Below are 115343 nucleotides of genomic sequence, written 5' to 3'. Positions count from 1 at the left end.
GATCGCCATCGCCTTCGGCGACACCGTGGGCCGCGACTTCCATCCGCCGGGCGGCATGGGCGAGGACTGGCGCTCGAATCTCTTGGCCTTCAGCAAGAATCGGGATCTGAGTCGGGGGGTCGTGTTCGACCGCATGGTCACCGACGACCGCTGCCACGCCTCGGAGCTGCTGAGCAGCCGCAAGATGGACAATATCGAGATCACCACCATCCCGACCTCGGGCTTCGCCCTCGGCGAGCGGCAGTACATGAGCTACATGTCGATTCGCACCTGGAACAGCATCCCGGGCACCTGGTACACCAACTACGGCGGCATCGCCTACTCCGACGACCACGGCGAACACTGGATCAAGGATCCGTACGCCAAGTGGGAGAACATCTTCGGCGTCTCCAACTTCCAGGTGGCGGCCATGGTGCCGCAGGGCGACTGGGTCTACATGTTCGGCATCCCCAATACCCGCCTCGGCGGGGTCGGGCTGGCCCGGGTGCCCAAGGACCAGGTGCTCAACCCGACGGCGTACCAGTACTGGCAGACCGATGCCTGGGTGCCCGCGATCAATGGATTGGTCACCGCCACACCGATTGTGGACGCACCCGCCGGTGAGCTGTCGGTGCGCTACGACGAGAGTCGCAAGGTGTGGCAGATGAGCTACCTGGACACCGCCAAGGCGGCTCTGGTTGTGCGGGAATCGGATTCGCCGCAGGGCGCGTGGTCCGACAGCGCGGTCACGGTAAGCGCGCTCCAATATCCGGAGCTCTACGGCGGTTTCATCCACCCGTGGTCGACCGGGAACGACATGTACTTCACCATGTCGACCTGGAGCGACTACAACGTCTACCTGATGCACGCCAGCCTGAACTGAATCGGCTGCGGGACAACGAAAAGAGCGGGTCGCACGGAATGTGCGGCCCGCTCTTCAGGTTTCGCGGCTCAGCTGAGGCGGACCTCGGCGATCGCGCGGCCGAAGAGCTTCTTGCCCTCGGAGGTCGCGCCGAGAACGACGGTGGCCGCGCCGGTTTCGGCGTTCACCGACTTCACCTTGCCGGTGAACTCGACAATGGTCGGGGCGGTCGGCCAGACCGGCACGTAGCCGGAGAAGCGGACGCTGAACTTGCCCAGCGCCGACGGGTCGCCCAGCCAGTCGGTCAGGTACGCGGCGGTCAGGCCCATGGTGAACATGCCGTGCGCGACCACGGTCGGCAGGCCGACCAGGGTGGCGGCGGCATCGCTGAAGTGGATCGGGTTCGGGTCGCCCGAGACGCCCGCGTAGTTGACCAGATCGCCGCGGGTGACCGGCACCTTGGCGGCGGGCAGCTCGGTGCCCGCGGTCAGCGTGGCGGCGGTGGGGATGGTGTGCACCGGGCGCGGCGCGGCGGGCGCGGCGGGCTCGATGACCTCCTCCGGATCCAGCAGCACCAGACCGGTCGGGTCGCCGTCGAATTCGCCCGGCGCGACCACATGCCCGTGCATGACCACCCCCGAGACCGTCTCGACCGCGGTCGGATCGATCTCGACGCCCTTGCGGGCCACGATCGTGGTGGTGGACACCAGTACCGGCAGCATGTCGGCGTCGGTGAAGGTGACCTTGACGTTGATGAAGTCGTTGTCGCCGAAGGCGCGAATGCTCTCCACGACCACGTCCACGCCCAGCCGGTCATCGGCCAGGATCGGGCGGTAGTACTCGAAGACCTGGTCGGTGTGCAGGGTCTGCGACACGTCGTACTCGGTGAGCACCGAACCGATCAGGGAGCGGGTGGTGGCCGCGCCGATCACCGACGCGAAGGTCGGCGACGCCAGCAGGCCGCCGAAGCCGAGCGCGGCGGCCGCGTCCTCGCGGTGATGGCCAGGATGATCGTTGCGCACGGCGCGCGCGAATTCGCGAATCTTCTCGCGGCCGACGTCATAGTGATCACGGACACGGAAGTGCCGTCCGACCAGCTCGGCCGCGGTGGCTTTAGTCGCCTCTGCCGTTTCCGGCATGGTGTTCAGCTCCCTGCAAATCGAAACCCGGTGGGCCCGCACCACTTCGCGCGGACACTGCTTCGGGCTGTGAAGACAGTGTCCTTTGACGGTGTACAACCGTTGAAGTGCCGGAATGCCGAAAAGGCTGGCCCAGACAATCCGGACGACTCTACCGGCGTATCGGACCGATGACCAGGTGTTTGTGATGTTTATCGCGGCGGGGACCGCGAAGGTGTCAGTGCCCGTTCGGCGGATCACACACCTTCCACGAGCCACCCTCGTTCCGCAGATCGAAGGTGCGCGCGGAGGTCTTGGTCGGATCCGCGTCGGTGTAGACGGTCGCCTGCGCGATGGCGGTATCGCCGGTCACCTGAATGGCGTCGATGCTCTTGACCCGCGGAATGCTCTTCTGCTCCTTGGACGTCCGGTACACGCTGGTGAACTGGTCCGCCGAGATCTTCTGGTAGAAGTCGTGCTGGTTGCCGCAGGTCACCGCGCGCAGCGTGTCCAGGTTCCCGCTGTTCAGCGCGTCGGTGTAGGACGTAACCGCCTTCTGCACCAACGCTTCCGGGGAATTGTCGTTGTTGTGTTTCACCACCCCGAGCACGACACCGATGACCGCGATCACCACCACCGCGGCCGCTGCCAGAATGATCCACAGCTTCTTCTTCGACCCACCGGCGGCCTTGCCGGACTCCGCGTCCACCGGTGGCACCCGCTGCGGCTGCGCCAGCGCCGGGGCCGGTCCATCTCCCTGAACACCTTGCGGCCCTGGCTGTCCCGGCGCTTGCGGACCGCGCGGTCCCTGGGGGCCCTGCGGCCCACCCGGCCCCTGGGGCGCGCCCGCGCCGACCCGCTGCGGTGACGCGATCCGCGGCCCGCCGATCGGCTGCCCCGGCGTGGTCGGCTGCATATCCGCGGGCGACGGCGCGGTGGCTGGCCGACGCGGCCCCATCGGCGGCCGAGGCGGCGCGGGCCGCGTCTCCTCGACCGGCGCGTCCTGCGCGGGCCCGCTACCGCGCGGCCCCGCATTCCGCGGACCCACATTCCCGCGCGGCGTCTGCGGCGGCTTACTGACCGCCCGCCCCTGCGGCCCCGACACCCGAATCTTCTCGGTCCCCGCCTCACCGGACACGATCGGCAGAGCCGTGGTGGCATCGTCGGCCGGATTCGGAACCTTCTTGATCACAACGGTTTTCGCATCACCCGAAGCATCCGCGCTACCCGCGTCGCCCTCGGAATCGCGCGCCCCGGAAACATCCTGGCCGTCGGAATCACCCTGGCCGTTGGCCTTCTCGCCACCGTCCGTCGGCTTGCCCGAATCCCCCTCCGCGGCATCGACTTCCGCCATGCCCTGCGTGGGAACATCCTCCGGCTTCGGCTTCTCCGAATCCTTCCCTGCCCCGGCACCCGCGGCCTGACCCGGCCGCTGAATCTTGATCATCTGCGTGGTCGCATCCGCGCCCTCCGCCGATCCACCCCCATCGGCGCGCTCACCACCCGCCCCCGGAGCCTTCTGATCCCCAGTCGGACGTTGAATCGGGATGAACTGAGTAGGCGCATCGGCCGGAGACGGCGCCCCCGGCCCCTGACTGGTCCGCCCACCCACCCCGGACTGCCCTGCGGCGGCGACCTTTTCATCGGCCTGCTCACCGGAAGCGCCGGATGCCGGGCGTGCGGGTGCGGAACCCCCCTGTTGACCGGATCCCGGGCGTGCCGGAGCGCCACTCGCCTGCCCGGGAGCCTGCGGCTGCCCGCTCGGCGCACTCTGCGGCGAAAACGCCCCGGACCCTTCACGTCCGGGCACGCCGCTTCCGCCCCCAGCCGGAGCCTGGCCGCCAGGACCGAATTGTCCTGCGGCGGTGGGCTGCCCGGCGGGTGCGTTCTTTGCTGCCCCCTGTGCGCCGACGTTCGGAGGCTGGATGCGCCCTGCACCGGCTGGTGCCGCGGGCTGTCCGCCCGCGCCGGGGGCACCCTGGGAGGGGCGACCCGGGGCCTGGCCGCCGGGGCCGGATTGTCCAGCGGCGGTGGGCTGTCCGGTCGCGGGTCGGGCGGGTTGCACGCCCTGCGGGGTCTGGGGCGAGCGGGTGTTGGGGCCTTGGCCCTCGGCGGCGGAGGAGCGGTCGCCCGGCGCAGGGGGAGTCGGGGTGGGGCGGTCGGGTGCGGGGGGCTGGACTCGGGCCGCGCCTGCGGGGCCGCTGGCCTTGGGGGTCTCGTAGCGGATCGTGGCGAAGCCGGATCCAGCGGGCTTGCCGGGCGCGGCCGAGGGCTGCGGGCCGCCACCCGCCTGGCCGGACCCGGGCGTGGCGCTGGCCGGGCTAGGGCTCGCCGATGCCGGATTGGATTGGGCCGAGGGCGAGTTGGGGAGCGCCTGCGCGGAGTTGGGCTGCGCCGAGCCCGGGTTGGGCTGGGCTGAGGCCGGGTTGGGCTGTGCCTGGGCGGGTTTGGGTGTGCCGGTGCGGATTTCCTCGGTGCGGGCGTTGGGGGAGGGGATCACCTCGGTGGCGGCCGTCGGTGGGGACTGGTCGGCGGGTGCGGCGCTCGCGGGGGTGGGCTTGTCGGCCGGGGCGGCGGATTTGTTGGCCGCTGCGGCGGGGTTGGGGGCCGGGGTGGTTGCGGACTGGTCGGCCGGGTTTGGGGTGGCGGGGGTGCCCGGGTTACCTGCGGCGGGACGGGGTGCCGAGTCGGCAGGGCCCTGCTGCTGCTGGTCGTCTTTCGGGTCGGACACGCGCTACACCCCTCAATTCGGCGGAACTGTGATTCGACGGTCAGCCTACTGAGCAATTCGGGCGGCGGTGCAGAATGATCGGCATGACCTCCTTCGGTGATCTGCTCGGACCGCAGCCGGTCCTCCTTCCGGAAAACATCGAGGCCGAGGACGCGCTGCTGCAGAACCAGGACCCGGTGCAGGTCGCCGCGGCGCATCCGACGGCCTCCATCGCCTGGGCCCACCTGGCCGAAGCCGCCCTCGAGCGGGGCGAGCAGGCCGAGGGCGAGGTCAATCTCGACGTCATCTCCGCCTACGCGTTCGCCCGCACCGGCTACCACCGCGGCCTGGACCTGTTGCGCCGCAACGGCTGGAAGGGCTTCGGCCCGGTCCCATGGAGCCATGAGCCGAACCGGGGTTTCCTGCGCAGTGTCGGCGCGCTGGCCAGGGCCGCCCGCGCCATCGGCGAGACCGACGAGTACGCGCGCTGCCTCGACCTGCTCGAGGACTGCGACCCGCGCGCCGCCGCCGAACTCGGCCTCGACTGATTTGAGCGGCGGCCTAGGCGAAACTCTCGACGCTGCCCGCGAGAGCAGTCTCACCCGCATGCGTCGCGCTGCCGCGCGCGTGCGGTCCTCGCTGCTGCCGATCGTGCAATGCGCCATCGGCGCGGGCATCGCCTGGTTCATCGCCCACAATGTGGTCGGCCACGAGCGCCCGTTCTTCGCGCCCATGGCCGCCATGATCTCCATCGGCGTTTCCTTCGGCGCGCGGCTGCGCCGATCGGTCGAGCTGATCGTCGGTGTGGCCGTGGGCATCGGCATCGGCGACCTGTTCGTCACCCAGGTCGGCACCGGCGGTTGGCAGATCGTGCTGCTGGTGCTGATCGCCATGTGCGCGGCCGTCTTCCTGGACGGCGGCCCGGTCATCACCATGCAGGCCGCCAGTTCGGCGGTACTGGTCGCGACCCTCTATCCGCCCGGCAATGGCGGCGCGGCGCTGCGCATGATCGACGCCCTCATCGGCGGACTGGTCGGCATCGTGGTGGTGGCGGCCATTCCGCTGCACCCGGTGCGCCGCGCCCGCGAGCAGGCGGCCGGAATCCTCGAGGTGATGGGCACGGCGCTCATCGAATGCGCGGACGGTCTGCTCGAACACGATGCCGAGAAAATCAAGAAGGCCCTCGAGGCCGCCCGCGGCACCCAGGGCGCGATCGACTCCATGCGCAATACGCTCGAGGGCAGTCGGGAGATCATTCGAATCTCCCCGCTGTACTGGAACTCTCGCGCCCGGCTGGGCCGTCTGCGCGAGGCCGCCGACCCGCTCGACAACGCCATCCGCAATACCCGCGTGCTGCTGCGCCGCGCGCTCACCTCGGTGCGCGACGACGAGGTGCTCGACCCCCGGCTCATCGCGGAGGTCGAGAAGCTGGGGCAGGCCGTGGACGTGGTGCGCCGCATGATGCTCGCCGACCCGGACGAGAAGCCCGACCCGGCCGAGGCCACCCGGGTGCTGCGCTCGGTCGGCAAGGGCGCGACCAAGGATCTGGTGGACGGCGCGGGGCTGTCCGCCCACGTGGTCTTCGCGCAATTGCGTTCGGTCGTGGTGGATCTCATGCAGGTGTGCGGCATGCGCCGCCTCTCGGCCATGGCGCTGTTGCCGCCGACGGTGCCGAATCCGTATGTGACGCCGATCGATTGACCCGGGATGCGCGGACCCACCCTGGGTGCGTGCCCGTTCTGCCCACCTGCGGGAGTCCGCTCTTGATCTTCGAGTAGTCCGCTACTCGCGTTGAACCGCCTGTGTCCCTCTACCGTTCGTATCAGGCCGGACTCACGAGGGGTAGTCCGGTACCGCGAAGGGAGCCGCCCGGCAAAACCGGGTCGTCCGGGCGGCTCCTCAACGGAAGTCTCACGCCCAGAAGCGGGTCAGCCAATAGCCCTCGGTCCACCAGTACCGGGACAGGCCCGACAGGTCGAACAGGGCATTGACGAAGTTGAAGAAGATGTCACGGACCTGCGGCGTGAACAGCAACGCGAACAGGATCAGAATGCCGAACGGCTTGATCTGATCGAGTGACCGCCGCGTCTGATAGCTCAGCGAGGGCTCCAGAATCCCGTATCCGTCGGTGCCCGGAATCGGGATGAGATTCAGCACCGTCGCCGTAATCTGCAGGAACGCAAGATAACTGAGACCGAACCAGAAGGCCGAGTGCGAGTGGGTGCTGCCGTACAGGCGCACGACCACCAGCAGAATGATCGCGCACACCGCGTTCACGGCCGGGCCCGCGCCACTCAGAATCCGCTGTGTGCGCGGGCTGAAGTTGTGTGAGTGCACGTATACCGCGCCACCCGGGAGCGCGAAGCCGCCGAGCGCGATGAACAGCAGCGGCAATCCGATCGACAACAGGGGATGGCTGTACTTGAGCGGATTCAGCGTCAGGTACCCGCGCATTTCCACTTCGCGGTCCCCGGCCCGCCAGCCCACGTACGCGTGCGCGAACTCGTGCAGGCAGACCGACACGATCCAGCCCGCCACCACCAGGATGAACACGCCGATCTGGGCTGTGCGCGTGCCGTAATCGGCGTCCCACGCGAGCGCCCCGCCCGCCACCGTGATCACCACGACGAGCAGAAACACCGGACTGGGCCGCACCGCCCCCGACTGCCGTCCTACCGCGCGCGGGAAATTCACCTGTGTACTCCCAACTGGTCGGCCTGCTTGATCTGCCGATTCCCATTCTGGGGGTGAATCAGCGAACCAGCAGCCAAGGCTCGTGGTGTCGATAGAAAGTGGACCGCTTCACCAGGCGGTCGGCGGTGATTCCGTCGCGGGTGACGATCGCGCCGTGCGTGCCCAACTGCATGGCGCGCCCCTCGACCCAACGCTTCTTGCGCAGTCCCCGCTGCACGGTGGCGTGCAGACCCGGCATCTCCAGCATGGGTGAAACGTGCAGTGCCGCGACCTTTCCCGTGAACAGCCGGGTGTCGTCGACGTAGGCCTCGCCCTCGAGCTTCGCGCCCGCCTCGCCCACGATGGTGGCGCGGCCGATGAGCACCTTGCCGGTGTCGTCGCGAATGAGCGGGGTCTCGGTGGCCTTGCCCTCGAGCGCGCGCTTGGCGGCCGCCGAACCGGTGCCGGTCTCGTAGGCCCGCGAGCCGTAGGTGCGGTCGATGGGCACGTAGCCGATCTCGACGCCGAGGCGTTCGGTGCGCATCAGATGGGTCAGCACGGCCGCGAGGCCCGCGTCCTCACCGAGCACGATGAGTCGGGGCAGGCTGTCGGCCGCCATCACCGGCAGCAACTCGTCCAGCACGCCGGTATCGGGTATGGCCGAGGTTTGCGTGAGGGGCAGGGAAGCCAGCGCGATGGGAACCGGCGCGCCGTCGCAGCGGAGAACATGGGTACTCAACTGCCGAACACCCTCCTCTGGCTTGCCAACACCTATCCGCCTCGCTGCGTTCCGATGGACCCCCTGCCGGTCCCTCTCCCCGTGCCACCATAACCCTGTCTCAGTAGCCACGCTGTCCTCGCTGCGCATCCGTTACGTCCGGTTTATTGGGAGCCGGGCCTTATACCTGGACGTATGTGGCCATCCAGTAAAGTGTGCCTACGGCCACCGCCTTCTGACGGCGGGTAGCTGCAGCACCGGGGTGCTGCGCGTCGAACCCGTAGGAGACACTCACATGCCGGCAATCGTGCTGATCGGCGCCCAGTGGGGCGACGAGGGCAAGGGCAAAGCGACCGATCTGCTCGGTGATCGCGTTCAGTGGGTAGTTCGATACCAGGGCGGCAACAACGCGGGACACACCGTGGTGCTGCCGAACGGTGAGAGCTTCGCGCTGCACCTGATTCCCTCCGGCATCCTCACCCCCGATGTGACCAACGTCATCGGCAATGGCGTCGTGGTGGATCCGGGCGTGCTGCTGGCCGAACTCGCCGGTCTGGAAGAGCGCGGGGTGGACACCTCCCGCCTGCTGCTCTCGGCCGACGCGCATCTGATCATGCCGTACCACGTGGCCATCGATAAGGTCACCGAACGCTTCCTGGGCAACAAGAAGATCGGCACCACCGGCCGCGGCATCGGCCCCTGCTACCAGGACAAGGTCGCCCGCGTCGGCGTCCGCGTCGCGGATGTGCTGGACGAGAAGATCCTCACCCAGAAGGTCGAGGCCGCACTGGAATTCAAGAACCAGGTGCTGGTGAAGATCTACAACCGCCGCGCGCTGGACCCGCAGCAGGTGGTGGACGAGGTGCTCGAGCAGGCCGAGGGCTTCAAGCACCGCATCGCCGACTCGCGGCTGCTGCTCAACCAGGCGCTGGAGCGCGACGAGATCGTGCTGCTGGAGGGTTCGCAGGGCACCCTGCTCGATGTCGACCACGGCACCTACCCGTACGTGACCTCCTCCAACCCGACCGCCGGTGGCGCGGCCGTGGGCGCGGGCGTCGGCCCGAACAAGATCACCACGGTGCTCGGCATCCTGAAGGCGTACACCACCCGCGTCGGCTCCGGCCCGTTCCCGACCGAGCTCTTCGACGAGTCCGGCACCTACCTGGCCAAGACCGGCGGCGAGGTCGGCGTCACCACCGGCCGCGCGCGGCGCACCGGCTGGTTCGACGCCGTGATCGCCCGCTACGCCACCCGCGTCAACGGCATCACCGACTACTTCCTCACCAAGCTGGACGTGCTCTCCAGCCTGGACACCGTCCCGATCTGCGTGGCCTACGAGATCGACGGCGAGCGCGTCGAGCAGATGCCCACCACCCAAACCGAATTCCACCACGCCAAGCCGATTTACGAAGAGATGCCCGGCTGGTGGGAGGACATCTCCGGCGCCCGCACCTTCGAGGAGCTGCCCGCCAACGCGCAGGCGTACGTGAAGCGGCTGGAAGAGCTTTCCGGCGCGCGGGTTTCGTGCATCGGCGTCGGCCCGGGCCGCGACCAGACCATCGTCCGCCACGACATCCTGGCCTGAATATTCCCTGAGCCCTGAACAATTCGGCCCCACCGCATGTGATGTGGTGGGGCCGAACTCGTTTCGACGAGGTTGGTGTCAGTAGGTGATGAGTGGGGCGAGGGGGTCGGCGGCGTGGGGGGTGAGGGCCTGGTAGGCCGCGGCGATCGACTTCACGGCGAGGCGGATGTCGGATTCCTCGTGGGTGAAGGGGAGGCGGATGAAGCGTTCGAACGCGCCCTGGACGCCGAAACGTGGTCCGGCGGCGAGCAATACGCCGTGGTTGGGGGCCGTCGCGGCGAGCGCGGTGGAGACCGGGGTGGGGAGTTGGGCCCACAGGGACATGCCACCGGCGCTGGGGGTGACCAGCCAGTCGGGGAGTTCCTCGGCGAGGGACTCCAGCAGGACCGCCCGCCGGGAGCGGAGCTGATCCCTTCTGGCGGTGAGGATTTCGTCGGCATTCCGCAGCAGGTGGACGGTGGCCAGCTGATCCATGACCGGGGTGCCCAGGTCGACCGTGGAGCGGATGCCGAGCAGCTTGGTGATGAGGGCCTGATTGGCGCGCACCCAGCCGACGCGCAGACCGCCCCAGAACGATTTGGAGGCCGAGCCGATGGTGACGATCTCCGAATTGCGGGCGAAAGCGGCCACGGGCGGCGGGGATTCGAGATCCGAGAGGTTCAGGTCGACCATGGATTCGTCGACGATCACCGTCATGCGGGTCTCGCGGGCAATGGCGGCCAGTTCGGCGCGGCCCTCGGTGTCCAGCAGGTGGCCGGTGGGGTTGTTGAAGTCGGGAATCAGATAGGCGGCACTGGCCGCGGTTTGCCTTGCGGCACTGCGGATTCCGTCGAGATCCCAGCCGTCGGGACGCATGGGGACCGGCACCGGGCGCGCGCCCACATCGCGAATCGCCTCGATGGCGTTCGGATAGGTGGGGTGCTCGATCAGGACGCGCTCGGCGGGCGCGGTGAGCACGTTCAGCAGCAGGCGCAGGCCGTGCTGCGCGCCGAGGGTGATCAGGATCTGGTCCGGTTCGGTGGGCAGGCCGCGCTCGGTGTAGCGGCGGGCCAGCGCCTCGCGCAGCATGAGCACGCCCACCGGGTCCATGCCGTGGGTGCCGAGGTAGGTCGGAAGCCCTTGCAGCGCGAAGGAATACGCCTCGGTCATCTGCGGCGGGGCGGCCATGGCGGCGTAGGTCATATCGATGGTCGGCAGGTCCGGCTGCGCCATGGTGGCGAGCAGGCTGCGGGTCGGTTTCGCGCCGTCGTGCACCACGGTCGGCGGCAGGGCCACCGTGCTGCGCGAACCCTGGCGGCTGACCAGATACCCGTGCTCGCGCAGCAGTGCGTACGCGGAGGTGACGGTGGTGCGGCTGACCGCGAGGCTGGCGGCCAGATCCCGTTCACTGGGCAGCGCGACGCCCAGGGGTGCGCGGCCGTCGTGAATCAGCAGGCGAATGCTCTCCGCCAGTGCCACATAGGCGGGCCGCGCCGATCGCTTGCCGGTGTCGGCGGCGCCCGACTCGTCGTTTCGCCACCGACCCAGATCGCGCGTCAAGCTGGCCGCGCCGATTACTCGTGTCGCCATACAGGCCAGTATCGGGGCACTGGATATTTTCTTCAAGTCCACGGCAGGGCCACCATTGCCCTATGGTCGCTCTGCTCGCCTCCCTCGTGATCGTCGCCGCCTTCGCCGGTCTGGTGTACCGGTACGCCCCGAAGTCCGATGAACGCTGGGGCATCATGCTCGAGCGCTACCGCCCGCACGCACCCATGTCCGACTGGTCGGTCGCCGAATACGAAGCCGTCCGCCAATATTCGGACCTCGCGGCCATTGCCTCCCTGCGCCCCGACGCCTGCCCGCCCACCCCGGTGCGCCGCTTCCGACGCCAGTCCTCGGCCGTCGCGGCCCTTTCCACCATCCCCTGCCGTGGCGAATCGGTCCAGTTCTAGTCAACTGGCCTGAACTGGTCTCTTTGTCGGTGCCACCGTGCACACTGGCCCTATGTCCGCCCCGGCCCGCCCCTCGGCGTCGGCGGCGCTCTTCGACACCGCGATCGGCGTCTGCGCCATCGCCTGGAGCGCCACCGGCGTCCTCCGCTTCGCCCTCCCCGATCGCGACCCGGAGGCCACCCGCACCCACATCGTGCGCCGCCACCGCCTGCTCGACATCCACGAAGCGGACCCCACCCCCGACATCGCCAAGGCCATCGAGGCCATCCAGGCCCACCTCTCGGGCACCCTCGACGACCTGCGCTGGATCCCCTTGGACACCACCCCATTCAACGATTTCGACCGCGCCGTCTACGAGGTAACCCGAGCTATAGACCCCGGCCACACCCTCAACTATGGCGCTGTCGCCACCCGCATCGGCCACCCCGGCGGCGCCCAAGCCGTAGGCCAATCCCTGGGCCGCAACCCCATTCCCCTGATCATCCCCTGCCACCGAGTCCTGGCCGCCGACCACGCCCTCCACGGCTTCTCCGCCCCCGGCGGCCTGACCACAAAACAGCACCTGCTCGAAATAGAACGCACCCCTGGCTTCGGCGAACCCACCCTCTTCTGAAAGTCTCACGTTCCGAGAAGTCAGCGTATGGACGGTCCGACCAACCCGACCGGACCGTCCCCGAAACGCACAACGCGGCTACCGGCGGCTGGGTGCCGCCGGTAGCCGGGGGTTATGGATGGGTCATCGCTTGATCAGCGCACCCAGGGCGGTGAGTGAGGTGCGGCGCTCGTAGGCGATCCAGGCGAAGATCGCGGCCAGCGCCAGCGGGAACGGGGCCATATCCGGGGTGTGAGCCAAAAAGGCGTTGAAGCCAGCGGCGAGGAAGGTGACGATCGCGAGCCCGATCGCGGCGGCCGCGGTCAGCCGGGGCACCATGAGTCCGATCCCGCCCGCGACCTCGGCGAGCCCGATGAATACCAGCAGCCCCAACGGGATCGAGGCAGCGGAGACATTGTTCTCCATCAGGGTGTGCGGAATGACGAGCTTCGGGCCGCCGGAGGCGATGACGAAGAACAGGCCGAGCACGATCTGCAGGGTCCACAGCACACGGTTGCGAATCTTGTTGGTGCGGACGGCGTCAGTGGTCTGGGTGGCGGCGATGGCGGTCATCTCGAGTTCCTTCTAGGTCGGTCGCGCCGGGTTGGTAGCGCGTTCACCAACAAGGACGGAGCCGGTCCGAAAAACTCATCGCTGCCCTCGAAAAAATCTGACCCGCCGCGACCCGAGCCAACCGATGCCACTAGCCGTGATACGCGAAAGGCGTCCGCACCAAGGGGACTGGTGCGGACGCCTAGGCGGGGATCTCCGCCTGCTGGGCGGCTCGCTACTCCCCGGCCTTGACGATCGGGCCGTAGTAGATGAACGGGGCCGCGGTGCCTTCGCAGAAGACCCAGGCATTTGCACCCGGGGTGAGGTGCAAGTAGAGCGGCCGGTCGGAGGCCAGGCCGGTGAGGGGGTCCGAGGTGACGAAGGGGGGCTGCAGGCTCCAGGCGCCGCAGTTCCAGGATTCGCCCGGGGCTAAATCCATTCGGATCACGCCGCCCGGCTCCGGGGTGGCGACGGGGACCGTCGCCGACGCGGTCTGGGTGCACAGCATGCCGCACGCGGCGGCGGCTCCGATGATTGCGCTGGCGCGCAGTGCCTTTCGCATGGAATTCCTCGTTTCAGGGGATGGTGGTGAGGTCGGCGTCGACCGTGATCGGTTCGGATGGGGCGTGGCCGCCCTGCAGCTAGAGCGCACCTCCCAGGAAGCCGCCGACCGCGGCACCGCCGACGCCGCCCGCGACTCCGCCGACCACCGCGGCCGGAATCCCCAGTGCGGCAGCACCTGCCGCACCGCCGACGGCGGCGCCGATGAGTGCGCCACCGGCGGCACCGCCCGCGACGTCGATCGGGGCCAGCCAGGGCGCCACCGCGATGCCGCCGATGGCGCCGATCGCCGCACCCGTGACTGCGCCGATCCCGGCGCCGATGACCGCGCCGCCTGCGGCTCCGACGACGGCAGCTGGCACACCCGCGCCCACCGCGCCGATGCCCGCGCCGATGGCGGCGCCGCCGAGGGTGCCCGCGGCGATCTTGTCGGAGCGGGTGGGGTTGACGCCGATGGAGTTGAGGCCGGTGGCGAGGCCCGCTTCGGTGTTGGCGGCGAGGCCGTTGACGCCGTCGAGGACGTTGTCGGGCAGCTGTTCCGGGGCCGGGGTGGAGAAGTCGCCGATGCGGACCGTGCGCGGGGGCGGGGCGATGGGGAGCACCGGGTCCACCACCGTGGGGGTGTGGAGGGTTTGGAAATCGACCGCGGGGGCCGCCTCGTGGTTGGGGATCGGGCGGAAGTTGGCGGGGATGGGGTAGTCGGACTGGGGCTGCGGCTGAGGGCGATTCGGGACGGTGACGCCGGGCTGGGCCAGGCTCGGGCGCGGGCCCGGACGATCCTGGTCACCGGCCGGGAGGGCTACGCCGGGCTGAGCGCTGGTGGGGCGTGCGCCGGGCTGGACACCGGGAGCGGTGTTCGCGCCGCCCTGGTCGGCGAGGCCGGGCTGCGGGTTGGGTTGCGGCGCAGCGGTATTGCCCGGCTGCGGGGTGCCGGTGGACGGCGCGGGGGATTGCGTCGTGGTGCCGGTGGCGACCTTGGCGGGCTGGTTGCTCGTAGTCGAGCAGCCTACGGCCAGGGCCAGGGGGATGGTGCCTACGACGATCGCTCGTCGAGCCACGCTGCTCTTCACTTCACGATGCCGACGACCCACGCCGAAACACCCACCTTCCGAACATATTTCGTTTCACCGGTCCGGAGACCGTCTGTCGATGCCGGTTATTCGCGCCCGCCCCTCGGTCCGGCGTTGCCCATGGCACCGCCCCGACATGTCTTCGCATGTCAGAGCGGTGAATTGGGGGTGCGAAGTTTGCTAGAACGCCCCGCCGATGGCGGCACCGGCGATACCGCCGCCGACGCCGCCGAGCACGGCCATGGGGATGCCGACGGCGGCCGCACCCAGTGCCGCGCCGCCGACCGCGCCGACCGCGGCACCCACGCCGAGGCCGATGAGCGCGCCGCCGCCGATGACGGGGACGGCCGCGGGTGCGGCGATGGCGGCACCGATGCCGCTGGTGGGTATGCCCGCGGCGGCCGCGGTGGCCGCGACGATCCCGACGCCGATCCCGGCGCCAATGGCCGCGCCGACGCCCGCACCGATAATCCCGCCGCCGACGCCGCCGCCGACCGCACCGGCCACCGCGCCCGGAATGCCCAGCAGCGCAGCGCCGGTCACCGCACCGGCCGCGGTCATGCCCGCGATCTTGTCGGAGCGCGTCGGGTCGATGCCGATCGACTGCAGCCCGGTGGCGAGTGAGGCCTCGGCATTGGCCGAGAAGTCGTTGACCGGCTCGAGGATCTCGTCCGGCACCTCGTCCGGGGCCGGGGTGTAGAAGTCACCGATGCGCACGGTGCGCGGCGGCGGAGCGATGGGTGCGACCGGCTCGACCGGCTCGGGCGTGTGCAGCGACTGCCAGTCGATGGCGGGCGCGGGCTCGGTCTCGGCCGGAATCGGCCGGTGATTCTCCGGCACCACGTAGTCGACCTGCGGGGACGACTGCGGCGCGGCGGGCGAGAGGGTGGTCCCGGGCTGCACCGCGGACGGCGAGCCGCCCGGCTGCGCGGGGCTCGTCGTCACGCCCGGCTGCGGGACGGCCTGGGCGACGGACGCGCAGGCGATGGCAAGGGCCAGCGGCAGCATGCCGACGGCGGGACGGATGGCGTGGCGGAGCACGCCGGTATTCATTTCACGATGCCGACGAGTCACGCCGAAAACACCACCCTCATCAGATTTTCCCGACCTCCCCCCGGAGGTGACCCTTGACGGGTTCACACGATGCGGGATGTTAACTGATTGAGAGCTTGTTGCTCTAGCCTCACTCGAGCGCTTGCATAGTTTGACGGTGGGCGACGAGACATATCCCACAGTTTGCTGGTAGAGCGGTTTTCAAGCGCTCTACCAGATTCAATTCTCGGATTTGCTGGAAGATGTCCCGCCGCGCATCAATTCGGCAAGCGCCTCACGATCGGTGACATCGAGCTTGATGCACGCCCGGTACAGATGCCCCTCCACCGTCCGCACGGACACCGTCAGCCGATCCGCGATCTGCCGGTTCGACAGCCCGGCCGCCACCAGATTCGCGATCTCCCGTTCCCGCGCGGTCAACGGCAACGGTTGCGCGGATTGCCGCAGCGCCGGGGTCGAGGCCCCGCCGCACGCGGCCGCCAGCCGATTCGCGGTCGCCGCCGATTCCAGCAGCCGCCGTCGATCGCCCGCCCGTTCGTGTGCGGACGCCGCCTGCGCCGCCGCGTCGGCCGCCGAGAGCAATGCCCCGATGCTCTCGAATTCCGCTGCGGCGGTATCCAATCCGGGCCCGTCGTGCGCCGCGACCGCCACCGCGTGCCGGGCCTGCACTTGGACGAGACGGCCGTCGATGCGCGCCGCGAGATCCGCCAGTCGCCCGGCCACGGTGTGATCGCCGAAGCGCGCGGCGGTGTGCAGCGCCATGGCCTCGATGGCGTGCTGATGCGACCGCGCGGCCATATCGGCGGCCCCGAGCGCGAGCCGGATGGCCGGTGTCGCGGTGCCCTCGGCCGCCGCCTGCATGGCACGCGCCAGTTCGAGCAGCGGTTCGTAGACGGCTCCGTGCCGCCCGCCCCGGAAGGCCGCCGCCGAAATGGCTTCCGCCGCCTCGACGGGCCGCCCGAGCGCCGAATATGCCTCCGCCAGTCGCAACTGCGCCGGAAACATCCAGGCCGCCGCGCCCTCGGCGGTGAGGGCGGCGAGTGCCTGTTCGAGATTGTCGATGCCCTGCGGGAATTGGCCCTCGGCGACATCGACGGTGCCTTGCAGAATCTTGGTCATGCCCCAGGCCAGGTATTGGCCGGGTGAGGAATAGCTGAAATTGCTTCCGGCGCAACGGCGTGCGGCTTCCAGCTCACCGGTGAAGGTGAGTGCGAGGACTTCCGCGTGGGTGGACATGAATCGATTGAGCCCGTCGATGTGCGACTCGACTTCATGTCCGCGTTTCGCGAATTGCCGTGCCGCCTCTCCCCGCCCCATCATCGCCAGCGCGAGTCCACCGCCGAAGGCCGCCCACCACACCGCCCACGGCGGGGCGTCGGTGCTCGCCATAACGGGTTCGGCCAGGGCGAACGCATCATCGAGCCGGTTCTCGTGTACAGCCACCGCGGAGGCCAGACCGTCCAGTGTCGCAACGACTTTCGGACTCTGCACGCGATGGCGAACCGATTCGAGCACCTCGTCGGCGCGGTCGGCGTCGCCCATGGACCACAGCAGGTTCGATACCCGCGTACTGCCCCAGCGGGCCAGCTCTACCTCGTTCAGCTGGTCGGGGTCGAATCCGGCCAGAGTGCGTTCGGCCTCGATGCGGTGCCCTTGCCACAGCAGGGCCCGCGCCAGCAGGTCCGCCGCTTCGACTCCGCCGCGTCGTTCCACGGCCGCTCGCGCGAATCGTTCGCCCAGCGGCAGATTCGCCAGCGCGATGGCATCCGATGCAGCCGACTGGAACAGTTCGAGATCCGCCGATTTGTCACTGTCCAAAGCCAATTCGGCCAACCGGATGCGCTCGGACGCGGAGTTGATCGGCCGGTCCTTGAGCGCCGAGTACAGCCGCCCGCGTAGCCGCCGCGCCGACGCGATGCCCAGCCGCCGTCGGATCACCTCGCCGAACAGTGGATGGTTGTACCGCACCAGCAGCTGATGGCTGTTCTCGACAATCCTTATGAGCCCGCGGGTTTCGGCCGCCTCGACGGCTTCCTCACCGGCGATCTCCGACAGCACGTCCAGATCGATGGGCTCGCAGAAGGTGAGCAGCTCCAGCACCCGCAGCACGGATTCGGGCATCTGCTCCACCCGATCCTCCAGCAGCGCCGCCAATTCCGAGGTGACGGCCGCGCGCCCGCGCAACTGCCACACCCCATTGACCTGCCGCAGCGTCCCCGCCTCCAGCGCCCCCTCGACCAGGTGCCGCAGGAAAAGCGCGTTGCCCCCGGAGGATTCCCACATGAGGTTGGCGGTGAAGCCCTCGAGCTGTCCGCCCAGCATCGACTCCACCAATTCCACGCTCTGGCGTTGCGTGAACGGCCGCAGGTCGATACGCAGCAGATGCCCGTCCTTCCACAGCGAGGTCACCGCGTCGGGCACCTGCACCCCGCTGCGCACGGTGCACACGATGTGCGCCGCCTTGTCGATGGCCAGCTGCAAAAGCAAAGTGGCCGAAAGCTGATCGAGCAGATGCGCGTCGTCGACGCCGATGATGGTGTGCCCGTCGGCGAGCAGCGCCTCGCGGGCCGCCGCCATGAAGGTCACCGGATCGTGGGCGGTGTACACCCCCACCATGTGCGCGAAGACCCCGAGCGGAATGCTCCGGGCGGATTCGGTCCCCGCGACCCACCGAATATTGCCGCCGACGGCGGCGGTGGCCAGCCGCGCCAGCGTAGTCTTGCCGACCCCCGCGTCCCCGGTGAGAACCGCCCCGACAAAGTCGTCGCCGGTGAGCGCCGACCTGATCGATTCGAGTTCGGACTCCCGTTCGACCATCGGCCAATTCCGAGCCATGGCTCAACTGTAGTGCCCGCGACGCGCCCGGGCAGCGGGAACGAAACGCCCGGAACCTGCGGCTTTTATTCGTTGACCAGCCGCAATCCGGGTTGGCGGGCCTGTCGGCGGTCGACCAGCCAGATCATGACGGTCTGATCGGCGGCTGGATCCAGGGTCTCAACCTCGACCTCCACCTCGCCCCGCACCGGATGCTGAATCCTCAGCACGACGGTTCGGAAGTCGGTGAGCCGGTGTTCGCGCCAGCGTCGCTCGAATTCCGGGTAGCGGCTCAGCGCGGTAATGAAGTCCTGCACCGACGGGTCGTCCGGAAAGCGGGTCGCGGCCGCGCGCAGCGCCGAAGCGGCCATGTCGGCGGCGGCATCCCAGTTCAGGATGGTTTTCTGGGCCGTCGGATGGGCGAAGACGAAGGTGGCGAAATTGCCGTGCGACTCCTCGTTGAACATGCCGAGCGGTTCGGCGAAGTCGCGCCAGGCCGGATTGCCGGTGAGCAGGTTCAGCCAGCGACCGAGCATGAACGCGGGTGTCGGATGCAGGGCGTCGATGACCGCCTGCATGGTCGGCGAGACCTGTTCGCGGGCCTGCCCGGCGGAGGGGCACTTGGCCTTCTGCTCGATGCCGAGCGCCAGCTTGCCGAAGTGGTGCTTCTCGATCTCGTTGAGCCGCAAGGCATCCGCGAGCGCCGCCAGCACGGCCATGGAGGGGTTGGTGTCGCGGCCCTGTTCGAGCCGGGCCAGGTAGTCTGCGCTGACGCCCGCGAGGGCCGCGACCTCCTCGCGGCGCAGGCCGGGCGTGCGCCGCCGCCGACCGGCGGGCAGGCCGACGTCCTCGGGCTGCAACTGGGCGCGGCGCGCGATCAGGAATTCGGCGAATTCGGAACGAGACACCACTCCATAGTGCCCGGTCCGGGTTTCGTTATCCCCGCCCTGCCAATACCCGGATAACCACGGCCTGGATTACCGGACCACAGTCCACTTAACCTCGAGCCATGACGACTTCCGAGCAGACCCTCGCCCCCGGCGCCTGGACCCTCGACGCCAACCACTCCTCGGTCAGCTTCACCGTGAAGCACCTGGGCATTTCCAAGGTCCGCGGCCGCTTCAACCGCTTCGAGACCGGTTTCGTCGTGAACGACGCGGGCGAGGCGGCCATCGAGGCCACCATCTACTTCGATTCCTTCGACACCGGCAACGAGATGCGCGACGGCCACGTCCGCAGCGCCGACATCCTCGATGTCGCCAACCGCCCGCACCTGACCTTCCGCGTCCCGGAGCCGGTCAAGCTGGCCGAGGAGTTCGAGGTCACCGGCGAGGCCACCATCGGCGGCATCACCAAGCCCGTCACCCTCGACGTCGAGTGGGGCGGCGTGCAGGTCTTCCCGCAGGACAACAAGGAGCACGCGGGCTTCACCGCCACCGGCACCATCAAGCGCAGCGACTTCGGTGTGGCCCCGGGGATGCCCAACGCCATGCTGAGCGACAAGATCGCCATCGAGCTGGACATCCAGCTGGTCGCCCCGTAGTTCTCCGCGCCGCATCGGAAAAGTCAACGCCCCCTGTGGATTCCACAGGGGGCGTTCGTCCGTCCGGGTGCGGAAAGGTCAGTCCGCCCAGACCGATTCGATCGGGGTGCCCGCGTCCGGCGGCGGGGTCGGGGTGCCGGACGGGGTGCGGGAGAAGCGCGGGGCCGGAGCGTGCTGCACGACGCCGTCGATCTCGATGAGGCCGGTGCGGGCCTGAATGTGCGGATTCTGTTCGGCCTCGGTGAAGGTCAGCACCGGGGTGGTGCAGGCGTCGGTGTGCTCGAAGATGGCCCACCACTCGTCGCGGGTCTTGGTCTTGAACTTCTCGGTGAACAGCTTGCGCAGCTGATCCTGGCCCGCCGGGTCGATCTGATGCGGCAGGCCCTCGGGCGAGATCTCCAGGCCCCGAAGCAGTTCCGCGTAGAACTGCGGCTCGATGCAGCCGACCGCCATGTACTTGCCGTCGGCGGTCTCATAGGTGTCGTAGAAGGCCATGCCGGTGTCGAGCAGGTTGGTGCCGCGCTCGTCGGACCACAGCCCCATGCCCTTCATGCCCCAGATCATGTGCGAAAGCGCAAGCGCGCCATCGATCATGGCCGAGTCGATGACCTGACCCTGACCCGAATTCTGCCGCTCCACCAGCGCCGCCAGGATGCCGAAGACCAGGAACATGGACCCACCACCGAAGTCCCCCACCATGTTCAGCGGCGGGACGGGGCGTTCGCCCTTGCGGCCGATGGCATTCAGCACACCGGTCAGTGAGATGTAGTTGATGTCGTGCCCGGCGCGATCGGCCAGCGGCCCGTACTGTCCCCATCCGGTCATGCGGCCGTAGACCAGCCGCGGATTGCGTTCCAGCGCGACCTCGGGACCCAGTCCCATGCGCTCGGTGACGCCCGGCCGGAAGCCCTCGATGAGCACGTCGGCCTTCTCGATCAGCCCGAGCACCTTCTCGATGTCGGCCGGATCCTTCAGGTTGGCTTCGACAATGGTGCGGCCCCGCCACTGCGGGCGCTCCATGAAGCCGGGAAACCCGCCCGGCCGCTGCACCCGTACCACGTCCGCGCCGAGGTCGGCGAGCAGCAGTGCCGCGTGCGGTCCCGGGCCGATACCGGCCAGTTCGACTACTCGGATGCCCGCGAGCGGGCCCTGCTTGGCGGTGGATGGAGTGCTCACGCCCTACCTCGGTTCGTCGTCGAATCCTGCGCACCGACGCACCACGCCGGTGTTGACGTTACGACAATAACGCGGATTCAGCGATCGACGATCGGGAGGGGCAGGGTGTCCGGCGGCGGGGTCGCGGGGAGTTCGGAGCGGGGCAGGCGCAGGGTGGGCACCTCACCGGAGGCCTTGCGCAGCGTGGAGTCCGGCTCCGCGAGCGTCCGGTCCTTGGCGGGCAGGCCGTAGAAGGCCCGGGCATTGTCCTCGAGCACCCGATGCAGGTCCGAGCCCACGGCGTCGGCGATGATCGACAGGTCGGTATCGCGGAAGGGCCGCCCGGCCCGGGTGCCCGGCAGATCGGTGCCGAACATGAGGGCCTCGGGATTGACGGTGTGGATCTTGCGCAGTGCCGCACCCACATTCATCGACACCCGCCCGAAGCCCGAGGCCTTCACCTTGGCGCCCCGGTCGACCAGGTTGAGCAGGTACGGCAGGCACTCGTCGGACATGCCCATGTGGTCGATGGACAGTTTCGGCAGCTTGGTGATGACCGGTTCGAGCGAGCCCAGCATGGACCCGTCGATGTACAGCTCCACATGCCAACCGGCCAGTTCGTAGGCGCGCAGGGCCAGCATGGTCAGCCCGACGATATCGCCGCCCGCCCGCTTGAGATTGAACCGGATCGCGCGGACCCCGGCCCGGTTCAACTCGATGATCTGCTTGTCGGTGGCGTCGACGGGCAGCATGGTGACGCCCACCCAGCCCTCGCCGAGCGCCGCCAGCGCCGCCATGAGATAGCTCTGATCGGTGCCCTGGAACGACCCGCTGACCACCGCACCACCGTCGATATCGAAGCGGGACATGCGCTTGCGATAGTCGGCGATGGTGTACGGGTCGGGCAGGTAGCCCTCGTTCTCCGACAGCGGGAACCGCGGGTCGAAGATGTGGAGATGGGCATCGAACACGTTGATCAGCATGCCTCAGAACGGTGACAAGTGTGGACAACCTTGTCCGGCAAGCGGATTCGCGCTGGTCAGGACACCTTGTCCGGTACTGGTCAGGACACCTTGTCGGGCTCGGAGGCGGCGAGCATCTCCTCGCGCTCCACGACCTTGACCCGCTCGCGGCCCTGCGGCTCGCCCAGGGCGCGCTCGTGCGCGTCGAGTCGGTACCAGCCCGCCCAGGTGGTGAACGGGATGCCCTTGCCCTCGAGGAATTCGGTGACGGCCTCGGGTTCCGGCTTGGGGGCCGGAACGAAGTCGGCGGCGTCGTCGAGCAGGCAGGCGATGGTCTCGTTGGCGTCACCCTTGGTGTGGCCGATGAGCCCGACCGGGCCGCGCTTGATCCAGCCGGTCACGTAGGTGGCGGGCTCGTAGCGGTCCTTGCCGTCGGCGTCCTCGTTGACCAGCACGCGTCCGGCCTCGTTGGGCACGGTTCCGGCCTGGTCGTCGAAGGGCAGGGCCGGGATGTTCTGCGACAGGTAGCCGACCGCGCGGTACACGGCCTGGATGTCCCAGTCCTTGAATTCGCCGGTGCCCTTGCAGTTTCCGGTGCCGTCGAGCTGGGTGCGCTCGGTGCGCAGGCCCACGACCTTGCCGTTCTCGTCGCCTAGGATTTCGGCGGGGTTCTCGAAGAAGTGCAGGAACAGCTTGTGCGGGCGGTTGCCGACATCGCGAATGGCCCACTGCTCCAAGGTATTGCAGATCATGTCGACCTGCTTGGAGTGGCGGCGGGCGGCCTCGGAGCCCTCGTCGTAGTCGATGTCCTCGGGGTCGACGATGACCTCGATGGTCGGGGAGTGGTCGAGTTCGCGCAGCTCGAGCGGGGTGAACTTGGCCTGGGCCGGGCCGCGGCGGCCGAACACGTGCACCTCGACGGCCTTGTTGGCCTTGAGGCCCTCGTAGACGTTCGGCGGGATCTCGGTGGGCAGCAGTTCGTCACCGGTCTTGGCCAGCACGCGCGCCACGTCCAGGGCGACATTGCCGACGCCGAGCACGGCGACCTTCTCCGCGTCCAGGGGCCAGGTGCGCGGCACGTCGGGGTGTCCGTCGTACCAGGACACGAAGTCCGCGGCACCGTAGGAGCCGTCGAGGTCGATGCCCGGAACGCCCAGGGCGCGGTCGGCATTGGCGCCGGTGGAGAAGATGACCGCGTCGTAGAACTGGCGCAGGTCTTCCAGGGTGATGTCGGTGCCGTAGTCGATATTGCCGAGCAGGCGGACCTGGTCCTTGTCGAGCACCTTGTGCAGGGCGGTGATGATGCCCTTGATGCGCGGGTGGTCGGGCGCGACGCCGTAGCGGATCAGGCCGAACGGTGCGGGCATGCGCTCGTAGAGGTCGATGCTCACCCCGTCGAACCCGGCCGGGGCATCGGACTTCATCAAGGCGTCGGCGGCATAGATACCGGCCGGGCCCGCGCCCACGATCGCAATGCGTAGCGGGCGGGTCGCTGCACTCTGTTCGGTCATTCTTCCGCGCACCCTTTGGGTCGAAACTAACTTGCCGTCAAAACTTAGCCGTCGTTCTTAGCTTAGGCTAAGTTGACGCCCTGGCCTCGGCGACCTTCGTTGGCCCCCGACGCTGCAGCGTTGCTGCGTGGTCTTGCTATTCCCGCACCGGAGCGGAAATTCTGCTGATTCTATCGATGGCGCACGGACGCCCCCGCGCGCGGGCGGGGAAACTGCGGGAACGCCAGGCATGATCTACCCATGAGCGATGCCGAGGAGACCGTCGAGGAGACGTCGATTCCGATCGAGCAGAACGAGACCCGCAGCATGTGGCCGTTCCTGGTCGCGGCGGGTGTCATCGCGGCGGTGATCCTGGGCATCGTGATCGCGACCCTGCTGTCGCCGGTTGAGAACAATGTCACAGATCGCGATCGCCTCTCGGTGGCGGCGGGCGAGTTCATCAAGTCCCGTAACGACACCGGCAAGTTCGTTCCGGCCGTGGCCTGCAAGGGATTCGACGAGAACAACTCCCCGCTGAAGATCGCGGGCACGAGCGGCAAGGGCATCACCTTCGACCGGATCGACGATCCGGTCGTCGACGGTGACAAGGCCACGGCGCAGGTCACCTTCAGCGTGGACGGCGCGCAGTCGACCTCGACTTGGCATTTCACCAAGGAGAATTCCCGGTGGTTGGTCTGCGGTTCGTGACATGGTCCGAAGACCGACCGGGGGTTTGACACAACACCGGTTTTTTCGGCACTCTCATCCCAGGTCATGAGTACCAGCGCCAAGCCCCGGCTGGCTGGTCGGCAACCCTCCTCCGCGGTGGGGTGCTCCGGGTGACGACCTGGCCACGCATCGAGCAGCGGTGCGGCAAGTGCGGATTCACAGGAGGTACAGGTGAGCTACGCGGGTGACATCACGCCGAAGCAGGCGTGGGAGTTGTTGCGCGACAATCCGGATGCGGTGCTGGTGGACGTGCGCACCGAGGCGGAATGGCGATTCGTCGGCGTGCCCGACACCAGCGGCATCGGCCGCCCGACCGCGTTGATCGAATGGGTGGACGCCACCGGCACGCCCAACGCGCGGTTCGTGGACCAGTTGAAGCAGGCTCTCGCCGACCGGAACCCGGATTCGCAGGCCCCGGTCCTGTTCATCTGCCGCTCGGGCCAGCGCTCCATCGGCGCGGCCACCGCGGCCACCACCGTCGGCATCACGCCGTCGTTCAATGTGGTCGACGGTTTCGAGGGCGCGCTGGACGCTCAGGGCCACCGCGGTGCCACCGGTTGGCGGGCCGACGGCCTGCCGTGGCGGCAGTCGTGATTTCGCCCAGCTCCCCCAGCTCTTCCGAAGGGAACCAGTCATGATCACCGGTGGCTCTTTCGACAAGCCGCTGCCCGAGGGCGTCGGCCCCGCCACCCAGGCCGTGCGCGGCGGCACCCGGCGCTCCGGCTTCGACGAGACCTCCGAGGCGCTGTTCCTCAATTCGGGTTTCGTCTACGAGAGCGCCGAGGCGGCCGAGGCGTCGTTCACCGGCGATATCGAGCATTTCGTCTACTCCCGCTACGGCAATCCGACGGTCGCCATGTTCGAGGAGCGGCTGCGCCTGATCGACGGCGCGGAAGCCTGTTTCGCGACCGCGTCGGGCATGTCCGCGGTCTTCACCGCGCTGGGCGCGCTGCTCGGCGCGGGTGACCGACTGGTGGCGGCGCGCAGCCTGTTCGGGTCCTGCTTCGTGGTGGCCAACGAGATCCTGCCGCGCTGGGGCGTGGAGACCGTCTTCGTCGACGGCGAGGATCTGGACCAGTGGGAGCAGGCGCTGTCGGTGCCGACCCAGGCCGTCTTCTTCGAGACCCCGTCCAACCCGATGCAGACCCTCACCGATGTGCGCGCGGTCTCCGACCTCGCCCACGCGGCGGGCGCGAAGGTGGTGCTGGACAACGTCTTCGCCACCCCGCTGCTGCAGCGCGGGTTCGACCTGGGCGCGGACATCACCGTGTACTCGGGCACCAAGCACATCGACGGCCAGGGCCGTGTGCTCGGCGGCGCGATCCTCGGACCGCAGGACTACATCGACGGTCCGGTGAAAAACCTGATGCGCCACACGGGTCCGGCGCTGAGCCCGTTCAACGCCTGGACGCTGCTCAAGGGTCTCGAGACCATGCCGCTGCGCCTGCGCCAGTCGGTGGACTCCGCGCTGAAGATCGCCCAGTTCCTCGAGAACCATCCCGCGGTGGCGTGGGTGAAGTACCCGTTCCTGTCCTCGCACCCGCAGTACGAGCTGGCCAAGCGCCAGATGTCCGGCGGCGGCACGGTGATCACCTTCGAACTGAAGGCCGCCGAGAACGAGGCCAAGAAGCGGGCTTTCGAGGTGCTCAACCGGCTGCGCATCATCGACATCTCCAACAACCTCGGTGACGCGAAGACCCTGATCACCCACCCGGCCACCACCACGCACCGCGCCATGGGTCCGGAAGGCCGTGCGGCCGTGGGTATTACGGATGGCGTCGTGCGCATCTCCATCGGCCTCGAGGATGTCGAAGACCTCCTGGGCGACCTGGATCAGGCGCTGAGCTGATCCATCGATCGTCGAAAAGGGCCGGAATCCAGTGGATTCCGGCCCTTTTTCCATGTCAGGGGAGACGTCAGGTCGGTGTCAGCCCGATATCAGGCCACCCGCCGAAAGTTATCGGCATGACGAAGAACAACAGCTCCTCCGCTTCCTCCTCCACCACCTGGTCCGGCATGATTCCGGTCGACGACACCGCCCTGTTCTGCACCGACACCGGCGGCGACGGCATCCCGGTGATCTACCTCAACGGCCAGTTCGCCACCCAGGGTTACTGGGCCAAGGTCATCGCCGAGCTCGGAGACGGCTTCCGCCACATCACCTACGACGAGCGGGCGCGCGGCAAGAAGTCGCTGAAGTCCGCCGACTACTCCTTCGAGGCGTGCGTCCGCGATGTCGACGCCGTCCTCGCCGCCCGGGGCGTCGAGAAGGCGATCGTGATCGGCTGGTCGTACGGCGCGCTGGTGGCCGCACACTGGGCCAATCGCAACCCCGACCGGGCCATCGGCGCGGTGCTGGTCGACGGTGCCATGCCGCACGACTGGCTGGACGACGCCATGGAGGCGCGCATCCGCAAGCTGTTCAAGCGGCTCGCCCCCATCACCGCGCTGCTGCGTCCGACGGGCCTGACCCCGAAGCTGACCGCCGCGCAGCAGGCCGAGAGCAATATCGAGCTGGGCAAGCTGTCGCGGGCCGCGGTCCTGGGGCCGGTCCTGGACAACATCACGGTGCCCACCCGGTTCGTGCTCGCCTCGGGCTCGTCCCTCGGCAGCCACGGTGACGAACAGGAGGTGATCCGCGCCTCGGTCGCCGGTGCGTGCGAACGCAATCCGCACATCAAGATCAGTGCGAAGGTCGCCAGCAACCATGATCACATCCTGCGCAAGGACTTCCGCGCCGTGGCCGACGCGGTCCGTGAGGTCGCATGACGGCGGAGGGATCGAGCAGGCATTGACAGTATGCTGTCAAATATGACAGCATACTGTCATGCTGAAAACAGTCCACATGGCCGTGTACGACACCTTCTCGGACTGGGAGGTCGGGCACGCGACCGCGCACATCAATCGCGAACTGTGGCATCGGGACCCCGGGACCTGGCAGGTGAAAACCGTTGCCCTGGGCCCGGAGCCGATCACTTCGATGGGCGGCATGCGGGTGCTGCCCGATCTCGTGCTCGATGAGTTGAAGCCCGCCGACAGCGCCATGCTGATCCTCCCGGGACTGGGTACCGAGTTCGATCCCCAGAGTCCGATCACCGCCTTCGCCCGCAAGGCCCGCGAATTCCTGGCCGCCGGAGTCCCCGTCGCCGCCATCTGCGGCGCGACGTTCGGGCTGGCGAAAGAGGGGCTGCTCGACGATCGCGCGCACACCAGCAATGACCCGGGATACCTCGGCTACTCCGGGTATTCGGGCGGCGAGCACTACGTCGCGTCGACCACGGCGGTCACCGACGGTGATCTGATCACGGCCACCGGTACCCGTCCGGTCGACTTCGCCCGCGAGATCTTCGCTCGCCTCGGCATTTTCGAGCCGCATGTACTCGAGGCCTGGTACAAGCTGTACGGAAACAATGATCCGGCAGGCTTTTACGCGCTGTACGAGTACGAGCAGCAGCGGGCCGCGGAGGCGCGATGACCCGCACCGAGCCGACCCGCACCGAGCAGCAGCTCTTCGCTACCGCGGCGGTCACCACCTTCAAGCTGAACGGTCAATTCCTGGCCGTCGCCGAGGAATTGGCCAAACCCGCCGGAATCACCGTGGCCTGGTGGCAGGTGCTGGGCGCGGTACTGCACGAGCCACTACCGGTCGCGGGCATCGCGCGGGAGATGGGCATCACCCGGCAGAGCGTGCAGCGGGTCGCGGATCTGCTGGTGGACAAGGGGTTTGCCGAGTACCGCCCGAATCCGGCGCATCGCCGCGCCAAGCTGGTGGCGATCACCGAGGCCGGTCACGACGCGGTGCGGCGGATTGATCCGCAGCACGCGGCCATGGCGAAACGCCTGACGGCGCAGCTGGGTAAGGAGAAACTGGCCCGCATCGTGGACGCGCTGACGGATCTGTCGGCCGCCCTCGAGGCGCTCGAGGGCGACGCGACGGACGCGGCCTGACCGATTCGATGCGGCCTGACCGATTCGGTACGGTCCGACCGGGTTTCGGCTAGGCCGCGAACGGATCCTTGGTCTTGCCGACCAGGGCCGCCACCGACGGCAGGATGGTGGTCGGGCGGTACGGGAACTGCTCGACCAGGGCCGGGGTCGAGATGCCGGTGGTCACCAGAATGGTCCGCATGCCCGCCTCGAGGCCCGCGATCACATCGGTGTCCATGCGGTCACCGATCATGACCGTGGACTGCGAGTGCGCGCCGATGCGGCGCAGCGCCGACCGCATCATCAGCGGATTGGGCTTGCCCACGTAGTACGGCTTCTTGCCGGTGGCCTGCGTGATCAGCGCCGCGACCGAGCCGGTGGCCGGGAGGATGCCCTCGCGCGAGGGTCCGGTGGCATCGGGATTGGTGGCGATGAAGCGCGCGCCCGCCGCGACGAGGCGGATGGCGGTGGTGATGGCTTCGAAAGAGTACGTGCGGGTTTCGCCGAGCACGACGTAGTCCGGATCGGAATCGGTGAGGATGTAGCCGATTTCGTGCAGCGCGGTGGTGAGACCGGACTCACCGACCACATAGGCGGTGCCGCCCGGGCGCTGCTCGTTGAGGAAGGTCGCGGTGGCCAGCGCGGAGGTCCAGATCGCCTCGACCGGGATTTCCAGGCCGGTGTGCTTGAGCCGGGCCTGCAGGTCGCGCGCGGTGTAGATCGAATTGTTGGTGAGGACCAGGAACGGGATGTCGTTGTCGCGCAGTTCGGCGAGGAACTGGTCGGCCCCGGGCACCATGTGGTTCTCGTGCACCAGGACGCCGTCCATATCGGTGAGGTAGGAGAGGATCGGTTCTGCGCTCGAGTTGGTCACGCGCATATTCTCCGCTATCCCCGGACCGAGCGCTCATATATTCCTGCTCTTGCTGACCGTCCGACCGGTCTCATCCCTGGAGTACCGTTCCCCGACCCGGGGTTCGACGTCTTGGGTGTGACCCCTGCCGCACCGTCTTTCGCCGCTGACTAGGGTGCGAGGTAAGTCCGTTTGCGGCGCGCGCGTCGCAGGCGACCGGCGGGAGGTTGGCCCGCACAATCCAAGCGCAGCAAGGCGACAGGAGTGCCCAGGTGAAGGACCTCAAGCTCGGTTACAAGGCGTCCGCGGAACAGTTCGGCCCGCGCGAACTGGTGGAGCTGGCGGTGGAGGCGGAGGCGCACGGCCTCGATTCCGCGACCGTCTCCGACCATTTCCAGCCCTGGCGGCACAATGGCGGCCACGCCCCGTTCTCGCTGGCCTTCCTGGCCGCGGTGGGCGAGCGCACCAGCCGCATTCAACTCGGCACCTCGGTGCTGACCCCCACCTTCCGCTACAACCCGGCGGTCGTCGCGCAGGCCTTCGCCACCATGGGCTGCCTGTACCCCGGCCGCATCATGCTCGGTGTCGGTTCCGGCGAGGCGCTCAACGAGATCGCCACCGGCCACACCGGCGAATGGCCCGAGTTCAAGGAGCGTTTCGCGCGGCTGCGCGAGTCGGTGGATCTGATGCGCGCCCTGTGGACGGGTGAGCGCACCGACTTCGACGGCCAGTACTACAAGACCGTCGGGGCGTCGATCTACGACGTGCCCAAGGGCGGCATCCCGGTCTACATCGCCGCGGGCGGTCCGCTGGTGGCCCGCTACGCCGGTCGCGCCGGTGACGGTTTCATCTGCACCTCGGGCAAGGGCATGGACCTCTACACCGAGAAGCTCATGCCCGCCGTCGAGGAGGGCGCGGCCAAGGTCGGGCGCACCCTCGACGACATCGACCGGATGATCGAGATCAAGATCTCCTACGACACCGATCCCGTTCTGGCGCTGGAGAACACCCGTTTCTGGGCTCCACTGTCGCTGACCGCCGAGCAGAAGCATTCCATCACCGACCCGATCGAGATGGAGGCCGCGGCCGACGCGCTGCCGATCGAGCAGATCGCCAAGCGCTGGATCGTGGCCAGCGATCCCGACCAGGCGGTCGAGCAGATCAAGCCGTACCTGGACGCGGGCCTGAACCACCTCGTCTTCCACGCGCCGGGTCACGACCAGAAGCGCTTCCTGGACCTGTTCCAGCGCGACCTGGCCCCGCGCCTGCGCGCCCTCTGACGCTCCGCGTCTAACTGGCTCTGGCGGGACCCGCGTCACACCTCAGCTAGCGGTACATCGGGACGGACATCCCTTGTGAAGTCCGGTCCCGATGTGCCGCGCGTTGGCTGAAAACTGGTGCTGGACCGGGACATATGTCATGTGATTGCTGTCTCGCGCGGACGACCTCGCGCATGGACAGTCGTGGAAACCCCAGCTCGGACGGGCCTTGACGAACTAATAGCAACCGTGCATCAGTTGCGTCGATTGTCGTGTTGCCAGGCAGCAGCGGAAATCGGCCCATAACGGTCGGTAGTCTTCTGCTCATGGCTGCCACACCGGTTTCCAGTGTGTACATCGCGTCCCCCGAGGGCGACACCGGCAAGTCGACGGTGGCGCTCGGCGTCCTGCAAGCCCTCGCCGCGACCACCCCGCGCGTCGGCGTGTTCCGACCCATCACCCGGTCCGCGACCGGACGCGACTACATCCTCGAGCTGCTGCTCGAGCACTCCACCTCCGATGTCGACTACGACCAGGCCATCGGCGTCACCTACGAGCAGGTGCACGAGGACCCGGACGCGGCGATCAGCGAGATCGTCATGCGCTATCACGCCGTCGCCAAGCAGTGCGACGCCGTGCTCATCATCGGCTCCGACTACACCGATGTCGCCAGCCCCAGCGAACTGCGCTACAACGCCCGCATCGCCGTGAACCTCGGCGCGCCCGTCCTGCTCGTGGTGCGCGGAATCGGCCGCACCCCCGAGGAATTGGGGCAGCTGGTGGAGCTGTGCCGCGGCGAGCTGGTGTCCGAGCACGCCAAGCTGGTGGCCGTGGTCGCCAACCGCTGTGAGCCCGCTCAGCTCGAGGCCGACGACGCCATCCTGAAAAAGGTTGCGGCGGTGCCGTCCTGGGCGCTGCCGGAGGTGCCGCTGCTGCAGGCACCCACCATGGAGGAGCTGCGCGAGGCCATCGGCGGCGAACTGTACAGCGGCGACCCGGAACTCATGCAGCGCGAGGCCCTCGAGGTGATCGTCGGCGGCATGACCGCCGAGCACATTCTGGAGCGACTGACCGACGGCGTCGCCGTCATCACCCCCGGCGACCGCTCCGATGTATTGCTCGCCCTGGTGAACGCCCATGAGGCGGAAGGCTTCCCGTCGCTGGCGGGCATCATCATGAACGGCGGCATGCTGCCCGAGCCCTCCATCGCGCGGCTCATGGCGGGCCTGCGGCCCAAGCTCCCGATTCTGTCCACCGACCTCGGCACCTTCGAGACCGCCAAGGCCACCGCCCTCACCCGCGGCCGCGTCTCGCTGTCCAGCATTCGCAAGGTCGACACCGCGCTGGCCGTCATGGAGGAGCGCGTCGATCCGCGAGAACTGCTGCGGCAGATCGACGTTCCGATTCCGAACGTCGTCACCCCGCAGATGTTCGAGTACCAGCTCATCGAGCGCGCCCGCAACGATCGCAAGCGCATCGTGCTGCCCGAGGGCGACGACGACCGCATTCTGCGGGCCGCCGGTCGCGTACTGCAGCGCAAGATCGCCGACCTCACCATTCTCGGCGAGGAGGCCGCCATTCGCGGCCGCGCCGCCGAACTGGGCGTGGACATCGACGCCGCCGAGGTGCTCGACCCCAAGACCTGCCCGCTGCGCGACGAATTCGCCGAGGAGTACGCCCGCCTGCGCGCCCACAAGGGCATGACGGTGGAGCGGGCCCGCGAATTCATGAGCGACATCTCGTATTTCGGCACCATGATGGTGCACATGGGGGTCGCCGACGGCATGGTGTCGGGCGCGGCGCACACCACCGCGCACACCATCCGGCCGTCGTTCGAGATCATCAAGACCACGCCGGGCGTGTCCACGGTGTCGTCGGTCTTCCTCATGTGTCTCGCCGATCGCGTGCTGGTGTACGGCGACTGCGCCGTGGTGCCGGACCCGACCTCGGAGCAGCTGGCCGATATCGCGGTCTCCTCCGCGCGCACCGCCGCCCAGTTCGGCATCGACCCGCGCGTGGCCATGCTTTCGTACTCGACCGGTGAATCGGGTTCCGGCGCGGACGTGGACAAGGTTCGCACCGCCACCAAGCTGGTGCACGAGCGTGCCCCACAGCTGTTGGTGGAGGGCCCGATTCAGTACGACGCCGCCATCGAACCCACGGTGGCCAAGACCAAGTTGCCCAATTCCGAGGTGGCGGGTCAGGCGACGGTCTTCATCTTCCCGGACCTCAATACGGGAAACAACACCTACAAAGCGGTGCAGCGCAGCGCCGGAGCGGTGGCCATCGGCCCCGTGCTCCAGGGCCTGCGCAAGCCGGTCAACGACCTCTCGCGCGGCGCGCTCGTCGCCGACATCGTGAACACCGTCGCCATCACCGCCATTCAGGCCCAACAGGAGGCGCAATGAAGGTACTGGTGATCAATTCCGGTTCCTCGTCCATCAAATATCAACTGCTGGAACCGGAGTCGGCCGATGTGGTGGCCTCCGGGACGGTGCAGCGCATCGGCGAGGACGTCGAGAGCGATGTCGTCACCGTCGAACACAAGTGTGGCGGTGAGACTTTCGAGCATCGGGGACCGGTCGCCGATCACGCGGCGGGCCTGCGGGTGGTGTTCGACCTGTTCGGCGCGAGCGGCCAGGATCTGGCGCACGCCGACCTGGGCGCGGTCGGGCACCGGGTGGTGCACGGCGGCGAGGTCTTCTACCGGCCGACCCTGATCGACGACGACGTGGCCAAGGCGATCATCGACCTGTCGTCGCTGGCCCCCCTGCACAATCCGCCGAATGTCACCGGCATCGAGTCGGCGCGGGCGCTGCTGCCGGACGTGCCGCAGGTCGCGGTGTTCGACACCGCGTTCTTCCACGAGCTGCCCGCCGCCGCCAAGACCTACGCCATCGACGCGGAAATCGCTGCCGCGCACGGCATTCGCAAGTACGGCTTCCACGGCACCTCGCACGACTACGTCTCCCGGCAGGTCGCGGCGTTCCTGGGCAAGGACCGTTCCGAGCTCAATCAGATCGTGCTGCACCTGGGCAATGGCGCGTCGGCCTCGGCCATTCGCGCCGGGCGGGCCGTCGACACCACCATGGGCCTGACCCCGCTCGAGGGGCTGGTCATGGGCACCCGCTCCGGTGATCTGGACCCGGGCATCATCTTCCACCTGATCCGCACCGCGGGCATGGGTGTGGACGATGTGGACAACCTGCTCAACCGGCACTCCGGCATCAAGGGCATCTCCGGTGTCAACGACTTCCGCGAACTGGGCCAGCTCATCGAAACCGGCCACACCACCGCGAAATTGGCCTTCGACGTCTACATCCACCGCCTGCGCCGCTACATCGGCGCGTACCTGATCGACCTCGGCACCGTGGACGCCATCACCTTCACCGCAGGTGTGGGCGAGAACGACGCGCACGTCCGCGCCGAGGCGCTGGCCGGGCTGGAGAACTACGGCATCAAGCTCGACGCGGCCCGCAATACCGCGAAAGACCGCTCGGCCCGCCGCATTTCGACCGACGACTCCGCGATCTCGGTACTGGTCGTGCCGACCAACGAGGAGCTCGCCATCGCCCGCGCCGCGGCCGACCTGGTCGCCTGAGGAAGCAACTCTCGGGCTCTCAGGGGCTTCCCCTGAAACCCCTTTCACGCCCCAAAAGCGGCTTCATGAAAACATCACGATGCGCCTGGCATCGTGGTCGACGGGCCCGGTTCTTCCCCGGTCCACCGGAACCCGTGTCGCACCACGCACAACTGCGGTAGGGATCGAACATATCCCTCGCCGATCCCGTGATCTCACGGCTGCCCCCGAGATCGCCGCAGGCGGCACGGGCTCTCTCCGGTCCAGCGCGAGGCTCAGAACCAGGACTTGGCGCGCACCGCGTTGGCCAGGTCCACGAGGGCGTAGCGATGCGTGCGGGCGGGTGCGGAGCGCGCCAGGCCGCGCAGGCCCGTTTCGATGCCGCGGCGCAGATCCCGTTCGGTGAACGGCGACCCGAACAGCTTGGCGGCGGGCGACTTCGGGCGTCTCCCGGCCTGCACCCAGCCCAGCGCGATGCCCAGGGTGAGGATGCGCAGCTGCGCCGCGCGCCCCTCGCCGGGCGGCAGGTCCTGCACGCGCGCGGCCGCCACGTGCAGCGTCGATTCATCCAATTCCGCCGCGGGAGCACAGGTCAGCAGCATCAGAATGGCGGTCATTCGCGCCTCGGAGTAATGCCGAGAGGCGGGCGGCACCTGATCCAGCGCGTGCACGGCCGCGGTGATGTTCCCGGCCGCGGCCAGCTGGCGGGCCAGCCCGAACGCGGCGCTCACCACGCCCCGGTCGGTGCGCCACACGGTGGCGTAGTAGCTCTCGGCGTAGACCCGCCACTCCTCCGGATCGGGTGAATCCCAGTGCTGGAGAATGAGTTCCGCGGTGGCGGCCAGCGCCAGCTTCGGTCCGATCTCGCCGGGCAGTGCCTCCAGCACGGCGTCGAAGCGGGCGAAGGCGCGCTCGTATTCCAGTTCCAGCAGCTCGGTCAGGCCCAGATACCAGTCGATGCGCCAATCCGGGGCGGGCGGCAGCGGCTCGTCGGCGAGCCGGGCCAGCAGCATGCGCGCGGCCGCGGGCTCCTGGAGATCCAGGTGGGCGCGGGCCTCGGCCAGGGTCACCTCGAGTTCGAAGGTCTCCGGCGCACCGCCGGGTTCGGCCGTGGCGCGCTGGCGGGCGTGCCGCAGTTCGTCGAGGGCGTGGCGGGGTTCGGGATGCGCGGCACCGGCCAGCAGCGGTGCGGAGGGGTCGCCGGGATCGATGATCGGCACCGGCAGCGCCGCCACCACATCGCCGGGCCGCAGCAGGGTGTCGCGGGCGACGCCGTCGATGATGCCGTCGGTCTGCGCGATCAGCTCGCCCGTCCCGAAACTGGTGCGCGGCGGACTGAACAGGGTGGACAGCTGCGGATGCTCGGTGCCGGTCTCGACGGCCAGGATCTCGCGCAGCACCCCGGTGAGCTGGGTGCCCAGCACCCGCGCCGAGGGGAAGCGGCGGTCCGGGTCCGGGTGGGTGGCGCGCAACAGCAGCCGGTACAGGAACTGGTGCCGGGCCAGGATCGGCTCGTCCTTGGGGTCCGGAATGCCGTCCACGTACGCGCCGCGCTCCATCGGCATGTGCAGGGTGAGCACGGCCAGCGTGCGGCCCACGGTATAGATGTCCGAGGCCACGGTGGGCCCGGTGTGCGCGATCTCCGGCGCCTGATATCCCCTGGTGCCGTAGAGGTTTCCGTACGCCTCGAACTGACTGACCGCACCCAGGTCGATGAGCTCCACCCGATCGGTGGTGATCATGATGTTGTCGGGTTTGAGATCGTTGTAGGCCAGCCCCACCGAGTGCAGGTAGTCCAGCGCCGGAAGGATTTCCAGCAGGTACGCGATGGCCTCGGTGACCGGCATGCGTTCGGGCGCATAGTGATCGAGCAGATCGCGCAGCGAATGCCCGCCCACGTACTCCATGACGATATAGCCGATGGGAGTCCCGTCCGGGCCCGCGTGCTCCACGAAATTGTGGATCTTCACGATGCTCGGATGCACCACCTCGGCCAGGAACTGCCGTTCGGCCACGGCGACAGCCTGCGCCTCGGCGTCACCGGCGTGCAAGAGGCCCTTGAGCACGACCCAGCGGTCGCTCACATTCCGGTCGATGGCCAGATAGATCCAGCCCAGTCCGCCGTGTGCGATACAGCCCTGGATCTCGTACTGCCCCGCCACCCGATCGCCTGGATGCAGCGAGGGCCGGAAATCATAGGGCGCACCGCAGGTTTGGCAGGTTCCGGCCGTTGTCGACGGGTGCGTCGGCGTGGCCCGCCCCACGGGCTTCCCACAGCGCCAACAGAACCGGCGGCCCTCGGCCACCACCGGATCCTCCAGCACCGCCGCCTCCGGATCGACCGGTTCGACCGCGGGAATCGGCACCAACCCGGCTCCGAGCCGCCGCACCACCGGACGTGGACGCGTCATGCGCGCGGTCCGCTGTGACGGCCGAGTCAGTGTACGCGGCTCGCCCGCGGCATCCGACTTCCCCTGGCCCTGAGGATCCGAAAGCCCCTGCGCCGCAGCCGGTTCCGCCACCTCGTTCGACGGTGCCGCCGGGGCCGTCCCGGGACGATTCGTGATCTCCGTGCGCGCGGGCCAGTGCGGCCCGGTGATCTCGGTCCGCGACATCGCCGAAGTCGGCTGCGCCGGTTCACCTTCCGCGGTGAGTTCCTCCCGGGTGGTCGCCCGCGTTTCCATGCCGTCGGCATCGGGGCGCGCGGTCGCGCGGGTGTGCTCCTCGGCCCCGCCGGGTTCGGGAGGTTCGGGCGGTGGCCCGGATTCGGACGGTGTGGTCATCAGTCCTGATACCTCGGTGCGGGCGGGATGGCCGCGGTGCCCAGCTCGGGCGCCAGCCAGCGCTGGTAGAGCTGGTTCCACGTGCCGTCGGCGCGAATCCGTTCCAGGGTGCCGTTGACGAAGCGGACCAGATCGTCCGAGCCCTTGGAGATGCCGATGCCGTACTGCTCGGTGCTCAGATTGGGTCCGACCACCTCGGTGGCCGGATCCTGTTCGGCCAGACCGGCCAAGACGGTGTCGTCGGTGCTGACCGCGTCGACCTGCCGCTGCTGCAGCACCACCAGGCAGTCGGCCCAGCCGGGCACGGTGAGGATGGAGGCGGCGGGCTGCTGCCGCCGAATCAGGTCGAGCGAGGTGGTGCCGCTGGCCACGCACACCCGCCGCCCCGCCAGATCGGTGAGTCCGGCGATGCCGGAGTCGCGCACGGTCAGCACCCGCTGGTGCGCCTGCAGATACGAGGTCGAGAAGGTCACCGTCTGCCGCCGTTGGCAATTGATGGTCATGGTCTTCACCACGACGTCCACGGTGTGCTCCACCAGGGCCTTCTCGCGGTCGGCCGAGCTGAGGATCCGGTATTCGACCGCGGCCGGATCGCCGAGCAGATCCCGCGCCAGCTCCTTGGCGATGTCCACGTCGAATCCGGCCAGGGTGCCGGTGGTCGGATCGCGGAAGCTGAACAGATTGCTGCCCGGGTCCAGGCCCACGAGTAGTCGGCCGCGGGCCCGAATGGCATCGATGTTCGGGCCGCTGCGAATCCCATTGGGCCGCAGGCTGGCCGTCGGGTCCCCGCAGTCGGGGGCGACCGGCGGCGGGGCCGTCTGGGTCTGCGCCACCACGGCTCCCGACGGCAGCGGCGGTTCGATGTAGCTCGGCACCCGGGTGGACGGCGCGGGCGGCGGGGGTGTGTTGTCGGCGCAGGCCGCCGTGACCGTCACGGCCAGCGCCAGGGCCGCGAGCGCGAGGGAGCGGGCGGGTCTTCGCATCATCGGTACTCCCGCAGCCGTGGCCACAGACCCGCCGCGACCAGCACGGCGGCCGCGGTGCTCAGCACCAGCGCGCCCGGCCCGAGCAGGTCCAGGGTGCGGGCGGCGTGCGAGGTGTCGGCGCGCAACATGTTCCGGGTCTCGGCGATGCCGTCGCCGAGGGCCTTGTCGAGGGCGTCGGTCTGGGCGGTGGCCTCGTTCGCGCCCGGCCCGGTGGCCACGGCGGCCGCGCCGAGGAAGTCGCCCTTGGACAGCGCGTCGTTCATGCGCTGATGGGCGGCCCGCCAGCGGTCCAGCGCGCCCGCGGCGGTCTTCACGTCGTTCGCGCCGGGCGCGTCGGAGGCGTAGCCGGACAGGATGTTTCGCAGTTTTCCAATGGCCTGGTCGTAGGTGCGGTCGTAGTCGGCGCTGGTGTCGCGGCGCACCAGTTTCAGGGTTTCGGCGGTGCGCGCCTGCTGGGCCAGGATGCGGCTCTCGGTGAGCGCGGCGGTCGGCACGCTGCCGTCGTCGCGGGCGTGGGTGGTGTCCACGGCGGAGATGATGCCCGCCACCACCGTCCAGGCCAGCAGCACCACCATGGTCGCGCTGGCCAGCAGCAGACCGAGATTCAACACCCGGTGCCAGCGTCGGAACAGGAACAGCTGCGCGATGATCAGGGCCGCGACGGCCAGCAGCGGCAGCAGGATGGCGGGCCACGGCGGCCGCACGTGATTGCGCTGGGTGGCGGTGATGGCCGCGGACCGATGCTCCTGCAGTTCCTGCGCCATCGGCAGCAGCGTGGTCTGCATGAGATTGGAGGCTTCGCTCAGGTAGGCCGCGCCGACCGGCTGCCCGCCGCGATTGTTGGCCCGCGCGGTCTCGACGATGCCGGTGTAGACCGGCAGCCCGGTGGCGATCCCGGCGCGCAGATGCGTATCCGCGTCGCCCTCACTGCGATTGGACTGGGTGACCAGTTCGGCGGCGGCCTCGCCGACCGCCTGGTTGTAGCGGTCGCGCACCGGTTTGGGTTCCAGCCCACCGGAAATGAAGGCGGTGCCCGCCGAGGCGTCGGCCACCGACAGCGAGGTGTAGAGCCGTTGCGCCGAGTAGGCGTCCGGTTCCGATTCGCTCAGCAGCACGTCGAGGGCGTGTTGCCGATTGGTCACCGCGGTGGCGGTCACCATGCCCGCGGTCACGCACAGGCTCACCAGGATCAGTCCGACGGCGATCAGTTTGGCGGGGGAGGACCGGGCGAACGAGCGCAGTTCGGTGGTGGCGAAGCGTTCTCGCCAGGCCGCGGCGGCCACACGAGGGGACAGCTCCTCGATAGCCAACTCCTCGGTACGAGCCATCCTCACCTCCCAGTCACCGAAATCGAACGACCGACTTGTTCCCGTCGGATGAGCTTATTGTGGACGTACCTCCGCCGTGACGCGGGAATCCCCGCGGTGTGCCCCGCCGTGCGGGAAACGCGCACGGCGGCGTGATCGGACGAGGGGATTGTGGCGATGCGCGGTGACGGCGACGGTTGGGCGGAGAGTCCGGATGGCACCCGTCAGTGGGGTCGTTACGGCGCCGCCGGACTGTTGCTGCGCGCCCCGCTCATTGGCGGCGGTTCCGCGGTGCTGCTGCATCACCGCGCCGCGTGGACCCATCAGGGCGGTACCTGGGCCCTGCCCGGCGGCGCCCGCGACTCGCACGAGACCACCGTGCACGCCGCCGTCCGGGAGGCCGAGGAGGAGGCGGGCATCCCGCCCGGCTCGATTCGCGTGCGCGGCTCCCGCGTGACCGCGACCGCGCCCAGCGGCTGGACCTACACCACGGTCGTCGCCGATGCGGCCGATCGCCTGGAGACCCGGGGCAACAAGGAGAGTCAGGATCTGGTCTGGGTCCCCGAGGACGAGGTCGAGGACCGCCCGCTGCATCCGGGCTTCGCTGCCGCCTGGCCGACCCTGCGTGCCACACCCACCCGCGTCAGCCTGGAGGGGTTCGCCGAGACCGAGGCGGTGGCGGCCGCGTTGCCGCGCACCCTGGATCTGGCCGAGCTCGGATTCCTCTGGCTGCACGCCAATGGCGACGGGGACGGCCGCACGGCCCGCATCGGTGGCGGGTCCGACCCGAAACAGACCGATTTGGCCGGAAATGTGTTGTTCCTCACTCTGGATCAGGTGTTGTCTTGAGGCGTGAGCACGCGCGAGCTTCCGACCTACTGCCGAATCTGTGAGCCACTCTGCGGGCTGATCGCCACCGTCGAGGACGGTCGGCTGGTGCAACTGCGCGCCGACAAGGAGCATCCGCTCTCCCGCGGCAACGCCTGCCCGAAGGGCATCGCGTTCACCGAGATCCAGAACGATCCGGACCGCGTGCTGTATCCCCTGCGGCGCACACCCGCGGGCGACTTCGAACGGGTGTCCTGGGATACCGCGCTGGACGAGATCGGCGAGCGGCTGCGCGGGCTCATCGACCGGCACGGAATCGAAAGCCTCGGCTGGTATTTCGGGAATCCGTCCTCCTTCTCGTATTCACACACCCTGTGGATGCTGGGATTCCAGATGGCCGCCGGGCTGAAGCACGTGTATTCGGCTGGCTCCCAGGATGTGAACAACCGCTTCGTGGCCAGTCAGCTGCTCTACGGCTCGCTCACCTCGGTGCCCGTGCCCGATCTGGACCGCACCGACTTCCTGCTCATGCTGGGCGCGAATCCGCTGATCTCGCACGGCAGTGTGATGAGCGTGCCGCGGATTCGCGAGAAGCTCACCGCGATCACCAAGCGCGGCGGCCGCGTGGTCGTGGTGGACCCGCGAAACACCGAGACCGCCAAGCTGTTCGAGCATGTCGGGGTGCGCGCGGACGGTGACGCCTGGCTGCTGGCGTCGCTGCTGCAGGTCATCTTCGACGAGCGGCTCGAGGACACCGAGGCGCTGCGCCGTCAGGCCTCCGGGGTCCGCGAATTGCGTGCCGCCGTCAGCCGTTTCACACCCGAGGCCACCGCCGAGGTGACCGGACTCGAGCCCGAGCGGGTGCGCGCCCTGGCCCGCGATCTGGCCCGCGCGCGGGCCGCCGCCGTCTACGGCCGCACCGGCACCTGCCTGGGTCGGCACGCCACCCTGGTGGCCTTCCTCATCGACGCGCTGTCGGTGGTCACCGGCAATCTGGACCGGCCCGGCGGTGCGGTCTTCGGCAAGGAGCTGGTGGCCGTCTCCAAGCTGAACGCCCGCCTCGGTTTCGTCGGGTACGGCAAGAACCGTTCGCGCGTGGGCGGATTCCCGGATGTGCTGGGCACCTTCCCGGCCGCCATCATGGCCAAGGAGATCACCACCCCGGGGCCGGGCCAGCTGCGGGCCCTGTTCACCTCGGCGGGCAATCCGGTGTCCTCGGTGCCCAACGGCCGCGAATTGGCCTCCGCCATGGCGCAACTCGACCTGCACGTCTCCATCGACATCTATGTCAACGACACCAACCGGCTGGCCGACTACATCCTCCCGGCGACCACCTTCCTAGAGCGCGACGACATTCCGCTGCCGTTCACCGCGCTGTCCCCGACCCCGTACACCCAGTACACCGAGCGCGTCGTGGAGCCGTACGGCGAGGCCCGCGAGGAATGGCGGATCATCGACGCGCTGGCGACCCGAATCGGCGTGCAGCCCTTCGCCATCGGGCCCGCCCGCCCGGTGGGCCGCCTGCTGAGTTCGGTGCGCCGCCGCGTACCGGCCCTGGCCGCGGCGCGCCCCACCCCGACCCTGCTGGCGGATCTGGCCCTGCGCACCGGCCCGTACGGCGATCTGTTCGGCCTGCGCCGCAAGGGAATCAGCCTGCGCATGCTGCGCCGCCACCCGCACGGCGTCGTGCTGGCCGATGCCATCACCACCGGCGTGCTACGAGACGTGGTGATGCACAAGGGCGGTCGCGTCCGACTGGACCCCGACGAGATCATCATCGAACTGCGCACCCTCGCCGATCGGCCCGCCGATCCCACCTACCCGCTGCGCGTGATCGGCCTGCGCGAGCTCAAATCCCACAACTCGTGGATGCACAATGTCGAGTTGTTGATGCGCGGCGACCGCGAGCACGCCGCCCGCATCAATCCCAAGGACGCTGCCGTGGCGGGCATTGCCGACGGCGACCGCTGCCGGGTCACCTCCGCCCACGGCTGGATCGAGGTCACCGCCCGCCTGACCGAGGACATGACCGAGGGCACCGTGGCCATCCCGCACGGATGGGGTCACCGCGGCGGCTGGCAGCGCGCGAACGCCGCGGGCGGCGCGAACGTCAACGACCTGATGTCGACCGATCTCGCCGATGTGGAACGCCTGGCGGGCATGTCGAACCTGAACGGCGTCCCCATCCGCCTGGACCCGGTCGCCTGATCAGCGGTCGTTCTCGAGAATCCGCTGCTTGATCGCGCGGGCCGCGGCCTCCGGATCGTCGGCCTCGGTAATGGCCCGTACCACCACGATTCGGGTCGCGCCCGCGTCCAGCACCTCGGGCAGGGTCTTCTCGTCGATGCCGCCGATGGCGAACCACGGGCGCTGGGTGTGGGAATCGGCGGTGGAGCGAACCAGGTCGATGCCCGCGGGGGTGCGGCCGGGCTTGGTCGGGGTGGCGAAGACCGGGCCGGTGCAGAAGTAGTCGATGTGCTCGTCGATCGCGGCCAGTCCGGCCTGCGCGCGATTGTGGGTGGAGCGGCCGAGCACGACCTCGCTGCCCAGGATCTGCCGCGCGTACCAGGGCGGCAGATCGCCCTGACCCAGGTGCAGCACGTCGACTCCGGCGGCGAGCGCGATATCGGCGCGGTCGTTGCAGGCGACCAGCGCGCCGTGGCGGCGGGCCGCGGCCTTCAGTTCGGCCAGGGCGCCCAGTTCGGCCTTGGCCTCGAGCGGTCCGAACTGTTTCTCCCCACGCGACCCCTTGTCGCGGATCTGAATGATGTCGACACCGCCCGCGAGGGCCGCCTCGGCGAACTGCGCCAGATCGCCCTTGTCCCGGCGGGCGTCGGTGCACAGGTAGAGCCGTGCGGTCGCGAGTCGCTCCCGCGGGGAGATCACGGAGCGTTCCCGATGGGGTACCGGCCGGTTCGGGTGGGAGGGTTGCACAGCCACGACGGTAGTCGCGCTACGGTGGTTGAGTCGAAACGACCCATGGGGACGCACCCGCTGCCGCGCAGCGCGACGGTGTCCGTGAATTTTGGGTTTCGAGAGGTATATATGCAGGTCCCGGCGGCGCCGGGGCGGGTTAGGTGGATCCAATGCGGACTTTGGCCGTCGTCGGCGGCGGTGTGATCGGACTGTCGGCGGCCTGGCGGGCCGCCGGAGCGGGCTTTACCGTCACCCTCTTCGACCCGGCCGTCGGCTCCGGATCCTCCTGGGTGGCGGGCGGCATGCTCGCACCGCTGTCCGAAGGCTGGCCCGGCGAGGACGAGGCCCTCGCCTTCGGTGCCGCCTCCCTCACCCGCTGGCCCGGCTTCGCCGCCGAACTGAAGGCGGTCAGCGGTACCGATGTCTTCGTCGCCGACGAGACCCTGACCGTCGCCCTCGATGCCGCCGATGCCGCGGACCTGCGCACCATCGCCGACTGGGTCAATGCCCGCGGCCACGAACTGCGCGTCCTGGACCGCGCGGGCGTGCGCGCCGCCGAGCCGAATCTGGGTCGCGCCGTGCGCGCCGGACTGCTCGCGACCGCCGAACCGGCCGTGGACAATCGCGCCCTGGTCGACGCGCTCCGAATCGCCTGCGGCGCAGCCGGAGTCGAGTTCCGCGCCGAACGGGTCGAGTCCCTGGCCGACCTGCCGCACGACCGCGTCGTGCTCGCGACCGGGGCCGCCGCGGCGCAGCTGTGGCCCGGCCTGCCGATTCGCCCGGTGAAGGGTGAGATCCTGCGCCTGCGCCGCCGCCCCAGCGCGCCGACCCCGCCGCGGCGCGTCATTCGCGCCCGGGTGCACGGGCGGCCGATCTACCTCGTGCCGCGCCACGATGGAATCGTGCTGGGCGCAACGCAATACGAGGTCGGCTTCGACACCGCCGTCACCGTGGCGGGCGTGCGCGATCTGGTCACCGACGCCGAATCCGTGCTGCCGGGCCTGGGCGAATACGAATTCGCCGAGGCCATCGCCGGTCACCGCCCCGGCTCGCCGGACAATCTGCCGCTCATCGGCCATCTCGACGACCGCGTGATGGTGGCGGCGGGCCACGGCCGCAATGGCATTCTCGATACCCCCGTCACCGCCGACGCCGTCCTCGCCCTGCTCACCGATACCGAGCTGCCCGAGGCCGCGGCCGCGAATCCCCACCGGTTCGCGCAAGGGCCCGGCGCGTCGGCCCCGCAGCGGCAATCTTCGGTTGCCGCACCGCTTTACCCAGGAGGAGTTCGATGACAATCCCGGTCGGCGTGACCGTGAACGGGCAGGACCACGTCTTCCCCGACACGCTCACCGTGCGTGAACTGCTGGCGCGCCTGAACCTGCCGTCGCAGGGCGTGGCCCTGGCCATCGACGGCGCGGTGTTCCCCAAGTCCCGCTGGGACGAGCCGGTCGGCCGCGGCTGGGAGATCGAGGTGCTGACGGCGGTGCAGGGTGGCTAGTCTCGTCGAGCCCCTGGTCATCGCGGGTCGCGAATTCGGTTCGCGGCTCATTACCGGCACCGGTGGCGCGGAGAACCTGGCCGTCCTGGAGGAGGCGCTGGTCGCCTCCGGCACCGAGCTGACCACCGTGGCCATGCGCCGGGTGGACGCCGCGGGCGGCACCGGCGTGCTGGATCTGCTCAAGCGCCTCGAGATCGCCCCGCTGCCCAATACCGCGGGCTGTCGCACCGCCGCCGAGGCCGTGCTCACCGCGCAGCTGGGCCGCGAGGCCCTCGAAACCGATTGGGTGAAGCTGGAAGTCATCGCCGACGAGCGCACCCTGCTGCCCGACGCCATCGAATTGGTCGCCGCCGCAGAGCAATTGGTGGACGACGGTTTCACCGTGCTGCCCTACACCAATGACGATCCGGTGCTGGCCAAGCGGCTCGAGGACATCGGCTGCGCCGCGGTCATGCCGTTGGGCTCGCCCATCGGCACCGGCCTCGGCATCGGCAATCCGCACAATATCGAGATGATCGTGGCCGCCGCGGGTGTCCCGGTCATTCTCGACGCGGGCATCGGCACCGCCAGCGACGCCGCCCTGGCCATGGAACTCGGCTGCTCGGCCGTGCTGTTGGCGACCGCGGTCACCCGCGCCCGCCAGCCCGCCCTCATGGCCGCCGCCATGGCCCGCGCCGTCGAGGCCGGTTGGCTCGCCCGGCAGGCCGGACGCATCCCCAAGCGCTTCTGGGCCCAGGCCTCCTCGCCTGGATTCTGACCTGTCGGCCCGGATTCTGACCCGTCGGCCCGGATTCTGAACCCGGAGTCCGGGCTCGGCCGTAGTCATCCTCGAGGATGAGCGACGCGCGACCAATTAGCGATAGTGCGCGCTCCGAATGTGGGGAAGACTGGTGCCCATGATCGAACTGAGAGGCCTGACCAAACACTACGGCCAGACCGTCGCGGTGTCGGACCTGTCGTTCACGGTCCCGCCCGGCCAGGTGACCGGCTTCCTCGGCCCCAATGGGGCGGGCAAGTCGACCACCATGCGCATGATCCTGGGGCTCGACACCCCGACCTCGGGCACCGCCCTCATCAACGGCCAGCCCTACCACGAGTTGAAGAAGCCGCTGGAGACGGTCGGCGCCCTGCTCGACGCGAAGTGGGTGCACCCCAACCGTTCCGCGCGCTCGCATCTGCGCTGGATGGCGGCCTCCAATGACATTCCGGCCGCCCGGGTCGAGGAGGTGCTGCGCCTGGTCGGCCTCTCCGAGGTGGCCAACAAGAGCGCGGGCGGCTTCTCCCTGGGCATGTCGCAGCGGCTCGGCCTGGCCGGGGCGCTGCTCGGCGATCCGCAGGTGCTGCTGTTCGACGAGCCGGTCAACGGCCTGGACCCCGAGGGCATCCTGTGGATCCGCCGCTTCATGCAGCGGCTGGCGGGTGAGGGCCGCACCGTGCTGGTGTCGAGCCACCTGCTCTCCGAAATGGCCCAGACCGCAGAGCATCTCATCGTGATCGGCCGCGGCCGCCTCATCGCCGACACCACCACGAAGGATTTCATCGAGAAGGCCTCGGAACAGTCGGTGCGCGTGCGCAGTCCGCAGCTGGATCAGCTGCGCAGCCTGCTCACCTCCAATGGCATGACCGTCCGCGAGGACGGGGCCGAGGCGGACGGTCCGGCCCTGGTCGTCGCCGGTGTCACCAGTGACGCGGTCGGAAAACTGGCCGGTGCCAACGACATCACGCTCTACGAGCTCTCACCGCAGCGGGCCTCGCTCGAGGAGGCGTTCATGCGCATGACCGGTGGCGCGGTGCAGTACCACGGCGAAGGCTTCGATCAGGTTATGGGAGGTGCGCTCTGATGGGAGTGCTCGCGGCGGAACGAATCAAGCTCACCTCGACCAAATCCCCGGTCTGGTGCACGGCGCTGCTGGTGGTGTTCGCGCTCGGCATCGCGGCCCTGTTCAGCCTGGCCCTCAATGCCTCCTGGCGGGTCTTCCAGGATCAGCTGGCCGAGGGCAAGATGACCCCTGCCGACGCCCCTTACGCGGAAAACTCGGTGGCGGGCCTGGGCATCACCGGTCTGGCCCAGGGCATTCCGGGCTTCGGCTACCTGATGGTCATGATCTTGGCCGCGCTCGCGGTGACCAGTGAATACCGCTTCGGGACCATCAAGACGACCTTTCTGGCCAGCCCGAACCGGACCGCGGTCCTGCTCACCAAGGCCGGTGTCATCGGGTTTGCTATGGCGTTGCTGAGCGCGGTGCTGACCTTCCTCGGATTCTTCATCTTCAAGGCGATGGTCAACCACGACGCGGGCAGTCACCTGAGCCTGAGCAGCGGTGATCTGCGCGTCTTCTACGCCGTGCCGCTGTTCATCCTGCTGGTGGTGTTCCTGGCCGTGGGTGTGGGCACGCTGATCCGGCAGTCGGCGGGCGCGTTGTCGCTGCTGATCGTGTGGCCGGTGATCATCGAACCCATGGTCGGCGCGTTCGGCCGGATCGGCCGCGAGATCCAGGTGCTGCTGCCGTTCCAGAACGCGGGCCTGTTCCTGGGCACCGTGGACGCGAAGTCGCAGTACTGGCACTGGGGACCGTGGGGTGGTCTGATCTACTTCGCCGTCTTCGTGGCGATCGTCTTCGGTGCCGCGCTGTTCGTCGTGAACAAGCGCGACGCCTAGCTCGTGAATACCGAATAGAGACCCTGCCCGGGGAGCCGTCGGCCACTGCCCGGCCCGGCGGCGCACATCGGCCCGATACGGATTTCCGTGTCGGGCCGATGTCTTTTCTGAGGGGCAGGCTAAGGCTGTGTGAAAACTTTCGATTCCGGCCGGAAACTTCTAGATCTCGTACTGAGCGGTCTGTAGCATCGCCTCAGCAACCAAAACACTCAAACATCGGCGGGTCCAACGTTGTGGCCGCTAGCACCGATCGGGAGGTGTCAGGTGGCAATTGTTAATCCATCCCACGACGGAGCCCTGGGATACGCTCTGGGCGTGAGCGAACGACCCTCCGACGGCGGTGAACGCGCCTCCGACGCGAACCGCACGGACGGACTGGGAACCGATCGCAACCGCTCGCGCGACGCGAGCGGCAACCGGGCGCGGGAGAACCGCATCGACCCGGACGTGGTCATCCCCCTGATCCCCGCCGAACTCTCCGCGGACGCCGACGAATCCGACGCCCAGCCGCGTCGGCGCGGCCGCTTCCCGGGGCAGCTCTCGGCCCTCGTCAATGCCGCCAACCAGCGCGGCGATCTCATCGGCGTCATCCGCAAGGCCCGCGAGAACCTGCCCGGCGATCCGGCCTTCGGCGATCCGCTCTCGGTGTCCGGTCCCGGCGGCGTGCGCGCCGTGGCCCGCGCCGCGGACAAGCTGGTCGGCGATTCCCCCAGCGCCGCACGCGAATTGGGGCTGGGCGCGCTGCAGGTCTGGCAGGCCATGCTGGAACGGGTCGGCAAGGGCCGTGGGGCGCAGGAGATCACCATCATGTTCACCGATCTGGTGGCCTTCTCCAGTTGGTCGCTGGCCGCGGGCGACGAGGTCACCCTGGACCTGCTGCGGCGGGTGGCCAAGGCCATCGAGCCGCCGATCAATGATCGCGGCGGCCAGGTGGTCAAGCGCATGGGCGACGGTGTCATGGCCGTGTTCCCGTCCGCGGACCGGGCGGTGCGCGCGGCCATCGCCGCCAAGGAGAATCTCTCGGCCGTCTCCGTGGACGGCTACCGCCCGCAGATGCGCCTGGGCCTGCACACCGGCAGCCCGCGCGAAATCGGCGGCGACTGGCTCGGCATCGACGTCAATATCGCCGCCCGCGTCATGGAGGCGGGCGGGAACGGCAACACCATGATCTCGGGCGCCACCCTCGACGCACTGAAGCCGGAGACCCTCGAGGAACTCGGCCTGGGCGTAAAGCCTTACCGCCGTAGCTTCTTCGCCGCCCCGCTCAACGGCGTCCCCGAAGACCTCCGCATCTTCCGCCTGGAGGCTGAGTAAGGGGTTTCAGGGGAAGCCCCTGAGAGTTCGAGAGTTGTTAATGCGTCATCCAGAGGATGGCTCCGACTGCCGCGAGGACGCCGCAGGCGCCCAGGCCGATGGCCAGCGGGCGCGAGGTCTTGAACAGCGAGTACGCCCCGCCGAGCAGAAATCCGGCGAGGGCGAGCAGGACGATGGCGGTGACGTCTGAGGACACGCGCTCAGTCTGCCTGAAGGTTGCCGCCACTCCGGTCACCGGTCCCGACCGGGCGATCCTTCAAATAACAAGCACGCGGGCTTGATTTTTTCAGGGGCGGATGTGACCCTGTAACCGACCGCAGCGCCGAAGCTGCGCCGGACTCAGGTGTGCACAGGAGGCCCTTCATGAGTCAGCTCGCCGACACTCCGGATGTCATCCGGATCGGCAATTGTTCCGGGTTCTACGGCGATCGGCTGAGCGCCATGCGGGAGATGCTCGAGGGCGGGCAGCTCGACGTGTTGACCGGCGACTATCTGGCCGAGCTCACCATGCTGATCCTGGGTCGGGATCGCATGAAGGACCCGAACCTCGGCTACGCCAAGACCTTTGTGAAGCAATTGGAGGACTGCCTCGGACTCGCGCTCGAGTCGGGCGTGAAGATCGTGTCGAACGCGGGCGGGCTGAATCCCGCCGGGCTCGCGCAGCGGATCCGCGAGGTGGCCGAGAACCTCGGTCTCGCACCGAAAGTCGCCTATGTGACCGGTGACGACCTGCTGGCACGCGCGGGCGAACTGGGGCTGGGCGCACCGCTCACCGCCAATGCCTATCTCGGCGCATGGGGTATCGCCGAATGTCTGAACGCGGGCGCGGACATTGTGGTGACCGGCCGGGTCACCGACGCGTCGGTGGTCGTCGGACCGGCGGCCGCGCACTTCGGCTGGGGCCGAACCGATTACGACGCGCTGGCCGGTGCGGTGGTGGCGGGGCATGTGATCGAATGCAGTACCCAGGCCACCGGCGGCAACTTCGCCTTCTTCACCGAGATCGCCGATCTGGGCCGCCCCGGCTTCCCGATCGCCGAGGTGCGCCGCGACGGCAGCAGTGTCATCACCAAGCACGAGGGCACCGGCGGCGCGGTCACCGTAGACACGGTGAAAGCCCAGCTCATGTACGAGATTCAGGGCGCGCGGTACGCCGGGCCGGACGTCACCACCCGCCTCGACAGCATCCGGGTGAGCGCCGACGGCCCGGACCGGGTGCTCATCAGCGGAGTCACCGGCGAGGCCCCGCCGCCGCAGACGAAGGTTTCCACCAACACCATCGGCGGCTTCCGCAACGAGATGGAGTTCATCCTCACCGGCCTCGATATCGAGGCCAAAGCCGCACTGGCGCAACGGCAGCTGGAATCCTGGCTGGCCGTGCGGCCCGCCGAACTGGAGTGGACCCTCGCCCGCCTGGACCGCCCCGACGCCGACACCGAGGAGCAGGCCAGCGCCTTGCTGCGCTGCGTGGTGCGCGACCCGGACCCGAACAAGGTGGGCCGCAATTTCTCCGGTGTCGCGGTCGAGTTGGCCCTGGCCAGCTTCCCCGGCTTTTCGCTGACCTCCCCGCCCGGCAACGGCGGCCCCTACGGCGTGTTCACGCCGGGCTACGTGGACGCCAAGGAGGTCCCGCACACCGCGGTACTGCCGGACGGCTCCGAAGTGGCGATCGCCCCGGCGGGGGAGACCCTCGAACTCGACGCGGTCGCCGAACCGGCGCTGCCGCAACCGCTTCCGGCGGGTGCGAGCAAGCGGGTGCCGCTGGGCACAATCGCGCTCGCGCGCTCCGGTGACAAGGGCGGTAACGCGAACATCGGCGTTTGGGTCCGCACCGAGGAGCAGTGGCGCTGGCTGGTGCACACCCTCACCGTCGACGAACTGCGCCGCCTGCTGCCCGAGACCGCCGAGCTGCCCGTCACCCGGCACGTGCTGCCGAACCTGCGGGCGCTCAACTTCATTGTCGAGGGACTGCTTGGGGAGGGCGTCGCCTATCAGGCCCGCTTCGACCCGCAGGCCAAGGGGCTCGGCGAATGGCTGCGCGCCCGATACCTCGAGATTCCCGTGGAGCTGCTGCCATGAGCACCGGATATGTGAATCCCTGGACGACGCCCGAGCGGCGCGAATTGCGCGCCACCGTGCGCGGTTTCGCGGAGCGGGAGGTGCTGCCGTACCTCGACGACTGGGAGCGGCAGGGCGAGATTCCGCGCGAACTGCACAAGAAGGCGGGGGCGCTGGGGCTGTTGGGGATTCAATTCCCCGAAGCCGTGGGCGGTTCCGGCGGTGACGGGATCGACGCGGCCATCGTGTGTGAGGAGATGCATTACGCGGGGTGCTCGGGCGGTCTGTTCGCGTCCCTGTTCACCTGTGGCATCGCGGTGCCGCACATTGTCGCGTCGGGGAATCGCGAGCACATCGAGCGGTGGGTGCGGCCGACGCTGGCGGGGGAGAAGATCGGGTCGCTGGCGATCACCGAGCCCGGTGGCGGTTCGGATGTCGGGCATCTGCGGACCAGCGCGGTGCGTGACGGCGACGAGTTCATCGTCAACGGCGCGAAGACGTTCATCACCTCCGGTGTGCGGGCCGACTATGTCGTGACGGCCGTGCGCACGGGTGGCCCCGGCGCGGCCGGTGTTTCGCTGCTGGTGGTGGAGAAGGGCACGCCGGGATTCACGGTCAGCCGCAAGCTGGAGAAGATGGGCTGGCTGGCCTCTGATACCGCCGAGCTGTCGTATGTCGATGTGCGGGTGCCGGTGTCGAATCTGGTGGGGCCGGAGAATTCCGGATTCTCGCAGATCGCACAGGCTTTCGTGAGCGAGCGGGTGGGCCTGGCCGCGCAGGCGTACGGGCACGCGCAACGCTGCCTGGACCTGACCCTGCGATGGTGTCGGGATCGGGAGACCTTCGGCCGTCCGCTCATCAGCCGCCAGGCCGTGCAGAACACCCTGTCCGAGATGGCGCGTCGCATAGATGTGGCGCGCGTCTACACCCATCATGTGGTGGAGCGCGCCGCGCACGGCGAGACCGATCTGATCGCGGAGGTCTGCTTCGCCAAGAACACCGCCGTGGAGACGGCCGAATGGGTTGCGCACCAGGCGGTGCAGCTCTTCGGCGGCCTCGGCTACATGCGTGAGTCCGAAGTCGAACGCCACTACCGGGATGTCCGCATCCTGGGCATCGGCGGCGGTACCAACGAGATCCTGACCAGCCTCGCGGCCAAGCGATTGGGGTTCCAGTCTTGACCATTCTGCGCACGTCCCTAGACCCGAACTCGGCGGAGTATCAGGCCGCCGCCGAGGCCATGACCGCCAAGCTCGCCGAGGTGGAGGCCGAATACGCCAAGAACATCGCGGGCGGCGGCCCGGAGAAGCTGGCGCGACATCGCAAGCGCGGCAAGCTGACCGCGCGGGAGCGCATCGAACTGCTCATCGACGAGGATTCGCCGTTCCTCGAGCTGGCCCCGCTGGCGGCGTGGGGCAGTGAGTTCCACGTGGGCGCGAGCGTGATCGCGGGCATCGGCATTGTCGAGGGCGTCGAGTGCCTGATCACCGCCCCCGACCCGACGGTGCGCGGTGGCACCTCGAATCCCTGGACGCTGCGGAAGACGCTGCGGATGAACGACATCGCGTTGGAGAACCGGCTGCCGGTGATCGGCCTGGTGGAGTCCGGCGGCGCGGATCTGCCGACGCAGAAGGAAGTCTTCGTGCCCGGCGGCCGCATGTTCCGGGACCTCACCCGGCTGTCCGCGGCCGGAATCCCCACCATCGCACTGGTTTTCGGCAATTCGACCGCCGGTGGCGCGTACATACCCGGTATGTCCGACTACACGGTCATGATCAAGGAGCGCTCCAAGGTGTTCCTGGGCGGGCCGCCGCTGGTGAAGATGGCCACGGGTGAGGAGTCCGACGACGAATCGCTGGGCGGTGCCGAAATGCACGCGCGCGTCTCGGGTTTGGCGGACTACCTGGCCGTGGACGAGCAGGACGCGATTCGCCTGGGCCGGTCCATTGTCAAGCGCCTGAACTGGCAGAAGAAGGGCCCCGAGCCGCGTCCGCTGACCGAGGTGATCGAGCCGCTCTACGACCAGGAGGAGCTGCTCGGCATCGTGCCGGGCGATCTCAAGATCCCGTTCGACCCGCGCGAGGTCATCGCCCGCGTGGTCGACGGCTCCGACTTCGACGAGTTCAAGCCGCTCTACGGCTCGAGCCTGGTCACGGGATGGGCCGAGCTGCACGGCTATCCGGTCGGCATCCTCGCCAATGCGCGCGGCGTGCTGTTCTCCGAGGAAGCCCAGAAGGCCACCCAGTTCATTCAGCTGGCCAATCAGTCGAACACGCCACTGCTGTTCCTGCACAACACCACCGGCTACATGGTCGGCAAGGAGTACGAACAGAAGGGCATCATCAAGCACGGCGCGATGATGATCAACGCGGTGTCGAATTCGAAGGTCCCGCACATCTCGCTGCTCATGGGCGCGTCCTACGGCGCGGGCCACTACGGCATGTGCGGTCGGGCCTACGATCCGCGCTTCGTGTTCGCCTGGCCCAGTGCGAAATCCGCCGTCATGGGCGGCGCGCAGCTGGCGGGCGTCATCTCGATCGTGGGCCGGGCCGCCAACGAGGCCCGGGGCATTCCGTTCGACGAGGAGGCCGATGCCGGGTTGCGCGCCATGATCGAGGCGCAGATCGAGGCCGAATCGCTGCCCATGTTCATGTCGGGCCGCCTCTACGACGACGGCGTCATCGATCCCCGCGACACCCGCACGGTCTTGGGAATGGCGTTGTCGGCCATTCACAATGCCCCGATCGAGGGCGCCGACGGCTTCGGCGTCTTCCGGATGTGAGGCACGGTATGGAAATCACGAATGTGCTGGTCGCCAACCGGGGCGAGATCGCGCGACGGGTCTTCGCGACGTGCCGTCGCATGGGTATCGCGACCACCGCGGTCTATTCCGACGCCGACGCCAACGCCCCGCATGTGGCGGAGGCCGACGCGGCGATTCGACTGCCGGGCAACACTCCCGGCGAGACGTACCTGCGTGGTGAATTGATCATCGAGGCCGCCTTGGCCGCCGGTGCCGACGCCATCCACCCGGGCTACGGATTCCTTTCCGAGAACGCCGAATTCGCCGCGGCCGTCCAGGCCGCCGGGCTGACCTGGATCGGTCCGCCGGTCGCGGCCATCGAGCAGATGGGCTCCAAGGTCGAGTCCAAGAAGATGATGGACGCCGCGGGCGTCCCGGTGCTGAAGCAGCTGGATCCGGCGGAGGTCACCGCCGACATGCTGCCGGTGCTCATCAAGGCGTCCGCCGGTGGTGGCGGCCGCGGCATGCGCGTGGTCCGCGAGCTCTCCGAGCTGACCGGTCAGATCGAGGCCGCGCAGCGAGAAGCCCAGTCCGCCTTCGGCGATCCGACCGTGTTCTGCGAGCGCTACCTCGAGACCGGCCGCCATATCGAGGTGCAGGTCATGGCCGACACCCACGGCACGGTGTGGGCGGTCGGCGAGCGCGAGTGCTCGATTCAGCGCCGCCACCAGAAGGTCGTGGAGGAGGCACCGTCCCCGCTGGTCGAGAAGGTCGACGGGATGCGGGCGCGGTTGTTCGAGGCGGCGCGGCTGGCGTCGGAGGCCATCGGATACGAGGGCGCGGGCACCGTCGAATTCCTGGCCGACGACAAGGGCGACTTCTTCTTCCTGGAGATGAATACCCGTCTGCAGGTGGAACATCCGGTCACCGAGCAGGTCACCGGCCTGGATCTGGTGCGCCTGCAACTCCAGGTGGCCGCCGGACGTCCGCTGCCCGCGCGGCAGCCGGAGATGCGCGGCCATTCCATCGAGGTACGCCTGTACGCCGAGGACCCGGCCCACGACTGGCAGCCGCAGTCCGGACCGGTGCACAAGCTCGACATCCCGGGCACCCTGGGCGAATTCACCGTGCTGACCGAGCCTGGCGTGCGCCTGGACACCGGTGTGGTGGACGGTTCGGTGGTCGGGGTGCACTACGACCCCATGCTGTCGAAGGTCATCTCCTTCGCCGAGACCCGAGACGAGGCCGCGCACCTGTTGGCGAGTGCGTTGCAGCGGGCCAAGATTCACGGCCTGGTCACCAACCGCGACCTGCTGGTGCGGGTGCTGCGGCACCCGGCGTTCCTGGCCGGGGACACCGACACCGCGTTCTTCGCCACGCACGATCTCGAAAAGCTCTCCGCCCCGCTGATTTCGGAGGAGGACGAGAAGCTGTCGATTATTGCCGCGGCCCTGTCCGACGCCGCCGCCAACCGCCGCTCGGCGCGGGTCGGCGGCGGGCTGCCCAGCGGCTGGCGCAATCTGCCCTCGCAGGGACAGTCCAAGTCCTATGAGTCGCGTCTGACCGGTAAGCACGAGGTGCGCTATCGCTTCACCCGCGCGGGGCTCGAGGTCGAGGGTCGCGACGGACTCGAATTGGTCGAGGCCACACCGGATCTCGTCGTCCTCCAGGTCCCCGGCGAGCGCGGCCCGGTGCGTCGGCGCTTCGAGATCGCCCGCTACGGCGATCTGGTGGCGGTGGATTCCCCGCTCGGCCCGGTGGCCGTGCGCCGCCTGCCGCGTTTCGAGGATCCGGCCGACCAGGTGGCCGAGGGCTCGCTGCTGGCCCCGATGCCCGGCGCGGTCATTCGCCTGGGCGCACAGGTCGGTGATCGGGTCGAAAAGGGCCAGCCGATCCTGTGGCTGGAGGCAATGAAGATGGAGCACACCATTGCCGCGCCCGCCGCGGGTGTCCTCACCGAATTGAACGTTTCCGCCGGTCAGCAGGTAGAAGTCGGCGCGGTGCTCGCCGTCGTGCATGCCGAAGAGTCCGCGGTCCCCAGCGAAGAGCAGGAGTAGGCAATGAGTTTCATCGAGACCGACGAACAGAAGGCGCTGCGGGCCGCGGTGGCCAAACTGGCCGCCAAATACAACTTCCGCGACTACGCCGGACCCAAGGCCCGGCGCAACGAGCCCTTCGACGAACTGTGGGACGAGGCGGGCAAGCTCGGCTTCCTGGGCGTCAACCTCCCCGAGGAATACGGCGGCGGTGGCGCGGGCATCTACGAACTCGCCCTGGTCCAAGAGGAATTGGCGGCACAGGGCTGTGGACTGCTGCTCATGGTGGTCTCGCCCGCCATCTGCGGCACCATCATCACCAAGTACGGCACCGAGGAACAGAAGCGGTACTGGCTGACCCGCCTGGCCGACGGCTCGTCGAAAATGGTCTTCGGCATTACCGAACCCGACGCGGGCTCCAATTCGCACAAGATCACCACCACCGCCCGGCGCGACGGCGACGACTGGATCCTCAACGGCCGCAAGATCTTCATCTCCGGTGTGGATCAGGCCGAGGCCGTGCTCATCGTGGCCCGCACCGAGAACGCCAAGACCGGCAATCTGCAGCCCGCCCTGTTCATCGTCCCCACCGACGCCCCCGGCTTCGTGAAGACGAAGCAGGAGATGGACATCATCGAGCCGGACAACCAGTTCACGCTGTTTCTCGATGACGTCCGGCTGCCCGCCACCGCGCTGGTCGGACAGGAGGACGCGGCCATCGCGCAGCTGTTCGCGGGCCTGAATCCGGAGCGCATCATGGGCGCGGCCATGGCGGTCGGCATGGGCCGCTACGCCATCGACGCGGCGGTGGCCTACGCCAAGGAGCGCGCGGTGTGGAAGGGCGCGCCCATCGGTTCGCACCAGGGCATTTCGCATCCGCTCGCGCAGGTGAAGATCGAACTGGAGCTGGCCAAGCTCATGATGCAGAAGGCCGCGTTCCTCTACGACGCCGGTGACGACTTCGGTGCCGCCGAGGCCGCGAACATGGCGAAATACGCTGCGGCCGAGGCCAGTATCAAGGCCCTCGACCAGGCCATCCAGACCCACGGCGGCTCCGGCCTGACCTCCGACGTGGGGCTGGCGGGCATGTTGGCGGCGGCGCGGATCGCGCGGGTCGCTCCGGTCAGCCGGGAGATGATCCTCAACTTCGTCTCGCAGCACTCGCTGGGTCTGCCGAGGTCCTACTGATGGCCGACGCGCACGAGGGTCCGTTCGTCCGTTACGAGGTGGCGGGCGGATTCGCCACGCTCACACTGGATTCCCCGCACAACCGCAATGCCCTGTCCTCGCGGCTGGTGACCGAGTTGCTGGAGGGTCTGGAGCGGGCGGCGGCCGATGACGCCGTGCGAGCCGTGGTCCTGACCCACACCGGCAATACCTTCTGCGCCGGAGCGGATCTCAAGGAGGCGGTGGACGCCGACCCGGCGGCCGCCGCCGATATCCGCACCCGCTGGATGATCTCGGTGCTGCGCGACATCCTCGTCATGCCGAAACCCGTGGTGGCGCAGGTGAACGGCAATGTGCGAGCGGGCGGTATGGGGATCATCGCCGCCTGCGATCTGGTGGTCGCGGGCCGCGACAGCAGCTTCGGCCTCACCGAGGTGCGCATTGGCCTGGCCCCGTTCATGATCTCGCTGAGCCTGCTGCCGCGCCTGGCCCCGCGCGCGGCGGCCCGGTACTTCTCCACCGGCGAGATCTTCGACGCCGCCGAGGCCGAACGCATCGGCCTCATCACCGTGGCCGCCGACGATCCGGCCACCGAAGTGGCCCGCCTGCTCGGTGAACTCCGCAAGGGCGCGCCGCAGGGACTGGCCGAGAGCAAGCGGTTGGTGAACGCCGAGCTGCTCGCCGCCTTCGACCGCTCCGCCGAGGAACTGGCCAAACGGTCGGCGAGCTACTTCGGTACCCCGCAGGTCATCGAGGGCATGACGGCCTTCCTGCAGCGCCGCCCGCCCACCTGGGCAGAATAGGCAACCATGGCGACACCCCACGAACCCAAGCAGGACCGCAGCCGGGCCACCCGGCAGCGGCTGCTGGAGGCCACCATCGACTGCCTGGCCGAGACGGGTTGGGCCGCGGCCACGGTCGCCGTGGTGGCCGAACGGGCCGGGGTGTCGCGCGGTGCGGCCCAACATCATTTCCCCACCCGCGAGGACCTGATCACCGCCGCGCTGGAGTACATGTTCGAAACCCGCATGGATCAGGCCAAGGCCGACGCGCTCGCGGTGGCCGAGGTCGCCGAGGGCGCGGCCCGCACCGAAGCGGTCGTCTCCGGCCTGGTCGAGTCCTACACCAGCCCCCTGTTCAAGGCGGCCCTCCAGGTGTGGACCCACGCCGCCGCCGATCCGGCCCTGCGCGAACGCATCGTCCCCATGGAGGCCCGCTTCGGCCGCATCTCCCACCGCATGGCGGTGGAAGCCCTCGGCGTCGACGACTCCGACCCGGTCGCCCACCACCTGGTCCAAGCCACCCTCGACCTGGCCCGCGGCCTCGGCCTCGCCGACGTCCTCACCGACGACTCCTTGCGCCGCAAGGAAATCGTCCAACAGTGGGCCGCAACCCTGCACGCGGCCCTGTCCACCCCGCGCGCCTGAACGCTGGCCAGCCCCCCGGTTCGGTCGCCACATCGACGAGCATGCAATCGAGCAGGCAAACGTCGAGAAGACCTCTGCTCGATTGCATTGTGGTGGGGCGGGAGGTCGGCGGCCGGTCGGGAATTCGGCGTGGCGGCGCGGTTCCGGTGTCACCATGGGGGGTGGCGTTTCCCCAATCCCACCCAATCCGAGGTGATCTCAGATGAACGCCCACTCTGCCGCCACCGAGACGGCGCTCGCTTACTTTCATGCCTGGTCGGGTCATGATGTCGACAAGGCCATGGCCTATATCGCCGACGATATCGTCTGTGAGAGTCCGGGCGGCCGGATCGAAGGGGCGGATGCCTACCGCGCCTTCCTGGAGCCCTTCGTCGGGATCGTGACCGGCACCCGCATGCTCGCCGCGTTCGGTGACGAGCGGACGGCGCTGGTCATGTACGACACGTCGACACTGCCGGTCACCAGCGCGCCCGCCGCCGAACTGGTCACGGTGCGAGACGGTGTGATCACCAACAGCCGCATCATCTTCGACCGGCTGCCCTTCCCGCCGCCGCCCCAGTAACCACGACGCTGCCGTCGCCACAGGTGTCAGAAGCCGAAAACCTCAGCCATGGCGATGGATTCGTCGTCCCAGCGATGTTCGATGAGTTCGCGTTCGGCGTCAGGGAGGGCGGGGTCCCATCCCGCTCTGCGCCAGAAGGCTTCTCGATGCTCATCGCTGAGGGGATGGGGCGTGGTCATGGCGGATTCCCTGGATCGTGACGACCGTCACAATCGAGTGTATCGAGAAGTGTCGAGCGCTCGTACCCGATCGGGTACGAGCGCTCGGTGTCCTTGTGGCAGTGGAAAACTCACCGACTATTCGGTTTTGGGCGAGGTCAGGTCGTAGAGCGTAATGCCGTCCACTTCCTGCGAATTGAAATGTGCCTTGACCCACGCGGTGATTTGCGAGCTCTGGCTCTTGGTATTGCCATTGCCGCGATCGCCACCCATCTGATTGCCCGCGATGAAGTAGTGGATCCGGCCCACCTGCACGTACTCCTGGAACTGGGCCAGCGTCGGCGACGGGTCGCTGCCGTTGAAACCACCGACCGGCATGACCGGCAGTTGGGTCGCCAGCTGGAAGCCCGCGGCCGAGTTCGAGCTGACCGTGGCGGCCACCCACGTGTAGTCGGAGCCGTCGGCCTTCAGTAGCGCGGTGACCTTGTCGCTCGGCTTGCTCGCCATCATCATGTTGCCCGCGCCGCCGCCGAATTCACCGGGGCCGCCCTCGGTTCGGGCGGCACCGCCCGGCCCGCCCATCGGCCGATCGCCGAAGCGCCCGCCGCCGGGACCCCAACCGCCCCGGACCATGGGTCCGGCCGAGGGCATCGGTCCCTGATGCGCGGTGGTCAGCCCGCTGATGGTGTAGGCGAGGGGACCTGCCAGCCCGACCAGCACCGCGGCCGCCGCGGCGACCAGACCGGCCTTGCGCGGCAGGCGAATCAACATGAGCAAGGTGGCGACAATGCCGCCGACCAGGATCACCCAGCGCAGCCACGGCACGAAGGACGTGCTGCGGGACAGAATGATCCACGCCGTCGCGGTGGTCAGTCCGAGCGCGAGGGCGGCGGCCAGACGCACCCACAACAGCTCGCGATGCTGCCAGGCCACAACCGTGCCGATGCCGATCAGGGCGGCCACGGCCGGGGCCAGCGCCACCGTGTAGTACGGGTGGAAGATGCCCTTCATGAAGCTGAACACCAGCCCCGTGCCCAGCAGCCAGCCACCGAAGAGAATCAGCGTCGCCCGCTGCGGATCGATGCGAGTCGCCTTGCCGCGCAGGACGATTCCCACGATCAGCAGAACCAGCGCGGCCGGGATGAGCCAGGCGATCTGACCCGCCTGCTGCGGCTCGAACAGCCGCCCGATGCCGGGCGTGCCCCACATGCCACCACCGCCGGTCGGCAGCTGCTCGCCGCCGCCGAAGCCACCCACGCTGCCGGTCTCATCGCCATTGAGGCGACCCAGCCCGTTGTAACCGAGGGTCAGCTCGATGATCGAATTATGCTGTGACCCACCGAAATACGGTCGATCGGAGGCGGGCCACAGCTCGGTCACCAGCACCCACCAGCCCGCACCGGCCACCAGGGCCGCGCCCGCGCCGAACAGCTGCGCGATGCGCTTACCCAGCCTGGGCGGACCCGCGATCAGGTAGGTCAACGCCAGCGCGGGCACCACCAACAGCACCTGCAATTGCTTGGCCAGAAAGCCGAGTCCGACGAATCCGCCGGTGAGCAACAGCCACCGCCAGCGCCCGTCGGCCACTGCGCGGTTCATGGCCCAGGCCGCGGCGAGCATGAGGAACACCAGCATGGCGTCCGGATTGTTGAACCGGAACATCACGGCCGCAATGGGAGTCAGGGCCAGCACCAGACCGGCCAGCAGCCCGGCGCTCGCGCCGAAGGTGCGGCGCACGATGGCCCACAGCAGTGCCACCGACGCCACGCCCAGCAGCGCCTGCGGCAGCAGCATGCTCCAACTGTGCAGCCCGAAGATTCGGACCGAAATCTCCATGGGCCACAACGACAGTGGCGTCTTGTCCACGGTGATGGAGTTGGCGGCATCGGAGGAGCCGAAGAAGAAGGCCTTCCACGACACCGAACCCGCCTGCACGGCCGCGGCGTAGAACGAGTTGGCCCAGCCATTGGCCGACAGATTCCAGAGGTAGGCGATGCCGGTGCCGAGCAGCAGGGCCGCCAGCGTCAGATACTCACGGCGATCGCCACGGGTGTCGGTCGGCGCGGCCGGGGGCGGGGTGACCGGACGTTCGGTCACTGTCGCGGTCATCGGACCGCCTCGGGCTCGGGATGTTTGCCAGCATTGCGGAAGACCCAGCGCAGGCCGACGAAGCGCAGCAGCGTGGCGACCAGGTTGGCGACCACCAGCACCACCAGTTCGAGGTGCACCGCCGCGTCGGGCGCCCAATGGTGCAGCGCGAACAGCGAGCCACTGGTCAGGGCCAGGCCGACACCGAAGATGGCCAGACCCTGGAAGTGGTGCGACACCGCCTGATTCGAGCCACGCACCCCGAAGGTGAAGGCGCGGTTGGCCGCCGTATTGCCGATCGCGGTGATCAGCAGCGCCAGGAAGTTGGCCACCTGCGCGCCCGTGATCCCTTGCAGCACAACGTAGAGCAGCAGATACGCCAGCGTGGAGGTGACGCCGACAATGCCGAAGCGCACCAGCTGCCCGACCATGCCCAGCGGCACGCCCTCCACCAGCGGCTCGCGCCCGATGGCGGCGCGCAGCTCATTGATGGGCAGCCGGCCGGTGGTCAGCGCGCGGCCGACCCGCCAGACGCCGAGCAGGTCCTTGCGGGCGGTGTCGACAATGTCCACCCGGGAGTCCGGATCGTCGATCCAGTCCACCGGCACCTCGTGGATGCGTAACCCGATTCGTTCGGCCAGTACCAGCAGTTCGGTGTCGAAGAACCACTCGCCGTCCTCGACCAGCGGCAGCACCAGCTTGGCCACCTCGCCGCGCATGGCCTTGAAGCCGCATTGCGCGTCGGAGAACTTGGCCTGCAGGGAGGCCCGCAGGATGAGGTTGTAGCAGCGGGAGATGATCTCGCGCTTGGGTCCGCGCACCACCCGCGAGGAGGAGGCCAGCCGAGTTCCGATGGCGACGTCGGAATGCCCGGACACCAGCGGCGCGACCAGCGGCAGCAGCGCGTTGAGATCGGTGGAGAGATCGACGTCCATGTACGCGACGACCTGAGCATTCGAGGCCTGCCATACCTCGCGCAGCGCGCGGCCGCGGCCCTTGCGGTCCAGGTGCACCACGCGCACGCCGTCCAGCTGGGCCGCCAGTTGCTTGGCCACCTCGAGGGTGGCGTCGGTGGAAGCGTTGTCGGCGATCGTGATTCGCGCCGTGAACGGGAAGCTCAGGGTGAGGAAGGCGTGCAGTCGGCGCACGCAGGGGCCGAGGTCGACCTCTTCGTTGTAGACCGGAACGACCACATCCACGACGGGCGCGGTCACTGCTTCTGCGGAGTCCGCCTCCCGGACGGCGGTCACGGTGTCGCTCATGGTGACAAACTTCGATCACCAGCCTTTACCCCACCTGCGGCTCGCCTGGGAGATTCCTGGGAGCGTGGCCGCGTTGTGCCCGGGGCTACCTCGGGCCGAGATGCAACCGCCACAGCGGCGAGACCGGACCATGACCCGCGCCGAGGTCGTAGGAGGCTTCCAGGCTGCGGAAGGTCCACTCCTTGGCGAAGGCGACGGCGTCGGGCACCGAATAGCCGTGGGCCAGCGCGCAACAGATGGCGGCCGCCAGGGTGTCGCCGCCGCCGTGGTCGTTCCCGGTGTTCAGTCGCTTGGCGGGGAGTTCGTGGAAGGTGTCGCCGTCGAAGAGCAGATCGGTGGACTGCTCGGAGGTGCGCAGGTGACCGCCCTTGACGATGGCCCAGCGCGGCCCCAGGGCGATGAGCGCCTCGGCGGCCTGGCGGGCGGTCTTGTCGTCGACCACGTCGATGCCGGTGATGAGCCGGACCTCGTCCAGATTCGGGGTGACCACGGTGGCCAGCGGAATGAGGGTGTGGCGCACCGCGTCCAGGGCCTCGGCGTGCAGCAGGGCGTCGCCGTGCATGGAGGCCGCGACCGGGTCCACGACCAGCGGGATGGTGCCGTCGCGGCCGATGCCGACCTCGCGACACACGCCCGCGACCGCCTCGATGATGGCGGTGGAGGCCAGCATGCCGGTCTTGGCCGCGCCGATTCCGATGTCGCCCACCACGGTTCGCACCTGGTCGGCCACGATCTGCGGCGGAATCTCGTGGAAGCCGCTGACGCCGAGGGTGTTCTGCACGGTCACCGCGGCCACCGCCACGCAGGCGTGTACGCCGCACATGGCCATGGTGCGGGAGTCGGCCTGGATGCCCGCGCCGCCGCCGGAGTCGGTGCCCGCGATGGTGAGGGCGCGAACCGGGGTGGTGCCATTCGGAGCAAGCGGTAGGAGTTCCACGTCACAGACCCTAGTGGGGACGAATCGGGCCGCTGCGTCGACCCTAATTGAAAACCGTTATCATTAACCGCATGACTTCGGACCCGATCCAGAACCCGCTCCCGGTGACCGTGCTGTCCGGTTTCCTCGGCGCGGGCAAGACGACCCTGCTCAACCACATCCTGGCCAATCGCGAGGGCCGCCGGGTGGCGGTCATCGTGAACGACATGAGCGAGGTGAACATCGACGCCGCCCTGGTCGCGGGCCAGGGCCACCTGGACCGGACCGAGGAGAAGCTGGTCGAGCTCACCAACGGCTGCATCTGCTGCACGCTGCGTGAGGACCTCATCGAATCGGTGGGAAAGCTGGCGCGGGAGGGCCGATTCGATCAGCTGGTCATCGAATCCACCGGCATCTCCGAGCCGATGCCGGTGGCGGCCACCTTCGAGTGGGAGTTCGAGGACGGATTCCGGCTGGGCGAGCTGGCGCGACTGGACACCATGGTGACCGTGGTCGACTGCTCGACCTTCCTGGCGGAAGTGGTCAAGGGGCAGGCCCTGGCCGAGCGGAATCTGCAAGCGGCCGAAGGGGATGCGCGCACGATCGCCGATCTGCTCATCGATCAGGTCGAGTTCGCGAATGTGCTGGTGCTCAACAAGACCGACCTGGTGAGTGTGAATGCCCTTGGGACAGTTGAGGCCACGATCCGGCGATTGAATCCCGCCGCCCGCGTCGTACGTGCCGCGCACGGCGTGGTCGATCTCGCCGAGGTCCTCGACACCGGCCGCTACAACCCCGACCTGGCGGCCCAATTCGACGGCTGGGACGAGGAATTGGCGGGCGGCCACACTCCCGAGACCGAGGAGTACGGCATCAGCAGCCTCACCTTCACCGCCGACCGCCCCTTCCACCCCGAGCGTTTGAACGCGGCCCTCGAACAACTCCAAAGACTGTTGCGCAGCAAGGGTTTCTTCTGGCTGGCCAGCCGCCCCGACCTCGCCGCCATCTGGTCGCAGGCGGGCCCGAACCTGACCTTCGAGGCGGGTGCCTACTGGGAGGCCCTCGATATGCAGCCCGGTCAGGAAATCGTCTTCATCGGCATCAAATTGGATCGGCCGCACGTCCGGGACCTCCTGACCTCCGCTCTCCTCACCGACGCCGAATTGGAAGCCGGGCCGCAGGCGTGGCTGCGGTACCCGGATCCCTTCCCGTCCTGGGGCGGTATGCACGAACACGCGTAGTCCGGCTCAGTTCGAGATGCCGGGGGTGCGGCGGAGGTAGGTGGGGTCGGTGAGTTGATCCACCAGGAAGTTCGCGATGTCGGCGCGGGAGATCTTCAGGGACAGGCCGGATTCCGTGGCGGGGAAGCCGCGGCGGAAGTTGCCGGTGGCGGGGCCGTCGGTGAAGGCGCTGGGGCGGACGATGGTCCAGTCCAGGTCGCTGGCCATCACGTACTGCTCCTGCTGGACGTGGTCGGCGTAGGCCTGGCGCAGGAGCATGCCGAACATGATGTATTTCCAGACGAAGTTGAGGTTGCCGCGGCTGTCGCCGACGCCCAGAGAGGATTGACAGACCAGGCGTTTGACGCCGGTGCGGTCCATGGCCTCGATGATGCGGCGGGTGCCCTCGGCGCGGACGACGCCCTTGCGGCCCGCGCCGAGGGTGACGATGACCGCGTCCTGGCCGATGACCGTGCGCTCGACGGCGGCCGGGTCCAGGACATCGCCGACCACGACCCGCAGCCGCTCGTGCGGCGCGGAGATGCGGGACGCGTCGCGGGTCAGGGCGGTGACCTCGTGTCCGGCCGCGAGGGCGCGGGCGACGACGTGGCGACCGATGGTCCCGGTGGCTCCGAAAATTGCGACCTTCATTGCTCTCACCTCGTGTAATTCGTTGTTGCGAAGGTGAATTCAGTACATCAACGGCGGCCGCCGGGGAACATCGATGCGCGTCTCGCGAACATGCGGGAGGGTCCAGGCATGCGAACGGCCCGCGCTCCGATCCGGAACGCGGGCCGTGCGGCCCGAATCAGCCCAGCCGGGCGAAGAATTGGCGAATGTCCGCGAGCAGGACATCGGTCGCCTCGTGGGCGGCGTAATGCCCGGCGGCATCGTTCGCGCTCGTCGCATGCGTCGACGTGGTCTCGTGGGCATGCCAGCTCACGATGTTCTTGTGATCCCGGTCGGCGAAGCGGCGGATCGACTGGAAGTCACCCTTGAACATGCACAATGCCGTCGGCACGGTGGTCGGGCCGGGGGTGCGCTCGGTGTCGTGGGCGTCCTCCCAGTAGAAGCGGATCGAGGAGGCCGCGGTGCCGGTCAGCCAGTAGATGGCGGTATTGCCGATGATGAATTCGGCGTCCAGGCTCTCACCCATGAGCTGGGAGTTCCAGCCCAGCAGGCCGATCGGCGAATCCGAGATCGCGAAGGCCAGGGTCTGCGGCTGCTGGCTGTGCAGGGTGTTGAAGGCGAACTTGTTGTCCAGGAACCACTGCAGATGCGCGAGCGCCGCCTGATCCTCGGCCGACAGGTCCGCGAACTCGGCCGGATCGCCGGACGGGAACGAGAACAGCTGCGTCACATGCATTCCCACCATCCGATCCGGGGCGATCCGCGCCATCTCCGGCGCGACCATCGAGCCCGCGTCATTGCCGATCGCGCCGAACCGCTCGTAGCCGAGCCGGGCCATCAGTTCCACGAAGGCGCGGGCGGTGCGGCGGGTGCCCCAGCCGGTGCTGCGGGTCGGCCCGGAGAAGCCGAAGCCGGGCAGCGAGGGGATGACCAGGTGGAAGGCCGGGGCCTCGGCATCGACGGGATTGGTCAGGGGTTCGATCACATCCAGGTACTCGAGGATCGAGCCGGGCCAGCCGTGGATGAGGACGGCCGGGACGGCATCCTCCCGCGGCGAGCGCACATGCAGGAAGTGGATGTCCTCGCCCTCGATCTCGGTGGTGAACTGCGGGTAGGCATTGAGCTTGGCTTCCAGTGCCCGCCAATCGAATTCGTTCAGCCAGTACTGGGCCAGACCCTGCACCCGCGCATTGGTGACGCCGTACGCGTCGCCCACGCCCGGCAGCTCGTTGGGGAGGATCGCCTTGCGCAGCCGCTCGTTCAGATCGTCGAGCTGGGCCTGGGGGACGTCGATGCGGAAGGGGCGGATGGCGGAGGCGGCGGGCTGGGCGTTCATGTTTCTCTCCTTGGTGGAACGGAATGTTTCGTTCTGTTTCAACCATAGCGGAACGGATCATTCCGTTCAAGTGCTATTCTCGATTCATGCCGAAGACAGCCGAACCCGCAGCTCAGCGCTCCCTGCCCGGCCGCAAGGCGCAGGCCGCCCGCAATGACGAACTCATCCTGGCCGCCGCGCGGGACGTGTTCCTGGCCGAACCGAAGGCCCCGATCTCGGCCGTCGCCGAGCGCGCCGGGGTGGGCATCAGCGCCCTGTACCGCCGCTATCCGAGCAAGGAGGAGCTGCTGCGCACCCTCTGCTACGACGGGCTACGCCGCTACAACGCGGAAGCCGAAGCGGCGCTGCGGGATTCGGTCGGCTGGCAGACCCTGGTCGACTTCCTGCAGCGCGTGGTCGACGCCGATGTGCACTCGCTGGTCGTGCATCTGGCCGGTACTTTCACCCCCGACGAGTCGATCCTCCCGGAGGTTCAGCGCTCGGCCGAACTCAATGCGGAGATCCTGCGCCGGGCGCGCGAATCCGGCCGCCTGCGCCCCGACATCGAGGTCGCCGACTTCGGCCTGATCCTCGAATCCTGCGCCGCCATCTCCCTCCCCGATCCGGACCGCACCCGCCAACTCCGCCGCCGCGTCCTGGCCCTGCTCATCGACGGCCTCGCCACCCAGGGTGACCTCCCGGGTCCGCCACCCGGCCCGGGCGAATTCGCGCATCGCTGGCAGTCCCGGTCCCAATGAACCGAAGGCGCTCCACGAATACTTCGGAACCCACATCCTGAACTATGACGATTTCCGTCGAGCCGCTCCGACCTCGGTGAGAAGAACCGAACCGGAAGGATCTGCCATGAACTGGACCCTCGAAGTAGTCATCGTCCCCGTGTCGGACGTGGACCGCGCCAAGGATTTCTACGCGAACAAGCTCGGCTTCCACGTCGACCACGACGTCGTGCCCAGCCCGGGCATGCGCATCTGCCAACTGACCCCGCCGGGCTCCGGCTGCTCCATCGTCATCGGCGAGGGCGGCACGGTGCCGAAGATGGAGCCCGGATATCTGAAGGGCCTGCAACTCGTCGTCCCCGACCTCCGCCGCGCCCACGCCGAACTGGTCGAACGCGGCGTCGATGTCAGCGACATCCAGGTCCTGCCCGGCCCGCCCTCGGCCGGTGACCCCCTCGACAACGCCGGATTCGTCTTCTTCGACGACCCGGACGGCAATAGCTGGGCCGTCCAGCAGATCTCCAACCGGGCCTGAAGACGACTCTGGGCGGATGGCCCGAAAGCCATCCGCCCAGAACAGGATTCGTCTTACGACACGACCGGCAGGTACACCTTGTTACCGGCCGCGGCGAACTCCTCGGACTTCTCCGCCATGCCCGCCTCGATGGCGTTCACGTCGGTGAGGCCGTGCTTCTCCGCGTAGTCGCGCACGTCCTGCGAGATGCGCATGGAGCAGAACTTCGGACCGCACATGGAGCAGAAGTGGGCGGTCTTGGCGGGCTCGGCGGGGAGGGTCTCGTCGTGGTACTCGCGCGCGGTGTCGGGGTCCAGCGAGAGGTTGAACTGGTCGGTCCATCGGAACTCGAAGCGCGCCTTGGACAGTGCGTTGTCGCGCTCCTGGGCGCGCGGGTGCTGCTTGGCCAGGTCGGCGGAGTGGGCGGCGATCTTGTAGGTGATCACGCCGACCTTCACGTCGTCGCGGTTGGGCAGGCCCAGGTGCTCCTTCGGAGTCACGTAGCAGAGCATGGCGGTACCGGCCTGGGCGATGATGGCCGCGCCGATGGCCGAGGTGATGTGGTCGTAGGCGGGCGCGATATCGGTGGCCAGCGGGCCGAGGGTGTAGAAGGGGGCCTCCTCGCAGAGCTCCTCCTCCAGCCGCACGTTCTCCACGATCTTGTGCATGGGCACGTGGCCGGGGCCCTCGATCATCACCTGCACGCCATAGGATTTCGCGATCTTGGTGAGCTCGCCCAGGGTGCGCAGCTCGGCGAACTGGGCCTCGTCATTGGCGTCCGCGATGGAGCCGGGGCGCAGACCGTCACCGAGGGAGAAGGTGATGTCGTACTTGGCGAGAATCTCGCACAGCTCGGCGAAGTTGGTGTACAGGAACGACTCCTGGTGATGCGCCAAACACCAAGCGGCCATGATGGATCCGCCGCGCGAGACGATGCCGGTGACGCGCTTGGCGGCCAGCGGCACGTAGCGCAGCAGCACGCCTGCGTGCACGGTCATGTAGTCCACGCCCTGCTCGGCCTGCTCGATCACGGTGTCGCGGTAGATCTCCCAGGTCAGCTTGGTGGGATCGCCGTTGACCTTCTCGAGCGCCTGGTAGATCGGCACGGTGCCCACCGGGACGGGGGAGTTGCGCAGAATCCACTCGCGGGTCTCGTGAATGTTCTTGCCGGTGGACAGATCCATGATGGTGTCCGCGCCCCAGCGGGTCGCCCACACCATCTTCTCGACCTCCTCGGCGATGGAGGAGCTCACGGCCGAGTTGCCGATATTCGCGTTGATCTTCACCGCGAACTTCTTGCCGATGATCATCGGCTCCGACTCGGGGTGGCGGTGATTGGCGGGGATGACCGCGCGACCCGCGGCGACCTCGTCGCGCACCAGCTCGGGCGAAACGCCTTCGCGCGCCGCGATGAAGGCCATCTCCTTGGTGATGATGCCCTGGCGCGCCCAATTCAGCTGGGTCGGCGGGCCGTCGACCTGCGGCTTGTCCCAGCTGTCGCGCAGCTTGGGCAGGCCCGCTTCCAGATCGATGGTGGCGCTGTCGTCGGTGTACGGACCCGAGGTGTCGTACACGTCGAAGTGCTCGCCATTGGTGAGGTTGATGCGCCGCACCGGAACATTCAGGGTCGTGCCGTCGACCTCGACCTGTTCGTAGTGCTTGACGCTGCCCTCGATGGGACCGGTTGTCACGGTGTCGACTGGCGCAGATGTGCTGGAGACACGACTCGATGACATTTGAATCCTCCCTACGCCGGCATTACCCGGTCAGGTTCATACGGTCGACGGCCCACTAGCCGTCCTCTCAGCCCGCTGGTGCGAGCCCCCGTTGGCATGCGTACTTTTCCGCAGCCGACCATACCCGGCGGAGGCAAGGGTGTGGACCGGCGGCGGAAAAATATACGAGTCGGCTCTCAGTGCTCCTGCGGACCGATGGGCCAGCCGAGCGCGCCGAAGGCGGCGTTCAGATTGATCTCGGTCTGGGTGGCGAGGGCATCCAGGCTGCCGAGCATCGTGATCACATCGTCCGTGCGGCAGCCGACCGGATCGCCCGCACCGGGCGCGAGCCGCGACTTGATCCAGTTGAAGGCATCGGCCATGCCCAGCGTGGTCAGCGTCAGGTGCTCGCTGAGGTGATCGCGCTTGTAGTAGACGGAAGTGCCACCGTCACACCACCTTTGGACCATGCGGTCGTTGGTGTACCAGGGCACCGCCTCGTCATAGACGCCCTGATAGACCATGGTCGGCGCGGTCGGCGGATTGTCGCCCAGCACAGTCGAATCGAAGACCTCCTTGATCTCCGGCAGGGCCAGATAATCCGCGATCGGAATGGTGAGCATGCGCTGATAGTCGGTGAACATCAGGTTCAGCACATTGCGCACCAGGCACTGGTTGGCGGTGCGGTCCATGACCGCCCGGCCCTCCGGGGTCAGGTACTTGTCGGTGGTCTCCGCGAACTTCGGATACGCGTTGCGCAGCGAGGCGATGCCGACGCCGATCAGGCTCGCGAACATGGAACCGTTGACGTGCAGCAGCGATTCGACATCCGACACCGGCGCGCCCATGGCGATGCCCTTGATGTTCAGTTCCGGCGCGTAGCTCGGCTGCATCTCCGCCGCCCAGCCGCTGCCCATGCCGCCACCGGAGTAACCCCACAGGGCGACCGGCGTATTCGCGCCGTCCAGGCCCAGCGGCTGGAAGCTCTCGGCGGCGCGCACGCTGTCGAGAATCATGTAGCCGGGCTCCTTGGCCACCGCGAGATGGCCGCCCAGGCCTTCGTAGTCGGGCACATTGATGGCGTAGCCCTGACTGATGGAGGCCGCGAGCTCGAGGTACTCGACGGTGGAGTGAATGCCCTCCAGCGCGGGCAGCCCGCCGCCCTGCTGCAGGACGTACGAGGGCGCGCAGGCGGGCGAGGTGCTGTCGTAGAAGAACTGGTGCGAGACCAGCGGACGGCTGTGAGAAGTGTTGGCACCCTCCGGAATTGCCACCGTGGTGGCCGCGACCGTCGGCTGTCCGAACAGGTCGGTGGTGCGGTAGAGCAGCTGCCAGGACCGCACGTGCACCGGCAGCACGGTCAGCACCGCCAGCTGCACTTCGCGAGACCGCAGGATGGTGCCCGGCTCGGCGGATTCGAAGCCGTCGGGCGCCTGATAGAACGGGTCCACATTCAGCGGAAGCGGTTGCGCGGCAGCCGTTCCGGCGGTGAAACCCCCTAGTAGCACGGCCGAAGCGGCCGTCAATGCCGTCGCGAGGGCGGCCGCGAGCAGCCGTGTCCCTCGTCTTCGGCGATCCCCATTGATTGCCACGCCTCTGTTCCCTTCCTCATCGACGTGACAGCGATTACAACACGGTATCCAGTTACCAACAAGATGTCTTTCTGAAATTGCCTTGGCTATCGTCTAGGCATGTCCCGCAGCAAATCTGCCGCGCCGACCGACCGGACCCCCGTACGGCGTCGCATCCGCGGCCTGGACGCCGACGAGCGCAGCGCCCAGCGCCGCCGTCAACTGCTGTCCGCCGCCACCGAACTCTTTGCCCGGCAAAGCTATTCACTGACCTCGATCGAACAGATCTGCCAGCACGCCTACGTCGGCACCAAGGGCTTCTACGATCACTTCGAGAGCAAGGAAGCCTGCTACACCGCCCTGCTCGCCCAGATCAGTACCGGTATCCAGCAACGCGTCGCCGAGGTCGCCGCCGAGACCGCGGATCAGGACTGGCCGACCCGCCGCGCGGCCGTGGTCGCCGCCTTCGTCCACGCCATCGCCGACGACCCCCGACTGGCCAAGGTGACCTTCGGCGAGGCGGGCGGCATTTCCCCCGCCGTCGAGGCCCAGCGCCGCAGCAACCGCCGCTGGTCCGCCGAATTCCTGAAACACCAATGGCTCCAGGACGATCCACGCGAACACCCCGGCATGCTGCCCCTGGCCCTCGCCACCATCGGCGGCATGTTCGAACTAGTCGCCGACTGGCTACACCACCACGACGACGGCGGCGCCCCGGACTCGGTCGAAACCCTCGTCGCCGACCTGAACCACTTCGTCGCCGTCGTCGACGCTGGCCGCGCCGCCACCCGCTGAGCGGTCCGCCCTCAGTCGCGCGACCGGGCGGCGAGCGTGATTTCGCACCGGGTCGGATAAATCATCCGATGTCGAGCAGGATGCATTGATGGCCAAGACGAAGGTATCGATCACCATCGACGATTCGGTTGCCGCTGACGCGGATGCCGCAGCCGAGGCTGCCGGTCTCAACCGCTCCGAATACATGGAGCGGGCGGTGCGGGAGGCCAACCTACGGGCGGCACTGCAGCACTACAAGACCCTCACTGTCCCCACTTTCGGAATCGACGAATACGCCCAGCGCATCTATCAACTCAATCGGGAAGTGGGCCTGTGATCCAGGGCGGCGAGCATGATCTCGCGGAGAGTGTCGCGGAGCCAGATGTGGGCGGGGTCGGCGTCATTGCGGGGGTGCCAGGCCAAAGCGTAAGGGAGCGGCGGGGTTTCGAGCGGTAGGTCGAAGGTGGTCAGACCGAGTCGTTCGGCCAGGCTGCGGGCGCAGGCGGGGATGTTGCCGATCAGATCGCTGTCGGTCAGGAAGAACAGCGAAGTGGGGAAGTCCGCGACGCTGGCGACGACGGTGCGGTGGAATCCCCGCTCGGCCAGTGCGGTATCGATCGGTCCGGTGAGGCGGCCCCGGCGGGACGCCGAGAGGTGGCGGGCTCGCGCGTAATCCTCGATGCGAATCGTGTTGTCGCGCAAGGCCGGATGCCCGCGCCGCGCCACCCCGATCATGTGGTCCGAGTGCACCGGCCGGATGTGGAGTTCGGGTGCGCGTGAGTCGATGATGCCGATTTCCAGGTCGGCCACGCCGTCCCGCAGCAACGGGAGATCGACGTGACTCTCCGGCACGAAGCGCAGTGAGATGCCGGGTGCCTCGGCCGCGGCCCGCTGCAGCAGGGCCGGGCCGTAGACGGCGGGTAGGGCGTAGTGGGCGAGCACCGTGAGGTCGCGGGTCACCGTGCGCAGATCGGTGGTGCGGGCCGAGGTGAACAGGCGCTGCACGCGCTCGATCAGTTCGCGCACCTCCGGTTCGATGGCCTGGGCGTGCGGAGTCGGCGTCATGACGCGGCCCGCGCGGACCAGGATCGGATCGTCGAGGGTGCGACGAATCCGGCCGAGAGCGCGGCTGACCGCCGGTTCGGACAGATGCAGGCGCGCGGCCGCGCCCGTCACACTGCGCTCGATGAGCAGGGCGTCCAGCACGACCAGCAGGTTCAGGTCCATGCCGCGCAACTCGCTGGATTGCGTCTGGTGCATGTATCAGATGATAAAGATGCATTTGAGTAATTTCATGGACGCCTTTAGCGTTGAAACCGTTCCGTCCGGATGGTGACGGAATTCCAATTCCCCATTGCCGTTTGGAGTACATCCATGTCCACGGTCGTGTCCGAAGCAACGGTCACCGATACCCCCGTCTCCGGGCCGCCACGCGCGGTCCTGCTCGCCCTGTGTGCCTGCGTCATGGTGGCCCAGGGCATGGTGGCCGCCATCAACCTGTCGATTCCGCTGCTGGCCGCGTCGTCGTTGCAGCCGAGTTCGTCGGAGCTGCTGTGGGCGGTGGACGCCTATGTGATCGTGTTCGCCGCCCTGCTCATTCCGGCTGGAGCGCTCGGTGACCGGCACGGCCGCAAGGGCGCGCTGTTGGCGGGGCTCGGGCTGTTCACGGCGGGCGCGCTCACCAGCGCCCTGGCCGCGCATCCGATCGAGCTCATTGCCGGGCGCGCGGTGTCCGGCGCGGGTGCCGCGCTCATCGTGCCCGCGACCATGTCGATCCTGGTGCAGCTGTCCCCGGACGCCCGGACCCGGGCCAGCGCGCTCGCCGCCTGGACGCTGTCGCTGGGTCTCGGTGGGGCCCTGGGCAATATCGGTGGTGGCTTGCTGCAGCAGTATCTGCCGTGGCAGGCGTTGTTCTGGGTGATGGTCCCCGCCGGACTTGCACTGCTGATCGCGGTGGCGGTCGTGACGCCGAAAACCCCACGCCGCGAGGCGAATCAGGATCTGCCCGGCGCGCTGCTGCTCATGGCCGGATCGACGGCGCTGCTCTACGGCATTATCGAGGGCCCCTCGCACGGCTGGGGCGCGCCGGAGGTGCTGGCCGGATTCGGGCTCGGCGCGATCCTGATCGCGGTGTTGGGCTGGCATTCGCTGCGCTCCCCACATCCGCTCATCGACCCGCGCGTGTTCCGGTCCCGGTCACTGTCCGTGGCCGTCTTGGGCACGGCCACCACGTTTTTCGGGCTGTTCGCCCTGTTCTTCGTGAACTCGCAGTACCTGCAGTACGTGAAGGGCTTCTCGGCGGCGCAGGCGGGTCTGGCCATCGTGCCGCTCACCCTCGGCATGATCCTGGTGCCGCGCTGGGCCGTCCGGCTGGAAGCCACCCTGGGGCCGCGGATTCCGGCCGCGGGCGGGCTGGCCGTCATCGGCGCGGGCCTGCTGCTGGTCGCCACCGCGGATGCCGACACCCCGTATCCGCTGTACGCGGTCTACCTGGTGCTGCTGTCGTTCGGTATGGGTTTCGCCGCCCCGGTGCTCACCACCGGCGTCATGGCCAATCTGCCCGCCGACCGGGCCGGGATGGGTGCCGGATTGAATTCCGCCGCAAGGGAATTCGGGGCAGCCATCGGTGTCGCGGTGATCGGCACGCTGATGGCCTCACGCACGGGGGACGGTGCCCACCATCCGGCCGCCTTCGCCGACGGTATGGGTCTCGGTCTCGGTGTCATCGGCGGGCTGGTACTGCTCGCCGCCGGGGTGGTCGCCCTCGGTTACCGTCGCTGAAGGCTCCGGGGGCGACTCCTCGAAACCGATCCGCTTGTGCAGTGCCGCAAGCGGTTTCGGGGACCACCAGTTGCCGGTGGACATCAGGCGCATGAGGGCCGGGGCCAGGAGACCGCGGATGATGGTTGCGTCGGATACGACGGCCAGCGCCAGGCCGATTCCGAACAGCTTCATGGGTGCGACCTCGGAGGTGGCCACCGCCAGCAGGACCACGGCCATCAAACCCGCTGCGGCGGTGAAGATTCGGCCGGTGCGGGCCACGCCGAGGGCGACCGAGCGGGTGTTGGCGGCGCGGCCGCGGTCGGAGGCCAGCCACTCCTCGCGGATGCGGGACAGCAGGAATACCTCGTAGTCCATGGACATGCCGAAGGCCAGGCAGAACATGAGGATCGGCATGAACAGGTCGATGTTGCCGGTGGCGGTGAAACGCAGGAAGCCGGACAGGTGGCCCTGCTCGAAGATCCAGATCATCGCGCCGAAGGTGGCGGTGAGGGAGAGCATGTTCAGCAGCAGCGCCTTCACCGGGAGCACCACGCTGCCGGTGAACAGGAACAGCAGGATCAGGGTGATGACGGCGATCAGCGCGCCCGCCAAGGGAAGTCGGCTGATCACCGAGTCCATGGTGTCCTCGTTCAACGCGGCCGCGCCGCCGAAGAGGACATCGCCGGGCGCGTCCACCGCACGCAACTGCGACAGTTGCCGCTTGCCCTCGGCGGAGTAGGGCGCGACCCTGGTCCCGACCGACAGATAGGTTCCGCCGGGTCCCGCCATCTGCGGGATTCCGGCCGCCATCTTGGTGCCGTTCGCGTAGACGCCGTCGCTCGACAGCACCGCCGGAACCCCGGGCACCCGCGACAGCGCGGCGGCGTACGCGCCGATTTCCCTGCTGTCGCCGTGGAATCCGGGCAGGACCACCACGGCGCTCGACGCCATATCGGCCGAGAAGTCGTGCCGCAGCGCGTCACCCACCTGACGGCTGGACGCGAAGGTACCGATCACCCGGTCGTCGGGCGTCCCGAAATGCGCCTTCAGGAATGGCGATCCGAGGCCCAGCAGCACCGCTGCGGCGATCACGGCGACCGGCAGTGCCCGCCGCATCACCCGGGTGACCAGTCGGTACCAGAAGGTGTCCTCGGGCCGCTTCGGCGCGAGAGCCGTGCGTCCGGCCAGGCGGCGCAAAGGCTTTCGCAGGTCCCAGGCGTTCACGCGGTCCCCGAGCAGCATGAGGGCGGCGGGCAGCAGGAGGACCGATGCGCCGACCGCGGCCGCCACGACGGCCACGCCCGCGTACGCGAAGGACTTGAAGAAGGGCTGCGGGAACACCGCCAGCGCGGCCAGTGCGAGCGCCACCGTCAATCCGGAGAAGACGACCGTGCGCCCCGCCGTCCGCACCGAACGCAGGATGGCCGAACGGGTATCGCGCCCCGCGGCCAACTCCTCGCGATACCGGCTGACAATGAACAGGCTGTAGTCGATGGCCAGGGCCAGCCCCAGGGCGCTGGTCATATTGAGCGCGAAGATCGACACCTGCATGACCGTGGTCAGCCCGCGCAGAATCCCCAGCGTGGCGGCAATCGCGAAGAGCCCCACCCCGATCGGCAGCGCCGCCGCGATCACACTGCCGAACACCAGCACCAGCAGCAGCCCCGACACCGGCACCGCGATGGCCTCGGCCAGCACCAGATCCTTCTCGACCTGGTGATTGATGTCGGCGAAGGTTCCGGCCATGCCGCCGACCCGCACCCGCACGCCGTCGCGATCGCCATTGAACTGGTTGGACAGATCGGCCGCGCGGTTCTGCACATCGGTATCGGTGCCGGTCACGGTGGCCATGATCAGTCCACGCTGGCCGTCCTTGCTCTTCAGTGCGGCAGCCAGATCGGGCCGGGCCGTCGCGCTGGTCCAATACGACTGCACGCCGGTAATATTCGGATTCCGGCCGAGCTCGTCGGTAATGCGCTGCGCCTCCGCGCGCACCTGCGGAGCATTGACGCCGCCGTCACCGCTCACCATGACGATGAGGTTCGGATTGCCGCCGGGAAAGTTCTCGGTGATGAAGTCGTTGGCGCGCACCGACTCCAGCGAGCCGGTCAGATACCCGCCGCCGACCATGTGGGATTTCGCGGTGGCCCCGAAGCCACCGCAGACGAGCATCAGCAGCAGTGCGGCCACCAACACGGCGCGGGGACGCGTCATGGCGAACCGGGCAAGATTGGTCAACACGACGCCACCTCCGAGGTCTCCCGACGCTCGGAACCGTAGCGTTCCTGATCTACCGCTCGGTAGGGTCAGTGATGACGCTCATGTCGATACTGTCCAGCTATCAAATGGCTTTCACGGCACGGCCGCGCACCTCACCCAGGCTCAGGCGGCCGCCGCCGACGGCGGGTGCGGTGGCGGTGATCGTCACCTCGTCGCCGTCGTTGAGGAAGGTGCGCTGCACCCCGTTGAGCTCGAGGGGTTCGGTGCCGCCCCACGTGATTTCCATGAGCGATCCCCGCTCGCCGCGGTCCGCGCCCGAAATGGTGCCGGACGCGAACAGATCACCGGTGCGGGTGGACGCCCCGTTCACCGTCATGTGCGCGAGCATCTGCGCCGGAGACCAGTACATGCGCCGATACGGGGGAGTGGAGACGACCTGCCCGTTCCACTCGACACTCAGCGTGATGTCGAGCCCCCAGGCCGCCGTGTCCCGCAGATACGGCAGCGGTTCGGGATGCTGTGCGGGCAGCGGAATGCGCGCGGCGGCCAAGGCGTCGAGCGGAGTGACCCACGCCGACAGGGTGGTTGCGAAGGACTTGCCGAGGAACGGGCCCAGCGGTTGCCCCTCCCACGCCTGAATGTCCCGCGCCGACCAGTCGTTGACCAGCGCCACCCCGAAGACGTGCTCGGCGAACTCGCCGGTCTCGATCGGGCGGCCCAGCTCCGACCCCGCGCCCACGATGAAACCCAGCTCGGCCTCGATGTCCAGCCGTCGGCTCGGCCCGAAATCCGGTGTGCCGGAATCGGTCTTGCGCTGGCCGTGCGGCCGGACGATATCGGTGCCCGACACCACCACCGTGCCCGAGCGCCCGTGATACCCCACCGGCAGATGCCGCCAATTCGGCAGCAGCGGTTCGGCATTGGGCCGCAGCATGCGCCCCAGCGCGGTGGCGTGGTCGAGGCTGGCGTAGAAGTCCACGTAGTCGCCGATCTCCACCGGCAGATCCAGCCGCACCGCCCGCACGTCGTGCACGGCCGCCGCGGGCAGCTCGGATTCGGCGGCCGCGCGCACCCGCTCGCGCACCTCCCGCCAGCACTGTGGACCCTGCGTCATGAAGGCGTTCAGGCTGGGCTGGTGGAACATCGGATCGTCCAGCGCCACCGCCAGATCGATGACCGAATCACCCAGCCGCGCACCCACCCGCGGCTCCTCGCCCAGCGGACGGAACACGCAGTACGGCAAATGCGTGGGGCCGAACCCGGAACCCTCGGGCACCTCGATACGCACGCGACTGCTCATCTCCCCGTTCACCTTCCCCGTCACCCACCCATCCACTCAAATCCACTGACTCGGCCCGCGACCCGACCAGGTCCACGCGTAACCGGGATCCTCGCACGCCAACGCACCCTCACCGAGCTGCAGCGGGTGGAAGGTGTCCACCATGACCGCCAGCTCGTCGAAGAACTCGATGCCGATGCTCCGCTCGTAGGCCCCCGGCTGCGGCCCGTGCGCGTACCCGCCCGGATGCACCGACACCGAACCCTGTCCGATCCCGGATCCCTTGCGCGCCTCGTAGTTTCCGCCGCAGTAGAACATGATCTCGTCGGAGTCCACGTTCGAGTGGTAGTAGGGCACCGGGATCGACAGCGGGTGATAGTCCACCTTGCGCGGCACGAAATTGCAGACCACGAAGTTCTGCCCCTCGAACGCCTGGTGCGCGGGCGGCGGCTGATGCACGCGCCCGGTAATGGGTTCGAAGTCGGCGATATCGAAGGTGAACGGGTACAGGCAGCCGTCCCAGCCCACCACGTCGAAGGGGTGCGTCGCGTAAACCATGCTGGTGCCGACGATCTCACCGGCGGGGCGATGCTTGACCAGCACCTCGACATTCTCGCCCTCGCCCGCCACGAGTTCGGTCGGACCGTGCAGGTCCCGTTCGCAATAGGGTGAATGCTCCAGGAACTGACCGTATTTCGAGAGATACCGCTTGGGTGGCGTGATGTGGCCGGAGCCCTCGATCACGTACGCGCGCAGGGGTTCCGGGCCGTCGGGAATCCAGCGGTGGGTGGTGGCGCGGGGTAGCAGCACCTGATGCCCCTGCCGCACCGACAGCGACCCGAAGACGGTTTCCACCCGCCCCGAACCGGATTCGATATAGACCAGCTCGTCCCCGATCGCATTGCGGTACAGCGCCGATTCCCGCAGCGCCGCCACGTACGAGATGCGCACGTCGGCATTGCCGAGCAGCAGCCGCCGCCCGGTCACCACATCGCTGTCGGACGGCTTGTCGCCCAGGAAGAGTTCGTGCAGTTTCAAATGCCGGTGTCGCAGTGGGTGATTCGGGTACAGCCGCTGCTCGGGGAGCACCCACACCGACGAATCCACAATGGCCGGAGGCAGACTCCGGTGATAGAGCAGCGAGGAGTCGCCGGAGAAGCCCTCTTCTCCCATCAGCTCTTCGTAATAGAGCCGACCCTGCGCATCCCGATGCTGGGTGTGCCGCTTGGGCGGCACCGAACCGAGTTGCCGATAGAACGTCATTGCCGTCTCCCGCATTGACCGATGGTCCCTTTCCCATCGTAGCCATCGGATTGCGGGCGGGACCCCGGTTCGGGCAGGTGTGCTCGAGCTTGGCTCAGGCGTGCCGCAGGGCCCGGTAGACGGCCGCTCCGACGAACTCGCCCAACGTGTCCGGAGTCCATTCACCCGGATCGGTCAGCAGTGTTCGGACCGCGCCCTCGCCCGCCGAGACCCACAGTTCGACGAGTGCCGAGAGTTTGCGCTCCGCGTCCTCGGTGCCCCAGGCCCGCAGGGTCGGCCGCAAGCGGCGGGTGCAGCGCTCCACGGCGAGCAGTCGGCCCTTGCCGAACGAATCCGCCACGGCCGGATCGGGATTGCCGTAGAGCAGCCGCCAGCTGTCGGGTCGCGTGGACACGGTGTGCAGCAGCGCGCGGAAGCCCTCCACGAAGACGGCCTCGTCGGCCTCCACCCGGCGGCGCGGCAGCACGTCCAGGATGCCCGCGATCAGGTACTCCTCCTCGCGGCGAATCAGGGCCTCGAGCAACTCCACCCGATCGGTGAAGCAGGCGTAGACGACCGGGCGCGTCACCTTCATGCGGTCGGCCACCGCGGCGATTGTCACCGCGGCGATGCCGTCGGCGACGGCGATCTCCAGCGCGGTGTCGAGGACCTGCGGGCGGCGGCGTTCGGGACCCAGGTGCCGCGCGCGCTCGCGGGGTCGCGTCGCCGATTCGGTGCCCATGCGCACCGAGGGTAGCAGTGCCCGCGAGGGCGGGAACGGCAGGTCGGATGGGTTTCCATGATCGTTTCATTCATTCGTGTAGAAAAATGCTACATTCACGAAGGAAAGCATCCGGAGGAGCTGCGGACTCCTCCCCGGCCGGAGGAGACGGAGCCCGATGAGCCAGCGCCTGTTCAACCCGAAGACCTGCGACTTCGCCGAATTCGACACCGAGACCCGGCGGCTGCTGCGCGCCACCGTCGACTACTTCGAAGCCTGCGGCAAGGTCCGGTTGCTCGCCGAGAGCCGGGATCGGGTCTGGTACGCGGACTTCCTGGACTTCATCAAGCGCGAGCGCGTCTTCGCGACCTTCCTGACCCCGGCCGCGCAGGCGGGCGGCGACCCGAACAAGCGCTGGGACACCGCGCGCATCGCCATGATGAGCAAGATCCTCGGGTTCTACGGAATGCAGTACTGGTACGTGTGGCAGGTGACGATCCTGGGCCTCGGCCCGATCTGGCAGAGCCCCAACACCGAGGCCAAGGCCCGCGCGGCCGCCCTGCTCGAATCCGGTGAGATCTTCGCGTTCGGGCTCTCGGAGAAGGAACACGGCGCGGACATCTACTCCACCGACATGGTGCTCGAGCCGAAACCCGGCGGCGGCTACACCGCCACCGGCGGCAAGCACTACATCGGCAATGGCAATCTCGCGGGCATGGTGTCGGTCTTCGGCCGCCGCGCCGACCGGCCGATCATCGACTCCTCGGACTTCCTGCGGAAGATGACCGACGAGGAGTACTCCGGCTACCTGTTCTTCGCCGCCGACTCCCGGCACAAGAACTACAAGCTGCGCAAGAACGTGGTCGACTCCCAGATGTATGTCGCCGCTTTCGATCTCGACCAGTACCCGGTCGCCGAGTCCGACATTCTGCACACCGGTCGGGCCGCCTTCGACGCCGCCATGAACACGGTGAACGTCGGCAAGTTCAACCTCGGCTTCGGTGCGGTGGGCGCGTGCGAGCACGCCATGTTCGAGGCGGTCACCCACGCCCACGAGCGAATCCTGTTCGGGCACCGCGTGACCGAGTTCCCGCAGGTGAAATCGCTGCTCGCGGACAGCTACGCGCGCCTGATCGGCATGAAGCTCTACAGCGAGCGGGCCATCGACTACATGCGCTCGGCGAACGAGAACGACCGGCGCTACCTGCTGTTCAACGCCATCGAGAAGATGTCGGTCACCCGGCACGGCCAAAAGCTCTACGAGGACCTCGCCGACGTCATCGCCGCGCGCGGCTTCGAGAACGACATGTACTTCCCCATGGCCATGGTCGGCATGTTCGGCCTGCCGCGCCTCGAGGGCACGGTGCACGTGAACATGGCGCTGTCGCTGAAGTTCATGCCCAACTTCATGTTCCATCCGGCCGACGCCGGGCTGGCCGCCCTGCGCTACCTGCCCGGCGCGGGCGTCGCACCCAAGGGCGCGGTGCGCACGGTCGCGGGCGCGCTGAGCTGGACCAGTCGTCGCGCCACCGGTCCGGCGGCCAAGGCGGTTCCGGCGCTGCGGTCCGAATTCGCCCGCGCCGCACACGCTCCCGTGCCCACCCGCCGCGATGCCGCCGATGACGAGTTCCTGTTTCGGCAGGGGCCGAGCAGCGGTTTGGGCAAGGTCCGCTTCGGCGATTGGCGGCCGGTCTTCGAAAAGTTCGCGCGCATCCCGAATGTCGCGGTCTTCCTCGATCAGGCCCTGGCCTTCCAGGCGCTGCTGGCCGCCGCCACCCCGACCGCCGCGCAGCAGCAGGACGTCGACTTCCTCTTCGCCCTCGGCGAGCTGTTCACCACCCTCCCGTACGCCCAGCTCATCCTCGAGCAGGCCGAGATCGCCGGAGCCGACGAGGCGGTCCTGGACCAACTCTTCGACCTGTTCGTCCGCGAGTTCTCCCGCCACGCCCTGACTTTGCACACCAAGCCCACCGCCACCAAGGCCCAACAGGTCCGAGCCCTCGATCTGGTCCGCCGACCGATCGCCGACCCGACCCGCTTCGAGGCAGTGTTGACGCAGGTCACAGCGCTGGCGGGTGTGTACGAGATGAACCCCTGAACCCAAATGCTACATTCGTGAATGAATAGGCTTCCGGCCTAGCCATCGACACTGCAAAGGAGCAGAAACGATGACGGCAGTGACCGAACGTCCGCAATTCGACGCGCCTGCCCGCACCATCCGCGAGGTCGACTACGGCTTCTTCGGACCAGGCTCGCCGACCTGGAAGGTCTGGACCGCACCCACCGCGCTCATCGGATTCCAGCGCGCGGTCACCCTCGAGCACTTCGATCCGGATCTGACCGCCGCGGTCGCCGATGTCGGTGGCATCTACAGCGATCCGCGCGGGCGGCTCGACCACACCTTCGCGTACTTCCTGATCGCCGCGGTGGCCGACAGCCGCATGGCCATCGAGGCGTCCGAACACCTCATGCAGGTGCACGCCAAGGCCACCGGGATCGAGCCGATCACCGGAAAGCGCTACAGCGCCAACAATCCCGACTCGCAGCTGTGGATCCACGTCACCGGCTGGCACTCGGTGCTCAAGTGCTACGAGATGTACGGCCCGGGCCCGCTGAGTCCGGAGGAAGAGGCGCAGTACTGGCGGGAGTGCGTCATCGCCGCCGAACTGCAGACCTGCAAGCCGTCCGATGTCCCCACCTCCCGCGCCGAGGTCCGCGAGTACTTCGAGCGGGTGCGCCCCCGCCTGTGCAGCTCCGAACGCGCCCGCCGCGGCATGCACTACCTGCTGTTCACGCCGTCGGAGAAGGGCGTGAAGCTCTGGGCCGGGAGCCGTTTGGTGGCCCCGGCCGCCATTGCCACGCTGCCGAGGTGGATGCGCGAGACCGGCGGTTTCGACCAGCCGGGCCTGCTCGACGCGGCCTATCCGCCCGCGGTGCGCCTGGCCATGAAGACCCTGCGGAACGACCGGCTCGAGCTGAAGGTCGCCAAGCACTTCATCGGCACGATGACCGGTCGCCTGCTCGAGGAACATATGCGAGCCGGGGTTCCGGTGAATCCGGTCACCGTCACTCCGCAGCAGGCCAAGCAGCTGTACGGCCGTAGTTCCCGCTCGAGCGCATAACGGCACGGTTAACTTTTCGGGATGGGGCCCGGTCGATCCGGTCATTTCGGATGAAGAGACGTACCTACGCTTGCGTAACGGTACGGGCGTACGGCAACCTGCGCTTGATCTCCAACATCGCTTGATCGATTACCTATGCCCGAGGAGGCCCTTCCGTGTCCCACTACAAGGCGAACCTACGAGACATCGAGTTCAACTTGTTCGAGGTACTGGGAATCGGCGAGCTGCTGGACAAGGGCGCCTACGGTGACCTGGACGCCGACACCGCGCGCGAGATGCTCGCCGAGGCCAAGCGCCTCGCGGAGGGGCCGATCGCGGAGTCGTTCGTCGACGCCGACCGCAACCCGGTCGAGTTCATTCCGGATCAGCACACCATCACCGTCCCCGAATCGCTGAAGAAGACCGTGGCCGCCGTCAACGAGGCGGGCTACTCGGGTCTGGGCATGTCCGAGGAGATGGGCGGCGTGCCCGCGCCGAACGCGCTGATCTGGGGCATCCAGGAAATGCTGGTGGCCGCCAACAACTCGGCCTCCTTCTTCAATATGGGTCCGCTCATGCACAAGGTGCTCTTCGAGGAGGGCACCGATCAGCAGAAGAAGTGGGCCACCCACGCGTGGGAAAACCGTTGGGGCGGCACCATGGTGCTCACCGAGCCCGACGCCGGTTCCGACGTCGGCATGGGCCGCACCAAGGCCATCGAGCAGGCCGACGGCACCTGGCACATCGAGGGCGTGAAGCGCTTCATCTCCGGCGGCGACGTGGGCGACACCGCCGACAACATCTTCCACCTGGTGCTGGCCCGCCCCGAGGGCGCGGGACCGGGTACCAAGGGCCTGTCGCTGTTCGTGGTGCCGCGCTTCCTGTTCGACACCGAGACAATGGAACTCGGCGCGAAGAACGGCGCGTTGGTCACCGGCGTCGAGCACAAGATGGGCATCAAGTCCTCGCCGACCTGTGAGATCACCTTCGGCGGCGACATTCCGGCCGTGGGTTACCTGGTCGGCGGGGTCCACAATGGCATCGCGCAGATGTTCAAGGTCATCGAGAACGCGCGAATGATGGTGGGCACCAAGGCCACCGGCGCGCTGTCCACCGGCTACCTCAACGCCCTCGAGTACGCCAAGCAGCGCGTGCAGGGCGCGGATCTGACCCAGATGACCGACAAGAGCGCGCCGCGCGTCACCATCACCCACCACCCGGACGTGCGCCGCTCGCTGGCCACCCAGAAGGCGTACGCCGAGGGCCTGCGCGCGCTGTACATGTTCTGCGCCTCCTACCAGAACGCCGATGTGGCGCAGGCCAATTACGGTGTGGACGCCGAGCTGGCCGAGCGGGTCAACGACCTGCTGCTGCCGATCGTCAAGGGCTGCGGCTCGGACCGGGCCTACGAGAGCCTGACCGAATCGCTGCAGACCCTGGGCGGTTCGGGCTACCTGCAGGACTACCCGATCGAGCAGTACATTCGCGACTGCAAGATCGACTCGCTCTACGAGGGCACCACCGCCATCCAGGCGCAGGACTTCTTCTTCCGCAAGATCATTCGCGACAAGGGCGTGGCGCTCGGGCACGTCGCGGGCCTGATCCAGAAGTTCGTCGACGGCGGCCCGGACCAGTTCAAGGTCGAGCGCGGGCTGCTCGGCGCGGCACTGGCCGACGTGCAGGCCATGGCGGCCGCGCTGACCGGCTACCTGATGGCCTCGCAGCAGCAGACCGACGAGATCTACAAGGTCGGCCTCGGCTCGGTCCGATTCCTCTACGCCGTGGGCGATCTCGTCATCGCCTGGCGACTGCTCGAGCAGGCCGCCATCGCGCAGGCGGCGCTGGACGCGGGCGCGGACGCCAAGGACAAGAACTTCTACACCGGCAAGGTCGGCGTGGCGTCGTGGTTCGCGAAGAACAAGCTCCCCCTGATCAGCGGCGTGCGTTCCGTCGTCGAGAACATCGACAACGACATCATGAAGCTGGACGAAGCGGCTTTCTGATTCTCACCGCGTGTCCCTTCGGCGAGTCATACGGGCTCGCCGGGGGGACACGCACATTTCGTTTGTGACCTGCGGTGAACTGTCGTGCCCGCGGGGTACAACTACCGCATGGTCTTCCCGGTTAGCTTCGGCTGGATCCAGATTCTGCTGCTGGTGCTCGCCATCGCGGCAATCGGATTGCTGATCACGGCTGTTTTCAAGGCGCGCAAGGTCGGCTGGCGAGTGCTGGCCGGGCGTGGCGCGGGTGCGATCGGGCTGGTGCTCGTCGCCGTGGTGATCCTCTGGATCACCACGCTGCTGCAGACGTTCCTCGGCCTCACCGGCGAGGTGAAGGCCGCCCACATCGAGGCCAAACCCATTGCCGGGCAAGAACACATGATGGACGTGGATCTGACCCTCTACGGCGACAAGGACCACGCCGACAAGCACGAGACCTACAAGGTCGAGGGCGACATGTGGGTACTGCAGGCCAATATCGTGGAACTCGAGCCGTGGGTCAACGCGCTCGGCTTCAACTCCGGCTACAAGGTGACGCGCCTCTACGGCCAGCGCCTGGACGGCATCGCCACCAAGCAGAACCAGATCTTCCTCAACGGCAGCGACCAGGACTTCTTCCAGGACATGAAGAATCAGTCCTGGTACACAAAGCCTTTCGTGCGCTCGGCCTACGGCAACGCGGTCATCGCCACGGCCGGAAACTACGACGTCTTCATCTCCCGCGACGCCATCAAGACCCGACCGGTCTAGCCGCATCGGTCCGCGAGATCCGCGTCAGTCGGCGAGATCGGCCACGACCGGGGCGTGATCGCTGGCGCCCTTGCCCTTTCGCTCCTCGCGGTCCACGTTCGCCTCGGTGACGCGGGCCGCCAGGGCGGGGGAGGCGAGGATGAAGTCGATGCGCATGCCCTCCTTGCGGGGGAAGCGCAGCTGGGTGTAGTCCCAGTAGGTGTAGACGCCGGGGCCGGGGTGGAAGGGGCGCATCACATCGGTGAAGCCCGCCTCGTTGATCGCCTCGAAGGCGTCGCGCTCGCGGTCGGAGACGTGGGTCTTGCCCTGGAAGAACTCCGGCGACCAGACATCCAGGTCGGTCGGTGCGATATTCCAGTCGCCGACCAGCGCGATCTGCGCGTCCGGATCCTCCGCGAGCCACTTGCTGCCCGCGGCCCGCAGCGCCGCAAGCCATTCCAGCTTGTAGGTGTAGTGCGGGTCGTCCAGTGCGCGGCCGTTGGGCACGTACAGGCTCCACACCCGCACCCCGCCGCAGGTCGCCCCGAGCGCGCGGGCCTCCACCACCGGCGCGCTCAAGAGCGACGCACCGGCGTCCTTGTCGAATCCGGGCTGATCCGGGAATCCGATCTCCACCTCCGCGAGCCCCACCCGCGAGGCGATGGCCACCCCGTTCCACTGGCTGACGCCAAGGTGCGCGACCTCGTACCCGGCGGCCTCGAAGGCCTCGAACGGGAACTGCTCGTCCTTGCACTTGGTCTCCTGCATGGCGAGCACGTCGATATCGGCGCGGTCCAGCCACGCCAGCACCCGATCCTGCCGGGTGCGAATCGAATTCACGTTCCAGGTGGCGATGCGCATGGGGGTGGCGGACCTTTCAGCAATAGTCTTCGAAAGCGAAATCAGGGCGCGGCGTACCGGTAGCCGTGGTGCTCCAGGAAACCCATCTCCTGATACAACGCCAGCGCCGCGTCATTGTCATCCGACACCTGCACGTACGCGTGCGTGGCCCCGCGCGCCTGCCCCCAGCGGATCATCTCCGCGCACACCAGCGTGCCCAGTCCGTGTCGCCGATGCCCGGCCGCCACCGCCACGCAGGTCAGCCCGACCCACTGGCGGCCGTCCGGGGCCGTGGTCACCGCGGCCCGGCCGATGGCCAGCGGCGTCGGCAAACCCAGTGTGGCGAAGGCGACTTCGCCGTCGCGCACCGCGGTGAGCACCTCCACCACCGGCGTGGACCCGACATCGGTGTCCCCGCCGCGATGCCGGTGCATGGACAGCCACGCCCCGTCCGGTTCCGGGGTGAACCGCACCATCGACGGGCCCTGCGGCAACATGAGATTCGCGATATCGACGGCCAGCACCCGGGTTTCGTTCCAGCTGCGCCACTGCGCGGGGGCCGTGGCCAGCCGATCGGGCAGCTGCAACACCATGGGCAGGCCGTGCGCGGTGTACCACTCGCCGATGCGGTGCAGGGTCTCGGCGTTCATCAGCGCCGGTCCGTCCGTACCGCCCAGCGGCACCGCGGAATTCGCGCGATTGGTGTAGCCGTTCCCGGCGCGCAGCAGCCAGCCGTCCACCCAGGACCGGTGCAGGCCCGGCCAGGCGTCGGCCGCCGCCGACTCCAGGGAACGGATCTCGCTGGTCCGAATGGGCCTGGGCCCCACCGGCTTCCAGGCCACCACCTGATCCCAGGCGATGGAGACCACCTGGCCGTCGGCGGTGCGCACGGTCAGGGGGTCGGTCGCGGTGAGCTCACCGATCACATCCGTCAGCGGTTGCGGATATCCCGCGGGCAGGCGATAGCGAACCACGACCCGCTTGCCGATCGGCGGGAGTTCGGATTCGGTCATGGGCGAATCAGTCGTCGTCCTCGTCGACGTCGTCGTGCCCGAACGGATCCGGGACGGTGCCCGGCACCCAGCTCAAACCCGGCTTGCCCCAGCCGTTTCGCTTGATGGCCTTCTTGGCGGCGCGGGCATTGCGGCCCACCAGCACATCCACGTAGAGGTAGCCGTCGAGGTGGCCGGTCTCGTGCTGCAGCATGCGGGCGAAGAAGCCGCGGCCCTCGATCTCGACCGGCTCGCCCTTCTCGTCGGTGCCGGTCACCTTGGCCCAGTCGGCGCGGCCGGTGGGGAACTGCTCGCCGGGCACCGACAGGCAGCCCTCTTCGTCATCGTCGGGATCCGGCATGGTTTCCGGGATCTCGGAGGTCGTCAGCACCGGATTGACCACGCAGCCGCGACGGCGCACCATCTTGCCGTCGGACACCTCGTCCGGGCAGTCGTAGACGAAAATCCGCGGGGAGAGCTCGTCCTCGGCCTTGATGATGACCTGATTGGCCGCTAAGCCGACACCGTGGGCGGCGTCCATGGTGTCGTACATGTCCGCGATCAGCTCGGCCAGCTCCTCCGGGGACTGCGTGACCGGGGTGGTCGCGCGGTGCAGAACCGGGTCGCCGACAATGCGAATCGGGAGAATAGCCATGCTGAGCAGCCTACTGGGTGGTTGCCGGGCTGCTCACGCTGGCCGTTCCCCATGCGACACGCCGGGGATGAGTCACCGAAACACGCCGAGCGGTACGCATCGGGAAGGTCCCGCCGCGTGGTTGAATGATCGGCGACGCACAAGCACCATATTCGTCTGGTGACCACTCGGCGAGGGAGCACTATGGACAGCGCAGCGGCACGAGACATCTCCGCAAGCGAGGACGGTATCCCCGCGGGCTCCGTCGGTATTCCGGACCATGGCCAGGCAGGTGTCGCCGACGAGGAAGGCGCGCACGGCCTTTCCCGCCGCGAACTCGACATTCTGGACTTCGAGCGCAAATGGTGGAAGTACGCGGGCGCCAAAGAGGAAGCCATCCGCGAGCTGTTCGACCTCTCGCCCACCCGCTACTACCAGGTGCTGAACTCCGTCGTCGACAAGCCCGAGGCGCTGGCCGCGGACCCCATGCTGGTCAAGCGGCTGCGCCGACTGCGTGCCAGCCGCCAGAAGACCAGGGCCGCACGCCGTCTCGGTTTTCAGGTATAACCCAGTAGGCTCGACGCGTGAGCACTCCGAATTCGCCGTCCGGCGGTCCGCCGCTGCGGGCCCTGGCGATGGTTCTGATCGCGCTGTCCATCGTGTTCGCGGGGATCGGCGCGATGTCGCTGTCGAGTTCGGACTCCTCCGGCGCGAGCTCGGAGTCGAGCTCGCAGGCCAGCAGCGCCGCGCCCACCACCACTGCGGCACAGCAGAATTCGACCCAGGTCACCACTCCGCCGGTCGCGCCGACCACCACCGCCGCGCTGCCGACCACCACCACGACACCGCCCGCACCCACCACCACCGCGGCCGCGGGCATCGACAAGACCGTTCCGGTACGGGTTTACAACAACGGCACCATCCCCGGGCTCGCCAAGAAGACCGGTGATCAACTCAGCGCCGAGGGTTACAACGTCACCGAGGTGGGGAACTACCCGAACGGTGTCATTCCGAAAACCACCGTGTACTACGGCAGTTCGCCCAAGGAGCAGGCGCTGGCCCAGGCCATCGCCGCCGAACTGGGCTGCTCGGCCGAACCCCGGTTCCCCGGCATCTCGGACTCGCCCACCGGCGTCATCGTCATCGTCACCGGCGGCTAGTCCCGACCAGAACACCCGGATGGCCCCTCCACGGGACACACACATGCCTCTGGCATCATCTTGTCCGGTACGAACTATGTCCACCCTGCTTTCCCGATAAACTCGGACTCGTAAAGGAGTTCCCCGATGGCCTCGTCCACAACTCGTCGCCCGTCCTGGTGGACTGTTGCTCCGGTGCTCGCGGTCGCGGCCCTCGGCCTCACCGCCTGCTCCAACAGCCAGGAATCGAGCGACGTCAAGGGGACGACCCCGGCGGTCTTCACCAGCTCGCCCGCCCCGGCCGGTACCTCGAGCGGTCTGGGTAATGCCGCGGAGCCGCGTGATTCGGTGTCGGCGACCCTCAAGGACTCGAACGGCCAGACCGTCGGCACCGCCACCTTCGCCAACGTCGGCGGCCACCTCGAGGTGGTCGTCGAGGCACACGGCCTCAAGCCCGGATTCCACGGCCTGCACCTGCACTCGGTCGGCAAGTGCGAGCCCAACTCCGTCGCGCCCTCGGGCGGCGCGCCCGGCGACTTCCTTTCCGCCGGTGGCCACCTGCAGGTCGGCGACGCCAACGCGCACCCGTCCAGCGGCGACCTGACCTCGCTCGAGGTGCTCAAGGACGGCACCGCCAAGCTGACCACCACCACCGACTCGGTGACCCTGGACGAGATCAAGGGCAAGGCCCTGATCATCCACAACGGGCCCGACAACTTCGGCAACATTCCCACCCGGTACGCGCCCGCGCCGGATCAGGAAACCCTCTCGACCGGCGACGCGGGCGCTCGGGTCGCCTGTGGCGTCGTGTCCTGAACCCACTCGAGGTGAGCCATGGCCGGGGTAGGCATTTCGAAGGTCCCCTTCAACTCATCGCCCCGGCCCACGCTCGGTGTGGAATGGGAGGTCGCGCTCGTCGACAAGCGCACGCGCGACCTGTCCAACACGGCCGCAGCCGTTTTCGAGGCCTGCGGTGATCTGCGCGCCTGGGACGGCACCCCGCAGATCACCAAGGAACTGCTGAAGAACACCGTCGAGCTGGTCTCCGGCAAGCACGACACCGTGGGCGAGGTGGTCGACGAGCTGCGTGCCACCCAGGACGCCGTGCGCCGCGCCGCCGACGAGGTCGGGGTCGACCTGTTCTGCGCGGGCACCCATCCGTTCGCGCAGTGGTCCACCCAACAGCTCACGCGCAGCGCGCATTACGACGAACTCATCGAGCGCACCCAGTGGTGGGGCCGCCAGATGCTCATCTGGGGCGTGCACGTGCACGTCGGAATCTCCCACCCGGACAAGGTCTTCCCGATCCTCAACGGGCTGCTGCCGTCCTACCCGCATCTGCTCGCGCTCTCGGCCTCCTCGCCCATGTGGGCGGGCGTGGACACCGGCTACGCCAGCAATCGGGCGCTCATGTTCCAGCAGCTGCCCACCGCCGGACTGCCCTTCCAGTTCGAAAACTGGAGCCAGTTCGAGGAATTCGTGCGCGACCAGACCAAAACCGGTGTGTTCGAACAACTCGGCGGCATGCACTGGGACATTCGGCCCGCGCCCAAGTGGGGCACCATCGAGGTCCGGGTCTGCGACGGCACCCCGACCAAGGCCGAACTGGCCGCCATCGTGGCGCTGATCCATTGCCTCATCGTGGATCTCGATCGGCGCGTGGAGTCCGGCGAAACCCTGCCCGCCATCCTGCCGCCCTGGCATGTGCAGGAAAACAAGTGGCGCGCAGCGCGATACGGGCTCGACGCCATCATCATCACCGATGCCGACAGCAACGAGCGGCTGGTCACCGACGATCTGATGGATCTGCTCAACCGGCTCGAACCGACCGCCAAGAGCCTCGGCTGCGAGAACGAACTGGCCCTGGTCGCCGACATTCCCAAGCGGGGCGCGTCGTATCAGCGGCAGCGTCGGGTGGCCGCGGCCGCCCAGGGCGATCTGGTCGCGGTCGTCGACTCGCTCGTCCAGGAACTCGAGCAATAGGATCGCGGACCGAGGCGAGCCCGCGAACAAAGGCGTCTTGCACGCTTGTGATTTCGGTTACGCCGATCTGCGTGCGCTGTACGCGTGGCCAGCGACGATAATGCGCTGACCGGGGGCTGTTCACCCGACCCCGGTGCCCACGTTCAACTGGGCACCGGGGTGGCGTTCATGCGGCGTTTACTATGGCTGGATGCTGCTCGACGACCCGCGCTCCCGATCCGGCGGTGCCGCGCGCCGTCCGGAAACGTGGACGCCGTCGCCGCGCGCCCGCCTCGCGGCGGTGCTCGGCATCGGTGCGGTGGCACTGATCGCCCTGCAGATCGTCGCCTCCCGGCATCACTTCGTCGGACCCCTCGAGAGCATCTGGGACGACTTCGCGGGCAATGCCAAATCCTTCACCGTGCCGTGGGCCGGACTCGGGCTCGCCCTGATCGGACTGTCCTGGCGGCGGCGCGCCCTCGCGGTCGGCGCGGCCCTGGGCATCGACCTTGTCTACCAAGGGATTCGAACGCTGCACGGCGGCCCGCTGGCCATGGGCAACGGGCCCGTCCTGGTGCTGCTGGCGCTGATCGGGCTCGCCTACTGGAAATGGCAGGGCAGCGAGCGCGCCAACGCGCTGCACGCCGCCGCGCTGGGCATCCTGCTGGTGCTCTCCAGCAAGGTGGCCGACGTCTGGCTCGGCATCACCGTGCTGGCCGGGCCCCGGGTGCTCGACGAACACGTGGTGCTGGTCGACCACGCCCTCGGCGACCCGTCCTGGATGATGGGGCAGCTGCTGGACTGGCTGGGGCCGTTCGCCTCCGCGGTGCTGCACTGGGTCTACATCGAACTGCCGTTGGGCGCCATGATCGTGACCGTGTGGCAGCTGCGCAATGTCGTGCAAACGGGGGAGTGGCCGCGGCACTATCTGGTGCGGACCTTCCTGGTGCTCGGACTGGTCGGGCCGATCTTCTACGTCGTATTCCCGGTCGTGGGGCCGATTTTCGCGTTCGGCGCGGACAGCACCTTCTCGCTGGGCCACTACTGGCCCGCCGTGGTGCCGCCGGTGGACCTCGCGCCCGGATCCATTGCCTTCGACCACTTCACCCCGCGCAACTGCATGCCCTCGCTGCACACCGCGTGGGCGCTGTCGATCTTCATCCACTCCCGGCGCGATCCGTTCACGGGCGCGCCCGCGCCGACCTGGCTGCGCTGGGGCGGCGCGTTCTGGCTCATCGCCACGCTCTCGGCCACCCTCGGCTTCGGCTACCACTACGGGGCCGACCTGGTCGCGGGCGCGGTGCTGTGCCTGACCGTCGAATCCGCGCTGCGCGCGCCGGAGCGCGGCTGGGACGGCACCCGGGTGCGACTGGTGGCCGCCGGTGCCGCGCTCTTCGCCGGATTGCTGTTGTCCTACCGCTACCTGTCGGTCGGCTTCGCCGAGCATCCGGTGCCCGCGGGCATGATCGTGCTCGGACTGCTGGCCGCGTATGTGACGGCCTTCTATCGGACCTGGTTCGCGCAGCTTCCGGACGCGCCCGCCACGCTCGAAACCGCCGTGCGCGCCTGACTATTCGGGGTCGATCGACTCCTGGGTCGCCGCGTTCGTCGCCTCGCCCGCCGGGCGGCTGCGATGCAGCACCACCAGCCCGGCCAGACAGCCCGCGGCCACCAGGGCCGCCGTCCACGCCGGAGCCGAGGTACTGCCCGAGGTCACCGTGCACACCGTCGCATTGCCGGTGGATCGCACCGCGTAGTCCCCGCGCGCCACGTAATCGCGCATGCCAAGCACCGCCGACGGCACGAAGATCACCATGGTGCCCAGCACCCGGCTCGGCACATAGCGCGGCCGGGCCGAGGTGAGCGCGAAACCGATGAGCCAGGAGACGACCGCGGCACCGCCGACAATCAGCCAGGCCCATTCGGTATCGGCGGTGAGAGCCGTGGTGATGCCGAGCACGATCGCCGCCACCAGACACGCCGATGGAGCGCCGTGCCTGCTGCCCATCCACATGCCGAAGGCCGTCACCGCCACCAGCAGCGGAATCGACCAGGCGGGCAGCTCGGCCGCCACCGTGGCCGCGGCCACCGCGCTCAGACCCACCGCCAGCAGCACGATCTCGCCGTCCCGGCCCGGTAGCAGCATGGCCGCGATCATGGCGGTCCCCACCGCCGTCACCACCGCGAGGCCGATGCCCGCCAGGCTGCCGCCGTGCCGGGCCAGCCATTCCGCGCTGGCCAGGGTGATCAGCACCAGCACCACGCCCGCCAGAATCGGCGCCAGCGGCAACTCGATCGACAAGCGTTGCGCGACCGGATGATTGCGATTGGCCAGGAAGCCCAGCGCGGACAGCGCCAGGGCCAGCAGGAGCATCCACAGGGGCGGCATGTCCGTGGCGTGCCAGTGGTCGCCGGTCGTCTCGTCGATACCGCCGCCGATGCGGGGCACCGGATTCACCGAACCCAGCAGCAGGCTGATCAGAATGCCCAGCGTCCAGGCGAAGGCGGACAGCCGGTGATGCAGCACCGCCGCGCCCAGCGCGCCCAGCACCAGCCCGCCCGCCAGCGAATCGATGAAATTCATGGTGGACAGCGAGGAATGCGGATCGGAGGCATGCCCGAAGGCGTGATTGGCCAGTAGGACGAGCAGCCCGCCCAGTGTGGTGCCCCACGCGACCTCGACGCTGCCCAGGGTGGTGAGCAGCACCGCCACGATCATGGCCACCAGCACGCCCGCCGAGATCGCCCGGGGCAGGCTGTAGGCCAGCAGGTCCAGCTGCAGCGCGGAAGTCTGTGAGGTCCAGCCGAAGTCGATGGGTAGCGCCAGCGCCAGCCCGGCAACCGTTGCTGTCACCAGTGCCGTGATCGTCTCGGCGGCGACCTGATACGACCTCACCTGCGCAAACCTACCGGTGATAGGCGGACCGGTCGGTTCGACTCGCCTACTTTGTGCGGATTCGGCAAACTTCGAAACCGCAGGCAAAACGGACTAATCGGTCGGTTAGACGTATCCGGAGGGATCGCCCGGCGGGCCGGAGGCATCGCGCTGGGCCGCGTACAGCCGCAACGACTCCACCTGCACCGGATCCAGCGACGGGCGCACCGCCTTGCGGGCCGCCGTCATATCCTCGGCGGTCACCTCCCCGGCCTCCACATCGCGGCGCATGGCCGCGAGGGCGGCCTCGCGCAGCAGGGCCGAACAGTCCGCGGCCGAATAGCCTTCCAGGTCCCGCGCGAGCCTGCGCAGGTTCACGTTCTTGGCCAGCGGCACGTGTTTGGCGGCGGTGCGCAGGATTTCGGCGCGGGCGTCGACATCCGGCGGCGGCACGAACACCAGCCGCTCCAGGCGACCCGGCCGGGTCAGCGCCGGATCGATCAATTCCGGCCGGTTGGTCGCGCCGACCACGACCACGTCCCGCAGGGGTTCCACCCCGTCCAACTCGGTGAGCAGAGCCGCGACCACCCGATCGGAGACGCCGGAGTCACTGGACTGGCCGCGGCGTGGAGCCAGCGCGTCCACCTCGTCCAAGAAAATGAGCGAGGGCGCGGAATCCCGTGCGCGCTGGAACAACTCGCGCACCGCCCGCTCCGACGATCCCACCCACTTGTCCATGAGCTCGGCGCCCTTCACGGCGTGCACGCTCAGCTGCCCGGTCCCGGCCAGCGCGCGCACCAGGAAGGTCTTCCCGCAGCCGGGCGGGCCGTAGAGCAGCACCCCGCGCGGCGGCTCGATGCCCAAGCGGTGGAACGAATCCGGATGCCGCAGCGGCCACAGCACCGCCTCGGTGAGCGCCTGTTTGGTCTCGGCCATGTCGCCCACGTCGTCGAGGCTCAGGCCGCCAATGGCCAATTCCTCGGAGCCCGACCGCGACAGCGGGCGGATGACCTCCAGGGCCCCGACCAGATCCTCCTGCGCCAATACCGGATCCGCGTGCTCCCGGCTGGCCCGCGCGGCCGCCCGCAGCGCCGCCTCCCGGATCAGGGCCGCCAGATCCGACACCACGAATCCGGGTGTCCGCGTGGCGATCTCCTCCAGCCGCAGGCCATCGGTGGGCACCTTGCGCAGCAGCTGTTCCAGCAGTGCCGCCCGGACCTTGGCCTTGGGCAGCGGCAGCGACACCTCCCGATCGAAGAGCTCCGGTCCGCGCAGCCGCGCGTCGAGGCCCACCGCATTCGAGGTGGTGGCCAGCACGGCCACGGCCGGACGCGCTACGGCACAGCGCAATTGGTCCAGAATCAGGGTGGCCACCGGTTCGGGTTCGGCGGGCAGCAGGGCGTCGATATCGGTGATCAACAGCACTCCGCCCGCGCCGGAACAGATTTCGGTCACCTTGTCCGCGACCGCGCGTAATCGGCTGCCGCTCTCGATCGCGCCGATCGCGGGGCCGTCGAGTTCCACCAGCCGCCGCGCGCCCACCACCGCCCGCGCCAGCGTCGCCTTGCCGACGCCCGCGGGCCCGGTGATCAAGACCCCCAAATGCGAAGTGGCCCCGAGGGCCTTGAGCAATTCCGGCTCGTCCAGCGCGAGATTCAGCCATTCCGTCAGCTTGGCGGCCTGGTTCTGCACGCCCGCCAGATCCGCCACCGCGACCGCGGCCGTGGGCGCGGTCGAGGCCGGGCGCTCGCGCACCACGATCGGGGCGGGCGCGGGTAGGTCGGTGTCGTCGAGCAGGCCGTGGGGGGTGTCGGTGCCGCCGATGCTCCGGCCCAGCGTCACCACGGTGCTGGGCAGGATGGTGACCGCCCCGGGCTGCGGATCGGTGACCGTGACCTTGAGAACCTCCGAGGTCCAGGCGATCCCGAGGTTCTTCAACGCCTGCCGGGCGGCGGCCGGATTGTCGGTGGCCAGCAGATCGCGCGGCAGCAGGGTGACGGTGTCGCCGACCGTCACGATCTTGCCCAGAAGTGCTTGCCGCAGCGTCGATTCCGGGATGGCCGTCATGGCGAGGCTCGAACCGGTGACCGCGACCCGGCGCGCGTCGTAGACGGTCGCCGGTGCGATCGTGACATCACCGTCCTCGCGCACCTTCGCATTGGACAGGATGACCTCGTCGAGCAGCGCGACACCGGTGCCGACCGCCCGCCCCGGCCGGAACGGCCCGACCACCGCGGTGGTGCGCCGCCCGCCGGTCAGCGTGACGCCGTCGCCCGCCTGCAGGCCGAGCGCCATCATCACTTCGGGATGCAGCCGCACCAGCCCCCAGCGGGCATCCGCGCTCGAGGAGTTCCGGCGGGCGGTCAGCTTGATTTCCGGCACCCGTCAATTCTGCCTGGGGGCGCGGACCGACTTCACCGATTGCTGGCTTCAGCGATTGACGCGGTCCGGGAACCGATCTCGCTGTCCGGGGCGACGCAGCCGCAGCCGGGCCGTGGAGACCCGGGGCACCCGACCGGCCAGCGGGCGCTGACGGCGCTGGGCCCGGCGCTGCGCGCGGCGCTCGGACGGCTTGTGATGCCAGGTCTCCGGTCGCGCGGCCACCCAGCGGGCCGAGTGCACCGCGAAGGGGATGTGGCACAGGTACAGCGCGACCAACGCCATCATCAGGATCAGCGGGTAGGTGACCAGCAGCGCGGCGACCAGACCGACCAGCACCAGCAGGATCGGCGCGGTGCGCGGGGCCACCGAGACCGACTTGATGGCCAGCGTCGGCAGCGTGCTCACGCACAGCAGACCGGTGAGCACGGTCCACACCGCCACCACCGGGAAGCTCACCCACCAGCCGTCGTGGAACTGCTCGGACAGCGCGATGGGCAGCAGCACGATGAGCGCGCCCGCGGGTGCGGGCACACCCACGAAATACTCGCGCTGCCAATCCGGCCGGTTGTCGTCGTCCATCAGGGTGTTGAAGCGGGCCAGCCGCAACACCATGCAGACCGCGAACAGCAGCGCCAGGATCCAGCCGATGCTGTCGGCGTGCAGGAAGGTCACGTACAGCACCAGGGCGGGCGCGACACCGAAGGCGATGGCGTCGGAGAGCGAATCCAGCTCCGCGCCCATCTTGGTGGTGGCATCCAGCATGCGGGCGATGCGACCGTCCAGCATGTCGAAGATGGCCGCCGCGCCGACCAGGGCCAGCGCGATGCCCAGCTTGCCCTCCATGGCGAACTTCACCGCGGACAGGCCCGAGCACAGGCCCAGGATGGTCACCATGCTGGGCAGCAGGCGGACGGTGCGATTGCGGCGGCGCTGGTCCGGCGCGGGCGCGAGTTGCTCCATCATGAATCCAGTTCGGCCAGCACCGTTTCCGCGCCGATGGTCCGCTGCCCCGGCGTCACCAGCAGCGTGGTACCGGCCGGGAAGTAGGTGTCCACGCGCGAACCGAAGCGGATCAGGCCGTAGGTGTCACCGATGTTCAGCTTGTCGCCCGCCTTCGCCTCGCAGACGATGCGGCGCGCGAGCAGACCGGCGATCTGCACCACGATCACGCGCTGGCCCGAGGCGGTTTCGATGACCACGCTGTTGCGCTCGTTGCGCTCGCTGGCCTCGGGCAGGTCCGCGGACAGGAACTGGCCCTTCAGATACGCGACCTGCTCGACCAGGCCGCTCACCGGCACCCGCTGCACGTGCACGTCCAGCACGGACAGGAAGATGCTCACCCGGGGCAGCGGCGCGTCGCCCAGGCCGAGCTCGGCGGGCGGCACGGCGGTGTCGACGAGGGCCACCTCACCGTCGGCCGGGGCCACGACCACGCCGGGTCGGTTCGGCGGCACCCGGTGCGGGTGGCGGAAGAAGGCGGCGCAGGCCGCGGCGGCCAGCAAACCCGTGCGGCGCAACCACTTTCGCCGGTAGCCCAGGGTGGCCACGGCGAGCGGCGCGGCGACGAACGGCAGACCCGCGGGGTGCAGCGGCGGAACGGCTTTGCGAACCAGATCGGCCACGTGACCGAGGCCGGTCTGTTCCGGAGTGCCGGGCGGGGTGGGTCGGCGGGCCACAGGCTCCTCTTTCATGCGCGGACAGGTGCGGTCGTTGACCGCGATCACACGATACGGGAAGCGCGTTCGACGCTCGCGTTCTCGGTGACCGAACGCGAGCGAACACGGGTGTGAACACTCGGTGAGCCACCTGGCAAAACCCCGTGATTGTGAGCATACGCACACGTATCAGGGGGTATCTCGGTTAATGTGAGGGAGCCTCATGTCTGCGGTGTCCTGAAGGTCCGCTTCTGGGGTGGGGAACCCGATGAAGGTCACGTTCGACGCGCAGTACATAGGAGAAGACCAATGGCTGCTCGAATTGCCTCGATCAACGGGGTAGAGCACACGGCAATGCTCGGGCTCGGCGTGTACCGCCCGCAGCGAGTCGTCACCAACGATGAGGTCGCCGGACCCATCGACTCCAGCGACGAATGGATCCGGACCCGCTCCGGCATCCGCACCCGCCGCTTCGCCTCCCCCGAGGAGACGATCGTTTCCATGAGCGCCGCGGCCGCGCGCGACGCCATCGAGGCCGCCGAGATCGACCGGGCCCAGATCGACTGCGTCATCGTCGCCACCTCGACCTGGCTGCTGCTCACCCCCGCCGCCGCACCGCAGATCGCCACCGAACTCGGCCTGAACAATGTCGCCGCTTTCGACATCTCGGCGGGCTGCGCGGGCTTCTGCCACGCGGTGGCCCTGGCCTCGGATCTGGTCAAGGGCGGCACCGCCCGCCACGTCCTGGTCATCGGCGTGGAACGGCTGACGGACACGATCAACCCGACCGATCGCGGCACGGCCTTCCTCTTCGCCGACGGCGCGGGCGCGGTGGTGATCGGCCCCTCCGACGAACCGGGCATCGGGCCCACGGTGTGGGGTTCGGACGGCACCCAGCACCACGCCATCCGCCAGGACAAGGACTGGATGGAGTTCTTCGCCGAGATCGACGAGAAAGGGCTGGACGCCGTCCGCCCCTATCTCGCCATGGAGGGCACGGCCGTCTTCCGTTGGGCCGCACACTCTTTGGAGAAGGTCTGCCGCGACGCCATCGAACAGGCGGGCCTGACCGCCGAGGATCTGGACGCCATGGTTCCGCACCAGGCCAACGGCCGCATCATCGAAATCATGGCCCGGGTCCTGAAACTCCCCGACAGCTGCGCGCTGGCCAATGACATCGAGGAGACCGGCAATACCTCGGCCGCCTCGATCCCGCTGGCCATGGAGGCCATGATGCGTCAGGGCGATGCCAAACCCGGCGGCACCGCCCTGCTCATCGCCTTCGGCGCGGGCCTGTCCTACGCGGCCCAGGTCGTCACGCTCCCGAACTGGAAGTAGCTAACCCATATTCCAAGCGACGGTCACCTCGAAGGTGACCGTCTGCTGGCCCGGTTCGAGGGTGATGTCGGGCGCGGCACCGGGGACCCCATTGCGATACATGGGGGTGGGGGTAGGCGTTGCGCCACTGCCGTTTTCGCTGATGGTCTTGACCGTCTTCAGCTTCAAGCCGGACAGGTCCGCGTACTGCTGGGCGCGGCTCTTGGCGTCGTCGAAGGCCCGGGCACGGGCGTCGGAGAGCAGTTTGGTGTTGTCCTCCAACCCGAATGCCACCGAATTGATGCGGGTGTCGTTGCCCCCGGCCTGCACCGCCGCCGACAGAATGCCCGACGCCTTCGGCAGGTCCCGCACGGCCACGTGCATGGAATTCGTCGCGCGATACCCGGTGATGTTGTGCCCGTCGGTCCCGTAGGTGGGCTGGACCGACAGATCGCTGGTCTTGATGTCCTCGCGTTTGGCCCCCGCCGTGACCATGGCATCGGTGATCGCCTTGGCCTTCGCATTGGCCTGGTCGACGGCCGCGGACACATCGCCCGCGCTCACCTCGGTGCCCAGATCGGCATTGAGCACATCCGGTGTGCCCTGCACCTTTCCGGTTCCGGTGACGGTCACCGTCCGGTCGCCGGAGGAGTCGGAGCTGCCGCAGCCGGTCAGCAGCAGCGCCACACCGACGGTCGCGGCACAGATCGCTGGAAGTCGTCGCATAGGCCGAACCTACGCTCAGCTCTCCACGGTTTGCTTGATCTTCCCGAGGGTTTCGTGCATGCCCTCCACGAGCGCGGCCTCGAAGGGCTGTTCGCCGCCGAAGACCGTGTCGATGGTCTTCTGCAACCACCACGGCAGCTTGCCATTGGGGACATCGCGCCGCTGGATCAGGCGGGTGCCGTCCGCGGTGGGCTCGAGGGTGTAGCTCCAGACCGTCCGGTTCTCGGTCATGCGGAAGGCGATCGCCTTGTTCGGCTCGAAGCGCACCACCTTCGAGGTGGTCGGGTAGACGTACCCCGAGGCCTTGTTCAGATTCACCGTCCAGGTGCCGGTGTGCACCGCGCGCCCGAGCGGCTGCATGCGCAGGGTCTGCGGACTGAATTCGGGAATGCGCTTCAGATCGGAGACGACACTCCAGACCTTTTCCGGCGCGGCCGCGATATCGATACTGGCTTCGAGTTTGTTCGGCAACGCTGCCTCCGGGGACGTAACGATCGGTACCCGCATCCTAGTGCGGGGTGGCCTGGGTCACCCGGGCCGCGTGGCCCGGATCACGCCACCTCACCAGCACGTATAGCTCGCGCGTCGAGTTCATTCCCCTTGGTGAAAATCAACTAGATCACATTACGGCGGTGCTGATGTCCGAAATGTAATGAGCGGCGCACAATGTGGGATAGACGAAGCATCAGACACTGCCACCAGCTTCCGACTGGGAAACGTGAGGTGATCGGCCGTGAACCTGCGCTCGCTCCTGCATCGCAAGACCAGAACGGTTCCGCTCCTTCCTGCCGAAGAGTCCGGTGCCGATGCGGAGTCCACCACGACGCCGAAGCATTTCGTGCGCAAGAAGGCCAACGGGGCCCTCGAAGAACGATTAGAGCGCCTGCTCACGCCGACCGAGCTGGATCTGGTTCAGCATCATCGGATTTGACTCCGGGTTCCATACTCGATAGGTGACTTCACCAGCTGCCGTGAAACCGGCCATCCTCAGCGTTGACGACGATCCGGGCGTCTCGCGTGCGGTCGTGCGGGACCTGCGCCGCCGGTACGGGGCGGACTATCGGATTCTGCGGGCGGAGTCCGGCGCCGACGCGCTCGAGGCGCTGCGGGAGATGAAACTGCGCGGCCAGCCGGTCGCGGTGCTGATCGCCGACTACCGCATGCCCGGTATGAACGGCGTCGAATTCCTCGAGCAGGCCATGGACCTGCACCCGTGGGCGCGCCGCGTGCTGCTCACCGCCTACGCGGACACCAATGCCGCCATCGAGGCCATCAATGTGGTCGACCTGGACCACTACCTGCTCAAGCCGTGGGATCCGCCGGAGGAGAAGCTGTATCCGGTCGTCGACGCCCTGCTCGAGGCGTGGCGCGGGGACGAGCACAAGCCGGTGACCGAGACCAAGGTGGTGGGCCACCGCTGGTCGGCCCGCTGCTCGGAGGTCCGGGAGTTCCTGGCGCGCAACCAGTTGCCGTATCGCTGGTACCAGGTCGACGAGCCGGAGGGGGCGCGGCTGCTGACCGCCGCCAATGCCACCGAGGACCAGTGCCCGGTGATCATCAACCCCAATGGCGATGTGCTGATCATGCCCACCGACGCGCAGCTGGCCCAGGGCGTGGGCCTGAACACCGTTGCCACCAGCGACTTCTACGACCTGATCGTGGTCGGCGGTGGCCCGGCCGGTTTGGGCGCGGCGGTTTACGGCGCGTCGGAGGGGCTGCGCACCGTGCTGGTCGAACGCACCGCCACCGGCGGGCAGGCCGGACAGAGCTCGCGCATCGAGAACTACCTGGGCTTCCCGGACGGGCTGTCGGGCGCGCAGCTGGCCGACCGGGCGCGGCGGCAGGCCGTGAAATTCGGGGCCGAACTCATTACCGCGCGCGAGGTGGTGGCCCTCGAGGCGTGCGGCGCGGCCCGCGTGGTGCGCTTCGCCGACGGCGGCAGTGTCGCCGCGCATTCGGTGCTCATCGCGACCGGCGTCAACTACCGGCATCACCCGGCGCCGGGCGTGGACGAGTACACCGGCCGCGGCGTCTACTACGGCTCGGCCATGACCGAGGCCAGCGACTGCGCCGACAAGGACGTCTACATCGTGGGCGGCGCGAACTCGGCGGGCCAGGCGGCGGTCTTCCTGTCCCGGCGGGCCAAGACCGTGCACATTCTGGTGCGCGGCGAATCCCTCGAAGCGTCCATGTCGCACTACCTGATCCAGCAGATCGAGCAGGTGCCCAATATCAAGGTGCACACCCGCACCGAGGTGGTGTCCGCCGACGGCGACGACCACCTCGAGCGGATCGTGCTGCGCAATAACGAGACCGGCGCGGAAGAAAAGGTCGACGCGGAGCGTTTGTTCCTGTTCATCGGCGCGGCCCCGGAAACCGACTGGCTCGACGGCATCGTCAAGCGGGACGACAACGGCTACGTGCTGGCCGGACCCGACCTCATGGTCGACGGCGAACGGCCCGCGGGCTGGGAGCTGCCGCGCCCGCCACAGCATTTGGAGACCAGCGTCCCGGGCGTCTTCGTGGCCGGTGACGTGCGATCGGAATCGGCCAAGCGGGTCGCCTCGGCGGTCGGCGAGGGCGCGATGGCCGTCATGCTGGTGCACCGCTGGCTCGCGAAACAGTAGGAGTAGCGCACATGGGCAACACCCGATTGATCTGCGACCCGAACGAACTGCGTCAGCTGTTCCTGTTCGAGAAGCTGAACGACGAGCAGCTGGCCTGGCTGTGCCGCGACGGCCGGGTCGAGATGTTCGAGCCCGGACTCGTCTTCCGCGAGGGCGATCCGGCGACCTGCTTCTACGTCCTGATGGACGGCGAGGTGGTGATGACCAAGATGTCGGGCGGCGAGGAGCTCGAGCTCGTGCGCACCGAGCACGTCGGCTCCTACGCGGGCGCGTGGACCGCCTACATGGGCGACAAGGTCGACCAGAACTACACCGCCTCGTTCTACGTGACGCGGCCGTCGAAGTTCTTCGTCCTGGACGCGGGCACCTTCGCGAAGATGATGCAGGACTGGTTCCCCATGGCCCTGCACCTGCTCGAGGGCGTCTTCTTCGGCAACCGCAATGCCAATGAGCGCATCGGCCAGCGCGAGCGGTTGCTGGCGCTGGGCTCGCTGTCGGCGGGCCTGACCCACGAGCTGAACAATCCGGCCGCGGCCGCCGTGCGCGCCACCTCCTCGCTGCGCGAACGCGTGGCCGGGATGCGGCACAAGCTGAAGATGATGGCGCACGGCAAGTTCGACTCCAAGGCGCTCGAGTCGCTGGTGCAGTTGCAGGAGGAGGCGGCCGCACAGGTCGCCAAGGCGCCCAAGCTCACCTCCATGGAGGCCTCCGACCGCGAGGACGAGTTGGGCGACTGGCTCGAGAATCACGGCATCGCCAACGGCTGGGACCTCGCACCCAACTTCGTGCAGGCCGGATTCGACACCGACTGGCTGGAGAAGGTGAACGGCACCCTCTCCGGTTGTGGCGCGGATGTTTTCGAGGGCGCGATCCGCTGGCTCAACTACACGGTCGAGACCGAGTTGTTGATGAACGAGATCACCGATTCGACCACCCGCATCTCCTCGCTGGTGAACGCGGCCAAGCAGTACTCGCAGATGGACCGGGCCCCGTTCCAGGTGGTGGACCTGCACGAACTGCTGGACTCCACACTGGTCATGCTGGCCCGCAAGATCGGCGACGACATCACGGTGATCAAGGAATACGACCCGGCGCTGCCGCAGGTGCCCTGCTACGCCGCGGAATTGAACCAGGTGTGGACCAATCTGATCGACAACGCGGTCGCCGCCATGGCCGGGCGCGGCACGCTGACCATTCGCACCTATCGTGAGAACGATTGTGCCGCGGTGGAAATCGGCGACACCGGGCCCGGCGTCCCGGACGAGATCCGCACCCGCATCTTCGAACCCTTCTTCACCACCAAACCGGTCGGCGAGGGCACCGGCCTCGGACTCGACATCTCGTTCCGGATCGTGGTGAACAAGCACCACGGCGACATCCGCGTCGAATCCGAGGCCGGGAACACGCGATTCATCGTCCGCCTGCCCCTCACGGCCACGACGGAAGGCAACTGATGACCGAGCAGATCGAAGGCATCGACCCCACCGTGCCGCCCAGTGGTACGGGCTGCGTGGAATGCGATGCCGCGGGCGGCTGGTGGGTGCACCTGCGCCGCTGCGCGCAGTGCGGGCACATCGGCTGTTGTGACATGTCGCCGAATCAGCATGGCACCAAGCACTTCCAGAGCACCGGGCACCCGTTCATCCAGAGTTTCGAACCGGGTGAGGAGTGGTACTACAACTTCTCGAACAAGGAGATGTACGAGGGCGGCCCGGAACTCGCGCCGCCGCACGCGCATCCGGCGGATCAGCCGGTGCCGGGCCCGCGCGGGCGGGTACCGGCGGACTGGCAGCAGCACCTGCACTGAGGCGCTCACCCACCTGCGAGCCCTGTCCTCCCGGGAGTCGAGCTTTGCCTTCCGGGAGTGGCCTGTGCCGGGTACGCTCTGCGAGCGCCGGGCCGGTCCGGTGTCAGGCACTTTCGGGAAGTTCGGAAAGCAGGGTATGAAGCGTCTTTCGATCGTCGCCCTCGCGGCAGGTGCGATGGCGTTGAGTCTCGCCGGTTGTGGATCGGACAAATCCGGTGAGGCGAACGGACAGAAGCAGGCCGGGACCACCACCGCCAGAACCACCACCCTCGCTTCCACCACCGCGGCCGCACCCGTGGTGCAGCCGCCCGCCGACGCGCCCACCAGCGCCACGGTCGCCAAGAAGACCAGCGCGCCCGCCGGAGCCCAGACCACCTGCGGCGATTTCCGCGATCTCACCGACGACGCGGAGAAGCAGGTGATCGATCAGATCCTGGCCGCCCATCCCGGATCCTTCCTGGAGGGCAATGCCAATATGGCGCTCGGCACCGCCAAACTGGCCTGCCTGGCCTCGACGTACGCCAATATGCCGGTGGCCGTCGCAATCCGGGTGGCTCCCAAGTAATTTCGCCGTCGATCTCCATTAGGGATCCATTGGCGAGCCATCAGCGGCCCGGCGCACCGTGGCAACGTGTGGATACTCACCGCCGCGGAGCGCCTCCGCAGGCGTATCGTCCTCAAACGATTGCGTAGTACGAGGACTGGGGTACCGATGGACGCCGACGGGCTGGTCGAATTCGAGCGACATCGGCCGCGCTTGTTCGCGCTCGCCTATCGCATGCTGGGCTCGGCCGCCGAGGCCGAGGACGCCGTGCAGGAGACCTACCTGCGCTGGGAAGCCACCAACCGCACCGAAATCTGTTCCGCCGAAGCCTGGTTGACCACCATTCTGGTGAATCTGTGCCGCGGCTGGCTGGATTCGGCGCGCGCCCGCCGCGAGACCTATGTCGGGCCCTGGCTGCCCGAACCGGTCCCGACCGGCCGCGGCGAACTCGGGCCGCTGGAATCGGCCGAACAGCGGGAACTGGTGTCGATGGCCTTCCTGACCCTGGCCGAACGGCTCAGCGCCACCGAGCGCGCCGTCTTCGTGCTGCGCGAGGCCTTCGGCTACGCGCACCGCGAGATCGCCGACATGCTCGGGCTCACCGAATCCAATGCGCAGCAGGTGTATCGGCGGGCCGCGCACCGGGTGCGGGAGGAGCGCCCGCGCTTCGAGTCCGCGCCGACGCACGCGCGCGAACTGGTCGAGAAGTTCCTGCAGGCGGCGCAATCCGGCGATCTGGCGGCGCTCGAGTCCATGTTCACCGCCGATATCGTGGCCGTGGCCGATGGCGGCGCGAAGGTCCACGCGGCCAAGCGGCCCGTCGTCGGCATCGCGGCCGTGCTGCGCTACATGGCGGGTCTGTTCTCCAAGGTTCCCGATGCCACCTTCACCGTCGAGGAGGTCAATGCCGCACCGGCCTTCGTGGTCCGGACGGGGGAGACCCTGGTGGGCGTCAGCTCGGTGACCTTCGACGGCGAGCTGATCGCCGGGTTCCAGTTCGTGGTGAACCCGGACAAGCTGGCCTACTTCGCCCGCGTCGAGCGCGAGCTCACCGACGAAACCGCTGGCTAGCGGCAGTTTTCGTGCCACGAACCGGCCTGTGACACAGGACACGTCCCGAATCTGTCAGGGATCGCGGTGCTGTCCGGTCTAGAGGGTGTCGGCCACCGAGCGGCCGACGGTGTACCTGAAGTGAAAGGGAGCACTCTCATGACCGGACAGCATCGAATCGTCATCCTGGGCGCGGGCTACGCGGGACTGGCCGCGGCGCGGGAAGCCATCAAGGCCAAGGGCGCACACATCACCGTCATCGACCTGCACACCGAATTCGTCGACCGGGTGCGCCTGCACCAGGTCCTCGCCGGGCAGGACGTGGCGCGCTGGGAACTGCGGAAGACCCTGGCGGCCAAGGGAATCGAGTTCGTCAACGGTCGCGCGGAACGCATCGACACCGCCGCCTGCCGCGTCGAACTGGCCACCGGCGACGCCGTCGCCTACGACACGCTGATCTACGCCCTCGGCAGCCGCGCCGATCTCTCGATGGTGCCCGGCGCGGCCGAATTCGCCCACACCGTCGCCACTTCCGAGGATGTGCGGCGCATTCCCGCGCTCAGCGGCCGGGTGGCCGTGGTGGGCGCCGGTGCGACCGGTCTCGAGACCGCCACCGAATTGGCCGAGAGCCGCCCCGATCTCGATGTCGTGCTGGTCAGTTCGGACGAGCCGGGCGGCTGGTTGATCCCCAAGGCCGTGGCACACATTCGAAAGGTGTTGGACCGCCTCGGCATTCAGGTCCGGGTCGCGAAGGTGGCGGCGGTGACCGCCACCGGTCTCGACCTGGTGGACGGCGATCGCATCGACGCCGACATCGTGCTCTGGACAACGGGTTTCACGGTGCCCGAGGTGGCGGCCCGCTCGGGTCTGCCGGTGGACGGGCGCGGCCGGGTGCTGGTCGACGACCGGCTGCGGGTGCGCGACCTCGCGGACGTCTACGCGGTCGGTGACGCGGCGGTCATGGTCGGCTTCAACGGCCGCGAGGCGCGCATGTCGTGCCAGGCGGCGCAGCCCGCGGGCAAGTACCTGGGCGCGGCGGTCGCGGATCGCCTGCGCGGCAAGCAGCCCGCGGCGTTCAAGCCCCGGTTCCTGCTGACCTGCATGAGCCTGGGTCGCCAGGACGGTCTGGTGCAGTTCATGAAGGCCGACGATTCGAACGGCAGCGTGGCGATCACCGGTCGCCCGGCGGCCTGGGTCAAGGAGCAGATCGTGAGCGCCGTCGGACGGGCGGCGAAGATCTGAACCAGCCGCGAAATTCGTCAACCAATGGTTGACCGCAGCAGTGCGGTCAACCTAGAGTTGACGCATGACGAACTCCATCCGCCTCGACGATCTGATCGACGGCATCAAGAAGGCCCGTCCCGACGATGTCCTGGAACAACTCTCCGACGCCGTGGTCCTCGGCAACCACATCGGCGAGGTGGCCGACCACCTGATCGGCCACTTCGTCGACCAGGCCCGCCGCTCCGGCGCCTCCTGGACCGATATCGGCCAGAGCATGGGCGTCACCAAGCAGGCCGCGCAGAAACGCTTCGTGCCCAAGGCGCCCGCCGATCCGAGCCAGGCCGCGGCCCTGGACCCCAATGCCGGATTCGCCCGCTTCACCTCACGTGCCCGCCACGTCGTCATGGCCGCGCAGGAGGAGGCCCGGGCCGTCGGCAATCTCGAAACCCGTCCCGAACACCTGGTGCTCGGCCTGCTCGCCGAGCCGAAATCCCTTGCTGTGAAGGTCATCAAGGCCAAGGGCGTCTCCGCCGATGCGGTCCGTCGGGCGGCCACGGCCGCGCTCCCCGCCGCCACCGGCGAACCGGTGCCCGCCCTCATCCCGTTCGATGGGCAGGCTCGCAAGGTCCTCGAGCTGACCTTCCGCGAGGCATTGCGGCTGGGCCACAACTACATCGGCACCGAGCATCTGCTCCTTGCCCTGCTGGATCAGGAGAACGGTTCCGGCGTGCTGCACGGCCTGGGCCTGGACAAGGACTCGGTGCAGGCCGCCATCGTGGACCTGTTGGGATCGCTGCCGATCCCCGGATTGACCGCCCCCGCCCCCGACGCGCAGTAGTCGACGTGTCGCTCCGCCATGCCGCCGACCTGGTGATGTAGGGCTCGCGACCCCGCTCGCCCCACCGGGTCCCATGGTGTCCATGATGCGCCAGATACGATTGTGGAATGGCGGGCGACGAGGGTTCCGACCTAGTTGCGGGGGAAAAGCGCGCTGATCTGCTGCGCGCGCTCAGTTATGTCACCACCGAGGACACGCCCGATGGCGGCTACATCGTGAACGGTGACCTCCCACCCGAGGTCGCCCCACCGTTCATCCGGGCCATCATGCGCATCGAGGCCGAACTTCTCCTGCAGGACGCCGAACTCGTGACCGTCGAGCACGGCGAGCCCCGCACGCCGGAGGAGCGCCGCACCGATGCCCTGATCGCCCTGCTGCTCCGCGTGGACGACCGTTCGCACTTCTCGTAGTCGTCGGGCGCGTTTCCGGTAGCTCCTTGGGGGAATCGGCCGCCGAGGCGACTCGTGCGGCCATTCGCCGGTTCCGGGCAACCTTGCACTCGTTGGGGTCGAGTGCTAGAAATGGCTTTGGCACTCCGTACCCGTGAGTGCTAGGTCGGAACGGTGAGGCCGGTACCTCCGGTCGTCCGTCGCGGGCACCGAAGCTGACCAGATCATGCCCATCCCTGATCTGGAGGATCTCAACGCAATGGCCAAGACAATTGCGTACGACGAAGAGGCTCGCCGCGGACTCGAGCGTGGCCTGAACAGCCTCGCCGACGCTGTCAAGGTGACCCTCGGCCCCAAGGGCCGGAACGTGGTGCTGGAGAAGAAGTGGGGCGCCCCCACCATCACCAACGATGGTGTCTCCATCGCCAAGGAAATCGAGCTCGAGGACCCGTACGAGAAGATCGGCGCGGAGCTCGTCAAGGAAGTTGCGAAGAAGACCGACGACGTCGCGGGTGACGGCACCACCACCGCCACCGTGCTGGCCCAGGCGCTGGTCCGTGAGGGTCTGCGCAACGTGGCCGCCGGTGCCAACCCGCTCGGCCTGAAGCGCGGCATCGAGAAGGCCGTCGAGGCCGTCACCGCCAAGCTGCTCGACACCGCCAAGGAGGTCGAGACCAAGGAGCAGATCGCCGCCACCGCCGGTATCTCCGCGGGCGACTCGTCCATCGGTGAGCTGATCGCCGAGGCCATGGACAAGGTCGGCAAGGAAGGCGTCATCACCGTCGAGGAGAGCAACACCTTCGGCCTCCAGCTGGAGCTGACCGAGGGCATGCGCTTCGACAAGGGCTACATCTCCGGTTACTTCGTGACCGACCCGGAGCGTCAGGAAGCGGTCCTCGAGGATCCGTACATCCTGCTCGTCGGCTCGAAGATCTCGACCGTCAAGGACCTGCTGCCGCTGCTGGAGAAGGTCATCCAGGCCGGCAAGCCGCTGCTGATCATCGCGGAAGACGTTGAGGGCGAAGCGCTTTCGACCCTGGTCGTGAACAAGATCCGCGGCACCTTCAAGTCCATCGCCGTCAAGGCCCCGGGCTTCGGTGACCGCCGCAAGGCCATGCTGGCCGACATCGCCATCCTGACCGGTGGCGAGGTCATCAGCGAAGAGGTCGGCCTGTCCCTCGAGACCGCCGGTCTGGAGCTGCTGGGCACCGCCCGCAAGGTCGTCATCACCAAGGACGAGACCACCATCGTCGAGGGCGCGGGCGATCCGGACGCCATCAAGGGTCGCGTGGCGCAGATCCGCACCGAGATCGAGAACTCGGACTCGGACTACGACCGCGAGAAGCTGCAGGAGCGCCTGGCCAAGCTGGCCGGTGGCGTCGCCGTCATCAAGGCCGGTGCCGCGACCGAGGTCGAGCTCAAGGAGCGCAAGCACCGCATCGAGGACGCCGTCCGCAACGCGAAGGCCGCCGTCGAGGAGGGCATCGTCGCCGGTGGTGGCGTGGCCCTGCTGCAGTCCGCCCCCGCGCTGGACGCCCTGTCCCTGACCGGTGACGAGGCCACCGGCGCGAACATCGTTCGCGTCGCGCTGTCCGCGCCGCTGAAGCAGATCGCCTTCAACGCGGGCCTGGAGCCCGGCGTCGTCGCCGAGAAGGTCTCGAACCTCCCGGCGGGCCACGGCCTGAACGCCGAGTCCGGCGAGTACGTCGACCTGCTGGCCGCCGGTGTCGCCGACCCGGTCAAGGTCACCCGCTCGGCCCTGCAGAACGCGGCCTCCATCGCGGCCCTGTTCCTGACCACCGAGGCCGTCGTCGCCGACAAGCCGGAGAAGGCCGCCCCCGCGGGCGACCCGACCGGCGGCATGGGTGGCATGGACTTCTAGTCCGCGCCTCCGGCAACGGAATTGAATGAATCGGGCCCGGTCACCTGACGGTGACCGGGCCCGGTCATTGAGGGAGATAGGCGAGTGCCCGGCCACCTTGCGGTGGCCGGGCACTCGGGTTTTAGGGGCGAAGGTGGCCGGGCACTCGGCTGTTTTCATGGCGCGCTGGGGTTTTCGCGGCAGACTGGTTGGGTGAGCGATTCGCGGGCGGGGATTTTCTGGGATGCGGTCGAGGGGCGGGCGCCGATGCCGCGGGCTGCGCAGACGCTGGGCTTCGAATTCGTGGATGCCGACGCTGAATTGGGGACCATCGATGTTGCGTTCACCGCGACCGAGGCGTTCACCAATCCGATGGGGGAGGTGTTGGGGGCGTTCCTGGCCGCGATGCTGTACGACACCGTGGGGCCCGCGCTGCTGGCCACGCTCGGTCCGGGGGAATTCCAGTCCACTCTCGATCTGCAGGTGAGCTTTCTGCGTCCCGCCCGCGTCGGGCGGTTGCGCGGTACCGGTCGCGTCCTGCGCCGCGATGGTGACATCGCGTTCCTGGCGGCCGAATTGCGTAGTGCGGACGAGGAACTCGTCGCCACGGCTACGGCGACGGCTCGCGTCATTTCGCTTCGATGAAGGCGCTCATTACATTCCGCCGATGAAGCGGGCATGGCGGATGGCGTCGGCGCGTTCGGGGAGCACCGAGTCGACGAGGGCGGCGATGCGGCCCAGGACCGGGGCCAGGCGGCGGGGCCGGTCGATAATGGCGTCGCAGATGATGTCGCCGCCCTCCTCGGCGGTCAGGGCGTTGGCGGTGGCTCGCTGGTAGACGGGGTTGGCGGTGATCATGTCGGTGCGAACCAGCGGCAGGTAGATGGCGGTGAATCGCAGGTTCTCGGTGTGGGTTTCGGCTTGCAGGTTGGTGGCCAGCGAGTCGAGGGCGGCCTTGGAGGCTACGTAGGCGGCGTAGCCGGGGCCGCCGTAGAGGTTGGCGAGGGAGAGGATATTGATGATCTGGCCGTCGCCGTGGGCGCGCATGGCCGGGGCGAAGGCGAGGATGAGCCGGACCGCGGCGAAGTAGTTGAGCCGCATGGTGCGTTCGTAATCGTGGAAGCGGTCGTAGGACTCGTCGAGGCGGCGGCGAATGGAGCGGCCCGCATTGTTGACGAGAATGTCGACGCGCCCGTGGTCGGCGAGCACCTTGGCGGCCATGGCGTCGAGCGCGTCGAAATCATTGAGGTCGCAGGGGTACGCGACCGCGCGCCCGCCGCGGGCCTCGATCTCGGCGACGGCGCTGTCGAGTTCGTCGGCGCGCCGGGCGACCAGCAGCACGGTCGCTCCGGCCGCACCGAGTCGCAGGGCGGCGGCCCGCCCGATGCCGGAGGAGGCCCCGGTGATCAACACGGTGCGCCCGGCGGCGGCGTCCGCGAGGGTGCGGTGCCGCCGCAGCCGCGCGAGGCTCACCTGGGTGTCCAGTCCGTGCCTGATCTTGTAAAGCAAACCGCTCGAGTCCCGCATGCTCAGGAATGCTAAGTGGCCCAGCGCGATTCGGCGTCGATTCGGATCCAGGTCAGCGCCCCCAGCGCAGCACGGTGCTGCCGATGGACATGCCGCCGCCGAACGCGGACAGCAGAATGTGATCCCCGGGCGCGAGCGCCCCGGCCCGCTGCGCGGTGTCCAGGGCGATGGGCACCGACGCCGCACCGGTATTGGCGACATGCTCGACCACCAGATGATGCCGGGCATTGGGCAGGTCGAGCGCGGGCGCGAGATCGCGCAGCATCGCGCCATTGGCCTGATGCGGAATGAAGTGGCGCACAACGGTTTCGGGAAGCCCGGTGGCGCGCAGGACCTCCTTGATGGACAACGGCAATTGATCGGTGACGAAGTCCCGCACGGCCCGCCCCTCCATGGCGAAATAGTGGGCCTTGTCGTCGGGATCGAGCCCGCGCGCCGGAATCCGACTGCCACCAGCCGGGACTCGAATGGTGGCGTGCAGATCGCCGTGGGTGCGCAGCACGGTGCCGAGCAGCCCGGCGGGCGGCTCGACCGGTCCGAGCACGACCGCGCCCGCGCCGTCGCCGAACAATACGGCGGTGCGCCGGTCGGTGGGATCGATGATGCCGGAGTAGATGTCGGCCCCGATGACCAGCCCGTACCGGTCCGAATCGAGCATGCCCGCGGCCGCGCGCAGGGCGAAGAGGAATCCGGTGCACACGGCGTTCACGTCGAAGGCGGCCGCGCCGTCCGCGCCGAGCAGCTGCTGGACGAGCGCGGCGGTGGCGGGCTGTGGATGGTCGGGGGTGGAGGTGGCGACCACGATGTAGTCGAGTTGGCCGGGTCGGATTCCCGCGTCCGCCAGGGCAGCTCGCCCGGCCGCCGCGGCCAGATCCGAGGTCGCCTGTCCGGGTGCGGCGTAGCGGCGGGTGCGAATGCCGGTCTTGGTGAGGATCCAGTCCTTGGTGACGCCGGTATTGGCGGCGATCTCGGCATTGTCGACGACGCGGTCGGGAAGATAGGAGCCGGTGCCGAGGACCCCGATCGCGCGGGCGGCGGGCACGGGCAGTTCGAGCGGTCCCGCCTGGGTGTAGGCGATGGCGGGAGACTGTTCAGTTGTCATGTTCCACGGAAACTAGGGATCGCGGCGCGCTCCCGGAACGGTTACAACCACCGTGGTGAAAAGTCGAGTGGCACAAGCCAATTCGATCGCATGACCGGTTCCTGTTCAGTGGTGGGCGCAGTTGTAGGCCTGGATGGCCTTCCCGTCGCCCTGCCCCGGCAGTTCGCGGCAGTGCTGCCGGATCCAGGTCAGGCGATCGTCTTGCGCGGGGGTGATCAGGGCCAGCCCGACCTGGCCGGACTCGATCAGGCGGGCCACCTGGTCGGTGGTGGGTACGGGCGAGGCGCCGGTGAATCCGCCGATGCTGGGCACTTGCTCTCCGCTGACCAGAATGAACGGTGACGCCAACGCGGTCGTGTAGGTGAGCAATGGATAGCGTGGCCGCCCCGGCAGTTTCGCCAGGTCGGCATTCAGTTTCCGCGCCTCGCCGATGGAGGAGGCCATGAACCCCTGGGTGACCTGCCGCGCTTGCGCGGACTCGTACGGGGTGTCGAGCGGGCCGTAGCCGTCGACCACCACCGATACCGCGGCTGCCGTCGGCGCGGCCAGCGCCGCGACCACGAGCAGTGCGGTCGCCAGCGTCGCGCGGGCGCGGATCGCGGCCGCGATGATCAGCACGGTGGCGATGACGAGTCCGGCGCGTACCCAGCCCGGCGCGGCAGCGGACAGCCACCAACCGTAGGCGGCGGTGGCGGCGACGCCGATCAGGCCGAGCACCCACACCCGACGATCCGAGGATCCGCGGAAGGCGTTGGCCCCCATGCCGATCAGCGCGGCGATCGCAGGCGTGAGAACGGCCAGATAGTAGGGGTTCACCGTGCCGATCACCAGAAACACGATCACGTGAATGAGCAGCCAGCCGCCCCACAACACCAGCGCCGCGGTCTGGCGATCGGTGCGCGGTCGCCGCCGGGCGGCCCACGCCAGCGCGACGAGACAGAGGAGCGCGAGCGGAAGCAGCCATCCGGTCTCCCGCCCGCCACCACCGCCGAAGAGATGGTCGAAGCGATTGTCCGGTCCGAGCACGAGTTCCGCGCGGTACCCGCTCTGATTGGCGGCGGTGGTGAAATTGGCGGCCCCGACACCGAATCCGTCATTGGTGCGGCTGGCCCCGTTGTAGACGAACACCTGCTCGAACAGCGAGTTGTCGTGGCTGCCGTCGACATAGGGCCGATGCCCGGCGGGCAGCAGGCTGACCAGCGACATCCAGCTCAGTGACACGGCCGCCGCGATCACGCCGAACCCGAGGAGTCCCGGAATGCGCTGCCGCAGTTCGGATCGGGACGCGGCGACCAGCACCGCCGCCACCAGTGCCGGGACGATCAGCCAGGCCTGCACCATCTTCGCCTGGAAGGCCAGGCCGATGCACAGCCCGCAGTACAGCAGATTCCGCGCCCGTCCCGACACGATGGCGGCCGCCGCCTGGTCCGCGGCCAGCACCAGGAGCAGCACGAGCAGCGTGTCGGAGATATTGCCGCGGTTCAGCGCGACCGTCGCCGGTGCCACGGCCGCCACCAGCGCGGCGACCAGGGCCGCGTAGTAACCCGACAACCGCCGCACCGCCCGATAGAGCACGAGCACGGTGAGCACGCCCTCGACGACCTGCGGCAGCAGGTACGCCCAGAGGTGTGGCCCGAAGATCCGCACGGACAGCGCCTGAATCCAGATGGCCCCGGGCAGTTTGTCGATGCTGATGGTCGCGGCCGGATCGAAGGCGGCGTAGAAGAAGTTGTGCCAGCTCATGCTCATCGAGCGAGCGGCGGCCGAATAGTAGAGGTGTGGTGTCTGCGCCCCGATGCCCCAGGCGTAGAGCACCGCGGCCAGCGCGGCGACGGCGAGCAGTGCCGGTCGGGCCCAGCGCGGTTGCTCCGCCGGACCCCGCAACCATCGTGACCAGTCGATTTCGTTTCGTACGGGAAGTGCGAGTGCCCCTGCCACAGCCCCAATCTCGGCCCGCCGCCGACCCTTGTCAAAGGAATTCCACCCTCGGCGGAGCGAAATCAACCTCCGGGTGGACTCGGTCGTACCGAGTGTCAGGGGTGGGGATGTCGTTCGGAGAGGGTGACGGCGGCGTCGATGGGGCGGATGCCGAGCCGGGCCGCGGCGGCCTCGATGGTGGCGCGCGTTTCGGTGTCGTTCGGACGGGCGGGGTCGTAGAGGAGTTCGACCAATTCCATGGCGGCGATCGCTTGGTCTTTGGTGAAGGCGCGACCCGGCAACCAACTAACACGCCAGTCGGTTTCTTTAGCGCCGCCGGGAAGTCGTTCCGCGAACTCGTCGACGACGGCGCTCGTTATCGACCACTCGCAGACGTACACGCCAGCCAATTTAGTCCCCTGACCAGCCGATTTGACTCTGTTCGTAGCAACACGTAACTTATTCCAGGTCAGAGCGACACGGACACCGACCCGGAGCCCCAAGGGCCTGGGAAACGAGGTTGGACGAGGAGCGCCTGATGATCACACTAGCTTCACCTGACCAGCGGATTTGGTTCCGTCGCGACGGCTGGGCTAAGCTGTAAAAGTTGCCTCACGATCGAGCGGGACATTGAGCCCGGGAGATCGTTTGTGCGTGTGTTCTTTGAGAACTCAATAGTGTGTCGATGAATGTCAGTGCCAAATATTTTATTTGGTTCCAATCATTCTCACCCCGTGAGGGTGGTTGGACATTTTTAGTCAGCTTAATTTCCGAGCTGGCGTTTTCTTGCCAAGGTTTTCGGACTCTGGTTAATTCTTCCGATTGCATCTCTTCGGAGATGGGATTGAGAGTCTTCAACGGAGAGTTTGATCCTGGCTCAGGACGAACGCTGGCGGCGTGCTTAACACATGCAAGTCGAGCGGTAAGGCCCTTCGGGGTACACGAGCGGCGAACGGGTGAGTAACACGTGGGTG

104 protein-coding genes, 1 rRNA gene, 1 pseudogene and 2 riboswitches (1 of these 108 running past the window's edge) are annotated in these 115343 nt (G+C 68.3%); of the genes and pseudogenes, 60 read left to right on the top strand and 46 right to left on the bottom strand.

The window, feature by feature from the left end; translation table 11 throughout:
• A protein-coding gene (locus VMT40_RS38245; protein ID WP_326364555.1) for a DUF4185 domain-containing protein crosses the window boundary here: on the top strand, window positions 1-862 show its 3' portion. Its footprint begins 596 nt before the window's first position; only the last 862 of its 1458 coding nucleotides appear in the window; the start codon falls outside the window, past its left edge; its stop codon occupies window positions 860-862.
• 68 nt (window positions 863-930) lie between these two features.
• Here VMT40_RS38245 and VMT40_RS38240 read toward each other — a convergent pair whose 3' ends face one another.
• Together VMT40_RS38240 and VMT40_RS38235 are read right to left on the bottom strand one after the other, a co-directional pair.
• Window positions 931-1980, bottom strand: coding sequence for a fused (3R)-hydroxyacyl-ACP dehydratase subunits HadA/HadB (locus VMT40_RS38240; RefSeq protein WP_326364554.1), 1050 nt, complete (start codon window positions 1978-1980; stop codon window positions 931-933).
• 217 nt (window positions 1981-2197) lie between these two features.
• The gene (locus tag VMT40_RS38235; protein WP_326364553.1) at window positions 2198-4690 is read right to left on the bottom strand and encodes an Rv0361 family membrane protein; all 2493 of its coding nucleotides are present in this window, start codon (window positions 4688-4690) and stop codon (window positions 2198-2200) included.
• A gap of 83 nt (window positions 4691-4773) precedes the next feature.
• On the opposite strand from VMT40_RS38235, the gene VMT40_RS38230 reads away from it, so the two are divergent.
• Window positions 4774-5217 (top strand): DUF3151 domain-containing protein, encoded by a 444-nt coding sequence (locus VMT40_RS38230; RefSeq protein WP_326364552.1) that lies wholly within the window; start codon window positions 4774-4776, stop codon window positions 5215-5217.
• Window positions 5218-5275: 58 nt separating this feature from the next.
• On the top strand, window positions 5276-6370 hold the full coding sequence (locus VMT40_RS38225; RefSeq protein ID WP_326364551.1) for an FUSC family protein: 1095 nt from the start codon (window positions 5276-5278) through the stop codon (window positions 6368-6370).
• 210 nt (window positions 6371-6580) lie between these two features.
• Here the strand turns inward: VMT40_RS38225 and VMT40_RS38220 are convergent, their stop codons facing one another.
• Together VMT40_RS38220 and VMT40_RS38215 are read right to left on the bottom strand one after the other, a co-directional pair.
• Window positions 6581-7363 carry a site-2 protease family protein gene (locus VMT40_RS38220; RefSeq protein WP_326364550.1) on the bottom strand — a complete coding sequence of 261 codons (783 nt, stop codon included), beginning with the start codon at window positions 7361-7363 and terminating at the stop codon, window positions 6581-6583.
• A gap of 58 nt (window positions 7364-7421) precedes the next feature.
• Window positions 7422-8081, bottom strand: a complete 660-nt coding sequence (locus VMT40_RS38215) for a hypothetical protein (protein WP_326313268.1) — start codon at window positions 8079-8081, stop codon at window positions 7422-7424.
• Between the two features lie 274 nt (window positions 8082-8355).
• On the opposite strand from VMT40_RS38215, the gene VMT40_RS38210 reads away from it, so the two are divergent.
• Window positions 8356-9645, top strand: a complete 1290-nt coding sequence (locus tag VMT40_RS38210) for an adenylosuccinate synthase (protein ID WP_326364549.1) — start codon at window positions 8356-8358, stop codon at window positions 9643-9645.
• 78 nt (window positions 9646-9723) lie between these two features.
• On the opposite strand, the gene yczR is transcribed toward VMT40_RS38210, so the two are convergent.
• Entirely contained in the window at window positions 9724-11214 is a 1491-nt protein-coding gene (yczR, locus tag VMT40_RS38205) for a MocR-like transcription factor YczR (RefSeq protein ID WP_326364548.1), read from the bottom strand.
• Between the two features lie 62 nt (window positions 11215-11276).
• On the opposite strand from yczR, the gene VMT40_RS38200 reads away from it, so the two are divergent.
• Window positions 11277-11579: a hypothetical protein gene (locus VMT40_RS38200; protein WP_326364547.1), complete on the top strand. Its 303-nt coding sequence runs from the start codon at window positions 11277-11279 to the stop codon at window positions 11577-11579.
• Between the two features lie 52 nt (window positions 11580-11631).
• Window positions 11632-12192, top strand: a complete 561-nt coding sequence (locus tag VMT40_RS38195) for a methylated-DNA--[protein]-cysteine S-methyltransferase (RefSeq protein WP_326364546.1) — start codon at window positions 11632-11634, stop codon at window positions 12190-12192.
• Window positions 12193-12315: 123 nt separating this feature from the next.
• On the opposite strand, the gene VMT40_RS38190 is transcribed toward VMT40_RS38195, so the two are convergent.
• From VMT40_RS38190 to VMT40_RS38165, 6 genes are all read right to left on the bottom strand, one after another.
• The gene (locus VMT40_RS38190; RefSeq protein WP_326364545.1) at window positions 12316-12744 is read right to left on the bottom strand and encodes a DoxX family protein; all 429 of its coding nucleotides are present in this window, start codon (window positions 12742-12744) and stop codon (window positions 12316-12318) included.
• Window positions 12745-12958: 214 nt separating this feature from the next.
• Window positions 12959-13285, bottom strand: coding sequence for a hypothetical protein (locus tag VMT40_RS38185; RefSeq protein WP_326364544.1), 327 nt, complete (start codon window positions 13283-13285; stop codon window positions 12959-12961).
• Between the two features lie 79 nt (window positions 13286-13364).
• Window positions 13365-14342, bottom strand: a complete 978-nt coding sequence (locus tag VMT40_RS38180) for a hypothetical protein (protein WP_326364543.1) — start codon at window positions 14340-14342, stop codon at window positions 13365-13367.
• A gap of 192 nt (window positions 14343-14534) precedes the next feature.
• Window positions 14535-15428, bottom strand: coding sequence for a hypothetical protein (locus VMT40_RS38175; RefSeq protein ID WP_326364542.1), 894 nt, complete (start codon window positions 15426-15428; stop codon window positions 14535-14537).
• Between the two features lie 198 nt (window positions 15429-15626).
• Entirely contained in the window at window positions 15627-18242 is a 2616-nt protein-coding gene (locus VMT40_RS38170; RefSeq protein WP_326364541.1) for a helix-turn-helix transcriptional regulator, read from the bottom strand.
• A 65-nt stretch (window positions 18243-18307) separates the two neighbouring features.
• On the bottom strand, window positions 18308-19129 hold the full coding sequence (locus VMT40_RS38165; protein WP_326364540.1) for a helix-turn-helix transcriptional regulator: 822 nt from the start codon (window positions 19127-19129) through the stop codon (window positions 18308-18310).
• A gap of 101 nt (window positions 19130-19230) precedes the next feature.
• Between VMT40_RS38165 and VMT40_RS38160 the strand changes: the two genes are divergently transcribed.
• A complete protein-coding gene (locus VMT40_RS38160; RefSeq protein WP_326364539.1) occupies window positions 19231-19764 on the top strand; it encodes a YceI family protein in 534 nt (177 codons plus the stop codon).
• Between the two features lie 78 nt (window positions 19765-19842).
• On the opposite strand, the gene VMT40_RS38155 is transcribed toward VMT40_RS38160, so the two are convergent.
• From VMT40_RS38155 to VMT40_RS38145, 3 genes are all read right to left on the bottom strand, one after another.
• Window positions 19843-20940 carry a CaiB/BaiF CoA transferase family protein gene (locus VMT40_RS38155; RefSeq protein WP_326364538.1) on the bottom strand — a complete coding sequence of 366 codons (1098 nt, stop codon included), beginning with the start codon at window positions 20938-20940 and terminating at the stop codon, window positions 19843-19845.
• Window positions 20941-21017: 77 nt separating this feature from the next.
• Window positions 21018-21902: an amidohydrolase family protein gene (locus VMT40_RS38150; RefSeq protein ID WP_442790130.1), complete on the bottom strand. Its 885-nt coding sequence runs from the start codon at window positions 21900-21902 to the stop codon at window positions 21018-21020.
• A gap of 80 nt (window positions 21903-21982) precedes the next feature.
• Window positions 21983-23392 (bottom strand): FAD-dependent oxidoreductase, encoded by a 1410-nt coding sequence (locus tag VMT40_RS38145; RefSeq protein ID WP_326364537.1) that lies wholly within the window; start codon window positions 23390-23392, stop codon window positions 21983-21985.
• Between the two features lie 240 nt (window positions 23393-23632).
• Between VMT40_RS38145 and VMT40_RS38140 the strand changes: the two genes are divergently transcribed.
• The 6 genes from VMT40_RS38140 (at window position 23633) to VMT40_RS38115 (ending at window position 28048) form a co-directional block, all read left to right on the top strand.
• Window positions 23633-24079 (top strand): Rv0361 family membrane protein, encoded by a 447-nt coding sequence (locus VMT40_RS38140; RefSeq protein WP_326364536.1) that lies wholly within the window; start codon window positions 23633-23635, stop codon window positions 24077-24079.
• Window positions 24080-24141: 62 nt separating this feature from the next.
• Window positions 24142-24257, top strand: a riboswitch (SAM riboswitch).
• Window positions 24258-24271: 14 nt separating this feature from the next.
• A complete protein-coding gene (locus tag VMT40_RS38135; RefSeq protein WP_326364535.1) occupies window positions 24272-24694 on the top strand; it encodes a rhodanese-like domain-containing protein in 423 nt (140 codons plus the stop codon).
• A 40-nt stretch (window positions 24695-24734) separates the two neighbouring features.
• The gene (locus VMT40_RS38130) at window positions 24735-25949 is read left to right on the top strand and encodes an O-succinylhomoserine sulfhydrylase (protein ID WP_326364534.1); all 1215 of its coding nucleotides are present in this window, start codon (window positions 24735-24737) and stop codon (window positions 25947-25949) included.
• A 116-nt stretch (window positions 25950-26065) separates the two neighbouring features.
• Window positions 26066-26869 (top strand): alpha/beta hydrolase, encoded by an 804-nt coding sequence (locus tag VMT40_RS38125; RefSeq protein WP_326364533.1) that lies wholly within the window; start codon window positions 26066-26068, stop codon window positions 26867-26869.
• Window positions 26870-26927: 58 nt separating this feature from the next.
• Window positions 26928-27575 carry a type 1 glutamine amidotransferase family protein gene (locus VMT40_RS38120; RefSeq protein WP_326364532.1) on the top strand — a complete coding sequence of 216 codons (648 nt, stop codon included), beginning with the start codon at window positions 26928-26930 and terminating at the stop codon, window positions 27573-27575.
• Window positions 27572-28048, top strand: a complete 477-nt coding sequence (locus VMT40_RS38115) for a MarR family winged helix-turn-helix transcriptional regulator (protein WP_326364531.1) — start codon at window positions 27572-27574, stop codon at window positions 28046-28048. Before VMT40_RS38120 ends, VMT40_RS38115 begins: the two co-directional genes overlap by 4 nt.
• A 49-nt stretch (window positions 28049-28097) precedes the next feature.
• Here the strand turns inward: VMT40_RS38115 and VMT40_RS38110 are convergent, their stop codons facing one another.
• Window positions 28098-28856 carry an HAD-IIA family hydrolase gene (locus tag VMT40_RS38110; RefSeq protein ID WP_326364610.1) on the bottom strand — a complete coding sequence of 253 codons (759 nt, stop codon included), beginning with the start codon at window positions 28854-28856 and terminating at the stop codon, window positions 28098-28100.
• Window positions 28857-29152: 296 nt separating this feature from the next.
• On the opposite strand from VMT40_RS38110, the gene fgd reads away from it, so the two are divergent.
• The 3 genes from fgd to VMT40_RS38095 all read left to right on the top strand — a co-directional run bounded on the left by fgd (window position 29153) and on the right by VMT40_RS38095 (window position 33740).
• The gene (gene fgd, locus VMT40_RS38105) at window positions 29153-30160 is read left to right on the top strand and encodes a glucose-6-phosphate dehydrogenase (coenzyme-F420) (RefSeq protein ID WP_326364530.1); all 1008 of its coding nucleotides are present in this window, start codon (window positions 29153-29155) and stop codon (window positions 30158-30160) included.
• A 305-nt stretch (window positions 30161-30465) separates the two neighbouring features.
• Window positions 30466-32547 (top strand): phosphate acetyltransferase, encoded by a 2082-nt coding sequence (gene pta / locus VMT40_RS38100; protein ID WP_326364529.1) that lies wholly within the window; start codon window positions 30466-30468, stop codon window positions 32545-32547.
• Window positions 32544-33740, top strand: coding sequence for an acetate kinase (locus VMT40_RS38095; protein ID WP_326364528.1), 1197 nt, complete (start codon window positions 32544-32546; stop codon window positions 33738-33740). Before pta ends, VMT40_RS38095 begins: the two co-directional genes overlap by 4 nt.
• Window positions 33741-33994: 254 nt before the next feature.
• Here VMT40_RS38095 and VMT40_RS38090 read toward each other — a convergent pair whose 3' ends face one another.
• The 3 genes from VMT40_RS38090 to VMT40_RS38080 all read right to left on the bottom strand — a co-directional run bounded on the left by VMT40_RS38090 (window position 33995) and on the right by VMT40_RS38080 (window position 38816).
• Entirely contained in the window at window positions 33995-36334 is a 2340-nt protein-coding gene (locus tag VMT40_RS38090) for a serine/threonine-protein kinase PknG (protein WP_442790132.1), read from the bottom strand.
• 167 nt (window positions 36335-36501) lie between these two features.
• Window positions 36502-37485 (bottom strand): glutamate ABC transporter substrate-binding protein, encoded by a 984-nt coding sequence (locus VMT40_RS38085; protein WP_326364608.1) that lies wholly within the window; start codon window positions 37483-37485, stop codon window positions 36502-36504.
• The gene (locus VMT40_RS38080) at window positions 37485-38816 is read right to left on the bottom strand and encodes a hypothetical protein (protein WP_326364526.1); all 1332 of its coding nucleotides are present in this window, start codon (window positions 38814-38816) and stop codon (window positions 37485-37487) included. The genes VMT40_RS38085 and VMT40_RS38080 overlap by 1 nt, the downstream gene beginning before the upstream one ends.
• A gap of 156 nt (window positions 38817-38972) precedes the next feature.
• On the opposite strand from VMT40_RS38080, the gene VMT40_RS38075 reads away from it, so the two are divergent.
• A complete protein-coding gene (locus tag VMT40_RS38075) occupies window positions 38973-39644 on the top strand; it encodes an NUDIX domain-containing protein (RefSeq protein WP_326364525.1) in 672 nt (223 codons plus the stop codon).
• A gap of 3 nt (window positions 39645-39647) precedes the next feature.
• Entirely contained in the window at window positions 39648-41831 is a 2184-nt protein-coding gene (locus tag VMT40_RS38070) for a molybdopterin-containing oxidoreductase family protein (RefSeq protein WP_326364524.1), read from the top strand.
• Here VMT40_RS38070 and thiE read toward each other — a convergent pair whose 3' ends face one another.
• On the bottom strand, window positions 41832-42557 hold the full coding sequence (gene thiE, locus VMT40_RS38065) for a thiamine phosphate synthase (protein WP_442790129.1): 726 nt from the start codon (window positions 42555-42557) through the stop codon (window positions 41832-41834).
• Between the two features lie 152 nt (window positions 42558-42709).
• On the opposite strand from thiE, the gene thiO reads away from it, so the two are divergent.
• From thiO to VMT40_RS38035, 6 genes are all read left to right on the top strand, one after another.
• On the top strand, window positions 42710-43834 hold the full coding sequence (thiO, locus tag VMT40_RS38060) for a glycine oxidase ThiO (RefSeq protein ID WP_326364522.1): 1125 nt from the start codon (window positions 42710-42712) through the stop codon (window positions 43832-43834).
• Window positions 43831-44040: a sulfur carrier protein ThiS gene (thiS, locus tag VMT40_RS38055; protein WP_326364521.1), complete on the top strand. Its 210-nt coding sequence runs from the start codon at window positions 43831-43833 to the stop codon at window positions 44038-44040. The genes thiO and thiS overlap by 4 nt, the downstream gene beginning before the upstream one ends.
• Complete coding sequence (locus VMT40_RS38050) at window positions 44033-44797, top strand: thiazole synthase (RefSeq protein WP_326313297.1); 765 nt, start codon at window positions 44033-44035, stop codon at window positions 44795-44797. The genes thiS and VMT40_RS38050 overlap by 8 nt, the downstream gene beginning before the upstream one ends.
• Window positions 44798-44936: 139 nt before the next feature.
• Entirely contained in the window at window positions 44937-45881 is a 945-nt protein-coding gene (locus VMT40_RS38045; RefSeq protein WP_326313298.1) for an ABC transporter ATP-binding protein, read from the top strand.
• Entirely contained in the window at window positions 45881-46699 is an 819-nt protein-coding gene (locus VMT40_RS38040) for an ABC transporter permease (RefSeq protein ID WP_326364520.1), read from the top strand. Before VMT40_RS38045 ends, VMT40_RS38040 begins: the two co-directional genes overlap by 1 nt.
• Window positions 46700-47152: 453 nt before the next feature.
• Window positions 47153-48013: an adenylate/guanylate cyclase domain-containing protein gene (locus tag VMT40_RS38035; RefSeq protein ID WP_326364607.1), complete on the top strand. Its 861-nt coding sequence runs from the start codon at window positions 47153-47155 to the stop codon at window positions 48011-48013.
• A 37-nt stretch (window positions 48014-48050) separates the two neighbouring features.
• Here the strand turns inward: VMT40_RS38035 and VMT40_RS38030 are convergent, their stop codons facing one another.
• Complete coding sequence (locus VMT40_RS38030; RefSeq protein WP_326364519.1) at window positions 48051-48209, bottom strand: hypothetical protein; 159 nt, start codon at window positions 48207-48209, stop codon at window positions 48051-48053.
• 167 nt (window positions 48210-48376) lie between these two features.
• Between VMT40_RS38030 and VMT40_RS38025 the strand changes: the two genes are divergently transcribed.
• The 8 genes from VMT40_RS38025 to VMT40_RS37990 all read left to right on the top strand — a co-directional run bounded on the left by VMT40_RS38025 (window position 48377) and on the right by VMT40_RS37990 (window position 58006).
• Complete coding sequence (locus VMT40_RS38025) at window positions 48377-50092, top strand: acyclic terpene utilization AtuA family protein (RefSeq protein WP_326364518.1); 1716 nt, start codon at window positions 48377-48379, stop codon at window positions 50090-50092.
• An 11-nt stretch (window positions 50093-50103) separates the two neighbouring features.
• Window positions 50104-51252: an acyl-CoA dehydrogenase family protein gene (locus VMT40_RS38020; protein WP_326364606.1), complete on the top strand. Its 1149-nt coding sequence runs from the start codon at window positions 50104-50106 to the stop codon at window positions 51250-51252.
• On the top strand, window positions 51249-52853 hold the full coding sequence (locus tag VMT40_RS38015; protein ID WP_326364517.1) for an acyl-CoA carboxylase subunit beta: 1605 nt from the start codon (window positions 51249-51251) through the stop codon (window positions 52851-52853). The genes VMT40_RS38020 and VMT40_RS38015 overlap by 4 nt, the downstream gene beginning before the upstream one ends.
• An 8-nt stretch (window positions 52854-52861) precedes the next feature.
• On the top strand, window positions 52862-54871 hold the full coding sequence (locus tag VMT40_RS38010) for an acetyl/propionyl/methylcrotonyl-CoA carboxylase subunit alpha (RefSeq protein ID WP_326364516.1): 2010 nt from the start codon (window positions 52862-52864) through the stop codon (window positions 54869-54871).
• Between the two features lie 3 nt (window positions 54872-54874).
• Window positions 54875-56038 carry an acyl-CoA dehydrogenase family protein gene (locus VMT40_RS38005; protein WP_326364515.1) on the top strand — a complete coding sequence of 388 codons (1164 nt, stop codon included), beginning with the start codon at window positions 54875-54877 and terminating at the stop codon, window positions 56036-56038.
• Window positions 56038-56820 (top strand): enoyl-CoA hydratase family protein, encoded by a 783-nt coding sequence (locus VMT40_RS38000; RefSeq protein ID WP_326364514.1) that lies wholly within the window; start codon window positions 56038-56040, stop codon window positions 56818-56820. Before VMT40_RS38005 ends, VMT40_RS38000 begins: the two co-directional genes overlap by 1 nt.
• A gap of 6 nt (window positions 56821-56826) precedes the next feature.
• The gene (locus tag VMT40_RS37995; RefSeq protein WP_326364513.1) at window positions 56827-57444 is read left to right on the top strand and encodes a TetR/AcrR family transcriptional regulator; all 618 of its coding nucleotides are present in this window, start codon (window positions 56827-56829) and stop codon (window positions 57442-57444) included.
• A gap of 202 nt (window positions 57445-57646) precedes the next feature.
• Entirely contained in the window at window positions 57647-58006 is a 360-nt protein-coding gene (locus VMT40_RS37990; RefSeq protein ID WP_326364512.1) for a nuclear transport factor 2 family protein, read from the top strand.
• A gap of 26 nt (window positions 58007-58032) precedes the next feature.
• Here the strand turns inward: VMT40_RS37990 and VMT40_RS37985 are convergent, their stop codons facing one another.
• The 4 genes from VMT40_RS37985 to thiD form a co-directional block, all read right to left on the bottom strand.
• A complete protein-coding gene (locus VMT40_RS37985; protein ID WP_326364511.1) occupies window positions 58033-58185 on the bottom strand; it encodes a hypothetical protein in 153 nt (50 codons plus the stop codon).
• A 117-nt stretch (window positions 58186-58302) separates the two neighbouring features.
• Window positions 58303-60273 carry a glycosyltransferase family 39 protein gene (locus tag VMT40_RS37980; RefSeq protein ID WP_326364510.1) on the bottom strand — a complete coding sequence of 657 codons (1971 nt, stop codon included), beginning with the start codon at window positions 60271-60273 and terminating at the stop codon, window positions 58303-58305.
• A complete protein-coding gene (locus VMT40_RS37975; RefSeq protein WP_326364509.1) occupies window positions 60270-61514 on the bottom strand; it encodes a glycosyltransferase in 1245 nt (414 codons plus the stop codon). The genes VMT40_RS37980 and VMT40_RS37975 overlap by 4 nt, the downstream gene beginning before the upstream one ends.
• Before the next feature lie 85 nt (window positions 61515-61599).
• Window positions 61600-62451 (bottom strand): bifunctional hydroxymethylpyrimidine kinase/phosphomethylpyrimidine kinase, encoded by an 852-nt coding sequence (gene thiD / locus VMT40_RS37970; protein ID WP_326364508.1) that lies wholly within the window; start codon window positions 62449-62451, stop codon window positions 61600-61602.
• A gap of 71 nt (window positions 62452-62522) precedes the next feature.
• Between thiD and VMT40_RS37965 the strand changes: the two genes are divergently transcribed.
• Complete coding sequence (locus VMT40_RS37965) at window positions 62523-63671, top strand: GTP-binding protein (protein WP_326364507.1); 1149 nt, start codon at window positions 62523-62525, stop codon at window positions 63669-63671.
• A gap of 6 nt (window positions 63672-63677) precedes the next feature.
• Here VMT40_RS37965 and VMT40_RS37960 read toward each other — a convergent pair whose 3' ends face one another.
• Entirely contained in the window at window positions 63678-64301 is a 624-nt protein-coding gene (locus VMT40_RS37960) for an NAD(P)-dependent oxidoreductase (protein WP_326364506.1), read from the bottom strand.
• Window positions 64302-64458: 157 nt separating this feature from the next.
• Window positions 64459-65616, bottom strand: coding sequence for an epoxide hydrolase family protein (locus VMT40_RS37955; protein ID WP_326364505.1), 1158 nt, complete (start codon window positions 65614-65616; stop codon window positions 64459-64461).
• 86 nt (window positions 65617-65702) lie between these two features.
• On the opposite strand from VMT40_RS37955, the gene VMT40_RS37950 reads away from it, so the two are divergent.
• The gene (locus VMT40_RS37950; RefSeq protein ID WP_326364504.1) at window positions 65703-66353 is read left to right on the top strand and encodes a TetR/AcrR family transcriptional regulator; all 651 of its coding nucleotides are present in this window, start codon (window positions 65703-65705) and stop codon (window positions 66351-66353) included.
• A gap of 106 nt (window positions 66354-66459) precedes the next feature.
• Window positions 66460-66867: a VOC family protein gene (locus VMT40_RS37945; RefSeq protein WP_326364503.1), complete on the top strand. Its 408-nt coding sequence runs from the start codon at window positions 66460-66462 to the stop codon at window positions 66865-66867.
• A 53-nt stretch (window positions 66868-66920) separates the two neighbouring features.
• Here VMT40_RS37945 and thiC read toward each other — a convergent pair whose 3' ends face one another.
• Window positions 66921-68582, bottom strand: a complete 1662-nt coding sequence (thiC, locus tag VMT40_RS37940) for a phosphomethylpyrimidine synthase ThiC (RefSeq protein WP_326364502.1) — start codon at window positions 68580-68582, stop codon at window positions 66921-66923.
• Window positions 68574-68684: riboswitch (TPP riboswitch) on the bottom strand. It overlaps the preceding gene by 9 nt.
• Window positions 68685-68758: 74 nt before the next feature.
• Entirely contained in the window at window positions 68759-70153 is a 1395-nt protein-coding gene (locus tag VMT40_RS37935; protein ID WP_326364501.1) for a lipase family protein, read from the bottom strand.
• 99 nt (window positions 70154-70252) lie between these two features.
• Here VMT40_RS37935 and VMT40_RS37930 point away from each other — a divergent pair, with 99 nt between their 5' ends.
• Window positions 70253-70927, top strand: coding sequence for a TetR/AcrR family transcriptional regulator (locus VMT40_RS37930; RefSeq protein WP_326364500.1), 675 nt, complete (start codon window positions 70253-70255; stop codon window positions 70925-70927).
• A gap of 88 nt (window positions 70928-71015) precedes the next feature.
• Window positions 71016-71243, top strand: coding sequence for a ribbon-helix-helix protein, CopG family (locus VMT40_RS37925; protein WP_326364499.1), 228 nt, complete (start codon window positions 71016-71018; stop codon window positions 71241-71243).
• Here VMT40_RS37925 and VMT40_RS37920 read toward each other — a convergent pair.
• Entirely contained in the window at window positions 71216-72166 is a 951-nt protein-coding gene (locus VMT40_RS37920; RefSeq protein WP_326364498.1) for a LysR family transcriptional regulator, read from the bottom strand. The two genes, VMT40_RS37925 and VMT40_RS37920, sit on opposite strands and share 28 nt — an antisense overlap.
• 69 nt (window positions 72167-72235) lie before the next feature.
• Between VMT40_RS37920 and VMT40_RS37915 the strand changes: the two are divergent.
• A pseudogene (locus VMT40_RS37915) lies at window positions 72236-73522 on the top strand (MFS transporter); the annotation flags it as partial.
• A 39-nt stretch (window positions 73523-73561) separates the two neighbouring features.
• On the opposite strand, the gene VMT40_RS37910 reads toward VMT40_RS37915, so the two are convergent.
• The 4 genes from VMT40_RS37910 to VMT40_RS37895 all read right to left on the bottom strand — a co-directional run bounded on the left by VMT40_RS37910 (window position 73562) and on the right by VMT40_RS37895 (window position 79152).
• Window positions 73562-75910, bottom strand: coding sequence for an MMPL family transporter (locus VMT40_RS37910; RefSeq protein WP_326364497.1), 2349 nt, complete (start codon window positions 75908-75910; stop codon window positions 73562-73564).
• Between the two features lie 100 nt (window positions 75911-76010).
• Complete coding sequence (gene fahA, locus VMT40_RS37905; RefSeq protein ID WP_326364496.1) at window positions 76011-77189, bottom strand: fumarylacetoacetase; 1179 nt, start codon at window positions 77187-77189, stop codon at window positions 76011-76013.
• A gap of 36 nt (window positions 77190-77225) precedes the next feature.
• Window positions 77226-78431 carry a homogentisate 1,2-dioxygenase gene (locus VMT40_RS37900; protein WP_326364605.1) on the bottom strand — a complete coding sequence of 402 codons (1206 nt, stop codon included), beginning with the start codon at window positions 78429-78431 and terminating at the stop codon, window positions 77226-77228.
• Window positions 78432-78525: 94 nt separating this feature from the next.
• Window positions 78526-79152, bottom strand: coding sequence for a TetR/AcrR family transcriptional regulator (locus VMT40_RS37895; RefSeq protein WP_326364495.1), 627 nt, complete (start codon window positions 79150-79152; stop codon window positions 78526-78528).
• A 157-nt stretch (window positions 79153-79309) separates the two neighbouring features.
• On the opposite strand from VMT40_RS37895, the gene VMT40_RS37890 reads away from it, so the two are divergent.
• The 4 genes from VMT40_RS37890 (at window position 79310) to VMT40_RS37875 (ending at window position 84982) form a co-directional block, all read left to right on the top strand.
• Window positions 79310-81229 carry an acyl-CoA dehydrogenase family protein gene (locus VMT40_RS37890; RefSeq protein ID WP_326364494.1) on the top strand — a complete coding sequence of 640 codons (1920 nt, stop codon included), beginning with the start codon at window positions 79310-79312 and terminating at the stop codon, window positions 81227-81229.
• 70 nt (window positions 81230-81299) lie between these two features.
• On the top strand, window positions 81300-82253 hold the full coding sequence (locus VMT40_RS37885) for an oxygenase MpaB family protein (protein ID WP_326364493.1): 954 nt from the start codon (window positions 81300-81302) through the stop codon (window positions 82251-82253).
• Between the two features lie 155 nt (window positions 82254-82408).
• Complete coding sequence (locus tag VMT40_RS37880; RefSeq protein ID WP_326364492.1) at window positions 82409-84235, top strand: acyl-CoA dehydrogenase; 1827 nt, start codon at window positions 82409-82411, stop codon at window positions 84233-84235.
• 108 nt (window positions 84236-84343) lie between these two features.
• Complete coding sequence (locus VMT40_RS37875; RefSeq protein ID WP_326364604.1) at window positions 84344-84982, top strand: hypothetical protein; 639 nt, start codon at window positions 84344-84346, stop codon at window positions 84980-84982.
• Window positions 84983-85006: 24 nt separating this feature from the next.
• On the opposite strand, the gene VMT40_RS37870 is transcribed toward VMT40_RS37875, so the two are convergent.
• The 3 genes from VMT40_RS37870 to VMT40_RS37860 are packed head-to-tail and all read right to left on the bottom strand — an operon-like array spanning window position 85007 to window position 87448.
• A complete protein-coding gene (locus tag VMT40_RS37870; RefSeq protein ID WP_326364491.1) occupies window positions 85007-85822 on the bottom strand; it encodes an exodeoxyribonuclease III in 816 nt (271 codons plus the stop codon).
• 41 nt (window positions 85823-85863) lie between these two features.
• Complete coding sequence (locus VMT40_RS37865; RefSeq protein WP_326364490.1) at window positions 85864-86814, bottom strand: N-acetylglutamate synthase, CG3035 family; 951 nt, start codon at window positions 86812-86814, stop codon at window positions 85864-85866.
• Window positions 86815-86821: 7 nt separating this feature from the next.
• Window positions 86822-87448, bottom strand: coding sequence for a peptide deformylase (locus VMT40_RS37860; protein WP_326364489.1), 627 nt, complete (start codon window positions 87446-87448; stop codon window positions 86822-86824).
• 183 nt (window positions 87449-87631) lie between these two features.
• Here VMT40_RS37860 and VMT40_RS37855 point away from each other — a divergent pair, with 183 nt between their 5' ends.
• The 5 genes from VMT40_RS37855 to VMT40_RS37835 all read left to right on the top strand — a co-directional run bounded on the left by VMT40_RS37855 (window position 87632) and on the right by VMT40_RS37835 (window position 92098).
• A complete protein-coding gene (locus VMT40_RS37855) occupies window positions 87632-87994 on the top strand; it encodes a DUF3263 domain-containing protein (protein WP_326364488.1) in 363 nt (120 codons plus the stop codon).
• Window positions 87995-88011: 17 nt separating this feature from the next.
• Window positions 88012-88587 carry a LytR C-terminal domain-containing protein gene (locus tag VMT40_RS37850; protein WP_326364487.1) on the top strand — a complete coding sequence of 192 codons (576 nt, stop codon included), beginning with the start codon at window positions 88012-88014 and terminating at the stop codon, window positions 88585-88587.
• Between the two features lie 126 nt (window positions 88588-88713).
• A complete protein-coding gene (gene sodC, locus VMT40_RS37845) occupies window positions 88714-89382 on the top strand; it encodes a superoxide dismutase[Cu-Zn] (protein ID WP_326364486.1) in 669 nt (222 codons plus the stop codon).
• 18 nt (window positions 89383-89400) lie between these two features.
• On the top strand, window positions 89401-90549 hold the full coding sequence (locus VMT40_RS37840) for a glutamate--cysteine ligase (protein ID WP_326364485.1): 1149 nt from the start codon (window positions 89401-89403) through the stop codon (window positions 90547-90549).
• A gap of 190 nt (window positions 90550-90739) precedes the next feature.
• Window positions 90740-92098, top strand: a complete 1359-nt coding sequence (locus tag VMT40_RS37835; RefSeq protein WP_326364484.1) for a phosphatase PAP2 family protein — start codon at window positions 90740-90742, stop codon at window positions 92096-92098.
• Here VMT40_RS37835 and VMT40_RS37830 read toward each other — a convergent pair whose 3' ends face one another.
• From VMT40_RS37830 to VMT40_RS37815, 4 genes are all read right to left on the bottom strand, one after another.
• The gene (locus VMT40_RS37830; RefSeq protein WP_326364483.1) at window positions 92099-93424 is read right to left on the bottom strand and encodes a hypothetical protein; all 1326 of its coding nucleotides are present in this window, start codon (window positions 93422-93424) and stop codon (window positions 92099-92101) included. It abuts the gene before it with no gap.
• Window positions 93425-93529: 105 nt separating this feature from the next.
• Window positions 93530-95785, bottom strand: a complete 2256-nt coding sequence (locus VMT40_RS37825; RefSeq protein WP_326364482.1) for an AAA family ATPase — start codon at window positions 95783-95785, stop codon at window positions 93530-93532.
• 48 nt (window positions 95786-95833) lie between these two features.
• Complete coding sequence (gene pssA / locus VMT40_RS37820; protein WP_442790128.1) at window positions 95834-96748, bottom strand: CDP-diacylglycerol--serine O-phosphatidyltransferase; 915 nt, start codon at window positions 96746-96748, stop codon at window positions 95834-95836.
• A complete protein-coding gene (locus tag VMT40_RS37815) occupies window positions 96745-97461 on the bottom strand; it encodes a phosphatidylserine decarboxylase (RefSeq protein ID WP_326364602.1) in 717 nt (238 codons plus the stop codon). Before VMT40_RS37815 ends, pssA begins: the two co-directional genes overlap by 4 nt.
• Window positions 97462-97749: 288 nt before the next feature.
• On the opposite strand from VMT40_RS37815, the gene VMT40_RS37810 reads away from it, so the two are divergent.
• Window positions 97750-98778, top strand: coding sequence for a beta-ketoacyl-ACP synthase III (locus VMT40_RS37810; protein ID WP_326364481.1), 1029 nt, complete (start codon window positions 97750-97752; stop codon window positions 98776-98778).
• On the opposite strand, the gene VMT40_RS37805 is transcribed toward VMT40_RS37810, so the two are convergent.
• Window positions 98779-99483: an SIMPL domain-containing protein gene (locus VMT40_RS37805; protein ID WP_326364480.1), complete on the bottom strand. Its 705-nt coding sequence runs from the start codon at window positions 99481-99483 to the stop codon at window positions 98779-98781.
• 15 nt (window positions 99484-99498) lie between these two features.
• A complete protein-coding gene (locus tag VMT40_RS37800) occupies window positions 99499-99954 on the bottom strand; it encodes an SRPBCC family protein (RefSeq protein WP_326364479.1) in 456 nt (151 codons plus the stop codon).
• 262 nt (window positions 99955-100216) lie between these two features.
• Here VMT40_RS37800 and VMT40_RS37795 point away from each other — a divergent pair, with 262 nt between their 5' ends.
• The 11 genes from VMT40_RS37795 (at window position 100217) to VMT40_RS37745 (ending at window position 110468) form a co-directional block, all read left to right on the top strand.
• Window positions 100217-100414 (top strand): hypothetical protein, encoded by a 198-nt coding sequence (locus tag VMT40_RS37795; protein ID WP_326364478.1) that lies wholly within the window; start codon window positions 100217-100219, stop codon window positions 100412-100414.
• A 22-nt stretch (window positions 100415-100436) separates the two neighbouring features.
• Complete coding sequence (locus tag VMT40_RS37790) at window positions 100437-102110, top strand: FAD-dependent oxidoreductase (RefSeq protein ID WP_326364477.1); 1674 nt, start codon at window positions 100437-100439, stop codon at window positions 102108-102110.
• A gap of 11 nt (window positions 102111-102121) precedes the next feature.
• Window positions 102122-103564, top strand: a complete 1443-nt coding sequence (locus VMT40_RS37785) for an ATP-binding protein (RefSeq protein WP_326364476.1) — start codon at window positions 102122-102124, stop codon at window positions 103562-103564.
• Window positions 103564-103917, top strand: coding sequence for a UBP-type zinc finger domain-containing protein (locus VMT40_RS37780; protein WP_326364475.1), 354 nt, complete (start codon window positions 103564-103566; stop codon window positions 103915-103917). The genes VMT40_RS37785 and VMT40_RS37780 overlap by 1 nt, the downstream gene beginning before the upstream one ends.
• A 136-nt stretch (window positions 103918-104053) precedes the next feature.
• Entirely contained in the window at window positions 104054-104482 is a 429-nt protein-coding gene (locus VMT40_RS37775; RefSeq protein ID WP_326364474.1) for a hypothetical protein, read from the top strand.
• Window positions 104483-104629: 147 nt separating this feature from the next.
• Window positions 104630-105532 (top strand): RNA polymerase sigma-70 factor, encoded by a 903-nt coding sequence (locus VMT40_RS37770; RefSeq protein ID WP_326364473.1) that lies wholly within the window; start codon window positions 104630-104632, stop codon window positions 105530-105532.
• A 138-nt stretch (window positions 105533-105670) separates the two neighbouring features.
• Window positions 105671-106753, top strand: a complete 1083-nt coding sequence (locus VMT40_RS37765) for an NAD(P)/FAD-dependent oxidoreductase (protein WP_326364472.1) — start codon at window positions 105671-105673, stop codon at window positions 106751-106753.
• Between the two features lie 64 nt (window positions 106754-106817).
• Window positions 106818-107573, top strand: coding sequence for a Clp protease N-terminal domain-containing protein (locus tag VMT40_RS37760; RefSeq protein ID WP_326364471.1), 756 nt, complete (start codon window positions 106818-106820; stop codon window positions 107571-107573).
• Window positions 107574-107680: 107 nt separating this feature from the next.
• Entirely contained in the window at window positions 107681-107983 is a 303-nt protein-coding gene (locus VMT40_RS37755) for a hypothetical protein (RefSeq protein WP_326313351.1), read from the top strand.
• A gap of 238 nt (window positions 107984-108221) precedes the next feature.
• Complete coding sequence (gene groL / locus VMT40_RS37750) at window positions 108222-109844, top strand: chaperonin GroEL (protein WP_326364470.1); 1623 nt, start codon at window positions 108222-108224, stop codon at window positions 109842-109844.
• Between the two features lie 192 nt (window positions 109845-110036).
• Window positions 110037-110468: a PaaI family thioesterase gene (locus tag VMT40_RS37745; RefSeq protein ID WP_326364469.1), complete on the top strand. Its 432-nt coding sequence runs from the start codon at window positions 110037-110039 to the stop codon at window positions 110466-110468.
• Between the two features lie 9 nt (window positions 110469-110477).
• Here the strand turns inward: VMT40_RS37745 and VMT40_RS37740 are convergent, their stop codons facing one another.
• The 4 genes from VMT40_RS37740 to VMT40_RS37725 all read right to left on the bottom strand — a co-directional run bounded on the left by VMT40_RS37740 (window position 110478) and on the right by VMT40_RS37725 (window position 114770).
• Complete coding sequence (locus tag VMT40_RS37740; protein ID WP_326364468.1) at window positions 110478-111350, bottom strand: SDR family NAD(P)-dependent oxidoreductase; 873 nt, start codon at window positions 111348-111350, stop codon at window positions 110478-110480.
• A 52-nt stretch (window positions 111351-111402) separates the two neighbouring features.
• Window positions 111403-112452: a 3-oxoacyl-ACP synthase III family protein gene (locus VMT40_RS37735; protein WP_326364467.1), complete on the bottom strand. Its 1050-nt coding sequence runs from the start codon at window positions 112450-112452 to the stop codon at window positions 111403-111405.
• A gap of 105 nt (window positions 112453-112557) precedes the next feature.
• Window positions 112558-114390 carry an ArnT family glycosyltransferase gene (locus tag VMT40_RS37730; RefSeq protein ID WP_326364466.1) on the bottom strand — a complete coding sequence of 611 codons (1833 nt, stop codon included), beginning with the start codon at window positions 114388-114390 and terminating at the stop codon, window positions 112558-112560.
• A gap of 95 nt (window positions 114391-114485) precedes the next feature.
• Window positions 114486-114770: a hypothetical protein gene (locus VMT40_RS37725; RefSeq protein WP_326364465.1), complete on the bottom strand. Its 285-nt coding sequence runs from the start codon at window positions 114768-114770 to the stop codon at window positions 114486-114488.
• Between the two features lie 453 nt (window positions 114771-115223).
• On the opposite strand from VMT40_RS37725, the gene VMT40_RS37720 reads away from it, so the two are divergent.
• A 16S ribosomal RNA gene (locus tag VMT40_RS37720) occupies window positions 115224-115343 on the top strand; the annotation flags it as partial.

The sequence above is a fragment of the Nocardia sp. CDC160 genome (assembly GCF_035818795.1).
In the GTDB taxonomy this organism is placed as follows: domain Bacteria; phylum Actinomycetota; class Actinomycetes; order Mycobacteriales; family Mycobacteriaceae; genus Nocardia.
Note: the sequence above shows the minus strand (reverse complement) of the source record. Positions and strands in the feature narration are given on the sequence as shown.

Bases quoted from the DNA above. Each gene is read 5' to 3' on its own strand.
- VMT40_RS38240 (WP_326364554.1), bottom strand. From the start codon at position 1,980: ATGCCGGAAACGGCAGAGGCGACTAAAGCCACCGCGGCCGAGCTGGTC.
- VMT40_RS38230 (WP_326364552.1), top strand. From the start codon at position 4,774: ATGACCTCCTTCGGTGATCTGCTCGGACCGCAGCCGGTCCTCCTTCCG.
- VMT40_RS38225 (WP_326364551.1), top strand. From the start codon at position 5,276: ATGCGTCGCGCTGCCGCGCGCGTGCGGTCCTCGCTGCTGCCGATCGTG.
- VMT40_RS38210 (WP_326364549.1), top strand. From the start codon at position 8,356: ATGCCGGCAATCGTGCTGATCGGCGCCCAGTGGGGCGACGAGGGCAAG.
- yczR (WP_326364548.1), bottom strand. From the start codon at position 11,214: ATGGCGACACGAGTAATCGGCGCGGCCAGCTTGACGCGCGATCTGGGT.
- VMT40_RS38200 (WP_326364547.1), top strand. From the start codon at position 11,277: ATGGTCGCTCTGCTCGCCTCCCTCGTGATCGTCGCCGCCTTCGCCGGT.
- VMT40_RS38195 (WP_326364546.1), top strand. From the start codon at position 11,632: ATGTCCGCCCCGGCCCGCCCCTCGGCGTCGGCGGCGCTCTTCGACACC.
- VMT40_RS38190 (WP_326364545.1), bottom strand. From the start codon at position 12,744: ATGACCGCCATCGCCGCCACCCAGACCACTGACGCCGTCCGCACCAAC.
- VMT40_RS38185 (WP_326364544.1), bottom strand. From the start codon at position 13,285: ATGCGAAAGGCACTGCGCGCCAGCGCAATCATCGGAGCCGCCGCCGCG.
- VMT40_RS38170 (WP_326364541.1), bottom strand. From the start codon at position 18,242: ATGGCTCGGAATTGGCCGATGGTCGAACGGGAGTCCGAACTCGAATCG.
- VMT40_RS38160 (WP_326364539.1), top strand. From the start codon at position 19,231: ATGACGACTTCCGAGCAGACCCTCGCCCCCGGCGCCTGGACCCTCGAC.
- VMT40_RS38150 (WP_442790130.1), bottom strand. From the start codon at position 21,902: ATGCTGATCAACGTGTTCGATGCCCATCTCCACATCTTCGACCCGCGG.
- VMT40_RS38145 (WP_326364537.1), bottom strand. From the start codon at position 23,392: ATGACCGAACAGAGTGCAGCGACCCGCCCGCTACGCATTGCGATCGTG.
- VMT40_RS38140 (WP_326364536.1), top strand. From the start codon at position 23,633: ATGAGCGATGCCGAGGAGACCGTCGAGGAGACGTCGATTCCGATCGAG.
- VMT40_RS38130 (WP_326364534.1), top strand. From the start codon at position 24,735: ATGATCACCGGTGGCTCTTTCGACAAGCCGCTGCCCGAGGGCGTCGGC.
- VMT40_RS38125 (WP_326364533.1), top strand. From the start codon at position 26,066: ATGACGAAGAACAACAGCTCCTCCGCTTCCTCCTCCACCACCTGGTCC.
- VMT40_RS38120 (WP_326364532.1), top strand. From the start codon at position 26,928: ATGCTGAAAACAGTCCACATGGCCGTGTACGACACCTTCTCGGACTGG.
- VMT40_RS38115 (WP_326364531.1), top strand. From the start codon at position 27,572: ATGACCCGCACCGAGCCGACCCGCACCGAGCAGCAGCTCTTCGCTACC.
- VMT40_RS38110 (WP_326364610.1), bottom strand. From the start codon at position 28,856: ATGGACGGCGTCCTGGTGCACGAGAACCACATGGTGCCCGGGGCCGAC.
- pta (WP_326364529.1), top strand. From the start codon at position 30,466: ATGGCTGCCACACCGGTTTCCAGTGTGTACATCGCGTCCCCCGAGGGC.
- VMT40_RS38095 (WP_326364528.1), top strand. From the start codon at position 32,544: ATGAAGGTACTGGTGATCAATTCCGGTTCCTCGTCCATCAAATATCAA.
- VMT40_RS38090 (WP_442790132.1), bottom strand. From the start codon at position 36,334: ATGTCGCGGACCGAGATCACCGGGCCGCACTGGCCCGCGCGCACGGAG.
- VMT40_RS38085 (WP_326364608.1), bottom strand. From the start codon at position 37,485: ATGCGAAGACCCGCCCGCTCCCTCGCGCTCGCGGCCCTGGCGCTGGCC.
- VMT40_RS38080 (WP_326364526.1), bottom strand. From the start codon at position 38,816: ATGGCTCGTACCGAGGAGTTGGCTATCGAGGAGCTGTCCCCTCGTGTG.
- VMT40_RS38075 (WP_326364525.1), top strand. From the start codon at position 38,973: ATGCGCGGTGACGGCGACGGTTGGGCGGAGAGTCCGGATGGCACCCGT.
- thiO (WP_326364522.1), top strand. From the start codon at position 42,710: ATGCGGACTTTGGCCGTCGTCGGCGGCGGTGTGATCGGACTGTCGGCG.
- thiS (WP_326364521.1), top strand. From the start codon at position 43,831: ATGACAATCCCGGTCGGCGTGACCGTGAACGGGCAGGACCACGTCTTC.
- VMT40_RS38045 (WP_326313298.1), top strand. From the start codon at position 44,937: ATGATCGAACTGAGAGGCCTGACCAAACACTACGGCCAGACCGTCGCG.
- VMT40_RS38040 (WP_326364520.1), top strand. From the start codon at position 45,881: ATGGGAGTGCTCGCGGCGGAACGAATCAAGCTCACCTCGACCAAATCC.
- VMT40_RS38025 (WP_326364518.1), top strand. From the start codon at position 48,377: ATGAGTCAGCTCGCCGACACTCCGGATGTCATCCGGATCGGCAATTGT.
- VMT40_RS38010 (WP_326364516.1), top strand. From the start codon at position 52,862: ATGGAAATCACGAATGTGCTGGTCGCCAACCGGGGCGAGATCGCGCGA.
- VMT40_RS38005 (WP_326364515.1), top strand. From the start codon at position 54,875: ATGAGTTTCATCGAGACCGACGAACAGAAGGCGCTGCGGGCCGCGGTG.
- VMT40_RS38000 (WP_326364514.1), top strand. From the start codon at position 56,038: ATGGCCGACGCGCACGAGGGTCCGTTCGTCCGTTACGAGGTGGCGGGC.
- VMT40_RS37995 (WP_326364513.1), top strand. From the start codon at position 56,827: ATGGCGACACCCCACGAACCCAAGCAGGACCGCAGCCGGGCCACCCGG.
- VMT40_RS37990 (WP_326364512.1), top strand. From the start codon at position 57,647: ATGAACGCCCACTCTGCCGCCACCGAGACGGCGCTCGCTTACTTTCAT.
- VMT40_RS37985 (WP_326364511.1), bottom strand. From the start codon at position 58,185: ATGACCACGCCCCATCCCCTCAGCGATGAGCATCGAGAAGCCTTCTGG.
- VMT40_RS37980 (WP_326364510.1), bottom strand. From the start codon at position 60,273: ATGACCGCGACAGTGACCGAACGTCCGGTCACCCCGCCCCCGGCCGCG.
- VMT40_RS37975 (WP_326364509.1), bottom strand. From the start codon at position 61,514: ATGAGCGACACCGTGACCGCCGTCCGGGAGGCGGACTCCGCAGAAGCA.
- VMT40_RS37965 (WP_326364507.1), top strand. From the start codon at position 62,523: ATGACTTCGGACCCGATCCAGAACCCGCTCCCGGTGACCGTGCTGTCC.
- VMT40_RS37960 (WP_326364506.1), bottom strand. From the start codon at position 64,301: ATGAAGGTCGCAATTTTCGGAGCCACCGGGACCATCGGTCGCCACGTC.
- VMT40_RS37955 (WP_326364505.1), bottom strand. From the start codon at position 65,616: ATGAACGCCCAGCCCGCCGCCTCCGCCATCCGCCCCTTCCGCATCGAC.
- VMT40_RS37950 (WP_326364504.1), top strand. From the start codon at position 65,703: ATGCCGAAGACAGCCGAACCCGCAGCTCAGCGCTCCCTGCCCGGCCGC.
- VMT40_RS37945 (WP_326364503.1), top strand. From the start codon at position 66,460: ATGAACTGGACCCTCGAAGTAGTCATCGTCCCCGTGTCGGACGTGGAC.
- thiC (WP_326364502.1), bottom strand. From the start codon at position 68,582: ATGTCATCGAGTCGTGTCTCCAGCACATCTGCGCCAGTCGACACCGTG.
- VMT40_RS37930 (WP_326364500.1), top strand. From the start codon at position 70,253: ATGTCCCGCAGCAAATCTGCCGCGCCGACCGACCGGACCCCCGTACGG.
- VMT40_RS37925 (WP_326364499.1), top strand. From the start codon at position 71,016: ATGGCCAAGACGAAGGTATCGATCACCATCGACGATTCGGTTGCCGCT.
- VMT40_RS37920 (WP_326364498.1), bottom strand. From the start codon at position 72,166: ATGCACCAGACGCAATCCAGCGAGTTGCGCGGCATGGACCTGAACCTG.
- fahA (WP_326364496.1), bottom strand. From the start codon at position 77,189: ATGAGCAGTCGCGTGCGTATCGAGGTGCCCGAGGGTTCCGGGTTCGGC.
- VMT40_RS37900 (WP_326364605.1), bottom strand. From the start codon at position 78,431: ATGACGTTCTATCGGCAACTCGGTTCGGTGCCGCCCAAGCGGCACACC.
- VMT40_RS37895 (WP_326364495.1), bottom strand. From the start codon at position 79,152: ATGGGCACCGAATCGGCGACGCGACCCCGCGAGCGCGCGCGGCACCTG.
- VMT40_RS37890 (WP_326364494.1), top strand. From the start codon at position 79,310: ATGAGCCAGCGCCTGTTCAACCCGAAGACCTGCGACTTCGCCGAATTC.
- VMT40_RS37885 (WP_326364493.1), top strand. From the start codon at position 81,300: ATGACGGCAGTGACCGAACGTCCGCAATTCGACGCGCCTGCCCGCACC.
- VMT40_RS37875 (WP_326364604.1), top strand. From the start codon at position 84,344: ATGGTCTTCCCGGTTAGCTTCGGCTGGATCCAGATTCTGCTGCTGGTG.
- VMT40_RS37870 (WP_326364491.1), bottom strand. From the start codon at position 85,822: ATGCGCATCGCCACCTGGAACGTGAATTCGATTCGCACCCGGCAGGAT.
- VMT40_RS37865 (WP_326364490.1), bottom strand. From the start codon at position 86,814: ATGACCGAATCCGAACTCCCGCCGATCGGCAAGCGGGTCGTGGTTCGC.
- VMT40_RS37860 (WP_326364489.1), bottom strand. From the start codon at position 87,448: ATGGCTATTCTCCCGATTCGCATTGTCGGCGACCCGGTTCTGCACCGC.
- VMT40_RS37855 (WP_326364488.1), top strand. From the start codon at position 87,632: ATGGACAGCGCAGCGGCACGAGACATCTCCGCAAGCGAGGACGGTATC.
- sodC (WP_326364486.1), top strand. From the start codon at position 88,714: ATGGCCTCGTCCACAACTCGTCGCCCGTCCTGGTGGACTGTTGCTCCG.
- VMT40_RS37840 (WP_326364485.1), top strand. From the start codon at position 89,401: ATGGCCGGGGTAGGCATTTCGAAGGTCCCCTTCAACTCATCGCCCCGG.
- VMT40_RS37835 (WP_326364484.1), top strand. From the start codon at position 90,740: ATGCTGCTCGACGACCCGCGCTCCCGATCCGGCGGTGCCGCGCGCCGT.
- pssA (WP_442790128.1), bottom strand. From the start codon at position 96,748: ATGATGGAGCAACTCGCGCCCGCGCCGGACCAGCGCCGCCGCAATCGC.
- VMT40_RS37810 (WP_326364481.1), top strand. From the start codon at position 97,750: ATGGCTGCTCGAATTGCCTCGATCAACGGGGTAGAGCACACGGCAATG.
- VMT40_RS37805 (WP_326364480.1), bottom strand. From the start codon at position 99,483: ATGCGACGACTTCCAGCGATCTGTGCCGCGACCGTCGGTGTGGCGCTG.
- VMT40_RS37785 (WP_326364476.1), top strand. From the start codon at position 102,122: ATGGGCAACACCCGATTGATCTGCGACCCGAACGAACTGCGTCAGCTG.
- VMT40_RS37780 (WP_326364475.1), top strand. From the start codon at position 103,564: ATGACCGAGCAGATCGAAGGCATCGACCCCACCGTGCCGCCCAGTGGT.
- VMT40_RS37775 (WP_326364474.1), top strand. From the start codon at position 104,054: ATGAAGCGTCTTTCGATCGTCGCCCTCGCGGCAGGTGCGATGGCGTTG.
- VMT40_RS37770 (WP_326364473.1), top strand. From the start codon at position 104,630: ATGGACGCCGACGGGCTGGTCGAATTCGAGCGACATCGGCCGCGCTTG.
- VMT40_RS37765 (WP_326364472.1), top strand. From the start codon at position 105,671: ATGACCGGACAGCATCGAATCGTCATCCTGGGCGCGGGCTACGCGGGA.
- VMT40_RS37760 (WP_326364471.1), top strand. From the start codon at position 106,818: ATGACGAACTCCATCCGCCTCGACGATCTGATCGACGGCATCAAGAAG.
- VMT40_RS37755 (WP_326313351.1), top strand. From the start codon at position 107,681: ATGGCGGGCGACGAGGGTTCCGACCTAGTTGCGGGGGAAAAGCGCGCT.
- groL (WP_326364470.1), top strand. From the start codon at position 108,222: ATGGCCAAGACAATTGCGTACGACGAAGAGGCTCGCCGCGGACTCGAG.
- VMT40_RS37740 (WP_326364468.1), bottom strand. From the start codon at position 111,350: ATGCGGGACTCGAGCGGTTTGCTTTACAAGATCAGGCACGGACTGGAC.
- VMT40_RS37735 (WP_326364467.1), bottom strand. From the start codon at position 112,452: ATGACAACTGAACAGTCTCCCGCCATCGCCTACACCCAGGCGGGACCG.